Source organism: Nocardioides sp. W7, from assembly GCF_022919075.1.
Classification (GTDB): domain Bacteria; phylum Actinomycetota; class Actinomycetes; order Propionibacteriales; family Nocardioidaceae; genus Nocardioides.
Genome location: NZ_CP095078.1, coordinates 3628137 through 3742535, shown reverse-complemented (window position 1 = coordinate 3742535; position 114399 = coordinate 3628137). Strand labels below are relative to the sequence as shown.

The following is a 114399-nucleotide window of genomic DNA, read 5'->3' as shown; positions in this document are numbered from 1 at the left end:
GTCCTCTGATCCGCGCGCGTGTGACGTAGGATTTATTCTCGTGACTACCGTCTTCACTGTCGTGCTCATGATCACGAGCGCCCTGATGATCCTCATGGTGCTCCTGCACAAGGGACGCGGGGGTGGCCTCTCCGACATGTTCGGCGGCGGCGTCTCCAGCTCCCTGGGTGGCTCGTCGATCGCCGAGCGCAACCTCGACCGCCTGACCGTCGGGCTCGGCGTGATCTGGTTCGCCTGCGTCATCGCGCTCGGCCTCCTGCTCGCCTACCCCTAACCAGTTCCCTCTCGGGACCTTCGAAGAGACAGGACACCGTCACTGTGGCTGGTGGAGGAAACGCCATTCGTGGAAGTCGGGTCGGCGCAGGCCCGATGGGCGAGGCGGAGCGCGGTGATGCCGCCCCGCGGCAGGCTGTGTCGTACTTCTGCTCGCGCGGGCACAGCGCTGTGGTGACGTTCGCGATCGAGGCGGTAGCGCCGGAGTCGTGGGACTGCCCCAAGTGCGGGCTCCCGGCCGGGCGCGACTCGGACAACGCCCCGCCCGCGAACAAGGTCGAGCCGTACAAGACGCACCTGGCCTACGTGAAGGAGCGCCGCTCCGACAAGGAGGCCCAGGACATCCTGGACGAGGCGCTCCAGCTGCTCCGCTCGCGGCGCAAGTCCGGCGACCTGATCTTCTAGCGGAGACGCGTCAGCGGATCCGCTGACGGTGGTCGAGCGACCCGCGTGTCGAGACCTCGTCCAGCTCTCGCGAGACGCCCGGGAGCGGGTCTCGATACGCTCGCTGGCGCTCGCTACCCGACCACCGACCTGCTCGCTGGCGCTCGCTACTCGACCGACGACATGCTCAGATCGCAGAGGCCGACTCCCGGTCGAGGAACCAGATGGTCTCCTCCAGCCCGGACACGCCGGCGGCGGGCACCAGGTGCGGGTCGACGGGGGCGTCGGCGGTGCCGGAGTGGGCGCGCGCGACCGCCGCGGCCTTGCCCTCGCCGCTGACCAGGAACCAGACCGACGCCGACCGGTTGAGGGCCGCGAAGGTCAGGGTGACCCGCTCGGGCGGCGGCTTGGGCGAACCGGTGACCCCCACGGCCACCTGGTCGGCGATGTCGATCGCTGGGTGGCCGGGGAAGAGCGAGGCGACGTGCCCGTCGGGACCCATGCCGAGCATCAGCACCTCGAACTGGCCGGCCCCGTGCTCCCGCAGCTCCGCGGAGTACGCCGCCGCAGCGGCGTCGACGTCGGGCGCGTCCTGGGTCGAGGGCATCTCGTGGACGTGCTCGGCCGGAACGCCCAGGACGTCGAGGAACGCGGCGCGGGCGTCGACCGCGTTGCGGTCGGGCGAGTCCGGGGCGACGAACCGCTCGTCGCCCCACCAGACGACGACCCGGGACCAGTCGACCTCCGAGCCGGGGGAGAGTCGGGCGATCTCGCGGTGCACGGCCTCCGCGATCGAGCCGCCCGTGAGCCCGAGGTGCGGGACCCGACCGGCGTCCTGGGCGTCGGCGAGCCGGGAGAGCAGCTCGCCGGCGACCGCGGTCGCCAGGTCGGCGGCGTCCGGATGGACCTCGATGCGGGGGGAGCTGGTCACGGGGAGGCCTTCTTCCGCTTCGTCGAGGACTGGGGGTGCTGGCGGGCCAGGTAGCGGGTGGTCGCGGCGTACACGTCGTCCTCGTCGAGGCGACGCAGCTCCTCGGCCAGCAGCTCGGGCCGGTCCCGGCGCTTGAGCGCGATCGGCCGGTCCGGACGCTCGGGGCTGGAGAACGTCGCGAGCTTGCCGTCCGCGCGGGAGATCCGGATCGGGCCCTCGCCGGTCTCCAGGACGACCTCGGTGATGCCCGGTCCGTCGGTGGTCCGCCGGTCCACGGAGACCCGCAGCCGGTCCGCGAGCCACGCGACGAGCAGGTCGGCGGACGGGCTGATCCTCTCGGCGGAGACCGACGCCGAGGTGACCTTGAGCGGGTGCTGGTCGAGCGCGGCCGCGAGCAGCGCTCGCCACGGGGTGATCCGGGTCCAGGCCAGGTCCGTGTTGCCGCGGACGTACCGGGCGCACTGGGTGTGGATGGCCTTGGTCCGGGCGTGGGTCGCCGCGGCCGCGTCGGTGATCCGCCGCTGGGCGAGCCGGCCGAGCGGGTCGGCGGCCGGGTCCTCCGGCGGGTCGGAGGGCCACCAGGCGGCGACGGGGGAGTCGGGCAGCAGCAGCGGGAGCACCACCGACTCGGGGTGCTTGACGACCTCGCCCTGAAGCCGGATCAGTGCGGTCTCCCCGGTCCAGCCGGAGCCGGTTCCGACCTGGGCGTTGACGACGCCGGAGCCGCGTCCGTCGCCCAGGATCACGCCGAGCACCCGGGCGGGGTGCTCGTGGGCGGCCTCGCGCGCGACGCGCATGGCCTCCTCGGCCTCGTCCTCGTCCACGACGATGACCAGGGTCATCACCATGCCCATCGCCGGGCTGCCGGCGCGGGTGCGGGCCCGGAGGAACTCCGCGGCGATCCCGGCCGAGTTGGTGTCCAGGAGCTCGATCATGTCGGCGTCCTCACGGTCGTCGCCAGACCCGGCCGTCGCGGGCCAGCATCTTGTCGGCCGATTCTGGGCCCCAGCCGCCGGACGGGTAGGCGTCGGGAGCCCCCTTCTTCGCCCACGCCTCGAGGATCGGGTCGAGGATCTTCCAGGAGAGCTCGACCTCCTCGCTGCGCGGGAAGAGCGGCGGGTCGCCCAGGAGTACGTCGAGGATCAGCCGCTCGTAGGCCTCCGGCGACGACTCGGTGAACGAGCCGCCGTACACGAAGTCCATGTTGACGTCGCGGATCTCCATCTGGGTGCCGGGCACCTTGGAGCCGAACCGGACGGTCATCCCCTCGTCGGGCTGGACCCGGATCACCAGGGCGTTCTGGGTGAGCTCCTCGGTGGAGTGCTCGCTGAACGGCTGGTGCGGCGCCCGCTTGAAGACGACCGCGACCTCGGTGACCCGGCGGCCCAGCCGCTTCCCGGTGCGCAGGTAGAACGGCACGCCGGCCCAGCGCCGGGTGGCGACGTGCAGGGTGACGGCGGCGTACGTCTCGGTCGTCGAGTCCGCGGCCACGCCCTCCTCGTCGTGGAAGCCGGTGACCTTCTCGCCGCCCGCCCAGCCGGCGGCGTACTGCCCGCGGGCCGTCGTCAGGTCGAGGCGGCGGGGCAGGACGACGGAGGAGAGCACCTTCTGCTTCTCGATGCGTAGGCTCTCGGCGTCGAAGGACGTCGGCTCCTCCATCGCCACCAGGGCCATCAGCTGCAGCAGGTGGTTCTGGATGACGTCGCGGGCCGCGCCGATGCCGTCGTAGTAGCCGGCCCGGCCGCCGATGCCGACGTCCTCGGCCATGGTGATCTGCACGTGGTCGACGTAGTTGGCGTTCCAGAGCGGCTCGAACATCTCGTTGGCGAACCGGATCGCCAGGATGTTCTGCACCGTCTCCTTGCCCAGGTAGTGGTCGATGCGGAACACGGAGTCCTCGGAGAAGACGCCGGCGAGGACCCGGTCGAGCTCCTGGGCGGAGGCGAGGTCGTGACCGAACGGCTTCTCGACGACCACCCGTCGCCACGAGCCGTCGGGCGCCTGGGCCAGGCCGTGCTCGTCCAGCTGACCGACCACGTCGCCGAAGAAGCCCGGCGGGATGGCCAGGTAGAACGCGTGGTTGCCGTCGGTGCCGCGGACCTCGTCGAGCTCCTCGATGGTGCGACGCAGCTGGGCGAAGGCGTGGTCGTCGTCGAAGTTGCCCGGGACGAACCGGAACCCCTCGGCCAGCTGCCGCCAGACCTCCTCGCGGAACTCGGTGCGCGCGTGCGCCTTCACCGAGTCGTGGACGATCTGGGCGAAGTCCTGGTCGGCCCAGTCGCGGCGCGCGAACCCGACCAGGCTGAAGCCGGGCGGCAGCAGGCCCCGGTTCGCGAGGTCGTAGATGGCCGGCATGATCTTCTTGCGCGACAGGTCGCCGGTGACGCCGAACAGCACCAGGCCGCAGGGTCCGGCGATCCGCGGCAGCCGCCGGTCGGCCGGGTCGCGGAGCGGGTTGACGTACGGCCTCGTCATCGGCGCCGGTGCTGCTGGTAGTAGGCGATCAGGGCCCGGGTGGAGGCGTCCTGCTCGGCGAGTGCGTCGGCGTCGCCGGTGATCGCCGGGCCGATCTGTCGGGCCAGCTGTTTGCCGAGCTCCACGCCCCACTGGTCGAAGCTGTCGATGCCCCACACGACCCCCTGGACGAAGGTGAGGTGCTCGTAGAGGGCGATCAGCTGGCCGAGGACCGACGGCGTCAGCTCCGGCGCCATGATCGACGTGGTCGGCCGGTTGCCGGCGAAGACGCGCGCGGGGACGACCGCCTCGTCGGTGCCCTCGGCCCGGACCTCCTCCGCGGTCCTGCCGAAGGCCAGCGCCCGGGTCTGGGCGAGGAAGTTCGCGAGGAACAGCTCGTGCACGTCCACGCTGCGACCGTCGACCTCGTCGACCAGGGGGTACGACGGGTTCGCGAAGGCGATGAAGTCGGCCGGGACCAGCCGGGTGCCCTGGTGGATGAGCTGGTAGAAGGCGTGTTGGCCGTTGGTGCCGGGCTCGCCCCAGAACACCTCGCCGGTCTCGGTCGTGACCGGCGAGCCGTCCCAGCGCACCCCCTTGCCGTTGGACTCCATCGTCAGCTGCTGGAGGTACGCCGGGAACCGGTGCAGCAGCTGCGCGTAGGGGAGTACGGCGTGGGTCTGGGCGCCGAGGAAGTTGGTGTACCAGACGTTGAGCAGGCCCATCAGGACCGGCACGTTGCGGGCGGACTCGGCGGTCCGGAAGTGCTCGTCCATGGTGTGGAAGCCGGCCAGCAGCTCGGCGAACCGGTCCGGCCCGATCGCGACGACCAGCGAGGTGCCGATCGCGGAGTCGAGGGAGTACCGACCGCCGACCCAGTCCCAGAAGCCGAAGGCGTTGGCGGGGTCGATGCCGAAGTCGGCGACCTTGTCGAGCGCCGTCGAGACGGCGACGAAGTGCCTGCGCACCGCGTCCGCCGCGTCGTGCCCGGCGAGCCCCTGGAGCAGCCAGGCCTTGCACAGCCGGGCGTTGGTCAGGGTCTCCTGGGTGCCGAAGGTCTTGCTCGAGACGATGAACAGCGTGCTGGCCGGGTCGAGCCCGGCGAGCGTGAGCGCGGCATCGGTGGGGTCGATGTTGCTGATGAACCGGCACTCGATGCCGTCGTCGGGGCCGTCCTGGCGGTACGCCGCGAGCGCCTCGTAGGCCATCACCGGCCCGAGGTCGGAGCCCCCGATGCCGATGTTGACCACCGTGCGGATCCGCTCGCCACTCACTCCGGTCCAGGCACCGCTGCGCACCTGGTCGGCGAAGGCGTAGACCCGCTGCAGCATGTCGTGGACGTCGGCGACGACGTCCTGGCCGTCGACCACGAGCGGCGCGTCGGCGGGACGCCGCAGCGCGGTGTGCAGCACCGCTCGGTCCTCGGTGACGTTGATGTGCTCGCCGCGGAACATCGCGTCCCGGCGCTCGGTCAGCCCGACCTCGTCACCGAGGTCGAGCAGGGCCGCCAGCACCTCGTCGTCGAGCAGCGCCTTCGAGAGGTCGACGGCCAGGTCGCCGGCGGTGAAGCCGAGCCGGCCGACCCGGTCGGGCTGCTCGGCGAACCAGGCCCGCAGGTCGGGCGCGAAGTCGGCGGCCAGCGCGCTCAGGCGCGACCAGGCGGCCGTCGTCGTCGGGTCCACCGGCGCGTCGGTCACCGGCCGGCCTTCTCCATCTGCCCCTCGACGGTCTCGACGAGCTCGGTCCAGGACTTCTTGAACTTGTCGACACCCTCGGTCTCCAGGACCACCAGGGCGTCCTCGAAGTCGATGCCGACGGCGGCCAGCGCGTCGAAGACCGCCCGGGCCTCCTCGCCCTTGCCGGTCACCTGGTCGCCCTCGACCACGCCGTGGTCGGCGAAGGCCTCCAGGGTCTTCTCCGGCATCGTGTTGACCGTGCCGGCCACCACCAGGTCGGTGACGTAGAGGGTGTCGGAGTAGTCGGGGTTCTTGACCCCCGTCGACGCCCAGAGCGGTCGCTGCGCGTTGGCGCCGGCTGCGGCCAGGACCGACCAGCGGTCGCTGGCGAGCACCTCGGTGAAGGCGGCGTACGCAACCCGGGCGTTGGCGACGGCGGCCTTGCCCTTCAGCGCGGTCGCCTCGTCGGTGCCGATCGCGTCCAGGCGGGCGTCGATCTCGCTGTCGACGCGGGAGACGAAGAACGACGCGACCGACCGGATGGCGCCCAGGTCGAGACCGGAGTCGCGGGCCAGCTCGAGGCCGGTGAGGTAGGCGTCCATCACCTCGCGGTAGCGCTGCTCGCCGAAGATCAGCGTGACGTTGACGCTGATCCCCTGGGCGATCGCCGCCGTGATGGCGGGCAGCCCCTCCTTCGTGGCCGGGATCTTGATCAGCGCGTTGGGCCGGGCGACCGCCGCCCAGAGGGCCTGCGCGGACGCGATCGTCCCCTCGGTGTCGTTGGCGAGATCGGGCTCGACCTCGATCGAGACGCGACCGTCGTCGGCCGTGCGCTCGGCGACCGGGGCGAGTACGTCGCAGGCGTTGCGGACGTCCTCGGTCGTGAGGTCGAAGATCACCCGGTCGACCGGCTCCCCGGCGGCGACGAGCTTGCGGACCTGCTCGTCGTACCGCTCACCGTTGGCGATGGCGCTCGCGAAGATCGTCGGGTTGGTGGTCACCCCCACGACGGCCCGCTCCTTGACCAGGTCGGCCAGGTTGCCGGTCTCGATCCGCTCGCGGGACAGGTCGTCGAGCCAGATCGACACGCCCGCGTTCGCGAGCGCCTCCAAGCGTTCACTCATGGGTTCCTCCTGAGTTCGTTGCTGGTGGGGTACCCGCGCGGGATCGGGTCAGACCCGCGAGGGGAGCGCAGGGTCAGCGGGCGACCCGGATGCTGTCGCGGGCCGCGTCGGCCACGGACTGAGCGGTGATGCCGTACTCGGTGTAGATCCGCGCGTAGTCGGCCGACGCGCCGTACTGGTCGATCGAGACGATCCGGCCGTGGTCGCCGACGTACTCGCGCCAGCCCTGCTTGACGCCGGCCTCGACCGAGACCCGGGCCTTGACCGTGGGCGGGATCACCGTCTCGCGGTAGGCGATGGTCTGGGCCTCGAACCACTCCAGGCAGGGCAGCGAGACGACCCGGGCCGAGATGCCGTCGGCGGCGAGCAGCTCGCGCGCCTCGACGGCCAGCTGCACCTCCGAGCCGGTGCCCATCAGGATCACGTCGGGCGTGCCGCCCTCGGCGTCGATCAGGACGTAGCCGCCCTTGGCGACGTCGTCGGTGCCGGCGAACCCACCCTCCCCGCGCGGGAAGACCGGGACGTTCTGCCGGGTCAGCGCGAGCGCGGCCGGACGGTCGGTGTGGCCCAGGATCGTCAGCCAGGCGGCGGCGGTCTCGTTGGCGTCGGCCGGACGCACGACGTCGAGCCCGGGCATGGCGCGCAGGGACGCGAGGTGCTCGATCGGCTGGTGGGTCGGGCCGTCCTCGCCGAGGCCGATCGAGTCGTGGGTCCACACGTAGGTGACCGGCAGCTTGCTCAGCGCGGCGACCCGGACCGAGCCGCGCATGTAGTCGGAGAAGGTCAGGAAGGTGCCGCCGAAGACCCGGGTCAGGGTGTCGGCCGCGATGCCGTTCATGATCGCGCCCATGCCGTGCTCGCGGATGCCGAAGTGCAGCACCCGGCCCTGGTAGGGGTCAGCGGTCCAGTCCCGGGTGGTCCGGCTGGCCGGCGCGAAGGACGGGACGTCCTTGATGGTCGTGTTGTTGGAGCCCGCGAGGTCGGCCGAGCCGCCCCACAGCTCGGGCAGCAGCGGGGCCAGGGCGTTGATGACCTTGCCGGACGCCGAGCGGGTCGCGACGCCCTTGGGGTCGGCCTCGAAGGTCGGCAGCGCGGAGGCCAGGCCCTCGGGGAGGGTGCGGGCCTTGAGCCGGTGCAGCAGCTCGGCCTTCTCCGGGCTCGCCTCGGCCCAGGCGGCGTACTGCTTGTCCCACGCGTCGCCCCACTCGGCGCCGCGGTCGCGGAGCGCGCGGGTGTGGGCCAGCACGTCGGCGGGGACGTCGAAGTGCAGCTCGGGGTCCCAGCCGAGGACCTTCTTGGTGGCGGCGACCTCGTCGGCGCCGAGGGCGCTGCCGTGGGCCTGCTCGGTGCCCTGGGCGTTCGGGGCGGGCCAGGCGATGATCGTGTCGAGCACGATCAGCGAGGGCTGGTCGATGACCTCGCGGGCGGCGGTGATCGCGTCGTAGAGCGCCGGCACGTCCTCGCGGTAGTCGGTGCCGCCGTTGGTCCAGTCCACGGTCTGGACGTGCCAGCCGTAGGCCTCGTAGCGCTTGGCGACGTCCTCGGTGAAGGCGATGTCGGTGTCGCCCTCGATCGAGATCCGGTTGCGGTCGTAGACGACCGTCAGGTTGCCGAGCTCCTGGGTGCCGGCGATCGAGGAGGCCTCGCCGCTGACGCCCTCCTGCAGGTCCCCGTCGGAGCACAGGGCGTAGACGTGGTGGTCGAAGAGGCTCTCGCCCGGCGCCGCGTCGGCGTCGAGGATGCCGTGGATGCGGCGGCCCGACATCGCCATGCCGACCGCGTTGGCGACTCCCTGGCCCAGCGGGCCCGTCGTGACCTCGACCCCGGCGGTGTGGCCGAGCTCGGGGTGGCCCGGGGTCTTGGAGCCCCAGGTGCGCAGCGACTTGAGGTCCTCCAGCTCCAGCCCGAAGCCGCCGAGGAAGAGCTGCGTGTAGAGCGTGATGCTGGAGTGACCGCAGGACAGCACGAAGCGGTCGCGGGCGACCCAGCTCGGGTCGGACGGGTCGTGCCGCATCACCTTCTGGAACAGGAGGTAGGCAGCGGGAGCGAGGCTCATCGCCGTGCCGGGGTGGCCGTTCCCCACCTTCTGGACCGCGTCCATCGCCAGCACCCGGGCCGTGTCCACCGCCTTCTCATCGAGGTCGGTCCAGTCCAGTCCAGCAGCAGTGCTCACGGGGTTCCTCTCCGGGGGAATCAGGCACCGCCGAGACTACTCAAGGCCCGCGATAGACTCACACTCGCTCCACGCTCCCGAGATCTGCTGAGGACACCTGTGACGTACGTCGGCCAGCCGGCCCCTGCTGCCCTGCAGGATGACTCGGGAGACTCTCACCCCCGGGCCTCGTTCCGCGACGTCGTCGCGGCGTACGTCGGCCTCACCAAGCCGCGCGTCATCGAGCTGCTGCTCCTGACCACGGTCCCGGTCATGTTCTTCGCCGACCGGGGCATCCCCCCGCTCGGGCTGGTCGCGGCCACGGTCGTCGGCGGCACCTTCTCGGCGGGCTCGGCCTCGGTCTTCAACTGCGTCTACGACCGCGACATCGACGAGCAGATGCGGCGTACCCGCCGGCGGGCACTGCCGCGCCACATCGTCTCTCCGCGGGCGGCGCTGATCTTCGGCTTCCTGCTCGCGATCGCCTCCACCGCGGTGCTGCTGGCGTGGGTGAACCCGCTCTCGGCGGCGCTGTCCCTCGGCGCGAACGCCTTCTACGTCTTCGGCTACACGATGCTGCTGAAGCGGCGTACGACCCAGAACATTGTCTGGGGCGGGCTCGCCGGCTGCTTCCCCGCGCTGATCGGCTGGACGGCCGTCACCGGCGAGCTCTCCTGGGTGCCGGTCGTGCTGTTCGCGGTGGTGTTCTTCTGGACCCCGCCGCACACCTGGTCGCTGGCCCTGCGCTACCGCGAGGACTACGCCAACGTCGACGTCCCGATGCTGCCGGTCGTCGTGCCCGCCCAGGAGGTCGGTCGCCAGATCGTGCTCTACAGCTGGGTGATGGTCGCCACGTCCCTGCTGCTGTGGCCGGTGGCCGGCACGAGCCTGCTCTACCCCGCCATCGCCGTCGTGCTCGGCGCGATCTTCCTCGTCGAGGCGCACCGACTCTGGGGCCGCACCAAGGGCACCGAGGACCTCTCGACGATCCAGCCGATGCGGCTGTTCCACCACTCCAACCTGTATCTCTCGCTGCTCTTCGTCGCGGTCGCGCTCGACCCGCTGCTGACCCGCTGACGCTGCTTCCGCCGAGTCGGCAGTAGCCGCACGCAGTTGCGCGTCGAGTCGGCAGCAACCACTGCCGACTCGGCACTGAACGTACGGCGCTCAGCCGTGCTGGCGGCCGGTCGCCCAGGCGAGCAGCCGCCCGGTGTCGGGCTGCACCGGCTCGTGCGCACGCACCGCGAGCCAGACCCGGGAGAAGCCGGCGGCGAGCAGGCCGGCGCCGAGCATGTGGATCGCCACGAGCAGCTCGGGCAGGTCGAGGAGGTACTGGCTCCAGCCGACGAGGCCCTGCAGCAGCTCCAGGCCGAGGAGCGCGCCGACGACCACGGTGAGCCACCGGTCGCCGCGGCGTACCGCCACGACCAGCAGGGCCACGGTCAGGGCGAGCAGCAGGTAGACGGAGGCGGCGTGCACGTGCGAGATCACCCGCGGGGTGAGTCCGTTGCGGACCGCCTCGGCGTCGCCGGCGTGCGGCCCGGCGCCGGTCACCATGGTGCCCAGGTAGAGCACCACGCAGCCGACGACCAGCACCGCGGTGGCCAGGGCGCGCGGCAGCGGGGGTGCGGCGGCGCGGGCCGGGCTGCGCAGGTGGTCGAGGAGGGCCAGGCAGACCATCACCATCAGCAGCGAGGCCACCAGGTGCAGCGAGACCACCCACGGGTTGAGGTCGGTGAGCACGGTGACGCCGCCGATCACCGCCTGCAGCGGTACGCCGAGGGCGACGATCGCGCTGAGCCGGATCGCGACCCGGTCGCGCGAGCCCCAGGCCGCGAGGAAGCACAGCACCGCGATGGCCACCAGCACGAAGGTGAGCATCCGGTTGCCGAACTCGATCACGCCGTGGACGCCCATGCTCGGATGGGTGACGTAGGACTCCTCGGTGCACCGGGGCCAGGTCGGGCAGCCCAGGCCGGAGCCGGTGAGCCGGACCGCGGCGCCGGTGACGATGAGGCCGAGGTTGGCCAGCAGGTTGGCGACGGCGAGCGGCCACAGCCACGCCGCGAGCCGGCCGGTCACCGTGCGCACCGGCGTACTCAGAGACATCGTCACTCCCACTTGAAGGTTCGGGCCGTCAGCACGGCGCCGAGCACGGCCCAGCCGGCCAGCACGGCCAGCCCGACGGGGTCGACGGCACCATCGAGCAGGGCCGAGCGCATGCCGTCGCCGAGCGCACCGGAGGGCAGCCAGCGCACGACGTCGCCGAACGCGCCGTACGCCGTCGACGGGAGTACGACGGCCCCGCCGGCCATCAGCAACAGGTAGACGAGGTTGGCGGCCGCGAGGGTCGCCTCAGCACGCAGCGCGCCGGCCACCAGCAGCCCCAGCGAGGCGAACGCGGCGGTGCCGGCGACCACGGTGAGCAGCACACCCACGACCGACACCTCGGGCTCCCAGCCGAGAGCGAGTGCGACGGCGGTGATGACCAGGCCCTGGAGGACCTGGACGAGCAGCAGCGCCCCGACCTTGCCGGCCAGCAGGCCGATGCGGGGGAGCGGTGAGCTGCCGAGGCGCTTGATCACGCCGTACCGGCGCTCGAAGCCGGTCGCGATGGCCAGCGAGGTGAAGGAGGTCGACATCACGGCGAGCGCGAGGACGCCGGGGGTGAACTCGTCGATCGGCCGCCCGGAGAGCTCGAGGTCGATCCGGTCGGCGCCCTTGACCGCGGCGAGGAGCACGATCACGGGGATCACGACGGCGAGCAGCAGCTGCTCACCGTTGCGGAGCATCAGCCGCGCCTCCATGGACGCCTGCGCGAGCACCTGCCGGTGCAGCGGGGCCGCGCCGGGGCGCGGGGTGAAGGTGCCCTTGCCGGTGCTGTTGCCGATGCTGGGGGTGGTCACGTCGCCAGCTCTCGTCCGGTCAGCTGGAGGAACACGTCCTCCAGGTTGCGTACGCCGAGGGTCAGCGACTCGGGAAGCACGTCGTTCTCGTCGCACCAGCGCGACACCTTGGCCAGCGTCGAGGCGTCGGCGGGGCCGGTGACGAGCAGGCTGACGTCGTCGAGCTGGGTCACGACGATCGCCTCGCCGAGGGCGACGCGCAGTGACTCCGGCGCTCCCGGCGGGAACGGCCGGCTGACGACCAGCCGGATCGTCGCGGTGCTGCCGCCGCGGGTGAGCTCCAGCGGTGAGCCGGACGCGATCAGCTGGCCGTGGTCGATGATGTGGATGTGGTCGGCGAGCCGCTCCGCCTCGTCCATGTAGTGGGTGGTGAGCACCACGGTGACGCCGTCGCCGCGCAGCTCCTCCAGCAGCTCCCAGGTGGTGCGGCGAAGTTGCGGGTCCATCCCGGCGGTGGGCTCGTCGACGAAGACGACCTCGGGCCGACCGACCAGCGCCATCGCCAGCCCGACCCGCTGCTGCTGGCCCCCGGAGAGCCGGCGGTACGGCGTCCGTCCGCAGTCCGCCAGGCCGAGCCGCTCGGACAGCATCTCGACGTCGAGCGGGTGGGCGTGCAGCTTCGCGATGTGGCGCAGCATCTCCATGGCGCGCACGCCGCTCCAGGCGCCGCCGCCCTGCAGCATCACGCCGATCCGGGGGAGCAGGTCGCGGCGCTGCTTCACCGGGTCCAGCCCGAGCACCCGGACCGAGCCGCGCTGCGGCTTGCGGTAGCCCTCGCAGGTCTCGAGGGTGGTGGTCTTGCCGGCACCGTTGGGACCGAGGACGGCGGTGATGGAGCCGCGGCCGACGGTCAGGGAGAGGTCGTCGACGGCGACCTTGTCGCCGTACCGCATCACCAGGCCGTCGACGACGACTGCAGGGGCGGCGTCTGACACCGGGCCAGTGTAGGAAGTCGCTCCCGGCGCCTCGGCGCTCGGGGTCGGGAGCCGACCCCCTACCGTTCTCCACGTGAACGTCTGGGTCCTGGGACTGGTGCTGGTCCTCACCGGCGCGGCCGCCGTGTGGACGGTCGTGATGATCGTGCGCGACCAGAGCCCGCCGAGCGACCCGTACTTCGCCCTGCTCGGGGTGCTCGCGCTGGTCCTGCTCGGTCAGCTCGTCGGCGGTTGCATCGCCCTGGGCGCGACCGACCGGGACATCGAGGGCGTGACCTTCGTGTCGTACCTGTTCACGGCGCTGCTGATGCTCCCCGTCGGGGCCGCGCTGGCCCTGGTCGAGCGCACCCGCTGGGGGACCGGCGTACTGCTCGTCGCGCTGCTCGCCGTGGCTGCGTGCGAGGCGCGCCTGTGGACGATGTGGACCGCCGGTGCCTAGCGCGGGGGAACGTCAGAGGGATCGGAGCGCGGACCTGTCGTCGGGCCCCGGGCGGATCCTGGTCGCGGTGTACGGCGTGTTCGCGGTCGCGGCGACCGGCCGCTCGCTGGTCCAGCTCGGGGTCGACGCGGACCGGGCGCCGCTGGCGTACGGACTCTCCCTGCTGGCCGCGGTCGTCTACCTGGTCGCCACCACCTGCCTGCTGCTCGGTGGTCGGCGCGCCTGGCTGGCCGCCGTCGCGGCCTGCACGGTGGAGGCGGTCGGCGTCCTGGTCGTCGGCACGCTGAGCTACCTGGCCACCGACCTGTTCCCGGACAAGACGGTCTGGTCGCACTTCGGGCAGGGCTACGGCTATCTGCCGCTGCTGCTCCCGTTCGCCGGCCTGGCCTGGCTGAGACACTCGTCACCCTCCCGCGTGGGGTAAGGGTTGCCTTGCTTGAAGCGGGCAAAGCAATAACGGCACACTGGTGTTGTGGAATTCGACGGGACGCACGACGAGCCGACGCGTGAGCGCGTGGCCCGGTCGATCCTCGTCAACGGTCCCTCCACCGCCGCGGCGCTCGCCGAACGGCTCGACCTGACCCCCGCCGCCGTCCGTCGACACCTCGACCAGCTCGTCATCGACGGTGCCGTCGAGGCTCGCGACCCGCGCAGCGGGGTGGCGCGCGGCCGGGGCCGGCCGGCCAAGGTCTTCGCCCTCACCGAGGTCGGGCGCGACCGCTTCGACCAGCAGTACGACGACCTGGCCGCTCTGGCGCTGCGCTTCCTCGCCGAGACGGCGGGCGACGACGCGGTCCGGGAATTCTCCAAGCGCCGGGTGGCGTTCATCGAGGAGAGGTTCGCGGGGGTCCGGCAGGCCGACCCGTCGCTGTCCCCGGCCGAGGTGCTTGCTCGGATCTTCACCGAGCAGGGGTACGCCGCGTCGGTGAAGAACCTGCTCCCGATCAACGGGCACAGCGTGGGGGAGCAGCTGTGCCAGCAGCACTGCCCCGTCGCGCACGTCGCCCACGAGTTCCCCCAGCTGTGCGAGGCCGAGACCGAGGCGATCAGCCGCGTGCTCGGCCGCCACGTGCAGCGGCTGGCCACCATCGCGCACGGCGACGGGGTGTGCACCACGTGCATCCCGACCGTGCCCGCCGAGGCCGAATCCACGAACGAGACGCCCATGACCACCGAGAAGAAGGAGCAGGTCGCCACATGACCTCCATCGAGGAACTCAACCCGGAGCTCAAGGGCATCGGTCGCTACGAGTTCGGCTGGTCCGACACCGACACTGCCGGTGCGGGCGCCAAGCGTGGACTCAGCGAGGAGGTCGTCCGCAACATCTCCTCACTGAAGAGCGAGCCGCAGTGGATGCTCGACCAGCGCCTGAAGGGCCTCAAGCTCTTCCACCGCAAGCCCATGCCGACCTGGGGCTCCGACCTCGGTGGCATCGACTTCGACAACATCAAGTACTTCGTCCGGTCGAGCGAGAAGCAGGCCGCGACCTGGGACGACCTGCCCGAGGACATCAAGAACACCTACGACAAGCTCGGCATCCCGGAGGCGGAGAAGCAGCGCCTCGTCTCGGGCGTCGCCGCGCAGTACGAGTCCGAGGTCGTCTACCACTCGATCCGCGAGGACCTCGAGGAGCAGGGCGTCATCTTCGTCGACACCGACACCGCGCTCCGCGAGCACGAGGAGATCTTCAAGGAGTACTTCGGCACCGTCATCCCGGTCGGTGACAACAAGTTCTCCGCGTTGAACACCTCGGTGTGGTCGGGCGGCTCGTTCATCTACGTGCCGAAGGGCGTGCACGTCGACATCCCGCTGCAGGCCTACTTCCGGATCAACACCGAGAACATGGGTCAGTTCGAGCGGACCCTGATCATCGCCGACGAGGACTCGTACGTGCACTACGTCGAGGGCTGCACCGCGCCGATCTACTCGTCCGACTCGCTGCACTCCGCGGTCGTCGAGATCATCGTCAAGAAGGGCGCCCGGGTCCGCTACACGACGATCCAGAACTGGTCGAACAACGTCTACAACCTCGTCACCAAGCGCGCGACCTGCGAGGCCGGCGCCACCATGGAGTGGGTCGACGGCAACATCGGCTCCAAGGTGACGATGAAGTACCCCGCCATCTACCTGATGGGCGAGCACGCCAAGGGCGAGACGCTCTCCATCGCGTTCGCCGGCGAGGGCCAGCACCAGGACGCCGGCGCCAAGATGGTGCACGCGGCGCCGCACACCTCCAGCTCGATCCTGAGCAAGTCGGTCGCGCGCGGCGGCGGCCGGACGTCGTACCGCGGCCTGATCCAGGTCAACGAGGGCGCGTACGGCTCGAAGTCCAACGTGCTGTGCGACGCGCTGCTGGTCGACCAGATCAGCCGCAGCGACACCTACCCGTACGTCGACATCCGCGAGGACGACGTCTCCATGGGCCACGAGGCGAGCGTCTCGAAGGTCTCCGACGACCAGCTCTTCTACCTGATGTCGCGCGGCATGGAGCAGGACGAGGCGATGGCGATGATCGTGCGCGGCTTCGTCGAGCCGATCGCCAAGGAGCTGCCGATGGAGTACGCCCTCGAGCTCAACCGCCTCATCGAGCTGCAGATGGAAGGTGCGGTGGGCTGATCCAGCCCCCGCTCCGCCCGTTCACCCGATCAAGAAAGTACGCGTAGTGACTGTGACTGATGCTGCCCGCGAGAGCGTGGAGTCGGCCCTCGAGCAGGGCCCGGTGGGGAGCCACCTCAACCCGCCCCCGTCGTACCTGCTCGGGGACCACCCGCTGCCCACCGGCCGGGAGGAGATCTGGCGCTTCACGCCGCTGAAGCGGCTGCGCGGGATCCTCGACGGCGAGGCCTCGGCCGACCATCTGACCTGGGACACGTCCCTGCCCGCGGGGGTGACGCTGACCGAGATCACCGGCGAGCAGGCCCGCGAGCTCGGCGAGCTCGCTCCCAACGACCGGCCCTCGGCGCTGGCCGCGGCCAACGCCGGCGGTGCGCTGCTGCTGGACGTGCCGGCCGATCTGGAGCTGACCGAGCCGATCGTGCTGCGCCTGCACGGGAAGTCGGTCGAGGACCTGGTCTGGGGACAGCTGGTGGTGCGCGCCGGCCGGTTCTCGAAGGTCACCGTCGTGATCACCCACACCGGCTCGGCCCGCTACTCCGCGATCACCAGCGTGCTGGTGGGCGACGGCGCCGACGTCAACGTGCTGACCCTGCAGGACTGGGACGACGACGCGGTCCACCTCGGTCGCGACGCGATCCGGGTCGGCCGCGACGCCAAGGTGCGCCACACCTCGGTCTCCTTCGGCGGCGACCTCGTGCGGATGCACGCGAACGTCGAGTACGCCGCTCCCGGCGGCGAGGCCGAGCTGCTCGGCCTGTACTTCGCCGACGACGGTCAGCACCTGGAGCACCGGCTCTTCGCCGACCACACCGCGCCCAAGACCAAGAGCCACGTCCTCTACAAGGGCGCGCTGCAGGGTCAGGGCGCGCACACGGTGTGGATCGGCAACGTCTTGATCCGCAAGGTGGCCGAGGGCATCGAGACCTACGAGGAGAACCGCAACCTGGTCCTCTCCGACGGCTGTCACGCCGACTCGGTCCCGAACCTGGAGATCGAGACCGGCGAGATCGCCGGCGCCGGGCACGCGTCCGCGACCGCCCGCTTCGACGACGAGCAGCTGTTCTACCTGCGCTCGCGCGGGGTCTCGGAGAAGGAGGCGCGCCGCCTGGTCGTGCACGGCTTCTTCAACGACCTGATCCGCAAGATCGGCATCCCCGACATCGAGGAGAAGCTCCTCCAGACCGTCGAGGCCGAGCTGGCGAAGAACGTACTTCGAGACGCCTCGTCCGTCGGCTCCTCAGCACAAGTCGAAGCTGAGGTCTGATGCCGTTCGAGCGCGCCTGCGCCCTCGCCGACGTACCCCTCGACGAGGGGCTGGCCGTCGATATCGGTGCCTACACGCTCGTCATCGCCCGCAACGGTGACGAGGCGTTCGCGCTGCAGGACCTCTGCTCGCACGCCGCGGTCGCGCTCTCGGAGGGCGAGGTGTCCGACTGCCAGATCGAGTGTTGGCTGCACGGCTCCCGCTTCGACCTCCGCACCGGCAAGCCCACCGGCCTCCCGGCCACCGAACCCGTCGCCACCTTCGCCGTGGAGGTCCGCGACACAGACGTCTATGTCGACATCACCACCACCCTGAACGGAGTCACCCCCTCATGAGCACTCTTGAGATCAAGGACCTGCAGGTCTCGGTCAGCACCGACGACGGCCCGAAGGAGATCCTCAAGGGCGTCACGCTGACCATCAAGGACGGCGAGACGCACGCCATCATGGGCCCCAACGGGTCCGGGAAGTCGACGCTGGCCTACTCCATCGCCGGTCACCCCAAGTACGACATCACCGGCGGCACCGTGACCCTCGACGGTCAGGACGTCCTCGCGATGTCGGTCGACGAGCGCGCCCGCGCCGGCCTGTTCCTGGCGATGCAGTACCCCGTCGAGGTCCCCGGCGTCTCGGTGTCGAACTTCCTCCGGACGGCGAAGACCGCCATCGACGGCGAGGCCCCGAAGCTCCGCACCTGGGTCAAGGACGTCAACTCGGCCCTCGAGAAGCTCAACCTCGACCCGACCTTCGGCACCCGCTCGGTCAACGAGGGCTTCTCCGGTGGCGAGAAGAAGCGCCACGAGATCGCCCAGCTGGAGCTGCTGAACCCGAAGGTCGCGGTCCTCGACGAGACCGACTCCGGCCTCGACATCGACGCGCTGAAGATCGTCTCCGAGGGCGTCAACCGGTTCCGGGCCCAGGAGGGCAAGGGCGTCCTGCTGATCACGCACTACACGCGGATCCTGCGCTACATCGAGCCCGACTTCGTGCACGTCTTCGTCAACGGCAAGATCGCCGAGCAGGGCGGGCCCGAGCTCGCCGACCAGCTCGAGGCCGAGGGCTACGACAAGTACCTGAAGGCCGGCGTCTGAGATGACCACCACGCAGCTCTCCGGACTCCTCCCCGAGCTGGAGGTGATCCGCGCCGACTTCCCCATCCTGTCCCGGACCGTCGCGGGCGGGCTGCCGCTGGTCTACCTCGACAGCGCGAACACCTCGCAGAAGCCGCAGGTGGTCATCGACACGATGGTCGACCACCTCGAGCGGCACAACGCGAACGTCGCGCGGGCCATGCACACCCTGGGCGCCGAGGCGACCGAGGCGTTCGAGGGGGCGCGCGACGTGGTCGCGCGGTTCCTGAACGCGCCGAGCCGCGACGAGGTGATCTTCACCAAGAACGCCTCCGAGGCGCTCAACCTGGTCGCGAACACCCTCGCCTGGGCGGGTCCGCTCCAGCTCGGCGAGGGCGACGTCGTCGTCACCACCGAGATGGAGCACCACTCCAACATCGTGCCGTGGCAGCTGCTCACCGAGCGCACCGGCGCGACGCTGAAGTGGTTCGGGATCACCGACGACGGCCGGCTGGATCTGTCGAACATCGACGAGCTGATCACCGAGCGCACCAAGGTCGTCACCCTGACCTGGGTCTCCAACATGCTCGGCACCATCAACCCGGTCGCCGAGATCGCCCGCCGGGCGCACGAGGTCGGCGCCATCGTCGTCGTCGACGCCTCGCAGGCGGCCCCGCAGCTGCCGGTCGACGTGGTCGCCAGCGGCGCCGACGTACTCGTCTTCACCGGGCACAAGGTCGTCGGGCCGACCGGCATCGGCGTGCTCTGGGGTCGGCGCTCGGTGCTCGAGCAGCTGCCGCCGTTCCTGGGCGGCGGCGAGATGATCGAGACCGTGCGGATGGAGCGGTCGACGTACGCCCCGATCCCGCACAAGTTCGAGGCCGGCACCCCGCCGATCGTCGAGGCCGTCGGCCTCGGCGCCGCGCTGGAGTACCTCACGCACATCGGTCTCGACGCGATCCACGCCCACGAGCAGACGGTCACGGCGTACGCCCTCGAGGGGCTGGCGACGATCCCCGGCCTGAGCGTGCTCGGCCCGCTCGACGCCGCTGACCGCGGAGGTGCGATCTCCTTCGAGATCGCCGGCGTGCACCCGCACGACATCGCCCAGGTCCTCGACTCGCGCGGCATCGCAGTGCGGGCCGGTCACCACTGCGCGAAGCCGGCGCACGCCCGGTTCGGGGTGCAGAGCTCGACGCGGATGTCGTCGTACTTCTACACGTCGCTGGCGGAGATCGACGCGCTCGTCGCAGGCCTGGAATACACCCGCTCCTACTTCAAGTTGAGTTGAGAGATGAGCCAGGAACTCGATGCGCTGTACCAGGAGATCATCCTGGACCACTACAAGAACCCGCACCACAAGGGCCTGCGTGAGCCGTTCCAGGCCGAGGTGCACCACGTCAACCCGACCTGCGGCGATGAGGTCACGCTGCGCGTGCACGTCGCTGACGGCTTGGTCGCAGACGTGTCGTACGACTCCGTCGGCTGCTCGATCTCGCAGGCCTCGGCCTCGGTGCTGACCGATCTGGTGATCGGCAAGTCGGTCGAGCAGGCGATGTCGATCCACGAGGAGTTCCTGACCCTGATGCAGGGCAAGGGCACCGTCGAACCGGACGAGGACGTGCTGGAGGACGGCATCGCCTTCGCCGGCGTGGCCAAGTTCCCGGCGCGCGTGAAGTGCGCACTACTGTCGTGGATGGCCTGGAAAGACGCCACCGCCCGATCCCTGGAGGGCACAACAAATGGAGCATGGCATGGCTGAGCCCACCGCTGTCGACCACAGCGACCTTCCCGACGTCCCGGAGGCCACCGGCGGAGTCTCGACCGTGTCGGTCGACGACGTCACCGAGGCGATGAAGGACGTCGTCGACCCCGAACTCGGCATCAACGTCGTCGACCTCGGCCTGGTGTACGGCGTACACCTCGACGAGAGCAGCAACGTCGTCATCGACATGACGCTCACCTCGGCGGCCTGTCCGCTGACCGACGTCATCCAGGACCAGACCAACGGAGCCCTGGAGGGCCTGGTCAACGACGTCGCGATCAACTGGGTCTGGATGCCCCCGTGGGGCCCGGACAAGATCACCGACGACGGCCGCGAGCAGTTGCGAGCCCTCGGCTTCAACGTCTGAGGCGCGTCGGCCAGCCTGACGCGCTCTGCGCGTCAGGCGGACCGGCGCGACCCGAAGAGGTCGAGCGAGCCCCGCGTGAGCCTGCGAAGCCGCGACGGGCGTGCCGAGACCAGTTCCCGCTCTCGCACGTGGCCCCACCGGCAGCCCCCGCCGAGTAGGCAGTAGTTGCTGCCGACTCGGCGGGCAACTTCTGCCGACTCAGCGCTTCTTCCTGTCGTCGTTGCGGATCGTCCCGCGGGCGGGGGAGCCGAGCGTGACGTTCACCGGGGTGGAGGTGACCACCTTGAGGCTCTCGTTCCTCTCCTTCTTCCGGTCGCCCCGGACGCTGACGACGAAGGTGCGCACCGTCTGCCCCGGCGCGAAGGCGACGACCTGGGCCCGGGCGAGGTAGTCCGACCCGGCCTTCGCGGTGCCGTTGGCGGTCGCGACCCGCACCGACACCGGCTGGGCCGAGGCGGCCGAGAGGACGACCTGGAAGGTCAGCTTCCGGGTGCCCTTCCTGCCCTCGGCGACCGATGCGGAGCGGACCGTCACCCGCGGCGCGGGGTCGTCGTCGACGATCGTCAGCGCCGCGCTCGCGGTGCTTCCCGGCGCCGCCCCGACCGTGACGTGAGCCGTCTCGTCGGGTTCGTCGAGCGCGTCGCCCAGCACGGGTACGTCGAAGCTCGCGCTCGTCGCGCCCGCGGGGACCGTGACCGTGCCGCCGCCGGGTGCGAAGTCCGCGCCGGCCGTGGCCGTGACCCCGGCGACCGTCCACGGCACGGTCAGCGGCGTGGCGGGAGCCGCCGAGGTGGTGACCGTGAACCGGGCGAGCGGACGCGTGGATCCTGCTCCTTCGGTGACCCGGACCGGGGCGAGCGCCAGGGTGACCTCCACCTGCTCGGGGTCCGGCTCGCCGCTGCCGGGCGCCGACTCGACGTCCGCTTGCACGTTGTCCTGCTCGCCCGGGGCGCCGTCGTCGGCGACGCCGTCGAAGGTCACCCGGACCGAGCCGGCCGGCCGACTCCGGTAGTCGGCGACGTCGGCACCTCCGCGGCCGATCAGGACGTCGGCGCCGTCGGGTGCCGCGCCCTGGTCGAACACGTCCGCCGCCTCGTTGCCGGTCATGGTGTCCGCACCCGGCCCGCCCACGAAGGTGGCGCGGACCGCGATGTCGTTCACCGTCAGCACGTCGTCGCCGGGCCCGCCGGCCAGCACCACCGGGTCCAGTCGGTTGTGGTGCCGCAGCGTGATCCGGTCCGCGCCGGCACCACCGACGTAGCGCTCCACGTCGTGGGCGATCCGGTCGCGTTCGTCCGGACTGCCCGGGTCGACGCTGACATCCTCGATGCCGCCCTCCGTCCACATCCCGTCCTCGCGGATGGTGATCGGCGTCGTCCGGTCGGAGTAGCTGACCGTGTCGTCGCCCTCGTTGCCCTGGAGGTCGTCGGCGTTGTCCCCGCCGACGAGCACGTCGTTGCCGAGGTACCCCCAGACCGCGTCGTCGCCGGGCCCGCCGTCGAGACGGTCGTTGCCCTCGTCGCCGTACACCCCGTCGTCGGCGCCGGCGCCGGCGATCGTGTCGTCGCCCCCGTCGCCGTGGATGCTGTCCCGGCCGGCTCCACCGGTGACGGTGTCATTGCCCTCGCCGCCGGTGACGACGTTGCGGCCGTCGCCGGTCTCGACCACGTCGGCCCCGGGCCCGGCGGAGACGTTGTCGTCGCTGCCACCGAGGTGGAAGACGTCCGTGCCGAGCGCGCCGTTGTAGAAGCTGGTGCGGCCGGGCGTTCCGTCGTAGCCGAACACGACGTTCGTGCTGTTGTCGGTCTCGCCGCTGCTGCCGACGCCGGTGGTGACGTGGCCGCCATGGCCGTTGGTGGCGTTGTAGATCGTGTCGGCCCCGTTGCCGCCGTAGATCGTGGTGTTGCCGTCCGTCGACTCGTCGGCGTGCAGGACGTCGTCGCCGTCCTCGCCACGGAGCGTGTCGTCGCCGCCCTCGCCGTGGACCAGGTCGGGGCCGTCGCCGGCGTAGACCATGTCGTCGCCGTCGCCCATCCGGAACGTGTCGGCGTCCGGGCCGCCGCGGACCTCGTCCCTGCCCGCACCCATCTCGAAGACGTCGGTGCCTCCGTTGCCGTAGGCCCAGTCGTCACCGTCTCCGCCGACGAAGGTGTCCGCGTGCGTGTCGCCCGCGTCGAAGCGGTGGCCGTCGTCGCGGTCGTAGAGCTGATCGGCCCCGGGGCCGCCGTCGAAGCGGTCCGCACCGCCGATGCCGGAGAGGTAGTCGATGCCGTCGTTGCCCTCGAAGACCTCGTCGCCACTGAGCCCGGCCGCCTCGTCGCCCGCGAACCCGGTCACGTCGTCGGTGCCCGAGCCCCCGACGTACCGCTCGACGTTGCGGCGCAGGTTGTCCCGCTCGGAGGTCGCGCCGTCGTTGGGCTGGTTGTCCTTGCTGACCGTCAGCCGCTCGGTCCGGTCGGAGTAGTCGACCCAGTCGAAGTCGTCGCCGCCGCTCAGGTCGTCGGCGCCCCCGCCGCCGCGCACCCGGTCGTCGCCGAGCCCGCCGTCGATGGCGTCGTTGCCGTCCTCACCGTCGAGGTCGTCGTCGTCGGCCTCGCCGAGGAGTACGTCGTTGCCCGTGCCGCCGCGGAGCTGCTCGGTGCCCGGGCCACCCTCGAGGCGGTCGGTCCCGCCACCACCGACCAGCTCGTCGTCCCCGCCGGCGCCCAGCAGCAGGTCGTCGCCGCCGCCGCCCGAGAGGGCGTCGTCGCCGGCGCCGCCACGGAGCTCCTCGGCGGCACTGCTGCCGACCAGCTGGTCGGGGTGGACCGTGCCGAGCACGAGGTCGGCGTCCATGATGTTGTCGTTCCCGACGCCGATCGGGCCGTCACCGGGCGCGCCGTCGAGGTCGACCCGGACCGGCGCGTCGGTGGCCGAGTAGTCGACGGTGTCGCGGCCCTCCATGCCGAGGAAGGTCTGCGAACCGGGTCCGTCGACGAACACGTCGTCGCCGCCGCCGCCCATGAACTGGGCGCTGCCGGTGCCACCGACGAAGCGGTCCGCGCCGTCGCCGCCCATCACGACGGCCGTCCCGGTGGTGCCGGTGACCTGGTCGTCGCCGGACCCGCCGTCCACCTGGAGCGATTCGCCGGCCGGGATCGTGACGGTGTCGTCCCCGGCGCCGCCGACGACCTGCTCGATCGAGGTGGCCTTGTCCTGCTCACCAGCCTGGCCGCTGGTCTCGGCGAGGTCGACGGTCACGTCCTCGACGTGGTCGCTGTAGTCGGTGAGATCGTTGCCGTCCCCGCCGTTGATCTTGTCGTCGCCGAGGCCGCCGCGGAGCGCGTCGTCGCCCTCCCCGCCGGCGAGCTCGTCGTTCCCCGGCCCCGAGTCGATGGTGTCGGACTCGGCACCACCGTCGACCTGATCGTCGCCGGAGCCGGTCGTGATGTCGTCACTGCGCGGGTCCACGGCCGCGACGCAGGTGCCGCCGTCGTCGCCGTAGACGGTGGCCGTGCCGGCGGCGACGAGGATCCGGTCACTGCCGGAGCCGCCGCAGGCGGTCACCGGCAGCCCGGGCAGCGTGTCCGTGGCCTGGCGGACGTCGAGGACGTCGTCCCCGCCCTTGAGGTCGGCGACGATGCTCGTCACCCCGTCGTACGTCTCTACGAGGCCGCGTGCGGACAGCTCGAGCTTCTGGGCGGACAGTTGGGTGATGGTGAGGTCGTCCGGCGTGGACAGGGACTTGAACACCAGGACGCCGTTGCGGTCCACCGTGGCCAGCTGGTTCTCACCCTCCTGCTTGGTCTTGCAGAAGGTGAAGAGGTTGGCCTGGTGGTAGATGCGCTTGTTGACGATCGGGTAGGTCGCCTTCCCGAAGAAGGTGTCGACGTACGCCTTGACGTAGGCGTCGACCGTCGCGGTCGCGTCGAAGAAGCAGAGCGGGTTCTTGTTGATCTTCAGCTGCTCGGCGATCCCGGTGTAGCGCAGCTTGCCGGACGGGTCCGCCTTCAGGTTGAACTCGATGGCGCCCTCGACACCGCCCTCGGCGCCGGCCTCGATGCCGGGGATGCCGATCGCGGCGCCGGCGCTGAGGTAGGCGCTGAACCGGATCTCGGGCACGTCCTTGCCGCTCCGGTCGAAGTCGTCGAGGTAGAGACCCTGCAGCAGGCCCGCGGTCAGGTCCCAGGCGCCGTCGTTGGACTCGTCGTTGTCGGTGAGCAGCTCGAAGGCCTTGCGGAGACCGTAGGTGTCGAAGCCGGCGGCGAAGTGACCCTCCACGCCGGCGCCGCCGCCGATGTAGAGCCGGGCCGGGCCGAGCGGGTAGGAGAACTGGAAGCCGCGCTTGACCTCGAGCTTGCCGGCGTCGAAGTAGGCGAGGGTCACGTCCTTGCCCAGGAGCATCCCGAACAGGCTGGCGGGCTCGTCGAAGGCGGGGAAGCTGAAGCCGCCCTCGGACTGGGCCTTGGAGAGCTCGTCGGCGCCGGAGAACTGCAGGCTGCCGATGACGTCGGTGCTCGTCGCGGACGTGCTCCCGATCAGGCTGTCGGCCTCGGAGAGCGGGACGGGCGTCCGCGCCTTCTCGGGGATGACGTCGAAGGAGCCGAGCGAGATGACGCCGGCCGGGACGCTCGGGTCGTCGAAGGCGCGCACGAGGTCGATCAACGTGATCACCCGGTCGATGAGCTCCAGACCCTTGGACTGGCCGCCGTTCGCGGCGCGGTCCGCGGCCTTGAAGGCGTCGTACCAGGTCGGCGCCTCCTTGCCGGCCATCCGGGCCGCCTCGGCCACGGCCGGGATCGGCTTGCGGATCGCGTCGATCGGCTTCTCCAGCGGCGCGGTGTAGTCGTGCAGGGTGTCCGCGACGGGTTTGAGCACGTCGGTGAAGAGGCTGCCGGCGTCCAGGGTGACGTTCCGGAAGCGGAAGCGCTCGCCGCTGAACGACGGCGTCGGGCTGGTGCCGTTCCAGGTGAGCGTGGTGCCCAGGTCGAGGTCGGCGGTGAAGGTCGGCATGGCCGACAGCGCTCCGGACGCCTTCTGCGTCTCCAGGCCGAGGAGCAGGTTGGCCTCGGCCTTCAGACCGGGGGAGAGCTGCGCCCGGCCGAGGTCGGCCAGCGGCAGCCGGCCGTCGGGGCGACTGGTGCGCAGGTCGAGCCCGGCGGTCACGGACACGTCGTCGACGTCGTTCTGCTTGTCCGTGATCTTGACCGGGATGAAGGCGATGTCGCCGTTAACGGTCGCCGGCAGCTTCACCCCGGCTCGCAGCGCGACCTCGGGCTCGCTGCCTCCGGTCGGGACGTAGAAGCCCAGGTCGCGGTCGACGCCGAAGCCGAGCCGTACGTCGAGCCCCGCGGACGCCGTGAGCTTCTGCTTGCTGGCCAGCCGGAAGCCCGGGAAGCCGAGGTCGAAGGCAGTGCTGCCCTTCGTGGTGCTGGTGGTCACCAGGACGTCGACCTGGAGGCTCTGCAGCCGGCGGACCGGGTCGCCGTCGGCGCACTTCTTGACGGGTGAGCCGTCCTCCTGACGGCAGGTGAGGGTCACCTTCGGCGTCGCCCCACCGGGCAGCTGGGACAGGGCGGCGAGCGCCTTCTCCTCGACCTGTCCGGCCGTGGCGACCGTCGCGACCTGGTCCGCGAGTGTCTCGACCCGGGCCAGGACCTCGGTGTCGAAGGTCTTCAGTACGTCGGCCCCGGCGGTCACGTCGGTGCCGAGCAGCGGGATCCTGGTGCCGGTGGGGAGGCTGCGCAGGCCATCGCCGATCTGCTGGGTCAGGGTGCGGACGCCGTCCACGAGCAGTGAGAACTGGATGGCCTCGTTCTTCAGGTTCTCCTCGACCTCGGTCGAGTCGATGTCCCAACCGCTGGGGGTGAGCAGGTCCGGCGCCGTGAAGGTGACCGCGCCGAGCGAGGTGGAGTCGGCGTAGACCGGCAGCGTGGCGCACGCGTCGACGGCGGACGAGACCCCCGGGCAGGTGGCCTTCAGTGCGTCGTCGGTCTCGTGGACGCTCACCTCGCCGGCCTTCGGCAGCAGGGTGCCGAGCCAGGTCGTGAACTCGGGGGAGCCCACGACCAGGCGCTTCTTGGTCGGGGCGGGGGCGGCGATCTTGAAACGCGCGGCGACCGCGGCCCGGGCCTTGGGCTCGCCGTCACCGGTCCGGCCGAGGCTGACCTGGACCGGACCGAGGCCGGCGGCGAGGACTCCGTCGACCCGGGCGCCGAGGCCGAGGTCGAGGGCGGCGTCGTCCTGGACGAACAGCCGGGGGGCGCCGCTCGGGGTGGGCAGGCTGGTGGGGGTGGGGCCGGCGGCGACGTTCGGGAGCTGGACGCCGAAGGTGAGGTTGGCACGGGCGTCGTACCCGACCTTGACGGTGCCCTCGGTGCCCACGCCCGCGACGCCGCCGACCCGGGAGCCGCTTCCGAGGTCGAGGTTGAACGGGACGTCGACCGGGGCGCCGGTCACGGTGCAACCCTCGCGCCCCTCGGCGCGGTCGGTGCTGCAGGCGCCGAGGTCGAGCTTCACCACGACCGTGGCGGGGGTGGTCGCCGTGCGGGGCTCGTAGGCGAGCGTCACGATCTCCGGCACCTCCTCGCCGAGGTGGCCGAGCTCCTTCGCGAGCACCTGGTCGAGCTCCGCCTGCAGGCCCGGCAGGGTGAGCAGCTCGTTGGCCTGGATCAGCCGGTCGACCGCGGTCTGGATCTTGACCAGGACGGGGTCGAGGTCGGCGACGCTCCTGCCGACGAGCGGGAGCGGCGTCGTGGTCGTGACGTCACCGTCGGCGACCGCCGCACGCATCCTGGTGATGGTCTCCCGGGTCACCGTCAGCACCTGGCTGATCAGGGCGCGCGGGTCCTCGGGGTCGAAGGCGAACGGGAGCGCGGTGTCGAGGAAGGCCTGGTCGGCGCTGACCTTGAGCGCTCCGGAGTCGGTGGTGTCGGGGACGCTGGGCCAGGCGATGGTGATGCTGCCGGAGCCGAGCGGGATCCCGACGGCGTTCGCCTCGGCCGTGAGCCTGGTGCTCGGGACGGTGGCGTTGACGGTCGCCCGGACGGGCAGGGCAGCTGCGGCCGACAGCTCGGCGAGGGTGGTGCGGCCGTTCTTGTCCGGGTCGGTCAGGGCGAGGCTGAACATCGGCTTCCCGGTGTCCTTGCGCTGCAGCAGGGGCACGGCACCCTCGGGGTCGGCATCGGTGAGGCGCAGGCCGAGCACGGCGGCGACGGCCTCGATGTCCAGGTCGGCGGTGACGTCGGCGTCGATGGTGGCCACCTGACCGCCGGCGCCGTTGGTCAGGTAGAACCGCTGGTCCAGCGTCTTGCCGGCCGCGAGGTCGAAGCCCACCCCGAGGTCGACGGTGTAGGCAGGGTCGATGCTCGCCGTGGCCTCTCCGGTGATCTCGGTGACACCCACGCTGGACAGGGTCTTGCTCAGGTTGACCGTCCCGGAGCTGGGCTCGGGATCGGCGGCGGTCTTGACCGACAGCAGCACGCGGCCCGCGTCGTACCGGACCGCCAGGGTCTCCGGCGAGATGCCCAGCGCGGCCGCGAGCCGGGGCACCAGGTCCTGGAGCGACTTCACGGCGGCGCTCTCCTTGGTGTCGACCGTGATCGTCGCCATCGGGTTGTCGGCGTCGGTGAAGCCGTTGTCGACGAAGAACTTCACGAGCCGCTCGTTGACCGAGACCAGGTCGCGCAGCGGCTCCTGGACGAAGGGGAGCGGGACGTCCCCAGCGGCCTGGGCCGACTTCAGCGCCTGGGTGACCTGGGCGAGGCCGTTGACCACGTCGGCGAGGGTGAGCGAGCGGAACTGGGCCAGGTCGCCGAGCTCGACGTCCGGTGCCCCGAGGCCGTTGCAGAGCGTGTTGTCGGCCAGGGTGATCCGGCCGGCCTTCCCGGTGATCCCGGCCAGCTCCGCGGTCACGGTGAGGTCGACCGTCGCGCCCGTCGACACGCAGGACGCGTCGAAGAGCGTCGCCGGTGCCGCGAGCTCCTGGAGGTCGATCACGCCGTCGCCGTTGGGGTCCTTCAGGGTGACCTGGACGCCGACGTCGGCCTTGACCTTGCCGGTGGCGCGCACGCCGAGGATGCCCACCTGGAAGGCGAGCGGGTTGGTCGTGCCGGCGTACGACCCGTCGACGCCGAGGCGGACGGTGCCGATCGCGGCCTGGTCGGCCACGATGACGATCTTCTTGGTGGCGCTCGGGTCCAGGCGCAGGGTGCTGGCCAGGTCGAGCTTGAGCGAGTCGGCGGCGTTCCGGCCGTTGATCTTCAGGCCGTCGAGGCTCATCGCGAGCGGGCTGTCCTGGGCCGCGCTGGCTTTCACGGTGATCTTGACGTCGAAGGCGCCGGCCGCGTCCTTCGGCGTGAGGTCGACGTCGAGGTCCACGGTGACGCCCTCGATCTCGTCGAAGTCGCTGGCCGGGTCCCCGTCGCCGTCGATGTCGTCGAGCTTGGTGTCGAGCTCGGACAGGTCGATCCCGCTGCCGACGGCGGCTTCGATCTTCTCGCGCAGGAACGGGACGAAGTCCATGCCGGTCTGCTGCTCGAAGAACTCCTTGGCGCCGAACGGCGCGTTCTCCGCGACCTGGTCGAGCCCCTCCAGAGCACTGATCGCGTCCAGCCAGGCGACCAGCCCCTCGCCGGTGAGCTTCACGTCCTGCGCCGGCTCGGCCGCCGCCGGGGCAGCCGTGCTCACCCGGGCGTCGTCGTCGGTCCCGAGGCCCGCCGCGGTGGCCGTCCAGGCGGCCCCGCCGACGAGCGCGACGGCACCGACCAGCAGGAGCACGATCCGCAGGATCGGCTGGCTCGGGACGGAGCGGGGCAGGAGTGACATCGTCGGGCCTTCGGTCGCGGGGCAGGGCAGGGTGCGGCCGGACGATCCTGGGCCGCCCGGAGTCCTGGGCACAGCGGCCTGTTGTCCCGACCTGCCGGGCGGTCGCGTCGGGCGCTCGTGGTGGACTGACGCCGTGACGACCGTGCTGGTGCCCGCCGCGCGCCTGGAGAAGTGGGTGCTGAACTTCCAGGGCCGACACGGCGCGACCGGGCTGAGCGTGGCGGGCGGCGCTCTCGGCGGGGCCGCCTCCGACGGCTCGACCTTCGTCGCCCGCCTCCCGTTCGCCCAGAGGTACGACGGCCTCCCGGACGCCGCAGCCTTCGCCTCGGCCGTGGCGGCGCCCGACGACTGGGGCGTGCTGCTGGTGCGCAAGGGCGGCTTCGCGGTGGCCCGGCTCTCCGGGAGCGCGATCGGCGAGTCGAAGGTCGGCCAGCGGCACGTCCAGGGGCGCACCAAGGCCGGCGGGCAGAGCCAGCAGCGGTTCGCCCGGCGTCGGGACAACCAGGCCCGTCAGGCCTACGAGGCGGCCGCCGAGCACGCCGCCCGGATCCTGGCCGGGCTGCGCGGACCGCTGGTCACCGGGGGAGACCGACCGGCGATCGAGGAGGTGCTGGCCGACCCGCGGCTGCGGTCGTTGCCGGTCGTCGAGCCGTGGCTCGCCGTACCCGATCCGCGGCGGGCGGTGCTGCAGCAGGCCGTGACGGATGCGTGCGCGGTGCAGGTCGAGGTGCTCAACGCGGACGCCGGAACAGGCTGATCTCCCCGGAACCAGGCTTCCCGTCTGTCACGATGGCGCCATGTGGCAGCCCGAGCCCGGCTGGCACCCGCTCCCGGGTGGCACCGGCACCTCCACGGTCGGTGTGTGGCGCACCGTCGTCGGCGACCGACCGGTGGTCGTCAAGCGCCTCGCCGCCCCCGGTGAGCACGACCCCGCCGAGCTGAGCGATCCCCACCACTTCGCCTACTGGCGGCGGGGCGCCGATGTCGTGACCGCCTGCCTCGTCGACCACACGCCCGGCCTGCGGGGTCCCGTCTCGGCGGTCGAGGAGGACTCCGAGGGGATCACGCTGACCCAGGAGTGGGTCGAGAATGCCGCCTGCTCCGGGCTGTTCATCGCTCACGGGCTCGGCCGGTTCGCCGGCGCCGATCTCGGTGGCATCCGGTGGCTGGCCCGCGACCAGCTGCGGGACCGGATGCGGCGCGTCGAGCGGCACGGCGGCTGGCGCACGCTGGCTCGGACCACCGTCGCCGACGTGGCCGAGCACCTGTGGAGCAGGCGCAACGCGCTCCTCGACGAGCTCGACGCGCTGCCCCAGGTCGCCCAGCACGGCGATCCGGTGCCCGCCAACCTGCCCGGCCGGCTCGGCGACGACGTGGTCGCCATCGACTGGTCGATGCTCGGCAGGGGACCGGTGGGTGCCGACCTCGGCTATCACCTGCTGATGGCCCGCGAGGAGTTCGAACCGTTGCTCGATGCCTACCTGATGGGGCTGCCCGGCGGGTTCGGGGGACGCGAGGAAGCGGCGCAGGGCGCCCGGGTCACCGCCGTACTGACCGTGCTCAACCGGGCGGAGTGGGCGCTAGCCCGGGTGGCGGGCGGCGAGGGCGCGCTGGCCGGCAAGTACCGCCACCCGGCCGTCGCTCCACACCTGCGAGCGCTGCAGCGGCAGTTCCCTCAGATCGAGGCGCTGCTCTGACGGAGGTGCGCTGCCCTGGTCGTGCGGACCGTGGACTCGGGTCGCAGTCACCCCGACGGCGCAGAACTGTCACCGATGTCTTGAGACGACACCGGCAGCTTGTGGAGAGAGTCCTGCATCGAACGGGTGTTCGAGTAGAATTGACGCATCATCCCGCACCGTTGTGGAGCTCTCGGAGGCTCGCATGGACCACCCGATCCGGGTCGCCACCCGTGAGCTGGACCATGTCCTGAAGTCGGTGGTCGACGTGAACCCGGCCTTCATGGCCACCTCCGACAAGGCGGCTGCGTTGAAGGAACTGGTGGCGGTCGAGGCTCGGGTGGCCGAGCTTCGGCTGCGAGTGACTGCGGATGCCGGTGATGTGGCCGAGGAGTCCGGCGCTCGAGACGTCGGCGCTTGGACGGCAGCTGCGACGCGTCTCCGGCGTAGTGACTGTGCGGCTGACCTCCGGCTGGCCCTAACGCTGGCCGACCGGCCGGTCTTAGCCGCCGCCGTGCGTGAGGGCGGGGTGAACCTGGACCAGGCCCGGGCCATCGCGGTCGCGCTCGCGGAACTGCCGGCCGACGTCGACGCCGCGGTCGTCGACCAGGCCGAGGCCGTCCTGGTGGGGTACGCCGCCCGCTTCGATCCCGTCGAGCTACGCCGCCTCGGTCGCCGGATCCTCGACGTCGTCGCCCCCGATATCGCCGAGGCCCGCCACCTGGCCGACCTCGAAGCCTCCGCCCACCAACGCATGCGCCTCGGACTGAAGTCGCTGGGTGACGGCACGACGCGGATCAGCGGCTTGATCCCGGACGCGTCCGCGGCCCGGCTCGCGACCTACCTGCATGCCTTCACCAACCCCCGCCGTGACGACTCCGCCCCGACGCTGGCTGAGGAGGGACGAAGTCGCGTCTCGAAGCCCGGTGAGCCGTCCGCCCGGCCCGTGCCGTACGGCCGCAAGGCCGCGGCCGCGTTCTGCCAGCTCCTGGAGACCCTCGACCCGGGTCGGCTCCCGATCCACGGCGGCGACGCGACCACGCTCGTGGTGACCATGTCGCTGGAGTCGCTGCGCTCCGACCTCGGTACCGCCACCCTCGGCAATCCGGCCCCGGGCGACTCGGTCGACCGGATCACCGCCGAGGAGGCCCGCCGCCTGGCCTGCACCGCCCTGATCGTCCCCGCCGTCCTCGACGGGAAGGGCGAGGTCCTCGACCTCGGCCGCGCCCAACGCCTCTTCTCCCGCGCCCAACGCCGCGCGCTGGCCCTGACCGATCGCGAGTGCCGCGCGGAGGGCTGCCACATGCCCGCTCCGTGGTGCGAGGCCCACCATCAACACCCGTGGTCGACCGGCGGACGCACCGACCTCGCCGACGGGTTGCTGCTCTGCTCGCACCACCATCATCGAGCTCACGACCCGACCTACACCTCAGAGCCGCTCCCCGACGGCGCCGTCCGATTCCACAGGCGGACGTAGGACGACGTGCGTCATTGGCGGGGGTAAGACGCACCTAGCTGGCGCGCGGATCGTGCCAGAAGAGTGCGTCGGGGCGGGACGCCGCACCTGACGCGGCGGGCGAGGAAGGGACACGCGCAGCTGGTGATTCGTGGGGGGTCAGGGGTCCTGCGCACGGAAGGCATCGACGGCGAGGGTGGCGAATCGCCGTGCTGCGTGATCGCGGGCGTTGGGGAGGGAAGTGGACAAGCCTCGCCCGGCGAGGAGGACTAGCACGAGGTCGTCGATGACGAAGTCCGAGCGCAGCCTGCCCTGGGCTTGCGCTCGATGCGCTAGTCGTTCGAGCATCCCGAGGAGCTTCTTCCGGTGCGCGGTGAACGGGGCTGCTGCTGGTGCGGCGGACATAAAGGCGTCGACGAATCCTCGGTTGTGAATGTTCAGGGCCGTGAGTCTCTGCAGCACCGAGGTGAAACCACGCCACGGGTCTGGGTCGGCGCATCCCTCTTCCACGATCTGCTCACACGAGCGTCGCTCGGCAGCGAACACTTCGTCGATGAGGGCCTGCTTCGTGGGGAAGCGGCGGTAGAGGGTCGCCGGCCCTACTTCTGCGCGGCGGGCGACCTCGCGCATGCCGACGTCGAGGCCGCGTTCTGAGAAGGCAGCCCGTGCCGCCGAGATCATGCGGTCGCGGTTGTCGCGCGCGTCAGCTCGGAGATGGTGAGGCAGGTCGGCGGCCATCACTCTCACTTCCCCAAATGGACGGGGGCGTCCATTAACGTCCCTGACGTTACCTGAGTCACGAGGGACGAGCAGGAGACAGCCGTGCGAGCAGTAGTGATCAAGCAGTTCGGAGACCCGAGGGGTATGGCCGTCGTCAACGTCCCTGCGCCCACCCCGTTGGCTCGGCAGGTGCTGATCCAGACCGAGGCGATCGGGGTCGGCGGAGTGGACGCCGCCATTCGCCGGGGGATGATGGGGGTGGGGTTCGGTGTTGGCATGATCCCGGGCAGCGAGGTGGTCGGGACCGTGACCGCAGTCGGCGCCGAGGTCGATCCCTCGTGGATCGGGCGTCGGGTATGGGCGTTCACCGGAACCACCGGTGGCTATGCCGAGCAGGCGGTGGCCCACGTCGGCGAGCTGATCGCCCTCCCGGAGGAACTGTCATCCATCCAGGCCGTGACGCTCGGGAGCGCGGCGACGGTTGCACACTTCGCCCTCGCTCACGCTCACCTCGTGAAGGGTGAATCGGTCCTGATACGTGGCGCCGCCGGCAGCATCGGCATCGCGACGGTGCAGCACGCCGCGCGCATGGGAGTGAGTGCCATCGCCGTGACGACCTCCTCCGTTGAGCGGGGGTCGCGGCTGAAGGGCTTCGGGGCCACCGATGTCCTGGACCGTGCCGGACACGGTGGCTCGGGTGCGCCATCGAACTTTGACGTGATCATCGACATCGTTGGTGGTGCAGCAGTGCCCTCCTTCATCGATCGACTCACGCCGAACGGCCGCATGGTCCTCGTCGGCGCGGTCGCCGGGTTCCCGCCGGCCGATTTCGGCCTGCGACTCATGGAGACGTTCCAGCAATCGCGATCGGTTGCCACTTTCAGCCTCGCCTCGATCCCCGTGGCAGAGAGAGATGCTGCTCGTGCCAGCCAGTTCGAGGCAGCTGTTCGCGGCGAGCTGCACCCCGTGGTCCATGCCGTCCTGCCCCTGGATCAGGCTGGTGAAGCTCACCGCCAGATGGACCTCAGCCAGGTCTTCGGTCGAATCGTCCTGACCCCGTGACGGGGAGGCGTGGCTTGGGTGAACTTTCACGGCATCCACGAGTCGGCGTGTCATGGGAGTCGAAGGGAGAGACCCCTCGGCCAGGCGCGCAACCGCTCGGCTGAAAGTGCGCTTCGAAGGCGCACCAACAGGCGGCGAAAAGACGCACTCGGCTTGCGAGCGGATCGCGGCAGAACCGGATGCTGATGTGAAGCGGACTCGTCCTGTCGCTCTCCGCGAGTAGTCTCGGCACTCGTGTCACCGATTCGTCTCCCACCGCCGACACCGGAACCGGGCAAAGCCAGTCATCTCCCGCCGGGGGCTTTCCAGCGTTGGTACGGCGGGTGGGACCCGCTTGATCCCTCGAACATCGGGGAGTTCATGGAGGGGTTCGACCGGCCGTGGTGGATCATCGGCGGATGGAGCATCGAGGTGTTCACGGGTGCCAGCAGGGCGCACGAGGACATGGACATCTCCATCCTGTCGAGCGACGCCGAGGCGTTCCGGCTATTCCTCGGCGACCACTGGACGCCGTGGAACGTCGACGACTCATGGTTTCGACCGTACGACGCTCGGTTCCGCCAGGTGCGACCGGATAGCCAGATCTGGATCCGACGGAACGCGCAGTCAACGTGGGTCCTGGACGTCCCGTTCACGCCCGAAACCCAGGGCCGCTGGACCAACAAGCGCAATCCTGCCCACACCGAAGACCTCGAAGCGGTCACGTGGGTCGCGTCCGATGGGCTGCGCTACGCCCGGCCCGAGGTCACGCTCATGTTCAAGGCCGCCCTGGCAAGGGAGAAGGACCGATAGGACGCGGAGGCAGCACTTCCGATGCTGAACGACACCTCCCGCAAGTGGCTCCGTGATGCCGTGGCCGCGATGAACCCCCACCACTCCTGACTCAACGTGCTGTAACAGGTCAGATGAGGCAACTGTCCATGGCTTGTAACCGCTCATCGCCATGAGAGCGCGCCTCGTGCGTACGCCTACTCGCGGGGGTGTGACGCACTCACGCGTCGGGTGGGCCACGGCCCAGATAGCTCCTTAACGGATCACGCAACAACCGCGTCCGGCGAGACCGCCAAACGACGTCCCCTTCCTCAGGAGCGACGGGCGTCGCACACTGTGACTGCGAGGACGGGGAAGAGCGTGGCGCTGCGGGTGCTGAGAGTCGGAGCGGGGCTGCTGATGGTTGCGTGCGGCGCGCTGATGTACGCCGCGTCGTGGCAGCGTTGGGCGGGCGCCTGCGCGTGGGGCGAGGCCGACAGCGCGCTCTGCACCGTCCGCCAGGACCATCGGTATGACTTCCTGCCACCCGCTGCCCCGTGGGAGCCCGTGGGAGATGCCGCAGAGTTGGCCGGATGGTCGCTGCTGGTCCTCGCGCTCGCCTTCGTATTGCTGCCGTGGGCTCTCACTGGCCGTAGGCCGGGTGTCTTCGCCGCGATGGCGCTGGTCGGCGCGGTGCTAGCCACGGCGGTGGTGGGCGCCGCCACCCTCCGGTCCGGACTCGCCGGCAGCGTCGTCGAGGCGACGGCTCACGACCTGGCCAGCTTCGTGTGGGCCTTCGTGCCCCCGGCCCTGCTGATTCGGTTCGCGATCGACTCCCGCGGATGGACGCTGGCCGCGGCGGCGTTGCTGGTCCTAGGCACGCCGCTCGTTGCCATGTTCAGTTATGCGGTGGGTCCCTACGATGCTCAGCCTTGGTACGAGGGGATCTCGGGTCTGCTCACCGCAACCGCTGGCCTATGCCTGCTGGGTGCCGCAGCCTTCGGCGGCCGACCCCAGAGGAGCGGGAGCATCGTGACCAGTTCCGTTCCGACTGCCGCGAGGTAGCTTGCAGCGCCCGGCCAGCGTTACGTATGAATGACTGTGGCCTGCCTTTCGCTCATCAGATCTGCGCGTCCGTTAGGCGGCGGAATGGCCTCGTCCCACACCTCCGGACGGTCCGTACTCGGACGTACATAAGTGCCGTCGGAACCGGGCCCTCGCGCTCAGCACGGTGCCGGGAAGGCGACATATGTAGGTCCGAGTACGACGACCAGCCGCTGCTTTCTGGGCGGGATGTCGTAAGTCGCAGCCAATCGGATCCCGACAGATTCGCACGCGTGCACTACGCAAGCGAGCAGGCAGGCAGGCAGTGATGACCGCATGTCGGAGTCGAACGTGACCGTCTCGCTGACCGGGGACGAAGCGCTGGTCTTGTTCGAGGTGCTCTCGTTGGCACGACGAGGATCGAGTGAGCGAGCCGTGGAACCAGGGTGAGCAGGTTGCGTTCTGGAACCTGTGTGCGGTGCTGGAGAACGAGTCGATCGCGCCTTTCGATCCTCGCTACGGCGATCGCGTGGCGGAGGCGGCGGCCCGGCTCGCCCCGGAGGACTGACCGTCCGTTCGGCGGCACGAGTTGGCGCACCGCTGGCACCCAGTGAGACCAGGACCAGGCGTCATACCGGCCGGTGTTCCGTCGAGGCCAGGTCGAGCCAGAAGACGGAGCCGGCGCCCTCGGCCGACTCGACGCCCATCAGGCCGCCGTCCCGCTCGGCGAGCGAGCGAGACAGCGAGAGTCCGAGTCCGGTGCCGCGGACCTCGGGGCCGGCGAACCGCACGAACGGCTCGAAGACCCGGCGCTGCTGCGCGGGGCTGAGCCCGGGGCCGGTGTCGCGGACGCCGATGCGGGCCCGGGGGCGACCGAACTCGTCGGTCGCTCTGGTGGCGGTCACCCGCACGCTGCCGCCGGCGACGTTGTAGGTGATCGCGTTGCCGACCAGGTTGGTCAGGATCTGGCGCAACGCCGAGGGCGTGGTCCGGACCAGGATCCCGGTGGGCACGTCGGAGCCGACGGTGACGTTGCTCGTGCGAGCGGGAGCTCCCAGCCAGTGCACCACGTCGGCGAGCGCCTCGGCGACGTCGACCCACTGCGTCTCAGCTCGACCTCCGAGCTCGTCGCCGGTGCCGAGCAACTCCTCGACGACCGCGTGCAGCTGCTCCGCGGCGCGGAGCACCACGTCCGCGTCCCGGGCGACGGAGGTCGCGAAGCCGGACGGGTCCGAGTCGATGTGCTCCCCGGCCTCCTGGCTCTGCAGCTCCGCGGTGCCCATGATCGCCGTGATCGGCGTCCGCAGCTCGTGCCCGAGGGCGGCGAAGAAGTGCTCCTTGCTCTGGTGGGCAGTCTCGGCGCGCTCGATCGCCTCGGCGAGCGAACGTCTCGAGACCTCCTCGGCCAGTCGTGAGGCGATCGCCGCGCTCAGCAGTCGGACGTCGGAGACGTATGACTCCGGCCAGGGGCCGGGGGTCTCACGTGCCAGGCCCAGGCTGCCGAAGAGGACGTGATCGCGGACGATCGAACGTGAGACGAGGGCCCGCACGTTGCAGCCCTCGAGCTCTCGGCGGTCCTGGGCGGCGTCCGGCGGAAGAAGCTCGGTGTCGAGGACTGCGACGACGTCGGTGCGTGCGTGTTGTGACAACCAGGTGAGGGAGAAGGCCTGCTCGGGCCCGGCACCCTCCGGCGGGGCCACCGAGCAGGTGGCACCCGGCGCGGTCCATTCCCGGAGCCACGCCCGGCTCCCGAGGGGCACCCAGCCTTCGGTGCGCTCCGGCGTCATGCCGATGATGGCGACGGTCACCCCGTCGATCTCGGGGTACGACGACAGCAGTCCGACGACGGCCTCGACCGCGGCGGCGATGTCGGTCCTGCTGGTCAGCAGTTCCACGGCGACGGTGACAGCGGCCGGGCTTGCACTGGCGAGGCCGCGCACGGGCTGGAGGCCGTTGGGAAACGATGGGCTCGACATCATCGCCGGCGACTCTACGCGCGCCCGGACAGGCGCCGGACGCGAACGATCGGGGGGCGCGGAGACAGCCCGCGGTCGGTGTCGATGGAGGGTGGGGCGTCCGCCGTGAGCTCGACCTCGGTGGACCACGTCACGAGGTGGACGAGCTGGGCCAGCCCCAGATTGCGGCCCGGGCACGCGTGGGGTCCTGCGCCGAAGGGGAGCCACGCGCCGGGGCGTTGCTCCGAGTCCTGCCACCGCACCGGGTCGAGCTCGTCGAGGGGAGAGCAGCCCTCTCGGGGTCCGGGAACCAGACGAGGGAGCAGCCCGAGCGCCAACGGGCTCACAAGGACGGGACAGTACGCCGGGATCGCCGTGCCGTCGATGGTGACGGCCCGGGTGCTGATTCGGGGAAGGACCCAGGTCGGGGGATAGAGCCGCAGCACCTCCCACACCATCGGAAGCACCAGGCTCCCGCGCTGGCGGATCGTGTCGTGGAGACCATCTCGGGACGCCAGTTGCGTCAGGCACCAGGCGCCGGCGGCGATCGGCACCTGCACCCCCGCGGCAAGGGCGGTCACGACAGCGGGCGGGTCTGGGACGGCGGCCGATGCGAGCGCCCGTTCGAGCAGCTCGCGGGCCCTTCCCTCGGCCCGGCGGACCTTCGACCACCGACGAGGCGGGCGAATCGCGGAGATGATCGGACCCAGCGAGTCGACCCAGGCCAAGGCGAGGGTGGCGATGTGACGTCGGGCATCCGGCTCCGCGCCCGGGACCATGGCGGCCGTGGTCGAGAGAGCGACCGGCATCCGCAGCAGAGCCAGGGTGTCGACCTCGATCGTGGGGCTCGGAGCGGTGGGGAGTGGGATCCGGGAGAGCTCGGTCGCGAACACCGCGGCACCGGCAGCGACTGCATCCGGGGCGAGAGGTGGGGTGTCCTTGACGGCACGGCTGTGCCGACGAATCGCCTGACGGGTGACGTCGAAGGGCAGCGCGTAGTCGTCCGGGCTGGTCAGGACCGCCCGGGCTCCCTCTGGAGTCGTGACGAGGACAGGACCGTCGGGGGAGAGGCGTACCGGTGTAGGTGAACCGGCTGCACGTAAGACGGCGCCGAGAACACCGTTGGAGTCCTCGGCGCCGTCAGAAGGCGTGGTGGCGATCAGGCCCCCGGCCGCCGCCACGTGTAGTACGCGCGAAGGCTGCGACCCGCCTGGGCGATCGCACGGCGCTGCCGGAAATTGCTCAGCATGTTTGGTGTCCTCTCGTTCGGTCGATGTCCCCCACTACGGGAGGAATCTAGCGGGTCGGAGAACGCGCCGGGGGGAATTGGGCAGGTGTCTTAGACCGTGCCGTAGATGGCGTCGATCACGTCCGCGATCTCCTGGCTCCGGAAGGGTTTGGGGAGCACGTGGGTGACGCCCAGCTCGTTGAGCACCGGGCGCTCGGCGTGCGCGGAAGCACTGATCACGACGATCGTGAGTCCCTCGGCCCGGTCGGGGTGGGCCCTCAGCCAGCGGACGACATCCTGACCGGACAGCCGCGGCATCGAGAGGTCGAGGAACAGCAGGTCGAAATGGCGTGCCGCGAGCGCGTCCACCGCCTCCTGGCCGTCCTCGGCCTCCTCGACGTCGTCGTGCCCGAGCTTCTGCAGCATTCGTACGGCGAGCATGCGTACGGGTTCGAAGTCGTCGGCGACCAGCACCCGGAGCGGTCCCGGCGTGCCTTCACCCCCAGCCCCGGCAGGGCGGGGTGAGGCGGGTACCTGGCCGGCGGTCATGGGCTGACGCTATCGCTCCCAGAGATCCGTCTTAGCCCAGGTCTCACACGCGTGGGGCGGAGAAGGTGTCGCACGCCACCAGGGTGCCCTCTTCCAGGCCGGTGCGGAACCACTTCGCCCGGGACTTGGCGGAGCCGTGCGTCCACGTCTCCTCGGTGACCTGACCCTGGGTCCGCTCCTGGATCCGGTCGTCCCCGATGGCCGTCGCCGCCGCGAGCGCGAGGTCGATGTCCTCCTGGGTGAGGTCGCTGATCAGGGTCAGTCCGTCGGCGTCCTGCGTCGTGGTCGCCGCGCGCGTCCACATCCCGGCGTAGCAGTCCGCCTGCAGCTCCAGTCGTACGGCATCGCTCTGGGCACCCTGCTGGGTCCGCACCCGACCCATGGTGCCGAGCACGTTCTGGAGGTGGTGGCCGTACTCGTGGGCGAGGACGTAGGCCTCGACGAAGCCGCCGTCCGGTCCGCCGAGCTGGCGCTCGAGCACCTCGTCGAAGAACGACGTGTCCAGGTAGATCCGCTCGTCGCCGGGGCAGTAGAAGGGGCCCACCGACGAGGTGGCCGCACCGCAGCCGGTCTCCACGCTGCCGGAGAAGGTCACCAGTCGGTCGATCGGCCGGTAGTCGGACCCGAGCTCGTCGGACCAGAAGTCGTGCAGGGAGTTCTCGACCCCGACCCGCACGCAGTCGGCGCTCTCGTTGGCGTCCGAGCCGAACTCGCAGCCGGCGTACCGCTCACTGCCCTCGAGGGTGCTGTCGTCGACCGCACCGTCGGAGCCGCCGAAGACCTGGATGGCGACGAACACGATGACGAGTACGACGACTCCGCCGATGCCGCCCCCGACCGGCAGACCGGCGGGCATCCGGGAGCCACCTCCACCGCCCCCTCGACCACGCCCGGCGTCACCCACCCGACCCCGGTCGAGACGTGCCTTGGGGTTGAACCTCATCCGTCCGCCTCCCGCATCGATTCGCTGGGTGACCCGTACCCACGCCTAGACTGGCCCCCTCATGATCACCGCCTCCCAGCTGGAAGTCCGAGCAGGCGCGCGCCTCCTCATGGAGAACGTCAGCTTCCGGGTGGCCGCCGGCGACAAGGTCGGCCTCGTCGGCCGCAACGGCGCCGGCAAGACCACCCTCACCAAGATCCTCGCCGGCGAGGCGCTGCCCGCCAGCGGCAAGGTGACCAACGCCGGCGACGTCGGTTACCTGCCGCAGGACCCGCGGATCGGCGACCCCGAGGTGTTGGCCCGCGACCGGATCCTGTCGGCGCGCGGTCTCGACGACGTCGTACGACGGCTGCGGCAGGCCGAGGTCGACATGGGCAGCGACGACGCCGCGAAGCGCGACAAGGCGATGCGGCGCTACGGGCGCGCCGACGACGAGATGCACGCCGGGGGCGGGTACGCCGCGGAGTCGGAGGCCGCGACGATCGCCGCCAGCCTCGGCATCGAGGAGCGGATCCTCGCCCAGCAGCTCAAGACGCTCTCCGGCGGCCAGCGGCGCCGGGTCGAGCTCGCCCGGATCCTCTTCTCCGGCGCCGAGATCCTGATCCTCGACGAGCCGACCAACCACCTCGACGCCGACTCGATCGTCTGGCTGCGTGACTTCCTGAAGGCCCACAAGGGCGGCTTCATCGTGATCAGCCACGACAACGCGCTGCTCGAGGAGACCGTCAACAAGGTCATGCACCTCGACGCCAACCGGTGCGAGATGGACATCTACAACATGGGCTGGAAGCACTACCTCACCCAGCGCGAGACCGACGAGAAGCGACGCAAGCGCGAGCGCGCGAACACCGAGAGCAAGGCCAAGACGCTCACCGACCAGGCCAACAGGATGCGGGCGAAGGCGTCCAAGGCCGTGGCGGCCCAGTCGATGCTCAAGCGGGCCGAGAAGATGATGGCCGGGCTCGAGGGGGAGCGGGCGGCCGACAAGGTGGCCAAGATCAAGTTCCCGGCCCCCGCGCCGTGCGGCAAGACGCCGCTCACGGGCGAGGAGCTGTCGAAGTCGTACGGCTCGCTCGAGGTGTTCACCGACGTCGACCTGGCGATCGACAAGGGCTCGCGCGTGGTCATCCTCGGGCTCAACGGCGCCGGCAAGACGACGATGCTCCGGATCCTGGCCGGTGTCGACAAGTCCGACACGGGTCGCGTGGTCCCCGGGCACGGGCTCAAGCTCGGCTACTACGCCCAGGAGCACGAGACCCTCGACACCAGCCGCACCGTGCTGGAGAACATGCAGAGCGCCGCCCCGCAGCTCACCGACACCGAGGCGCGCAGCGTGCTGGGCTCGTTCCTGTTCTCCGGCGACGACGCCAACAAGCCAGCGGCGGTGCTCTCGGGCGGCGAGAAGACCCGGCTCGCCCTGGCCAGCCTGGTGGTCTCCAGCGCCAACGTGCTGCTCCTCGACGAGCCGACGAACAACCTCGATCCGGCCTCCCGCGAGGAGGTGCTCGCCGCGATCCGCACCTACGAGGGCGCGATCATCCTGGTCACCCACGACGAGGGCGCCGTGCGCGCCCTCGAGCCCGACCGGGTGCTGCTGCTCCCCGACGGCGACGAGGACCTCTGGAACGAGGACTACGCCGACCTGGTCTCCTTGGCCTAGCCGGCGTCCGGCATGCGGGAGTTTCATCGGTTAGCCGACAGAACTCCCGCTTGGACGATGAACCTTTGTCGTCCCGGAGTGGGTTTCATCGGCTAACCGATGAAACTCCCGGGCGCCGTCACGGCAGCAGCAGCGCCGCGTCCCCGAACTCGTGCCACAGGTAGCCGTCGGCCACCGCGGCGTCGTACGCCGTCTGCGTGAGCCGTACGCCGGCGACCGCCTCGACCAGCAGCAGGTGCGAGGCGGCCGGGTCGTGCCAGCCGGTGATCAGGCCGGTGACGATCCGGGGCGGGTCGGCGGGGGTGACGACGCGCTCGGTCCAGCCGTGGGCGGCGACGAGGTGCCCGGAGGCGTCGACGGCCGACTCGAGGGCCCGCGTGACGGTGGTGCCCACCGCGACGACCCGACCGCCGGCGGCGCGGGCCGACTCGACGAGCCGGGCGGTGCTCGCGCCGACCGCGAAGCGCTCGGGCTGGGGCGCCTCGCCGACCTCCTGCGACGACACGCCGGTGTGCAGCGTGACGGGTGCGACCGCCACTCCGCCGGAGACCAGCTCGGTGACCAGCCGCGCGGTGAAGGGACGCGCCGCGGACGGCATCTCGGCGCTGCCGGGCTCGGTGGCGAAGACCGTCTGGTACGCCGCGAGCGGGTAGCGCCGGTCCAGGTAGCCGTACGAGATGGGGCGACCGTGCCGGGCCGCGTGGCAGGCCAGGTCGCCCTCGACCGACGCCCGCCAGAGCCGGTTGCCATCGCCGGTCGGGGACGAGCCGTCGCGGGGGTAGGGCTCGACCAGCCGGAGCCGCACCGGGCCGGCGCGCACCTCCTCACCGGCGCGCGCGTCGAGGACTGCGCGGGCCGCGTCGGGGGCGGTCCGCAGCTCGACGACCCACTCGCCGTCGTGGGCGGGGTCGCCCAGCGGGGCGGCGAGGTGGAGGACGACCGGACCGACCCGGGCAGAGACGGCGTCCAGCTGAGCGGCGACGGTGGCGGAGTTGTTCACGACGACCACGTCGCCGGGGGAGAGGAAGCGGGCGAGGTCGCGGAACCGGGCGTGCTCGACGCCGTCCGGGCGGGCGACGAGCAGTCGGGTCGTGTCGCGGCTGAGCCCGCGCTCCTCCGCGGGTCCGGGCGCGAACGCCGCCGCCGCGAAGGAGGTGGCGGGCTGCTCGTCCAACAGCCGCATCACACCACCGCCAGCAGGTCGGCCAGCCGGTAGCGGCCCGACGCGGGCCGGTTCCAGACGAGCTTCAGGAGGGCCGGTACGACGGTCTCGGGCAACGGCCGGTCGGAGATGTCCTCGCCCGGGAACGCCGCCTGGTGCAGCTCGGTGCGCAGGTCGCCGGGATCGACGGCGTACGCGGTGAGCTGTTCCTCGACGCCGACGGTGAGGGTCAGCTGGTCGAGCGCGGCCTTGCTGGCGGCGTACGGACCCCAGGTCTCGTAGTGCTCCACCGCAGCGTCGGAGGACATCGAGACCAGGACGCCGTCGGCGTCGACGAGGTGGGGGAGCAGCAGCCGGGTGAGTGCGTGCGGGGCCGCCGTGTTGACCTCCCAGACGGTTCGCAGGTGGGCGTCGTCGACGTCGCGGAGCCGCCGGAGCGGCAGCGGGCCGAGCGTGCTGGCGTTGTGCACCAGCAGGTCGAGCCGGCCGAGCCGGTCCACCTCCCGGGCCAGGGTGTGGCGGTGGTCCTCGTCGGCGACGTCGCCGACGATCGACTGGACACCGGGACGTGCCGTGGCGCGGAGCCGATCGGCGCGCCGGCCGTCGGTGAGGACCGTCCAGCCGGCGTCGGCCAGGGCATGGGTGAGAGCACGGCCGAGTCCGGCCGAGCCTCCGGTGACGAGGGCGACGGGCATTCCGTCCTCCTTCTCAGAGCGGGTCCCGCCGACTCTCGGCGGGCTCGCAGACAGTCTTGAACTTCAAGTGAAGTTGAGGTCAAGGAGCGAGGTGGGGAACTGTCGGAGCGCCGGTCTAGGCTCGGCACATGGATTCCGAAGCCCTCGCCTCCGCCGGCCTGCTCGTCGACCGGACGGGGCCGGTGCTGACCGTCACGCTCGACCGGCCCGCAGTCCGCAACGCGCAGACGCCGGCCATGTGGCGGGCCCTGGCGGCAGTGGGTGAGTCGGTCGACGAAGAGGTCCGGGTCGTCGTCGTGCGCGGCAGCGGGCACAGCTTCTCGGCGGGCCTGGACCGGGCGATGCTCGACCCGTCCACGATCGGTGGTGACGTGGAGACCGTCGCGGGTCTGCTGGCCGGGTCCGACGAGGAGATGTCGGCCACCATCGACGCCTTCCAGCGCGGCTTCACCTGGCTGCGCGACCCCCGGTTCGTCTCGGTGGCCGCAGTCCAGGGGCACGCCATCGGCGCGGGCTTCCAGCTCGCGCTCAGCTGCGACCTGCGGGTCGCGGCCGACGACGCCCGGTTCTGCATGAAGGAGTCGGCGCTCGGCCTGGTGCCCGACCTGACGGGAACAAAGCCGCTGGTCGAGTGCGTTGGCTACGCCAGGGCCCTGGAGATCTGTGCGACCGCCCGGACCGTCGAGGCCGACGAGGCCGAGCGGATCGGCCTGGTCGCGGCGGTGGTGCCGGCCGACCAGCTGGACGCGACGGTCGCCAACCTTGTCGGGGCCCTGACGGCACCGATGGCCGGTGCCGTGCGTGAGACCAAAGCCCTGCTGCAGGGCGCGGCCGACCGCTCGCTGGACGACCAGCGGCGGCTCGAGCGCGAGGCGCAGGTGCGACGGTTCCGCGACGTGGCCCGCGTGCTCGTGGGCGGCTAGGAGGCCTGATGTCAGGGATGTACGGCGGCGGGATGGCCTGGCGACACCTGCGCTCGGACCGCAGCGTGATCGACAACCGGATCGAGGGCAAGACCGTGCGTCGGGTCCTCGGATTCGCGCGCCCGCACCGGTCGCTGATCGCGGTGTTCCTGCTCCTGACGGTGATCGACGCCTCGACCGTCGTGGTCACCCCGCTGCTGGTGCAGCGGGTCGTCGACGACGGCATCGTCGCCGGCGACGCCGGCCTGGTGACGATGCTGGCCCTGGCGATGGCCGGGTTCGCGATCTTCAGCGCCGTGCTGGGCGTGTTCAGCGGCTGGTTCTCCTCCCGGATCGGCGAGGGCCTGATCTTCGACCTCCGCACCCGGGTCTTCGCCCACGTCCAGCGCCAGTCGTTGGCCTTCTTCACCCGGACCCAGACCGGCGCGCTCGTCTCGCGGCTCAACAACGACGTGATCGGTGCCCAGCGGGCCTTCACCAGCACGCTGTCGAGCACCGTGTCCAACTCCATCGCCGTGGTGGTCGTCGGCATCACGATGCTGGCCCTGAGCTGGCAGGTCACCCTGCTGTGCCTGGCGATGTTCCCGCCGCTGTTCCTGGTCTCGCGCCTCGTCAGCGGCCAGCTGGCCGGTCTGACCCGCCAGCAGATGGACGGCAACGCCGATCTCGGCAACGTGATGACCGAGCGTTTCAACGTCGGCGGGGCGATGCTGCTGAAGCTCTTCGGCCGCCGTCAGGACGAGGACGAGCTCTTCGCCACCAAGGCGGCACGGGTCCGCGACCTCGGCATCCGGATCTCCCTGATCACCCGGATCTTCGGTGCCGCGATGATGGCCGTTCCGGCCCTGGCTGCTGCGCTCGTCTACGGCGTCGGCGGGCACCTGGTGATCGACGGCACCCTCACCGTCGGCACCCTGCTCGCGCTGGCGACCCTGCTGCTGCGGCTGCTCGGCCCGCTCCAGGGGCTCTCCAACGTCCGCATCGACGTGATGACCGCGCTGGTCAGCTTCGAGCGGGTCTTCGAGGTGCTCGACCTGCCCTCCCTGATCCGCGAGAAGCACGGAGCGACCCCGCTGCCCGCCAGTGCCTCCCGGCTGGAGTTCGACCACGTCCACTTCACCTACCCGCGGGCCGACGACGTGTCGCTGGCCTCCCTGGAGGCGATCGCCCGGGTCGAGTCGCGCGATCACACCGAGGTGCTCCACGACGTCACCTTCGTCGCCGACTCCGGCCAGATGGTGGCCCTGGTGGGTCCCTCGGGCGCCGGCAAGACGACGGTCACGCACCTGGTTGCCCGGCTCTACGACGCCGACGCAGGCGTCGTACGCGTCGGTGGCCACGACGTGCGCGACGTGACCCTGCAGTCCCTCGAGGACGCGGTCGGCTACGTCACCCAGGACGCCCACATGTTCCACGACACGGTGCGCGGCAACCTGCTCTACGCGCGACCCGGCGCGAGCGACGCGGAGATCTGGGCGGCCCTGGAGGCGGCCCAGATCGCCGGGTTGGTGCGGTCGCTGCCCGACGGGCTCGACACGGTCGTCGGCGACCGCGGCTACCGACTCTCCGGCGGAGAGCGGCAACGGCTCGCGATCGGACGGCTGCTGCTGAAGTCGCCCTCGATCGTGATCCTGGACGAGGCGACGGCCCACCTCGACAGCGAGTCCGAGGCCGCCGTCCAGCGTGCGCTGGACGCGGCGCTGGCCGACCGGACCTCCCTGGTGATCGCCCACCGGCTCTCGACGGTCCGCAACGCCGACCTGATCCTGGTCCTGGACGGTGGCCGGATCGTGCAGTCCGGCACCCACCTGGAGCTGCTGGCACAGGGCGGGCTGTACGCCGACCTCTACCGCACCCAGTTCGTGGAGGACGACGGGACCAAGCCGGGCCCGGTCGAGGCGATCTGGGAGAGCAGCTGATGGACCTCGGGCTCGCCGATCGCGTCTACCTCGTCACCGGTGGCGCTCGGGGTCTCGGTCGGGCGACCGCCGACGTGCTGGTCGCCGAGGGGGCGCGCGTGGTCGTCTCCGGCCGATCGGCGGGCTCGCTCGACCGCGCCGTCGCCGAGCTCGGGCCGGCCGCGGTCGGGGTGGTCGCCGACCACGCCGACCCGCAGACCCCGGGCCGCCTGATCGCGACCGCGCGCGAGGCCTGGGGACGCCTCGACGGTGCACTGGTGAGCGTCGGCGGCCCGCCGCGAGGCACGGTCAGCGAGATCACCGACGAGCAGTGGACCGCGGCGTTCGGCTCGGTCTTCCTCGGGGCGGTCCGGCTGGGTCGTGAGATCGCTGCCGAGCTCGGTGCGGGCGGGGCGCTGGCGTTCGTGCTGTCCACCAGCGTGCGGGCTCCGCTGGCGGAGATGGCCCTCTCGAACGGCCTGCGGCCGGGGCTGGCGATGGTCGCCAAGACCCTGGCCGACGAGGTCGGGCCCCGCGGTGTGCGGGTCAACGGCCTGCTGCCGTCACGGGTGGTCACCGAGCGGCTGGCGGAGCTGGACTCCGGCAGCGCCGATCCGGCGGCGAGCCTGGCCGAGGCCGTCGCCTCGATCCCGCTGCGGCGTCAGGCCGAGCCGGAGGAGTTCGGCCGGGTGGCGGCCTTCCTGCTCTCGCCGGCCGCGTCGTTCGTCTCCGGAGCGATGCTGCCCGTCGACGGTGGAGCACTCCGGGCGCTCTGAGCCCGGCGCCGGGCCTCCTCGGCGGCGACGGCCTGCTTGTACCGCTCGCGCCGGGCCCGGCGGGCGTCCCGGTCGGGCGCTCCGGGGCGGCGATCCTTGCGAGTGGCCGGGCCGCCGCGCCACTCGTCGTACGCGAACCAGCCGAAGCCGACGAGGGCCAGCACCCCGAAGAACCACCACTGCAGGCCGTAGAAGAAGTGCGGCCCGTTGTCCAGCTCGGGCAGCTCCACCGCCACCAGCGGTTCGGCCGCGGGCGGGTCCTCCGAGCGCAGCTCCACCCAGCCGCCGTAGACGGGGAGGTCGAGCGCGGCACCGATGGCGTCGCTGTCGACGGCCCGCGTGGAGCCGTCGGTGACCCGGGTGCTGTCCCCGGAGCCGTCGGCCCGGACGTAGCCGCTGACCGTGACCTCGCCGGCCGGCGGCTCGGGCACCTCGCCGATGTCGCCGCCCTGGTTGATCTTGGGCATCCAGCCGCGGTTCACCAACAGTGCCGTGCCGTCGGCCGTCACCAGCGGGACGACCACGTCGACCCCGCTGTCGTCGGTGCGCGGGTTCGCGCTGTAGCGGACGATGACCGTCCGGGCGGGGTCGTAGGTGCCGGTGGCCGTCACGATCCGCCACTTGTCCTCGTCGCGGACCTCGCGACCCACGGCCAGGACCTCATCGACCGCGGCCGGCCCGCGGGTCTCGTTGGTGCGGACCACGGCGTTGTCGGCCTTGCGGTCCTCGAGTCGGTGGAACTGCCACTCGCCCAGCCACCAGGTGCCGTACGCCACGACCAGGATCGCGGCTGCGAACAGCAGCCAGCGACGGCTCAGCAGGAACCCGAACGAGCGCACCTGATGAGGCTAGCCGCGACCGCCAGGCGCCTAGACTGCAGGGGTGCCGTCAACGACTACCCGAGAGCTCTCCGACCGCTACGGCCGGGTCGCGCGCGACCTCCGGGTCTCGCTGACCGACAAGTGCAACCTGCGTTGCTCCTACTGCATGCCCGAGGAGGGCCTCGACTGGCTCGAGAACGAGCGGCTGCTCACCGACGACGAGGTCGTCCGCCTGGTGCGGATCGGCGTCGAGCGGCTCGGTATCGAGGAGGTCCGGTTCACCGGCGGTGAGCCGCTGGTCCGGCGCGGGCTGGTCGACATCGTCCGCCGTACCCGCGAGATCTCGGCCGACGTGGAGCTGTCCCTGACCACGAACGCCCTCGGCCTGGCCCGCACGGCCCCGGCGCTGCGGGCGGCGGGCCTGAACCGGGTCAACGTCAGCCTCGACACCGTCCGGCGCGAGACGTTCCACGAGATCACCCGGCGCGACCGGCTGCACGACGTGGTCGCCGGCCTCGAGGCGGCGTACGACGCCGGCCTGGGCCCGGTGAAGCTCAACGCCGTGCTGCTGCGGGGGGTCAACGACGACCAGGCGGCCGAGCTGCTGGGCTGGGCGGTGGAGCGGGGCTACTCGCTCCGGTTCATCGAGCAGATGCCCCTGGACGCGCAGCACGGCTGGACCCGCGAGGGCATGGTCACGGCCGACGAGATTCTCGCCTCGCTGCAGGCGGTCTACGACCTGACTCCGGCGGCGGAGCCGCGGGGGAGCGCGCCGGCCGAGCTGTTCCTCGTCGACGGCGGACCGGCGACCGTCGGCGTGATCGCCTCGGTGACCCGCCCCTTCTGCGGTGACTGCGACCGGGTCCGGCTCACGGCCGACGGTCAGGTGCGCAACTGCCTGTTCGCGCGCGAGGAGTCCGACCTGCGCGCCGCGCTGCGGGCCGGAGCCACTGACGAGGAGCTCGCGGACCGGTGGGTGGTCGCGATGCGGGGCAAGCGCGCCGGGCACGGCATCGACGACCCGACCTTCCTGCAGCCCGACCGGCCGATGTCGGCTATCGGGGGATAGGACGCGTCAGCGGACCACCGTGGGTGGCGCGGGTCGAGACCCGATCAGAGTCGCAAGCTCACTAACCCCGGCCCGGGTCGTCCCGGTCCGGGTCATGCGCCTCGACGTCCTTCAGGAACGCACGCGAGCCGAGGAAGTCGGTCAGGCTCGGTCGGTGCTCGTCGCAGGCGAGCCAGATCTTGCGCCGCTCCGGGGTGTGCAGGCGGGGGTTGTTCCAGAGCAGGTCCCATGCTGCGGGTGACTGACAGCCCTTCGCGGAGCAGGTGGCGTGCTCGGGACCGATCACCGTCATGCCGCGCTCCGGGGAGCTGTGGACGTGGTGCCGGAAAGCCACGGGGGGAGCTCTCCGGCACCACGCACGCAAGAGCCTGCCACGCCTCGGGAGGTATTCACAGCCTCGTGCCGCCCTCGTCGAGGGGCTTCGTCGACGTGCTGCCGAGCTCGGGTCGATAGGCGGTGTCGGCCAGGTCGAAGGCGTCCGAGCGGGTGGTGACGGCGTTGGCCATCACGACCGCGACGTACGGCAGCACCAGGGCGCCCGCGATCAGGATCGGCCACAGCCAGTCGACACCGGCCAGTGCGGCGACGATCGCGCCGACGAAGCACAGCGAACGCAGGCTCATGGAGAGCAGGTAACGACGTTGCCGAGCCGCGATGTCGGCGTTGCGGTCACTCGGAGCGGTGGTGATCCGGACCGCGTCGGGAGAGCGGTGGCGATCCCTGGGCATTGGTCCAGCCTACGTCGGCCAACCTGGGTTCCGGAGCCCCGTCCCGGGTGGCCTACGATCGGCCTCCCACGACTCACCGGAGGACCCCATGTCGAACCGCACCTACCGCGTCTCGGAGATCGTCGGCACCTCGCCCGACGGCATCGACGAGGCGATCCGCAACGGCGTCCTGCGGGCCGGCCAGACCCTGCGCCACCTGGACTGGTTCGAGGTGCTCCAGGTCCGCGGCCAGATCAAGGACGGCGCCGTCGAGCACTTCCAGGTGAGCATGAAGGTCGGCTTCCGCCTCGAGGACGACTGATCTGCGGCCTTAGCCTGAGCCTGCGAAGGCTGAGAGCCTGCCGCGAGGTCGAGTAGCCGCGCGAGCGACGAAGGAGGTCGCGACCGGCGTACCGAGACCGGACCCGTTTTCGCGTACTGCGCGGTAGTCACTAGCGTCCCAGAGGTGAGCGAGACAGTGGAGTCCACGGCCCGGTCCGTCCTGGTCACCGGCGGCAACCGCGGCATCGGCCGCGCGATCGCGGAGGCGTTCGTCGCCAACGGCGACAAGGTCGCCGTGACCACGCGCAGCGGCGGCGCACCCGAGGGCACGCTCGACGTGCGGTGCGACATCACCGACCCCGATGCGGTCGAGGCGGCGTTCGCGACCGTCGAGGCCGCCCACGGCCCGGTCGAGGTGCTCGTCGCCAACGCCGGGGTCACCCACGACACGCTGCTGCTGCGGATGTCGGAGGAGGACTGGTCCTCGGTCATCGACACCAACCTCACGGGTTCCTTCCGCCTCGCGAAGCGCGCCTCCAAGGGCATGCTCCGGATGCGGCGGGGCCGGATCGTCTTCATCTCCTCGGTGGTCGGGCTGCTCGGCTCGGCGGGCCAGGTCAACTACGCAGCGTCCAAGGCCGGCCTCGTCGGCATGGCGCGCTCGATCGCCCGGGAGCTCGGCTCCCGGTCGATCACGGCCAACGTCGTGGCACCCGGCTTCGTCGAGACCGACATGACCGGCGTACTCACCGACGAGCAGAAGACCGCGATCAAGACGCAGGTCCCGCTGGGGCGGTACGCCGCGCCCGAGGAGATCGCGTCGACCGTGCTGTGGCTGACCGGCGACGGCGCGAGCTACGTCACCGGGGCCGTCATCCCGGTCGACGGTGGACTAGGGATGGGGCACTGACATGAGCGGAATCCTCGAAGGCAAGCGGATCCTCGTCGCCGGCGTGACGATGGACAGCTCGATCGGCTTCGCCACCGCCAAGGTGGCCCAGGAGCAGGGTGCCACGGTGCTCATCTCCAACTTCGGCCGCGCGCTCGGCATCACCCGGCGGATCGCCAAGCGGCTGCCGGTGGAGCCGCCGGTGCTCGAGCTCGACGTGACCGACCCCGACCACCTCGCCGGCCTCGCCGACCAGGTCCGCGAGCACCTGGGCCCGGACGCCGGCCTCGACGGGGTCGTGCACTCGATCGCCTACGGCAACCCCGCGACGGTGCTGGGGGGCCAGTTCCTCAACGGCCCCTGGGACGACGTCGCGCAGGCCGTGCAGGTCTCGGCGTACTCCCTGAAGTCGCTGGCCATGGCCTGCAAGCCGCTGATGGGTCCGGGCGGCTCGGTCGTCGGCCTGACGTTCGACGCGACGGTGGCCTGGCCGGCGTACGACTGGATGGGCGTGGCCAAGGCCGCCCTGGAGTCCACCTCCCGCTACCTGGCCCGCGACCTGGGCGCCGACGGCATCCGCTGCAACCTGGTGGCCGCCGGCCCGCTCAAGACGCTCGCCGCCAAGGCGATCCCGGGCTTCGAGGACCTCGAGGCGATGTGGTCGACGCGCGCGCCGCTCGGTTGGGACAACACCGACCACAGCCCGACCGCGAAGGCCGTCTGCGCGCTGCTGTCGGACTTCTTCCCGGCGACCTCCGGTGAGATCGTCCACGTCGACGGTGGCTTCCACGCGATGGGCGCGTAGCGCCCGCGTCTGGGTAACGTCCCGGGCGTGACGTCACTCGTCGAGCTCCGGGTCCTCGAAGGGCCCAACCTCTACTTCCCCCGTGCCGCGGTCAAGCTGACCGTCGACATCAGCGGCCTGGCCGCGGCCTCGGAGGAGACCGCCACGCGCTTCGCGCGCCGCATCGGCCTGGCCAACGCTCGGCCCGGGGCGCCCGACACCGGGTTCCGGCAGCTCTTCGCCCTGCGCGCCGTCGGCCACCTGGTGCGCGCGGTCGCCGTGGAGTCGGGTACGACGAGGCTCGGCGTCCGGGTCCGGCCGACCGGCGACCCGCACCGGATCGTCGTGGCCTACCCGTGGCGGCACCGCACCCGCGCCGAGGCGATGGGCCGGGCGGTCGCCGACGTACTGGACGCCGTACCGTCCGCGGACGTGGAGGCCGCCGTGGGCGAGGCGGCGGCGCGGGTCGCGGCCTCCGAGCCCGGACCCGGACCGGACACCATCCGGCCCGCCGTCCCGGTCGTCGCCGTCACCGGCACCAACGGCAAGACCACGACCTCGCGGATGGTCGCCCACATCGGACGGGTCGACGGTCGGGTCGTCGGCTGGTCGAACACCGACGGCGTCTACATCGACGGCGAGCTGGTCGAGGCGGGCGACTACTCGGGACCGAGCGGGGCGGGCCGCGTGCTCGCCCACGAGCACGTCGAGCTGGCGGTCACGGAGACCGCCCGGGGCGGGATCCTGCTCCGGGGCATCGGGCTGACCCGCAACGACGTCTCGGTGGTCACCAACGTCACCGCCGACCACCTCGGCCTCCAGGGCATCGACACCGTCGACCAGCTCGCCGAGGTGAAGGCGGTGGTCCCGCGGATCACGCGGCGCAGCGGCTGGTCGGTGCTGAACGGCGACGACCCGCGGGTCTTCGCGATGCGACACGTCACCAAGGCCAAGCCCTGGGTGTTCACCCGCGACGTCGAGTCGCCCGCGATCCGGGAGGTGCTCGCCGACGGTGGGCGGGCCACGACTGTCATCGACGGCTGGGTGAGCGTGCTGTGTCCCGACTCCGACCCCGACCCGTTGGTCGAGCTGGTCGACGTGCCGATGACCCTCGCCGGGCTCTCGCGCTTCAACGTCGAGAACACCCTCGCCGCCACCTCCGCCGCCCTCGCGGTCGGGATCTCCCGGGAGGCCGTGATCGAGGGGCTCCGCTCGTTCCTGCCCGACGCCGAGCACAACCCCGGCCGGATGAACTTCTTCACCGTCGGCGAGGTCTCGGTCGTCGTCGACCTCGCCCACAACGAGGCCGGGCTGGAAGCACTGTTGGAGGTCATGAACGGCGTACGACGCCCCGAGTCGCGGCTGCTGCTCGGACTGGGGGTCGTCGGCGACCGCACCGACGAGCTGATCGAGAAGCTCGGCGAGATCGCGGCGCGCGACAGCGACGTGGTGGCGATCGGGCACAAGGAGAAGTACCTCCGCGGCCGGACCACCGAGGAGCTCGAGACCCTGATGCGGGCCGGCGCGGAGCGGGTCGGCGTCACCGGAGTGCCGGCGTACCCCACCGAGGTCTCGGTGCTCTCCGCGTTGGTCGGCCAGGCGCTCCCCGGCGACGTCGTGGGGCTGATGTGCCACGCGGAGCGCGAGGAGGTCTACGACTGGCTGGCCGAGCACTGCGGGACGGCCGACTCCTCCGCCGATCTCGCGGCGAAGGTCCGAGCCGGCTCGGACTGAGCCTGCGAAGGACGAGCGTCGGCGAGCGGGCTACGGGTACTCGACCTCGCGCTCGGTGCGCGCGAGGTCGACGTCGCCCTCGACCACCAGGGCGACCAGCCCGGACTCGGAGCGGGTCTCGTGGAGCTCGTTCGGCTCCCACACGGCCGCCTGCCCGGCCTGGAGTACGACGGGGTCGCCGCTCGAACCGGAGACGATCGCGTCGCCGGACAGCACCACCATCAGCTGACGACCCGCGGCCGGGTGCCGGCCGATCACGCCGCCCGCCTTCAGCCGCACGGTGACCAGGTGCGCCTCCGCGGTGATGCCGAACGCGCTGACGTCGAAACCGCGGCTGCCGTGGGCGTCGACCGGCCGGCCGGGCTGCGCCCCGAGGGAGAGGACCCTCATCCGTCGTCGCCCGAGCCGTCGACCGTGCCCGAGACCAGGTCCGGATCGGCGGCGGGGGCGTCGGCGGAGACGCCGGCGCCGGCCTGGGCCTGGGAGGACCAGGTCTCCAGCTCGCTCATCACGGCGGCGTGCTTGTCGACGCAGAGGACGACGAGGTCGCCGCGGTTGGCGCGCGACATCACGTGGCGGACCGCCTCGATCTCGTCCAGCACCTCCTCGACCTGCTTGCACCGGGCGCCGTCGGCCATCGCCGTACGCACGCCCTCGAGGACGAGCCCGGCGACCTCACCGCGCTCGCGCCCCCGCAGGGCGACGTCCTCGCGGACGACGACCACGTCGAAGTGCTGGGCCGCGATGTGGCCGAGCTCGCGCATGTCCTCGTCGCGCCGGTCGCCCGCCGTCGAGATGATGCCGAGGCGGGAGGGCCGGGCCAGGTCGTGGGCGGACGCCATCGAGTCGCCGACCCGGTCGACGAAGTCGCCGAGCATCCGCATGCCGGGGGCGTTGTGGCAGTAGTCGACGATGACGTTGACGCCGTTGACCTCGACCTCGTTGAGGCGGCCGGGGGAGAGGTAGTAGTTGGTCGAGAACGACCGCAGGCCCTGCCGGATGTCGTGCAGCGGCGCACCGGCGGCGAAGGCCGCGGCGGCCGCGCCGAGGGCGTTCTGGACGTTCATCCGGGCCCGACCGCCGAAGGTCGCGGGCAGCAGGTGGGTCCAGGCCAGCTGCATCTCCCTCGGGCCGTGCTTGACCACGATCATCTCGCCGCGCTCGGACGGGTTGAGGACCAGCGCCTTGCCGCCCCGGCGGCAGTGGGCGTCGATCATCTCGCGGACCTCGGTGCCGGGCTCCTCCATCGAGAACCACACGACCTGGCCCGAGCACCGGCGCCGCATCTCGCGCACCAGCGGGTCGTCGGCGTTGAGCACCGCGTGCCCGTCGCGCGGGACGGCCTCGACCAGGACGGCCTTGACGTCGGCGAGCTGCTCGACGGTGTCGATGCCGCGCAACCCGAGGTGGTCGGGCTGCACGTTGAGGACGACGGCGACGTCGTTGCGCTCGTAGCCGAGCCCCTCGCGCAGGATCCCGCCGCGGGCCACCTCGAAGACGGCGAAGTCGACGCGCGGGTTCTGCAGCACCATCCGGGCCGACCGGGGCCCGGAGGCGTCGGCGCGGATGACCAGCCGCTCGTCGATGACGACGCCGTCGGTCGAGGTCATGCCGACCTTGCGGCCCATGCCCTTGAAGATGTGGCTGATCATCCGCGAGGTGGTGGTCTTGCCGTTGGTGCCGGTCACGGCGACGATCGGGATCCGCGACGTCGCACCCGGCGGGAAGAGCATGTCGACGACGGGCTTGGCGATGAACTGCGGCTCGCCGATGGTCGGATGGGTGTGCATCCGGAACCCCGGGGCGGCGTTCACCTCGCAGATCGCGCCGCCGGTCTCGCGGACCGGCTCGGTGATGTCGGGGCAGATGAAGTCGATGCCCGCGATGTCGAGGCCGACCATCCGGGCCGCCTCCTCGGCGATCTCGACGTTCTCGGGGTGCGCCTCGAAGGTGCGGTCGATGGAGATGCCGCCGGTCGACATATTGCCGGTGAGGGCGAGCTTCACCGTCGTCCCCTCGGGGGGTACGTCGGACATCGCGAAGCCCTGCTCGCCCACCAGCTCGACGGCGGCCTCGTCGATCTTGATCCGGGTCAGCACCTTCTCGTGACCCACTCCGCGGCGCGGGTCGGCGTTGGCGAGGTCGACGAGCTGCTCGACGGTGGACGTGCCGTCACCGGTCACCGAGGCCGGCACCCGCTCGGCGATCGCGGCGACCTTGCCGTCGATGATCAGGCACCGGTAGTCCTTGCCGGTGACGAACGACTCGACGATGACCCAGCCGCGCCGGGACTGCTCCAGGGCGATCGCATACGCCGCCCGCACCTCGTCCGCGTCCTGCAGGTCCAGGCACACGCCCCGGCCGTGGTTGCCGTCGAGGGGCTTGACGACGACCGGGAAGCCGATCCGCTCGGCGGCCCGGACGCACGCGTCCTCCGAGCGCACCGACTCCTGCTTGGGGACCGGGAGACCGGCCGCGCCGAGGAGGGTGGTCGTGAGGTCCTTGTCGGAGGCGATGTCGACGGCGATCGCGCTCGTGGCCGAGGTCATCGTGGCGCGGATCCGCTTGGCGTGGACGCCCTGGCCGAGCTGGACCAGGGAGTGCTGGTTGAGCCGCAGCCAGGGGATGTCGCGCGAGACCGCCTCGTCGAGGATCGCCTGCGTGGACGGGCCGAAGGCGGTCCGCTGGGCGCGGGTGATGAACGACTCCAGCTCGGTGTCCCAGTCGAACCCCGGGTCGGCCTCGACGAGGTGGTTGACCAGGCGGACGGCGAGCCGCGCCGCGGCCAGGCCGACCTGCTCGTCGAGGTACCCGAAGACCACGTTGTAGTGGCCCGGCCGGTCCTTGACCTGCCGCGTCTTGCCGCGGCGTACGTCGTGGCCGACGACCTGCTGGAGCGCCAGCGCGGCGTGCTCGGCCACGTGCCCGAGCCAGGTGCCCTCGTTCAGCCGCTCCGCGAAGCCGCCGCGCTTGCCGCGGGAGCAGGCGTGCTCGCGCAGGCCGGGCAGCAGCTCGAGCAGGTTGTCGGTGAAGCCCGGGAGGGTGTTGGTGGGGTAGCGCTCGAGCACGCCGAGGTCGACCACGAGGTGGATGGCCTTGTCGTAGGACCAGATGTTGGCTCCGCGGTAGACCCGCGTCTCCTCGATGGTGAGGTCGGGGGTGGGTCGCTCGGTCACGAGGAGGGTCCGTCCGTCGGGGGTGCGGGGTCGTCCTTCTTGCGTTTCTGCAGGCGCGCCATCCGGCGCTTGAGGGTGGTGGGGGAGGCATCGGCCGCCGCGATGTCGCGGGCCAGCTGGCGTAGGTCGTGCCCGGCCTCGGCGAGCCCGGGCTCGGCCTCCGCCGCCAGCGGGAGCAGCTCACGGGCGGTCAGGTCGAAGGCGCTGCCCTCGGGCAGCACGTGGAGTACGACGCCGCTCGCGAGCAGCGGGTCGGAGCGCCTGGCGTCGTAGGCGTTCGTCGTGATCCGGGCCGGGTCGAAGATCGTCACCGCGCCGCGGCCGCGCACGCGCAGCACCTCGCGCTCGACCCCGTCGGCGCCGACCTCGTGCGCGACGATCGCGGCGGTGTCCTCGTCGACGCCGATCCCGAGCAGCTGCGGGGACTGGGCGACGATCATCAGCAGCCGGCCGTAGCGGTTGCGCTGGTCGAAGTGCTGGTCGATGACCGACGAGCGGAGCAGTCCCAGCCCGGCCGCGACCTGGGTCATCCGCTGCTTGGGGGTCGAGCCGCCGACGCCGAAGGCGACCATGTGGCTGGACTGGATGCTGGCGCCGGCCGAGGTGCCGGCGACGACCACTCCGCGCTCGTGGGCCTCGACGATCGCGTCGCCCAGCGGGGTGCCGCACACGATGGCGGAGAGCTTCAGCTGGTTGCCGCCGGTCATGAAGATCCCGGTCGCGTCGGCGAGGGTCTTCACCAGCACCGGGTCATGGGCGTCCTCGCGCGACTCGGGCCGGATCGCGACGACCTCGGCGGCTCCCTCGCGCCGGAAGAGTGCGTCGTACACCTCGACCACCTCGGCGCCCAGCGACGACGCAGTGGGGATGACGGCGATCCGGGCGTCCGCGCCACCGCTGGCCGCGACGAAGTCGCGGAGGATCACCCGCTTGCGCAGCTTGTCCTCGGCACCGCCGATGATCATGAGAGGTCCCCGAGCCATGGCGTCACCCTAGGGGGTTGGCCCAGCGGTCCTCACCGGTGCCAGAGTGTGTCCGTGAGCGAGCAGAAGCGGACCCTCGTGGTGATGCGTCACGCGAAGGCCGAGCAGAACGGCAGCACCGATTTCGAGAGGCGGCTCGCCGAGCGCGGCGAGCGCGATGGCCGCGCGGTCGGGGCCTGGCTCGCCGGGCAGGGCGTGCAGCCCGACCTGGCCCTGGTCTCCGCGGCCGTGCGCACCCAGCAGACCTGGGAGGCCGTCGCGGAGGGCGCGGGCTGGGACGCCGAGCTCGCGACGTACGACGAGTCGCTCTACGCCGCCGGACCCGAGAGCGCGCTCGACGTCGTCCGCGAGGTCGAGGACGCGGTCCGCACCCTCGTGGTCGTCGGCCACAACCCGACCATGGCCTACCTGGCCCAGCTGCTCGACGACGGCGACGGCGATGAGGACGCGAGTGCGGAGATGGTGGCGGGCTACCCCACGAGCGCGACGACGGTCTTCACGGTCGAGGGGGACTGGGCGGATCTCGACGAGGCCGGCGCCCGGGTGGTCGCCTTCCACGTCGGCCGTGGCTGACCTCAGCTATCCCGAGACGGGCGGCACGCTGGCGGGCGCGCTGCCCGTCGGCTACCACCACCTCGCCGTCGAGCGCCGCCTCGGCGGTCCGGAGCGGTACGACGCCGCCGTCACGTTCGTGCTCGGCTGGGGTCTCCACCGGGGAGCCGGCCTCCGGGTGCCGGCCGACCTGCCGCGGGCGACCGAGGGCGACCGGGTGGTGCTGCGGCTCGGCGTCGGGCGGCTGGCCCTGTCCATTCCGGTGCAGGTCGTCGGCGTCCTCGACGAGCCGGATCGGGGCGGCTTCGCCTACGGCACCCTGCGGGGGCACCCGGAGTGCGGCGAGGAGCTGGTCGCGGTCGAGCGGCGCCCGGACGGCACCTGGCTGGTGATCCGGGCCTTCTCGCGACCGGGCCGGTGGTTCACACGGGTCGTCGGACCGGTCGGGCGGGCGATCCAGCGGCTGATGACGCGGCGCTATCTGGACGCCGCGAGCCGGGCCGTCGCTCAGACCGGCGTGAGGTAGCCGGCGTCCGCGCCGGCGAGCTGCTTGCGGGAGATACCGAGGCGGCGGGGGTCGTTGCCGTTTGGTCACCAACCGCAGTCGAGAGGCTGTCCAGCTGTCGTTGGTGACCAAACGGCAACGGCAGCGGCCGGGCCGTCGCTCAGACCGGGGGAGCCGGGGTGACGTAGCCGGCCTCGGCGTCGGCGGCCTCGATCTCCTCACGCGAGATGCCGAGCAGGTACAGGATCGCGTCGAGGTACGGCACGTTCACCGAGGTGTCGGCGGCGTCGCGGACCAGCGGCTTGGCGTTGTAGGCGATCCCGAGACCGGCCGCGTTGAGCATGTCGAGGTCGTTGGCACCGTCGCCGATGGCGATCGTGGCGGCCTCGCTGACCCCCACCTCGGCCGCGAACTCCCTCAATGCGCGGGCCTTGCCGGACCGGTCCACGACGTCGCCGACGATGCCGCCGGTGAGTACCCCGTCGACGATCTCCAGCTCGTTGGCGCGGGAGAAGTGGATGCCGAGTTCGGCGGCGAGCCGGTCGGTGATCTGGGTGAAGCCGCCCGAGACGATCGCGAACCGGTAGCCGAGCCGCCGCAGGGTGCGGACCATCGTGCGGGCGCCGGGCGCGAGCAGGATGGCGTCGTACACCTCGTCGAGGGCGGTGGCGGGTACGCCGGCCAGCAGCCTCACCCGTTCGCGCAGCGACTGCTCGAAGTCGAGCTCGCCGCGCATCGCCGCCTCGGTGATCGCGGCGACCTCGGCCTCGCAGCCGGCGTGGGCGGCGATCATCTCGATCACCTCGCCCTGGATCAGCGTCGAGTCGACGTCCATGACGATCAGCCGCATCCCGCGCCGCAGCAGGTTGGCCGGCTGGACCGCCACGTCGATGCCCTGCCGGGCCGCCTCGCCCGCGAGCACGGCCCGCAGCGCCTCGGGATCGGCTCCGGAGACGTGCAGGTCGATGGCGGTGACGGGGTAGCGGGCCATCCGCTCGATCCGGTCGATGTTGGCGCCCGAGTCCGCGATCCGTCCGGCGATGGCGGACATCGCGGAGGCCTTCAGCGGGGTGCCGATCACCGTCACGTGGGAGCGACCGTGGGGTCGGGGCCGGTTGTCGCCGGTGCCGCGGTCGACGTCGACGGTCATGCCGAGCTCCTCGGCCACCCGCTCGATGTCGGTCCGCAGCCGCTTCCAGTCGCGCGGGGCGGTGACCAGTACGCCGAGGACCAGCCGGCGGCGGAGCACGATCTGCTCGACGTCGACCACCTCGACGCCGGCTCGCGCGAGCGTGGCGAAGATCGCGGAGGTGACGCCCGGTCGGTCCTTCCCGGTGAGCGTGATCAGGAGGGTCTCGGGCTTCGCGTCGGTGGCCATCGTGGCCCGAGGCTATCGCTGTCCGGCGGACTGTCGGTGCCGTGGTCCATGGTGGTGGACATGCCCGATGACCTGCCCGGCGACCTGGACGCCACCGAGACCCTGACCCGATTCGCCGACGCGATCGCCACTCGAGACTGGGACGCCCTGAGCGCGCTGCTCGCCCCCGGCTTCTCCGCCCGCCTGGTGCACACGGGGGAGACCTTCGACCGCGACGGCTTCGTCGCGTTCAACCGCGACTACCCCGGCCCGTGGACCTACGTCGGCGAGGACGTGATCACCTCCGGCTCGACCGGGGTGGTCCGGGCCCGGGTGTCCGACGACCGGGCGACCTACTACGTCGCGTCGTTCGCGACCCTCGACGAGGACGGAGCGCTCGCCGAGCTGGTCGAGGTGTGGACCGACGCGGTCGCGACCGACGGCGGGCAGCGGCACCCGCACCACGGGATCGACTACGTCGAGATCGGGGTGACCGACCTAGCCGCGGCGAAGCAGTTCTACGCGGCCGCCTTCGGCTGGGAGTTCAACGACTACGGCCCCGACTATGCCGGCATCCGGGCGCCGTCGGGGCGTGGCGAGGTCGGCGGCCTCAATCCCCACCGCCCGGCGGCGTCCGGCGGGCCGCTCGTGCTGCTCTTCTCCGACGACCTCGACGCCACCGCCGAGGCGATCCGGGCAGCCGGCGGCACGGTCACCGAGGGGCCCTACGACTTCCCGGGCGGTCGCCGTCTGCACTTCACCGATCCCGGCGGCGCCGAGCTCGGCGTGTGGGCGAGCAGCTGAGTCAGTGCGGTGGCCAGCCCTCGGGGGAGCAGGCGGCGACGAGCGCCCGGCGTCCGGCGCGGGCCAGCGGGCTGAGGGCCGCCCGTCGCTGCTCGGCCTCGGACGCCGACAACGCGCCGCCGTCGTCCTCGAGCGCGAGCTCGACGATCTCGATGGCCTGCAGGCCTCGGGCGGCGAGCCCGACGCAGGGCGCCGGCACTCCCTCGGGAGCGGTCACCGGCTCGCGGTGCCGCAGGTTCATCAGCCGGTCCGCCACCTCGGGCCGCCAGCGGGCGACGTCGAGGTCGGCGAGGGTGTCGGCGGTCGCGAGCAGTGCCGCGCGCAGTCCGCGGTCGGCCTCGCCGACGTCCGGGAGCTGACGACGCTCGGCCCGGTGGGCGACCCAGGTGATCGCCGCGCCGACGCGCACCGGCACCAGCCCGATGCGGGTGCCCACGGCCACCACCGCCTCGCCCGCCTCCAGTGCGGCGTCGTTGAAGGCCCGCGGGCCGCCGAGGCCGACCGGGTCGCCCTCGACCGGGAAGGCGGCACCGAGGCCGGTGGCCCCCTCGGCCCGCAGCCGGGCGAGCCCGGTGACGAGCGACTCTGCGGCCTCGTCTCCGCCGAGCCCGAGCGTCTCCAGGGCGGCCACGACGTGGGTCGCGTCGTCGGCCACGACCGCGTCGATGACCAGGTCGGGCACCACGTGGCCACGCAGCCACGCCGTACCCCACCAGGCCAGGCGGGCGGCAGCCGGGAGGGAGGCGGTCACGACCGGAGACGCTACGCCGGGCCGCCCGATGCTCGTGACCGGGCCTGGATAGGGTTGCGGCCATGAGTGCCGTGCTGGACTTCGCCGACGTCACCATCCGGCGCGGCCAGGCGACCCTCCTCGACCGGGTCAGCTGGACCGTCGAGGAGGACGAGCGGTGGGTGATCCTCGGCCCCAACGGCGCGGGGAAGACCACCCTGCTCCAGGTCGCCTCCGCTCAGATGCACCCCACTGAGGGGGTCGCCGCGATCCTCGAGGAGGTCCTCGGGCTGGTCGACGTTTTCGAGCTGAAGCCGCGGATCGGGCTCACCAGCGCCGCCCTCGCCGAGCGGATCCCGCGCTCCGAGCGGGTGCAGGACGTCGTCCTCTCGGCGTCGTACGGCGTGGTCGGCCGCTGGCGTGAGGAGTACGACGACCTCGACCACGGCCGCGCGACCGGGCTGCTGCGCGAGCTGGGCGTGACCCACCTGGCCGACCGCACCTTCGGCACCCTGAGCGAGGGCGAGCGCAAGCGCGTCCAGATCGCCCGGGCGCTGATGACCGACCCCGAGCTGCTGCTGCTCGACGAGCCCGCCGCCGGCCTCGACCTGGGCGGTCGCGAGGACCTCGTCGCGACCCTGTCCGTGCTCGCCCACGACCCGGACTCCCCGGCGACCGTGCTGGTCTCCCACCACGTGGAGGAGATCCCTCCCGGGTTCACCCACGCGCTGCTGCTGCGCCAGGGCCGGGTGACGGCCGCCGGGCTGCTGGAGGACGTGCTGACCGAGGCGAACCTCTCGGCCACCTTCGGCATGCCGCTCATGGTCAGCCACGAGGACGGGCGCTGGGCGGCCCGTCGGCGCACCCGGCGCCGGTAGGGTCCGGTCATGGACGACCTGTGGCAGTGGCTGGGTGACCACCAGTGGGCGGGCTGGCTGGGTGCCGCGATCGCGCTCGGCGTGGTGGAGCTGGTCAGCCTCGACCTGGTCTTCGCCATGCTCGCCGTCGGCGCGCTGGTCGGCATGGTCTCCTCGGCCCTGGGCGCGGCCTTCGTCGTGTCCTTCCTGCTGGCGGTCGGCGCGTCCGCCGCCACCCTGCTGCTGCTGCGTCCGCCGCTGATCAAGCGCCTGCACGGCGGTCCGGAGCTCACCATGAGCCACGCGAAGCTGGTCGGCAGCCAGGGCGTCGCGACGATGCGCATCTCCGGTCTCGAGGTCGGTCAGGTCCGGCTCGCCGGCGAGCTGTGGTCGGCGTCGCCCTACGACGACACGCTGTCGATCGAGCCCGGCGAGACCGTGGAGGTGCTGGAGATCCGCGGCGCCACGGCGTACGTCCACCCGATTCCCCGACTCGACCCCTAGCCCGACCACCAGCGTGACCCCTGCTTGACCTCTAGCCCCCGGAAAGGAGCGGCCTCGTGATCTATCTGATCCTGTTGGGCCTGCTGTTCCTGTTTCTCGTCACGGTGATGGCCAAGACGGTGCGGATCGTGCCGCAGGCGCGCGCCGGCATCGTGGAGCGGTTCGGCAAGTACAAGCAGACCCTGCCGGCCGGTCTGAACATCGTGATGCCGTTCATCGACAAGGTCCGCTACCTCATCGACATGCGCGAGCAGGTCGTCAGCTTCCCGCCGAGCTCGGTGATCACCGAGGACAACCTGACGGTCGACATCGACACCGTCATCTACTTCCAGGTGATCGACCCGGTGGCGGCGACGTACGAGATCGCCAACTACATCCAGGCCGTCGAGCAGATCACCCAGACCACGCTGCGCAACATCGTCGGCGGCATGGACCTCGAGCAGACCCTGACCAGCCGTGACTCGATCAACTCCGGGCTGCGCGGGGTGCTCGACGAGGCGACCGGCAAGTGGGGCATCCGAGTCGGTCGCGTCGAGATCAAGAGCATCGACCCGCCGGCCTCCATCAAGGACACGATGGAGAAGCAGATGCGCGCCGACCGCGACAAGCGGGCGGCGATACTCACGGCCGAGGGCCAGCGGCAGGCCTCCATCCTGACCGCGGAGGGCCAGAAGCAGTCCGCGATCCTCTCCGCCGAGGGCGACCGCGAGTCGCAGATCCTGCGCGCCCAGGCCGACCGCGAGGCCGCGATCCTGCGTGCCCAGGGTGAGGGCCAGGCCATCCAGACCGTCTTCCAGGCGATCCACGACGGCCGCCCCGACCAGTCGCTGCTGGCCTACCAGTACCTCCAGATGATGCCGAAGATCGCCGAGGGCAGCGCCAACAAGGTGTGGATCGTGCCCAGTGAGATCGGGCGCGCGCTCGAGGGTCTCGGGTCGACGATGAACAGCCTGCAGGGCATCCCCGACACCGTCGAGGGTCCGGTGAAGCGGGTCGACATGGGCCCGACGGAGCCCGCGCAGCGCGGAGGCCTGGGCGACGACAGCGAGGTCGCGAAGGCCAACGAGGCCGTCGAGGCCGCGATCGCGGCGGCGGCATCGGCTGCGAACCCGACCCGGCCCACGGCGGCGGACCCCGACGTCGATCCTGGCGGGGCGCCGCCGGCCGCACCGGCCCAGTAAGGCGTGCCACCCTTCTTCGAGGCGGTCACGATCCTGCTCGCCGGCGTCGCCGCCGGCGGGATCAACGCCGTGGTGGGGTCGGGGACGCTGATCACGTTCCCGATCCTGCTCGCCTTCGGCGTACCGCCGGTGACCGCCAACGTCTCCAACAACATTGGCCTCGCGCCCGGCTCGGTCTCCGGCGCGATTGGCTACCGGCGCGAGCTGGTCGGCCAGCGGGCCCGGGTGCTGCGCCTGGTTAGCGGCTCCTTCATCGGTGGTCTGACCGGTGCGGTGCTGCTGATCGTGCTGCCCGCGGACGCGTTCGAGACGATCGTGCCGGTGCTCATCGGTCTCGGCATCGTGCTGGTCGTCGTCCAGCCGCGGCTCTCGCGGCGGGTGGCGGCTCGGCGCGAGGCGGCGGGTGAGCTCGCCGGGGGCCGGCCCGACCCGTGGTGGATCTGGCCGACCACCGCACTCGCCGGGGTGTACGGCGGCTACTTCGGCGCCGCCCAGGGCGTGATCCTGATGGGCATCCTCGGGATCGGGATCGACGAGTCCCTCCAGCGGCTCAACGCGGTCAAGAACGTCCTCGCCGCCGTCGTGAACGGTGTCGCGGGCGTGCTGTTCATCTTCGTCGCCGACGTCGACTGGTGGCTCGTGCTGCTGATCGCGGTCGGGGCCGTGATCGGCGGCCAGCTCGGCGCCACCGTCGGGCGCCGGTTGCACCCGACCGTGCTCCGCACGGTCATCGTCCTCGTCGGCCTCGCCGCCCTGGCGTCGTTCCTGCTCTGACGGCGGCGCCTCAGGCCTGCTTCGGCCGCTTGGGCTTGGCGCGCAGGCCGAGCAGGCCGGCGGCGACGGCGCCGACGGCGGGGCCGATGAGCGCACCGCCGGTCTGCTTGGAGACCGAGCCCTCCTGGATGCCGAGGTAGCCCGTGCCGGCGTCGGCGAGGTCGACCAGCACGCCGAGCAGCACCAGGTTGCGCCGAGCCTTCCCGCGCGCGAGCAGGGTCGCGGTGCCGAGGGCGATCTCGCGCGAGCCGAAGAGCCGCGTGACGTACGACAGCTGGAGGTTGTTCGCCGGGTCGAGCTGGAAGAGCCGCCCCGCGCGCTGGGGGTCGGCGAGCGCGACGGCGCCGACGGCGATGCGGCCAAGTGAAAGTCCGGTCACAGGATTCATGGCCGCGACCCTAGCGGTCACCACCGGCCTGACAGCCTCGGTGTCATGGACCTGTACGACGTGATGCGGACGACCCACGCCGCCCGGAAGCTCACCGGCGACCCGCTCCCCGACGAGGTGCTGCACCGGATCCTCGACCACGCCCGGTTCGCGCCCAGTGGCGGCAACCGCCAGGGCGCCCGGGTGGTCGTGGTGCGCGAGCCCGCCACCCGGGAGCGCCTCGCGGAGCTGAGCGAGCCCGCGGTGCGTCGCTACGTCGCGCAGACCAAGGCCGGACAGAGTCCGTGGAACCCCCTGGAGCCGCCGGCGCCGAGCCCGGAGGAGATCGCCGCGACGAAGGTCCCCGCTGCGTTCACCGAGCCGCTGCGCACCGCCGGCGCGGTGCTCGTCTTCTTCGTCGATCTCGGCGTGGTCGCCGCGATGGACCAGGACCTGGACCGGATCGGCCTGATCGCCGGAGCCTCGGTGTACCCGATGGTCTGGAACGTGCTCCTCGCGGCCCGCAACGAGGGGTACGGCGGCACGATCACCACCATGGCCGTCGCCGAGGAGCCGGCGGTGCGCGAGCTGCTCGACGTGCCGGAGCGGTTCGCGCTCGCGGCCGTCGTACCTCTCGGGAGGCCGGTGACGCAGCCGACCCGGCTCAAGCGGCAGGAGGTCGCCGAGTTCGTCACCCGGGAGACCTTCACCGGCGACCCGCTCTGACCCGTTCGGCGGGTACCTCGCCGAGTCGGCGCAAGTTTGCGCCGACTCGGCCAGCTCGACGACAGGCGGAGGGGCAAGCGGGATCAGAGGCGGTCGACGTACGCCGCGTGCCAGCGCTCGATCTCGGCGTACACCTTGCCTCGGGGCTCGGGCAGCGAGAGTACGACGTCGTGGCGGGCGCCCGCGACCGCCACGTAGGTGACGTGCGGCCCGACGGCCGTCGACCAGCGCCGGATCTGCGCGACGTCGAGCACGATGTCGAAGCCGTGCACCTCGGGCCCCATCTCGACGGGGCGGGCGGAGGCGCCGGAGGAGAGCACCAGAACCGGGCACGGGACCGCCAGGCCGCGCTGCAGCCGGGCGTGCCCGATCCGGATCGCCCGCAGCCAGCCGGTGCGGACGGCGAAGGACTCGAGCGGCTTCCAGGTCAGGTCGAAGTCCCACTCGCCGTGGTGGTCGCGGTGCAGGCTGCGGCCGTAGAGACCGTTCACCTTGCGCGGGATCTCCCGCAGCGGCTGGCGCGCGCCGAGCTGCTTGACGACCGCGGTGCCCACGGTGCGCATCAGGAGCCCGGCCTGGAAGTCGAGCCAGGGGGAGTTGAGCACCATGCCGGCGAGGGCCGCGGGTTGCCGCGCGTCGGCCCACAGCGACGTGGTCAGCCCGCCGGTGGAGTGCGCGGAGATCACGACGTGGTCGTGCCCGTCGCGCTCGGTGATGATCTGCCAGGCCTCGTCGAGCTCCTCGAAGTACTCCTCCACGTCGGTGACGTACGTCGGGGTCTGGTGATCGCGCAGTGAGCGGCCGTACTTGCGCAGGTCGACGGCGTAGAAGTCGTAGCCCCGTGCGGTCCACCACTCGGCGTACGCGGTGTGGAAGAAGTAGTCGGCGAAGCCGTGGACGTGCAGGACGGCCCGGTTCGTGGGACGCGCCGCCCGGAGGTGCACCAGGGTGGCGACCACCTCGCCCTCGTCGTCGGGGGCGAGGGTGAGGGTCTCGGCGAGGTAGGGCTCCCCGAGCACGTCGGTGACGGCCTCGGTGCGGGATCCGGCGCTCATGACCGCAGTCTGGCAGTCCGTCGGTCGCGGACCTCGAGCGCCAGGTCGGGATGGTTGGTGGTGACGAGCCAGGCGCGACCGGGCTTGAGCCAGTAGTGCAGGGACTTCTCGGTGTCGATGGTCCACACCAGCAGCGGCAGCCCGCGCCGTCGGGCGAAGCGCGCGACGCCGTAGCGGGCCAGGGTGTGGTTGGCGACCATCACGTTGGCCAGCGAGGCGCGGTAGCGCAGCCGCGGGAAGAGCTCGGAGAGCCGGATCCGTACGGCGGCCCGCAGTGGCAGACCGCGCACCCGGCGTCCGAGCGAGAGGCCGGCGAGGATCGGCAGACCCTCGGCGTCGGACCACTCCCGCACCGCCCGCACCGACCGGTCGTCGAGGGTCGTGACCACGATCCGCTCGGCACCCAGCACCTCGACCGCCCGCCGGACGGCGGCCACCTCGTGCACGCCGCCCGGGGAGCTGAACTTCAGGTCGATGTGGGCGTGCGCCCGGCCGTCGAGCGCCTCCAGCACCTCGTCGTAGCGGAGCGCGCGGGGTGCGTGCGCCGAGAACTGCGCGAAGGTCACCTCGCGCAGCCAGCGCTTCTCCCCGTCGACTGGGATCCAGTCGTCGTGGAAGAGCACCAGCTCGCCGTCGGCGCAGCGGTGCACGTCGAACTCGACGTACTCGACGCCGAGCGCGAGCGCCCGGTCGAGCGCGATCCGGGTGTTCTCGAGCTCCTTGTCGCCGCCCGCGCCGCAGCGGTGGGCGCTGAGCAGGACCTGCGGCTGGGGCCTCACCGGCGGCTGCCGTTCGCCGCGTACGCCGCCGCCGCGCGCACCAGTCCCGCGAGCAGGCCGACGTCGGCCGCGGTCTCGGGATGCCACTGCACGGCGAGGCGGAAGGGGGTGTCGGCCGTCTGGGGATCGAGCTCCATGGCCTCCAGCGTGCCATCGTCGGCGTACGCCGCGGGCACGTACCCCGGGTGGGTCCGCACCGACTGGTGGTGGTGGCAGCGGACGTCGAGCCTCTCGCCGACCAGCGCGGCCAGCCGGGTGCCGGGTCGGGTGCTGACCCCGACGTCGCCGAAGACGTCGCCCCCGGGGCTGTGCCGCTCGTGCCCGACCCGGTCGGGGGTGTGCTGGTCGAGGGTCCCGCCGGCGTGCACGGCCATCACCTGCATGCCCCGGCACACGCCGAGGACCGGCAGTCCGCGCGCCTCGGCGGCGTCGAGGAGCGCGAGCTCCCAGGCGTCCCGGTCGGGCCGCCAGCCGGCGGTGCGCCTGTGCGGTGCGGCGTCGTACCGGCTCGGGTCGACGTCCGCGCCGCCGCTGACCACGAGTGCGTCGACCCGGGCGATGACCGTCTCGGCCATCGCTCCTGTATCGGTGGCCGAGCCTGTCGAGACCGGGGGAAGCAGCACCGGCACCCCACCGGTCGCCTCCACAGCCTGGGCGTACTGCGAGGGCAGCAGGTCGGCCCGCTGCCGCCAGACCCCCCAGGCGGCGTCCTCGCGGTAGGTGCTCAGCCCGATGACGGGGGCGCTCATCAGAGGGGGGTGACGTACGCGCCCGAGATGCCGCCGTCGACCAGGAAGGTGTTGGCGGTCATGAACGAGGAGTCGTCGGAGGCCAGGAACAGCACGGCGGCCGCCATCTCGGACGGCTCGCCGAAGCGGCCCATCGGGACGTGGACGAGCCGCCGCGCGGCGCGCTCGGCGTCCTTGGCGAACAGCTCCTGCAGCAGCGGCGTGTTCACCGGCCCGGGGCACAGCGCGTTGACGCGCACCCCCTGGCGGGCGAACTGGACCCCGAGCTCGCGGGTCATCGACAGCACCCCGCCCTTGGACGCGGAGTAGGAGATCTGGCTCGTGGCCGCGCCCATCACCGCGACGAACGACGCGGTGTTGATGATCGACCCCTTCCCCTGCTCCAGCATGTGGGGGAGTGCTGCCTTGCAGCACAGGTACACGCTGGTCAGATTCACCTCCTGGACCCGGCGCCAGGCGTCCAGGTCGGTTTCCAGGATCGAGTCGTCCTCCGGCGGGCTGATGCCGGCGTTGTTGAACGCGATGTCGACCGAGCCGTAGGTGTCCTTCGCCGCCTGGAAGAGCGCGTCGACCTGCTCCTTGTCGGTCACGTCGACGTGGACGTACGACGCGATGTCGCTGCCGCCGAGCTGGCCGACGAGCTGGTGCCCGCGCTGGTCGTCGATGTCGCCGATGATGACCTTCGCGCCCTCCTCGACGAACCGCTGGACCGTCGCCAGGCCGATGCCCGAGCAGCCGCCGGTGATGACCGCGACCCGGTCCTGGATGCGTCCTGCCATGAGTTGCTGCTCCCTACGGTGGTTGAGGTGCGAGGAGCGCTAGCGACGAGCCTCGAAACCCGGTGGGCGGATCAGTGGGCGATGAAGACGTTCTTCTCCTCGGTGAACGACAACGGCGCGTCCGGACCGAGCTCGCGCCCGAGGCCGGACTGCTTGTAGCCGCCGAAGGGAGTCCAGTAGCGGACGGCGGAGTGGCTGTTGACCGACAGGTTGCCGGCCTCGACCGCGCGCGCGACGCGGAGCGCGCGGCCGAGGTCGTCGGTGAAGATCGAGCCGGAGAGGCCGTACTCGGTCGCGTTGGCCAGCTCGACGGCGTGCGCCTCGTCGTCGAACGGCATCACGGCGACCACGGGACCGAAGACCTCCTCGCGCCAGATCCGGGCGTCGGGGTCGTCGACCGTGACGACGCTCGGCGGCACCCAGAAGCCGTCGCCGCCGGGCGTCGAGCCGGCGAACGCGACCTCGGCCCCGGATCCCGGGGAGTCGAGGTAGGACTGCACCCGCGCCTGCTGGGTGGCCGAGATGAGCGGGCCCATCTCCGCGCCCTCGTCGGACTCCGGCACGGCCACGCGGAAGCCCTCGACGGCCGGCTGCAGGAGGGACAGGAACTCGTCGTACGCCGATCGCTCGACCAGGATCCGTGAGCGGGCACAGCAGTCCTGGCCCGCGTTGTCGAAGACGGCGTACGGCGCGGACGCGGCGGCCGCCGCCAGGTCGGTGTCGGCGAAGACGAGGTTCGACGACTTGCCCCCGAGCTCCAGGGTCACCCGCTTCACCTGATCGGCGCAGCCGGCCATGATCCGCTTGCCGACCGCGGTGGAGCCGGTGAAGCAGATCTTGCGCACCAGCGGGTGGGTCACGAACCGCTGCCCGACGACGGGCCCGGCGCCGGGCAGCACGGTCAGCACGTGCTCGGGCAGCCCGGCCTCGAGGGCGAGCTCGCCGAGGCGGATCGCCGTCAGCGGGGTCAGCTCGGCCGGCTTGAGGACGACGGTGTTGCCGGCGGCGAGCGCGGGAGCGAGGCCCCAGGCCGCGACCGGCATCGGGAAGTTCCAGGGCACGATGATGCCGACCACGCCGAGCGGCTCGTGGAACGTCACATCGACGCCGCCCGGCACCGGGATCTGCTTGCCGAACATCCGCTCGGGGGCACCGGCGTAGTAGTTGAGGCAGTCGCGGACGTTCCCGGCCTCCCAGCGGGCGTTGCCCCAGGTGTGGCCGGCGTTGCGGACCTCGAGCTCGGCCAGCTCCTCGACGTGGGCGTCGACCACGGACGCGAAGGAGCGCAGGAGCCGGGCCCGCTCACCGGGCGCGACCGCTCGCCAGGACGCGAACGCCTCGTGCGCGGCGGCGATGGCGGCGTCGGTCTCGGGGAGCGAGGTGAGCCGGACCTCCCCGATCGGTGCGGCGGTGGCGGGGTTGACGACGGTGAACGTCTCGTCGGTCGAGCCTGTCGAGACCATCTAGAGCCTTTCGAAGCCGCGGCGCAGCTCCCAGTCGGTGACGGCGGCCTGGTACGCGGCGAGCTCCACGTCGGCCATGTTGGTGTAGTGGTCGACGACGGCGTCGCCCAGGGCGGCGCGCGCGATCGTCGACGAGGTGAACGCCTCGCGGGCGGCGGCCAGGGTCGCGGGGACCTTCGGCCGCCCGGACGTGTAGGCGTTGCCGACCAGCTCGGGCTCCAGCTCGAGACCCTGCTCGATGCCGTGCAGGCCGCCGGCGAGCATCGCCGCCAGGGCGAGATAGGGGTTGGCGTCGGCGCCCGGCACCCGGTTCTCCATCCGGGCCCCGGCGCCGTGGCCGACCAGCCGGACGGCGCAGGTGCGGTTGTCCAGGCCCCAGGCGATCGTCGTCGGCGCGAACGAGCCGTCGGCGAAGCGCTTGTAGGAGTTGATGTTGGGCGCGAAGAGCAGCGTGAAGTCGGCGATCGTCGCCAGCACCCCGGCGACGAACCGGTCGTAGAGCGGCGTGCGGGCGCCGTCGTCCCAGAACACCAGCTCCCCGTCGGTGCCGCGCAGCGACAGGTGGATGTGGCACGAGCTGCCCTCGCGCTCGTCGTACTTGGCCATGAAGGTGATCGCCCTGCCCTGCTGGGCGGCGATCTCCTTGGCGGCGTTCTTGTAGACCGCGTGGTTGTCGGCGGTGGTCAGCGCGTCGGCGTAGAGGAAGCCGATCTCGTGCTGGCCGAGGTTGCACTCGCCCTTGGCGCCCTCGACGTCGAGGCCGGCGTCGTACATGTGGTTGCGGATCGCCCGCAGCAGCGGCTCGACGCGGGTGGTGCCGAGGATCGAGTAGTCGACGTTGTACTGGTTGACGGGCGTCAGGTCCCGGTACCCGGCGCGGTGGGCGTCCTCGTACGTCGTGTCGAAGGCGATGAACTCCAGCTCCGTGCCGGCCAGCGCCGTCCAGCCGTGCTCCGCGCATCGGTCGAGCTGGGCCTGCAGGATCGTGCGCGGCGACTGGACGACGGCGGAGCGGTCCGGCCAGACCAGGTCGCACTGGACCATCGCGGTGCCCTCGAGGTGGGGCAGCAGCCGGATCGTCCGCTCGTCGAGCACGAACTCCATGTCGCCGTACCCCTTCTCCCACGACGAGATGGCGTAGCCGTCGACGGTGTTCATGTCGACGTCGACGGCCAGCAGGTAGTTGCAGCCCTCGGTGCCGTGCCCGACGACGTGGTCCACGAAGTAGCGACCGTGCAGGCGCTTGCCCTGGAGTCGGCCCTGCATGTCGGTGAACGCCACGATGACCGTGTCGATCTCGAGGACCTCGATCCGGCGGATCAGGTCCTCCATGCTCAGGTGCCGGTCGTTGCGCAGCTGCATCCGTGCTCCTATCCGACCAGTCCGCGCAGCAGCGCGGCGGTGTCGTCGCAGTGTTCCTCCATGGCGGCTCGGGCGCGCTCGGGACGCCCCGCGAGGATGGCGCGTACGACGGCCGCGTGCTGGCGGTCGGAGTGCGCGATGTTGGTGTGGAGGACGGGGATCGCCAGCAGCATCTCGTGCAGCGTCGCCTGCGCCGACGTCACCGACTCCACCATCCGGGGGGACCCGGTGAGGGCCGCGATGGTCAGGTGGAACCGGGAGTCGGCCTGCCGGTGGTCGGCCGGCCGCCGGGCCGAGGTGACCTCGTCGAGCGCCTGCTGCAGCTGGGCGCGGGCCGGCTCGGCGAGCGGGAGTCCCGCAGCGAGTGCTGCGGCTCCGGGCTCGATCACACGGCGGAAGTCGAGCGAGTCGAGCCAGTCGGCCCGTCGTTCGGGGGAGATCCGCGCCGCCGCACGCCCCGAGGGCGTGCGCGGCTTGAGCGTGACCACGGTGCCACCGCCGCGACCACGGGTGGTCTCGACCAGTCCGGCCTGGCGCAGGGCGGCCATCGCCTCGCGCAGGGTGGCTCTCGAGACCTGCAGCCGGGTGGCCAGCTCGCGCTCCGGAGGGAGGACGGAGCCGAGCGGGTAGACCCCCAGCCTGATCGCCGTGGCCAGCCGCTCCACGCACGCCTCGAAGGCGTGGTGGCCGCGTACGGGCCGCAGAACTGCCTCCGGGAGCCCGGCTGCTGGGTCGGCGGTCATGCGGATCATCCTCGGTTCCGGCGAGCGGGGGAGTCAATCGATCCCGACAGAGTAAAGGTCTGGGTTCATACCGAATTTACGGCTGGGTGTTTACACCCCGATTCCGCCGGGGCTAGCGTCCGCTTCACGATTGCACGAACGTCCCGGAGGTGCGCCATGGCTGACTCCCAGATCCACAACGAGGACGAGGCACTGCTCGCGAAGCTCGGCTACAAGCAGGAGCTCAACCGGACCTGGTCCGGTTTCTCGAACTTCGCGATCTCCTTCTCGATCATCTCGATCCTCGCCGGCTGCTTCACGACGTTCGGCCAGGGCTGGAGCAACGGCGGCCCCGTCGCCATCACGTGGGGCTGGCCGATCATCTCGATCTTCATCCTGATCATCGGCTTCACGATGTCCGAGCTGGTCTCGGCGTACCCCACCTCGGGTGGCATCTACTGGTGGGCCGCCAAGCTCGGCGGCCCGGCCGCCGGGTTCTTCACCGGCTGGCTCAACCTCATCGGCCTGATCGCCGTCACCGCCTCGGTGGCGTACGGCGCCGCGACGTTCCTCGACATCACCCTCAGCACGATCAGTACCGGCTGGGCCGAGGACTACAGCCTCACGCGCGTGTTCGTGCTCTTCGTGCTGATCATGGTGATGGCGGTGCTGCTCAACGCGTTCGGCGCGCACCTGCTGGCCGTCATCAACAACGTCTCGGTGTGGTGGCACGTCGCCGGTGCCGCGATCGTGATCGCGGTCCTGATCATCGTCCCCGATCACCACCAGGACATCTCGTTCGTGGTCAGCGAGCGAATCAACAACTCGGGGTACGACGCGGGGTCCAACAGCGGCGGCGTCTACTGGTTCCTGGTGCTCCCGCTGGGGTTCCTGCTCACGCAGTACACGATCACCGGCTTCGACGCCTCCGCCCACCTGTCCGAGGAGACCTCGGCGGCGTCCTCGGCGGCCGCCAAGGGCATCTGGCGCTCGATCTTCTACTCGGCGATCGGCGGCTGGATCCTGCTGCTGTCCTTCCTCTTCGCTGTGCAGGACCCCGACGGCGTGACGGCCGGGATCAACTCGGGCCTCAACGGGGCCGACGTGATCTTCGGTCAGGCGCTCAGCGACGGCTGGCACATCCTGATCCTCGTCATCTCGACGGCCGGCCAGCTCTTCTGCGCGACCGCCTGCCTGACCAGCGCCTCGCGGATGAGCTTCGCGTTCAGCCGGGACGGCGCGCTCCCCGGGTCGAGGCTCTGGTCGAAGGTGGCGAGCAACAAGATCCCGATCAACGCCGTGCTGCTCTGCGCCACGGTCGGGGTGCTCATCACGCTGCCGGCGCTGATCGAGGTCAACATCGGCACGCCCGAGGAGCCGCTGATCGTCCCGACGGCCTTCTACGCGGTGGTCTCGGTCGCGGTGATCGGCCTCTACCTGGCCTTCGCGATCCCGATCTTCCTGCGCTGGAGGATCGGCGACGCCTTCGAGGCGGGCTCGTGGACGAACGGGTCGAAGTACAAGTGGATGAACCTGGTCGCGACCGCCGAGATCATCATCATCTCGATCTACTTCGTCCTGCCGCTCTACCCGGCGGGCGTGCCGTGGAACGACGAGTTCACCTGGAAGTTCGTGAACTACGCCCCCCTCCTCACCTTCGGTGCGCTCCTGGTGCTGACGATCTGGTGGCACCTCTCCGCGAAGAAGTGGTTCACCGGTCCGAAGAACACCATCGACACCGCGGTGATCGAGGCCTTCGACGACTAGCGCGACGCCAAGGTGGCAGCGACCGGCTCGGCCGACCTGGACCGCCTCGCCTGCCTGGCGGGGCGGTCCCGGGTCGTCCTCGACCTGCCGGGCGGGCTGACCAACCACAACGTGCGGGTCATCACCACCGACTCCGGGCCGCCCCTCGACGTCGTGGTCCGGTGCTCGTACGGCGATCCCGCCCTGCTCGGCATCGACCGCGACGCCGAGCACGCCAACACCGTGGCGGCCGCGGCAGCCGGGGTCGGGGCACCCGTCGTGGAGTACCGGCCCGACCTGGCGATCCTGGTGATCGGCTTCCTCGAGGGCCGCACCCTGGAGGACGCCGACTTCGCCGACGACGGCGTGCTGCACCGGGCCGCCAGCGCCTGCCGGCGCCTGCACGCCGGGCCCGCGTTCACGGGCACGTTCGACATGTTCGCGCGGCAGGCGGCGTACCTCGCGACGGTGCGGGAGCACGGCTTCGCGCTCCCTTCGTCGTACGACGACCACGCGGCCGCGTGGGAGGACGTACGACGGGCGCTCGCCGCCGCCCCGCGACCGGGGGTGCCCTGCAACAACGACCTGCTGGCGGCGAACTTCGTGGACGACGGGGTGATGGTCCGGCTGATCGACTACGAGTACTCCGGCGCCAACGACGCCTGCTTCGAGCTCGGCAACACGAGCACCGAGTGCGACTTCACCCCCGAGCAGACCGAGGCCTGGACGGCGGCGTACTTCGGCGACCCGACCCCGGCGGACCTCGCCCGGGTGCGGGTGCAGGCGCTGTGCAGCGAGTACGGCTGGTCGCTGTGGGGCTTCATCCAGGCCGCCACCAGCCCGGTGGAGTTCGACTTCCACGGCTGGGGGCTGGAGCGCTTCGAGAAGGCGGTCGCGACCTTCCGCGGCCCCGACCTCGCGGGTCTCCTGACGGACGTGGCGTCCGATGGCTGATCTCCCCTCCCGCGCACGGGTCGTCATCGTCGGCGGCGGCGTCGTCGGCACCTCGGTGGCCTACCACCTGACCAGGCTCGGCTGGACCGACGTGCTCCTGCTGGAGCAGGGTCGGCTCTCCGGCGGGACGACCTGGCACGCGGCCGGGCTGGTCGGGCCGCTGCGGGCCTCGGAGGGCGGCACCCGGCTGGTCCAGTACTCCGCCGAGCTCTACGACGCGCTGGAGGCCGAGACCGGACTGGCGACGGGCTACCGCAACGTGGGCGGCGTGATCGTGGCCCGGACCGAGGACCGGCTGGTGCAGCTGCGGCGGACGGCGGCCAACGCGGCGGCGTACGACCTGCCCTGCGAGCTGGTCACCCCCGAGCGGTCCCGGGAGCTGTGGCCGCCGATGCGGGTCGACGACCTGCTCGGCGCGCTCTGGCTGCCCGGCGACGGCAAGGTCAACCCGACCGACCTGACCCAGTCGCTGGCGAAGGGCGCCCGGCAGCGCGGTGCGGTCGTGGTCGAGAAGGTGCGGGTGACCGGCTTCGACGTGGTCGAGACGCCGGCCGGTCGGCGGGTGACCGGGGTGCGCACCGATGCCGGTGACATCGAGGCCGAGGTCGTCGTCAACTGCGCCGGGCAGTGGGCCAAGGCGCTGGGCGACCTGGCCGGCGTGACCGTGCCGCTGCACTCGGCGGAGCACTTCTACGTCGTCACCGAGGCGATCGAGGGCTGCCACCCGGACCTGCCGATCCTGCGCGACCCCGACGGCTGGACCTACTTCAAGGAGGAGGTCGGTGGCCTGGTCGTCGGCGGGTTCGAGCCCGAGGCGAAGCCCTGGCGCTCGCCGGACGACCTGCCGTACCCCTTCGAGTTCCAGCTGCTCGAGGAGGACTGGGACCACTTCTCGGTGCTGATGGACGAGGCGCTGGTGCGGGTCCCGGCGCTGGAGCAGACCGGCATCCGGAAGTTCTACAACGGCCCGGAGTCGTTCACCCCCGACAACCAGTTCCTGCTGGGCGAGGCGCCGGAGCTCGACGGCTTGTTCGTCGGGGCTGGCTTCAACTCGGTCGGCATCGCCTCGGCCGGCGGCGCCGGCCGTGCGCTCGCGGAGTGGATCGTCGCGGGGGAGCCGCAGGACGACCTGGTCGGGGTCGACGTACGCCGGTTCGCGCCGTTCCACGGCGACAACGGCTGGCTCCGCTCGCGCGTGGCCGAGGTGCTCGGCCTGCACTACGCGATCCCGTGGCCCAACCGCGAGCTCGAGTCCGGCCGACCCCAGCGGACCTCGCCCCTCCACGATCGGCTGGCGGCGAGGGGAGCGCTGTTCGGGACCCGGATGGGCTGGGAGCGGCCGCTGGTCTTCGGGCCCACCTCGCTGGACTACGCCTGGGGCCGGCCGGACTGGCTGGACGCCTCGGCCGCCGAGCAGCGGGCGTGCCGCACCGCGGTCGCGGTCTTCGACCAGACCTCGTTCTCCAAGTACGTCCTCGCCGGGCCGGATGCGCTCGCGGCGCTGCAGTGGCTCTGTGCCGCAGACGTGGACGTCCCGGTCGGCGGGTGTGTCTACACGCCGTTCCTCAACTCGCGGGGCGGCTACGAGGCCGACCTGACCGTCACCCGGACCGGCGCGGACGCCTTCCTGCTCGTCTCGAGCTCGGCGACCACGATCCGCGACCTCGACTGGATCCGGCGGCAGAGCGCGGCGGTGGGCGTCGGGGTGCGCGCCGCCGACGTCACCGACGCCTCCGCCGTGCTCGGCGTGATGGGCCCGCGCTCGCGCGAGCTGCTGGGCTCGCTCACGCCGGCCGACCTGTCGGAGGCGGGGTTCCCGTTCGCGACCAGCCGCGAGGTCGAGCTCGCCGGCACCACCGTCCGGGCGACCCGGATGACCTACGTCGGCGAGCTGGGCTGGGAGCTGCTGGTGCCGGTCGCCGAGGCCGCCCGGGTGTACGACGCGCTCTCGGCCGCTGGTGCGGCGTACGGGCTGGTCGACGCGGGCTACTCCGCCATCGAGTCCCTGCGGCTCGAGAAGGGCTACCGCGCCTTCGGCCGCGAGCTCACGCCGGAGGTCACCCCCGTGGAGGCGGGGCTGGTCTTCGCCACGGCGCTGCGCGGCGACAAGCCGTTCCTCGGCCGGGAGGCGCTCGTGGCACGACGCGCGGAGCTGGCCCGCGGTGGAGCCCGCCGGCGGGTGGTCTCGTTCGCGGTCGGCTCGTCCGAGCCGATGCTGTGGGGTGGCGAGCTGGTGCTGCACGACGGTGGACCGGTCGGCCAGGTCACCAGCGCGGCCTGGGGCGAGACGGTCGGCGCGTGCGTCGGGCTCGCCGCGCTGCGCCGCGACGAGCCGGTCACCGAGGACTGGCTCGCCGCGGGTGGGTTCCAGGTCGACGTCGGCGGCGAGCGGTGCGAGCTGCGGGTCTCGCTCCGCGCTCCGCTCTCCGGCTGATCGCCGGCCCGCTTCGTCGTACCGGGTCAGCCCCGGGAGCCGACCCGGTACGACGCGCTGGCGGTGCCGCCCCGGTAGTCGACACACTTGCCCCGGATCGCTCTGGTGCACGTGTCTCTCGGCACCGTCACGTCGACGCGGAACCGGGGCTTCTTGCCGGCCCGCACCTTCACGGCACGGTCGACCGCGAGGTGGTGGGTGCGGCCGAGGCCCTTCAGGCTCCATCGGGCCGTCGTGCCGGAGGTGGTTCGGGAGAGGCTGGCACTGTCGGAACACCAGGTCACCGAGCCGAGGTCGGCCGAGGCATCGATCACCGGCCAGGGTGTGGAGAAGCCGATGTCCACCGAGTGGCAGTCCCCCTGGGTGGCGCGGAGCGTCTTGGTGTCGGTGTGGTCGACCAGGCGCGGGCCGAGGCTCGTCACGCCGATCGTCACCGTGCCGCCGCGGTGCTTGCCGACGCGGTCGGCGGCGACCACGTCGACGTCGAGCAGGTAGTAGTCGTACTTCTTCATGCCGTCCTTGATCCGGTAGACCGACAGCTTGGTCTCCAGCGTGCCGCGCGCCACGGCCCGGCCGAGTGGCCAGCACTGGCCGGCTCTGGGCGGGCAGTAGTTGCCGCGGTTGGCTCCGTAGTCGTTGAAGGCGATGCCGTAGCGGCCGCTGACCGGCTTGTCGCCCACCAGCCTCGCCTCCTGCGTGACGCCGACATCGGCGTGAGCGGGATTGAGCGGGGCCAGCAGGACCGACGTCAGGCAACCGGCGATGGTGGCCGCGAAGGCGGTGGGACCGGGTCGTCGCATGGTGCTCCTCGTCCGAGATGGTGACCGATCCCCTCCCCGCGCGGGCTGTGATCCAAACCACAGGTCCGTCGGACCGCGCTCCGGTCCGGCCGGTGATCTCTCCTCGTATTGGGCCACCGCCGGAGCCCACTGTCCCTTACGTTTCTCCCAGGCCCGCGTGGGCACTCGGTCCCTGAGGAGGTGCCGCCGGGTGGACGACGTTCACGACAGCTCGGCCCTGTGGCGGCTCACGCTGGAGTACTCCCCGGTCGGGATGACGCTGGTGGACCTGGACGGCACGCTCCTGCTGGTCAACCGAGCCTTGTCGGAGATGCTCGGCTACGACGTCGAGACGCTCACCCGGCGCGACTTCCAGCAGATCACCCACCCGGACGACCTGGACACCGACCTCCGGCACTTCCACCAGGCCCTCGACGGTGAGATCGACTCCTACCGGCTGCGCAAGCGCTACCTGCACGCCGACGGGCACGTCGTCTGGGGCGACCTGTCGGTCGCCATCGTCCGGGGGCCGGAACGGGAGCCGCTCTACTTCATCTCCCAGATCCTCGACGTGAGCGAGCAGCACGAGTTCGAGCAGCGGCTGCAGGCGGCGAAGGCCGAGATCGAGCACGAGCGGAACGCGCTCGAGGCGATCTTCGAGACCGTCACCGTCGGTCTGCTGCTGATCGACCGCGACGGCCACTACGAGCGGATGAACCGGCGGCACGAGGAGACGATGCGGTTGCCGTTCCCCGAGGGCCACCGGGGTGCCGCCGGCCAGCTCGGTCACGTCTACCAGGTCGACGGCAAGACCCTGATGACGCGCGAGGAGATGCCGTCGTACCGCGCCGCCCAGGGCGAGGAGTTCGACGACTACACCTACTGGGTGGGCTCGGACCCGCTGACCCGTGCAGCCTTCTCCACCTCCGCCCGCCAGGTGCGCGGGCCGGGCGGCGAGCGGCTGGGCGCCGCGCTCGCCTACCAGGAGATCACCGAGGTGATGCGCGCCATGCAGGTCAAGGACGAGTTCGTGTCCTCGGTCTCCCACGAGCTGCGCACCCCGCTGACCTCGGTCCTCGGCCACCTGGAGATGCTGGCCGAGGAGGACCTCCCGCCCTCGGTCGCGGCCCAGCTCGAGGTCGTGCGGCGCAACGCCGCGCGGCTCGGCGCCCTGGTGGCCGACCTGCTCCTGGTGGCCCAGGTCGGCGAGGGGGGCCTGCGGCTGCAGCGCCGGACCGTGGACCTGTCCGCGCTGATCCGCGAGGCCGTCGAGGCCGCCCGACCCACGGCCGAGAAGGCAGAGGTCCGGGTCGACGCGGTCGTGCCCGACCGCCTGCCCGCCCGGGTCGACGAGCAGCGGATCCGCCAGGTGCTGGACAACCTGGTCTCGAACGCCGTCAAGTACAGCGTGGTCGGCGGTCGGGCGACCGTCTCGCTGCGACAGCGGCCCGACACGGTCGAGATCGAGGTGAGCGACACCGGCATCGGCATCCCCGCGGACGAGATCGAGCAGGTCTTCTCCCGCTTCTTCCGCGGCGGGCACGCGCTTTCCCAGCACATCTCCGGCACCGGCCTGGGTCTCAACATCGTCAGCTCGATTGTCGCCGCCCACGACGGAACGGTGTCGCTCGAGAGCGAGGTCGGCGTCGGCAGCACCTTCCGGGTGACGCTGCCGCACCGGTCCGGCTGAGCCCTGGGGAACCCGTCCGTGACCGGCTGCGGGAACGACATAGTCTTCACGCGTGGGAGGGCAGCGGGAGACGTTCAGGGACCGGGTCTCGCGGCACGTTCGGGAACGAGTGCTGGGCTGGCGCAGCGGCACCCCGCAGAGCCAGGTGCTCGCGCTCGTCCTGCTGCTGCTGGGCGTGGCGGCGTCGTTCGCCGTGTCGGTGATCGACTACGAGATCATGCCGCTGACGACGTACTTCGTCTGGCTCCTGCTCGGCATGCTGCTGCTCCGCTTCCGGCCGCTGGTGTGGCTCACCCTGGCCGCCTCGGCGGCCGCAGTGGGATCCGTCCTCGTCAGCGACATGACGTTCAACGGCGCCCGGGCCTCGGCGCTCACCTCGCTGGCGCTCTCGGTCGCGATCATCCTGTACCAGTCCAGCCGGCAGCGCTCCGGGCTGCCCGCCGCGCTCGGTGAGGCGATGCTGGCCGACCTGCGCGACCTCCAGGAGGCCCAGGCCACCGTGCCGCCGCTGCCCGACGGCTGGCTCTCCCAGTCGGCGATGCGGGCGGCCCACGGCGTCGGGTACGCCGGGGACTTCCTGGTGGCCGACCTCTCGCCGGACGGCAGACGGCTCGAGATGGTGCTCGTGGACGTCTGCGGCAACGGCGTGAAGGCGAGCCCGCGGGCCCTGCAGTTCGCCGGCGCGCTGGGTGGGCTGATCGGCGCGCTACCGCCTCGGGAGCTGCTCGGGGCGGCGAACGACTTCCTGCTGCGCCAGCACTCCGACGAGACGTTCGCGACGGCGGTGCACGTGCTGGTCGACCTGCCGACGGGGGAGTACGGCATCTTCAGCGCCGGGCACCCGCCCGCCCTGCGCTGGGACGCCGAGCAGCGCGAGTGGAGCGTCGACAACGCCCGCGGCACGGCGCTCGGCATCGCGCCCGACCCCGAGCTGCACCTCAGCGTCGGGCTGCTCGCGCCCGGCGACGCGCTGCTCTTCTACACCGACGGCGTCGTCGAGTCGCGCGACGCCGACCTCGACACCGGCATCGACTGGCTGCGGGGAGTCGCCCGCGGGGCGATGAGCGGGGGGATCGACGGGGCCGCGCGCCGGATCGTGCAGCAGGTCGACCGCGGGGACGACGACCGCGCCGTACTGATCCTGGGCCGCCCGCTGCCGGAGGCCGACTAGCCAGCTCGGCATCAGGACCGGGAGCCCCGGAATACTGCCGAGGGGACCGCGGTTCACTGGTTAGTTCGATATTCAACCAACACCATCAGTAGCGGAGGCAGTCATGCAGATCGGCATCTTCAGCGTCGGTGACGTGACGCCCGACCCCACCACGGGGCGGACGCCGACCGAGCACGAGCGGATCAAGGCCACGGTCGCGATTGCGAAGCACGCCGAAGAGGTGGGTCTCGACGTCTTCGCCACCGGCGAGCACCACAACCCGCCCTTCATCGCGTCGAACCCGACGGCCACCCTGGCCTACATCGGTGCCCAGACCGAGCGGATCATCCTGTCGACCGCGACGACGCTGATCACCACCACCGACCCGGTGCTGATCGCGGAGGACTACGCGAAGATCCAGCACCTCACCGACGGCCGCGTCGACCTGATGATGGGCCGCGGCAACACCGGTCCGGTCTACCCGTGGTTCGGCAAGGACATCCGGCAGGGGATCAACCTGGCGGTCGAGAACTACGCGCTGCTGCGCCGGCTCTGGACCGAGGACGTCGTCAACTGGGAGGGCAAGTTCCGCACTCCGCTGCAGGGCTACACGAGCACCCCGCGCCCGCTGGACGGCGTGGCGCCGTTCGTGTGGCACGGCTCGATCCGCAGCCCGGAGATCGCCGAGCAGGCGGCGTACTACGGTGACGGGTTCTTCCACAACCACATCTTCTGGCCGGCCTCGCACAGCAAGCAGATGGTCGACCTCTACCGGCGCCGGTTCGAGCACTACGGCCACGGCCGGTACGACCAGGCCATCGTCGGACTCGGTGGGCAGTTCTTCATGCGCAAGGACAGCCAGGCCGCGGTCAACGAGTTCCGTCCGTACTTCGACAACGCGCCGGTCTACGGGCACGGCCCGTCGCTGGAGGACTTCACCGAGGCGACCCCGCTGACCGTCGGCTCGCCCCAGCAGGTGCTGGAGCGGACCCTGGGCTTCCGGGAGTACGTCGGCGACTACCAGCGTCAGCTGTTCCTCGTCGACCACGCCGGACTGCCGCTGAAGACCGTGCTGGAGCAGCTCGACCTGCTCGGCGAGATCCTGCCGGCGATGCGGGCCGGGTTCGCCGAGGGCCGGCCGGCCGACGTGCCGGATGCGCCGACCCACGCCTCCCTGGTGGCCGCCGCGGGCGGCGCCCGGGACGCCACCGTGCACGCCCAGGACGACGTCACCGGCCACCGCGCCGAGGAGCAGGCCGAGGAGGTCGACGCATGACCAGGATCGTCGTCGTCTCCGCGGGGCTGAGCGTCCCGTCGTCGACCCGGCTGCTGGCCGACCGGCTGGCCGCCGCGACGACGGCGGCGCTCGGCGCCGACGAGACCGAGCTGACCGTCGTCGAGCTGCGCGACCTCGCGCACCAGCTCACCGACCACCTGCTGACCGGCTTCGCACCGCCGGAGCTGGCGCGGGCGCTCGAGGCGGTCCGCGAGGCAGACGGGCTGATCGTGGTGACGCCGGTCTTCTCGGCGTCGTACTCCGGGCTGTTCAAGACGTTCGTCGACGTCCTTGAGCCGGGGCTGCTGGAGGGCAAGCCGGTGCTGGTCGCCGCGACCGCCGGCACCGCCCGGCACTCGCTGGTGCTCGAGCACGCGCTGCGGCCGCTGTTCGCCTACCAGCGGGCGATCGTCGTGCCGACCGGGGTGTTCGCCGCGACCGACGACTTCGGCGACACCGGCCTCGAGGACCGCGTCGAGCGGGCCGCCGGCGAGCTGGCCACCCTGGCCGGCAAGGTGCAGTCCAGCGGCGCGGCCAGGCGGCGTCGTACCGTCGAGGACGAGCTCGCCGAGCCCACCCCGTTCGAGCAGCTGCTCCGCGAGGCCTCCGGCCACTGATCCGCCCCCCGCCGAGTCAGCAGAAGCAGCTGGCCGAGTCAGCACCAGTGGTGCTGACTCGGCGAGCTCAATGGGCGTAGGTGCCGTGGAGGATGGCCCGGCCCGAGGTCTTGAAGGCCAGGTTGAAGGAGACGACGGCGGGGGAGGCGTCGGAGTCGACGCCCAGGGTCTCCTCGGTCACCGCGTGTACGACGAAGTAGTAGCGGTGCACCTGGTCGCCCGGCGGGGGTGCCGCGCCCATGAACGCCTTCGAGCCGCCGTCGTTGCGGCACATGAAGGCGCCGCCCGGCAGGTCTGCGCCCTCGGCGCCGGCACCGGTGTCCAGGGAGGTCACGTCGGCGGGCAGGTCGACGAGCACCCAGTGCCAGAAGCCGCTCGGGGTGGGCGCGTCCGGGTCGAAGCAGGTCACCGTGAAGCTCTTGGTCCCCTCGGGCGCCCCCTCCCAGGACAGCTGGGGGGAGGTGTCGCCCCCGGAGTTGACCTGGTCGTCCCTCAACGGCTGCCCGTCGGTCACGTCGGCGCTGGTCACCGTGAACGACGGTGCGGCCGGCAGCAGGTCGTAGGGGTTCGGGGTGACGGGGCGGTCGAGCGAGGGCATGGCTCTCCTAGCGCAGACGGCGGACAGGCCCGACCGTAGTCCGGCCACCGAACCCTTGCCCAGGCACCCGGCGGTGCACACGCGATGATGGGCGCGTGGACGACTTCCCGACGTACCCCTCCGGGCTCCGCCTCGCCGACCGTCGCGTCGTCGTGGTCGGAGGCGGGCACGTGGCCCAGCGGCGGGTGCCGCAGCTGATCGCCGTCGGCGCCGACGTGCACGTCGTCTCCCCGGAGGTGACCCCGGCGATCGAGGGCCTGGTCGGCTCCGGCGAGGTGACCTGGCACGAGCGGGGGTTCGAGGACGCCGACCTCGACGAGGCCTGGTACTGCATCGCGGCCACCGCCGACCCCGTCGTCAACGAGCAGGTCAGTGCGGCCGCCGAGGTCCGGCGGGTGTTCTGCGTCCGCTCCGACGACGGCACCCGGGCGACCGCCTGGACGCCCGCGACCGGCCGCCACGACGGGGTGACGGTGGCGGTGCTCTGCAACCGCGAGCCGCAGCGCTCCGCCCGGATCCGCGACGAGATCCTCGAGGAGATGCGCGAGGGCGTCATCGCCGCGCCCCGGCAGCGGGACCGTACGCCGGGCGTCGTCCTGGTCGGCGGCGGTCCCGGCGACCCCGAGCTGATCAGCATCGCCGGTCGCAAGGCGCTGATGGACGCCGACGTCGTGGTGGCCGACCGGCTCGCCCCGCGTGAGCTGCTCGGCGACCTCGGACCCGACGTCGAGCTGGTCGACGTGGCCAAGCTGCCGCGCGGACGCAGCGCGATGCAGGAGGAGATCAACCGTGTCATCGTCGAGCGGGCCCTCGCCGGCAAGCGGGTGGTGCGGTTCAAGGGTGGCGACAACTTCGTCTTCGGCCGGGGCTACGAGGAGATCCTCGCCTGCCGCGAGGCCGGCGTACCCGTGACGGTGATCCCCGGCCTGACCAGCCCGGTCGCGGTGCCCGCCGCGGCCGGCATCCCGGTCACCCACCGCGGCGTCGCCCACGAGTTCACCGTCATCTCCGGTCACCTCCCGCCCGGCCACCCCGACTCGCTCACCAACTGGCCGGCGGTCGCGCAGCTCGCCGGCACCCTGGTGCTGATGATGGCCGTCGAGAACGCCCCCCGGATCGCGGCGGCCCTGCTCGACGGCGGTCGTGCGGCCGACACCCCGGTCGGTGTCGTCTGCGACGGCACCATGCCGGGGGAGCGCACCGTGCTGGCCACCCTCGGCACCCTGGCCGAGGTGCTGGTCGCCGAGCAGGTCAAGCCGCCGGCGATCATCGTGGTCGGTGACGTGGTCGCGGTCGCACACCCCGCTGCCTTCGGTGGTCGAGTAGCCGGTGAGGGACGAACCGGCGTATCGAGACCCTGATGGCGACCCTGATCGAGATCGACGACCCGGCCGACCCGCGGCTGGCCGACTACCGCGACCTGCGCGACGTCGAGCTGCGCAAGAACCTCGAGACCGAGCACGGGCTCTTCCTCGCCGAGGGCGCGAAGGTCGTACGACGCGCCGTCGAGGGCGGCTTTGCGCCGCGCTCCTTCCTGATGGCGCCGCGCTGGCTGGACGGGCTCGCCGAGGTGCTCGCGACCACCGACGCCCCCTGCTACGTGCTGTCCGAGGCGCTCGCCGAGGAGGTCACCGGCTTCCACGTGCACCGCGGCGCGCTCGCCTCGCTCGCGCGTCGGCCGCTGCCTCCGGTCCAGGAGGTGCTGGCCGGCGCCCGGTCCGTGCTGGTGCTCGAGGAGATCGTGGACCACACCAACGTGGGCGCGATCTTCCGCAGCGGGGCGGCCCTGGGCTTCGACGCCGTACTGCTCGCCCCGCGCTGTGCGGACCCGCTCTACCGCCGCGCGATCAAGGTCGCGATGGGGGCGATCTTCACGATGCCGTGGACCCGCCTCCCGGACTGGTACGACGCCCTCCCGGACCTCTCCGCGGCCGGCTTCACCACCGTGGCGCTGACCCTGGCGGACGACGCAGTCGCCGTCGACGAGGCGGTCGCCGGGCTCGACAAGGTGGCTCTCGTGCTCGGCTCGGAGGGGCACGGGCTCTCGCCACGGTGGGAGCAGGCCGCCGACCGGCGGGCCGTCATCCCGATGCGGGAGGGGATCGACTCGCTCAACGTCGCCGCAGCCAGCGCGGTCGCCTGCTACGTAGCCATGCGCCGGTGAGCGCTGCCGACCCTTCCTGGGTACTGCAGCGGAGGCGCCGAGGACTCCGATAGCCGATGATTTTCGAAGGGAACCACATGTTGCGCGCTGGAGCGGGCCTGGTCGCCGCGATCGTGGGTCTGGCGATCCTCGCCCCGGGGCCCGGTGCGTCGAGCCTGGCCGCGGACCCGGCCGCGCCGACAGGTCCCGGCCAGGGCCCGGTCCGGCTGTCGACCCCGTCGGTCGAGCTCCCGAGGCAGGCCAACGGGCGTACGGCGCTCCGGCTGCTCGGCGAGCAGGTCGACGAGGCGGCGAGCCTCAACGGCCTTCCCGAGGCCCGGCTGCGCGAGGTGCTGCGCACCGACGACACCGCCTGGCTCAGCACCGAGGGGCGGCTGTTCTACCGCGAGCCCGTCGCCGCGGAGCGGGCTCCGACGCCCGCCGGAGCGGCGCCGTACCCCCTCAACCAGACCTTCACGCTGCACAGCAAGCCCGACGCGAAGCGGAAGATCTTCATCGACGTCGACGGGGCCGTCGTCTCCGGCACGGAGTGGCACGCGCAGTACCCCACGACGCCGACCAGCCACCCGGCCTGGGACCCCGCCGGCGACGGGCCGACCTTCTCGGACGCCGAGAAGGAGGCGGTCCAGACGGTCTGGGCGCTCGTCGCCGAGGACTACGCGCCGTTCGACGTCGACGTGACCACGCAGAACCCGGGCGCCGTCGCGATCCTGCGGTCCTCGCTCGCCGACCAGGAGTACGGCGCGCATGCGCTCGTGTCGCCCAGCGGTGCGTGGGCGACCATCTGCGCGCCGACGCCGCCCGCGGTCGTTCCCGACTGCGGTGGCGTCGCGTTCATCGACGTCTTCGACGACGTGGCCGGACCGGGCGGCAACGGCTACGGCTACCTCCAGCCGGCCTGGGTCTTCCCCCAGGGGACGGGCAACGACCCGAAGCGGATCGCCGAGGCGGTCGCCCACGAGGTCGGTCACCAGCTCGGGCTCCAGCACGACGGCACCGCCACGGCCGGCTACTACGCCGGCCACGGGGCATGGGCGCCCATCATGGGCTCCGGGTACGACCGGCCGATCTCGCAGTGGAGCAAAGGCGACTACCCCGGGGCCAACAACAACGAGAACGACCTCGCGACGATCACGGCCGGCCTCGGACTGCGGGTCGACGAGGCGCCGTCCGTCATCACGGGGGCGCCGACGGTCCCCGCCGGGACGTCGTACGTCAGCAGCCGGACCGACGTCGACACGTTCCTGCTCGGCACCTGCACCGGGGCGGTGACCGTCGCGGCGGCGCCGGTGCTCGACGCGGGAGCCGACCTGGACCTCCAGGTGCGGCTGCTCGACACGAGCGGCAACCTGGTCGCGGCGGCGGACCCGCCGTCGTCGATGCAGACCTACCGCACCGCCGGCGGGCTCGGCGCCTCCGTGAGCCAGACCGTCGCGTCCGGTCGCTACCACGTCGCGATCGACGGGGTGGGCAAGGGCGCCTGGACGACCGCCGGGTACGACGACTACGGCTCGATCGGCGGCTACCGGATCCAGGTGACGGGCAACTGCAGCACGGCCGGCCTGCCGACGCGGCCGGCCACCCTCGACACCGGCGCGGTGACAGCCTCGTCGGTGGCCCTGGCCTGGACCGCCCCGGCCAGCTCGGGCAGCTCGGCGATCACCGGTTACGTGCTCACCCGGAGCGGCAGCGGCCAGGTGATCGAGCTGCCGGCCGGCGCCAGGTCGTACACCTGGAGCGGGCTGGACGCCGGCACGTCGTACACCTTCACGGTCCGCGCCGTGAACGCCGGCGGCAGCGGTGCCTCCGCCACGGTCACGCGGGCGACCACCACCACGGTCCCGGCGGCGCCGCGCAGTCTCGCGGCCGCCTGGAACCCGGCCGGGTCCTCGCTCGACGCGACCTGGTCGGAACCCTCGACCAACGGTGGTGCGGCGATCACGGGGTACGTCGTGTACGTCGACGGGATCTCGCGCGGCACGGTCGCCGCCAACAGCGCCGGCGTCAGGATCACCGGTCTGGCCCCGGGCTCCCACACCCTCGGCGTGGCCGCGGTGAACTCCGTCGGCACCGGTCCGGTGGCCACGGCGACGGTGTCCGTCCCGGCGCCACCCGCGACCGCGCCCCAGCCTGCGCCCCCGCCCGCGCCGCTGGCCTCGCGCACCACCGTCGGAGCCCCCAGGGCCGCGCGGGCCGGATCGCGCCCGGTCGTCCGGATCCGGGTCGCCCGCGGCTCGGGCGCCGCGACGGGGAAGGTGGTCCTGCGGTACGGCGCGAAGCGGAAGGCCCTGGTCCTGCGCCGGGGCGTGGCGTCGTTCCGGCTGCCCCGGGTGCGGGCCGGGAGGCTGAGGCTCACCGCGACCTACGCCGGCAACGCGACCACTCGGGCGTCGAAGGGGACGGCGACCATCAGGGTCAGGAGGAAGCGGTGACACCCAGCTCGAAGATGGTCTCCAGCCCGTCCTCGTCGTCCCACTGCTCGCCGACCTCGACGAAGGGGTACTGCCGCGCCAGCGCGAGCGACGGCTCGTTGGTGGGGGAGATGGTGAGCCGGAGCACCGAGACGGCCGGGTCGGTCCGCGCCCGGTCGATCAGCAGCTCCAGCACCGCCCGGGCGTAGCCGCGCCGGCGGTACGCCGGGTCGATGCCGTACCCCGCCTCGACCATGCCGCGCTCGTCCGGGGCGGCGTGGAAGCCGGCTGCACCCACGGTGAGTCCCGCGGCCTCGTCGCGGACCACACCGGTGATCCAGGGCAGGTCCCCGGGTGACTCGACGGCCTGGCGGGCCCGCATCCGCCAGGTCCCGATCCGTTCCGCCGACACCAGCCAGGGTGTGAGGGGCACCGGGGCCAGCGCGCCGGCGGTCTCGAGGTCACCGTCGGCGAGCGCCTGCAACACCGCCGGGGGGAGCCGGACGATGCGGATCGCGGGGATCAGGCGGGCCAGCCCGCGGGGTACTCGTCCGCGAGCTTGTCGTGGGTCTTCTGCAACTTCTTGCGGGCCTTGGTCGGCACCCGGTCGCCGAAGACCGTGCCCACGGTGTGGTCGGTCTCGTGCTGCAGGCAGCGCGCGAGCAGCCCGTCGCCCTCGAAGGTCACCGGCTCGCCGTCCAGGCCGGTGCCGGTCACCGTCGCCCGGTTGGGCCGGGCGCAGTCGACGAACGCACCCGGAAAGGACAGGCAGCCCTCCTCGGCGACGTCGAGCTCCCGATCCTTGCCCTCGGGCAGCACGAGCTCGGGGTTGCAGACCACCCCGACCGTGCGCTCGCCGGCGTCGTCGGGGCAGTCGAAGACGAAGACCGCCTGGTCGACCCCGATCTGGCAGGCGGCCAGGCCGACGCCGTCGGCGGCGTACATGGTCGCGACCATGTCGGCGACCAGGGTGCGCAGGGCGTCGTCGTACGCCGTGACCCGCGCCTGGGGGCGGTGCATCACCGGGGTGCCCCAGCGGGTCATCGGACGGACGGTGCCACCGGTCGGAAGGGGGCCGTACGGCGCGTGCTCGGGAGCCTCGGGGTGTTCGGACACGGCGTGAATCGTAGGCCATCCGTCCCCGGGTGACCCGATCGACGAACCTCCCGTGGCACCTGTTGTAACTCCGAGTTACAGTTCCGGCATGTCCCTCATGCAGAGCCTCAGGCCCGGCGGGAAGCACGGGCTGTCCTCGACCGAGACGCGCGACCCGGTCGGGTACGCCGTCGCCGCGCTGAGCCGGTTGGCCCGGAGCGACGTGCTCGACCGGGTCGGTCTGCGCCGGCGGGCCGAGCAGGCGGTGTTCACGACGACGCGCAGCGGGTTCCGGACGGTCACCGCCGCGAGCCGGTCCTTCGCGCGGGCCGGCTCGAAGGACGCTCCGGGCGCCCGGCCCAACGAAGCGCCGCGCAGCGGGGTCTTCGACCTGACGCCCACCGAGGACGAGCAGCTGCTCGTGGACGTGGTCGCCGAGCTGGCCGAGGAGGTGCTCCGACCCGCGGCCGCGGAGGCCGACGAGGCGTGCTCGGCCCCCGAGGCGGTGCTGAAGGCCGGACTCGAGGTCGGCCTCCCCATCCTCGGGGTCCCGGAGGCGCTCGGCGGCATCTCGGAGGAGCGGTCCGCGATGGCCGGCACCCTGGTGGCCGAGGCGCTCGCCCGGGGCGACCTGGGCCTGGCCGTCGCCTCGCTCGCACCGGGCGCGGTCGCGACCGCCCTCGGTCTGTGGGGCACCGACGAGCAACAGCGGACCTACCTGCCGGCCTTCACCGGAGGCGACGTGCCCGCCGCCGCGCTGGCGCTCGGCGAGCCGACCGTGCTCTTCGACGTGCTGAGCCCCGCGACGACCGCACAGCGCGCCGGCGGCCGGCTCGTCCTCAACGGTGTGAAGTCGGCCGTGGCCCGGGGAGCCGAGGCCGAGCTCTTCGTGGTCGGCGCCTCGCTCGACGACAAGCCGGTGCTGGTGCTGGTGGAGTCGAGCACCCCCGGCATCGAGGTCGTCGCCGATCCCGGCATGGGCGTGCGGGCGGCCGGGATGACCCGCCTGGTGCTCACCGACGTCGGTGTACCGGAGGAGAACGTCCTCGGCGCGACCGACGGGTCGACGTACACCGAGTGCGTCCGGCTCGCGCGCCTCGCCTGGTGTGCGCTCGCCGTCGGGACCGGGCAGGCCGTGCTCGACTACGTGACGCCGTACGTCAAGGAGCGCGAGGCGTTCGGGGAGCCGATCGCGCACCGCCAGTCGGTGGCGTTCATGGTGGCCGACATCGCCATCGAGCTGCAGGCGATGCGGCTGCTGACCTACAAGGCCGCCAGCCGCGCGGCGGCGGGCAAGGACGTCGCCCGCGACGTGGCGCTGGCCCGCAAGCTGTGCGCCGACCAGGGCATGCGGATCGGCCTCGACGGGGTGCAGCTGCTCGGCGGCCACGGGTTCGTGAAGGAGCACCCGGTGGAGCGGTGGTACCGCGACCTCCGGGCCGTCGGCGTGATGGAAGGCGTGGTTCTCGTATGAGCATCAACCTGGACGACCCGAGGAAGTTCCGGACCCTGACCGGGCAGGCCCACCAGGTCGCGATGAACATGCTGCGGCCGATCTCGCGCAAGTACGACCGCGCCGAGCACGAGTATCCCCAGGAGCTCGACATGCTCGCCGCGATGATCGACGGGCTCTCCGAGTCCGGCGCGAACGAGGGAGCGGGTGCGGCCGGCGTACGACGGGACGCGACCACTCCGTCGGGTGAGGCCGGCGTGCAGAACGGCGCGAACCTGGCGTCGGTGATGTCCATCGCCGAGATGTGCTGGGGAGACGTCGGACTGCTGCTGTCCATGCCCCGCCAGGGCCTCGGCAACTCGGCCATCGCGTCGGTCGCCGACGACGAGCAGGCGGAGCGGTTCGCGGGCGTGTGGGCCGCGATGGCGATCACCGAGCCCGGCACCGGATCGGACTCGGCGAACATCCGGACGACCGCCGTCCTCGACGGCGACGAGTACGTCCTCGACGGCGAGAAGATCTACGTCACCTCCGGAGACCGGGCCGACCACGTCGTCGTCTGGGCGACCCTCGACCGGTCGCTGGGCCGGGCCGCGATCAAGTCGTTCGTGGTGCCGAAGGGCACGCCCGGCATGCGCGTCGACCGGCTCGAGCACAAGCTCGGCATCCGGGCCTCCGACACGGCGACCATCACCTTCGAGAGCTGTCGGGTGCCGAAGGAGAACCTCCTCGGCTCGCCCGAGGTCGACGCCCAGCAGGGCTTCGCCGGCGCGATGGCGACCTTCGACAACACCCGGCCGTTGGTGGCCGCGATGGCGGTCGGCTGCGCCAAGGCCGCCCTGGACCTGACCCGCGACCTGCTCGAGAGGGCCGGCGTGGTCGTCGACTACGACCGGCCCTCGCTCACCCAGTCGGCGGCGGCCGCGAAGCTCCTGCAGCTGGAGGCGGACTGGGAGGGTGCTCGGTTGCTGATGCTGCAGGCCGCCTGGATGGCCGACAACCGGCGGCCCAACTCCCTGGAGGCGTCGATGGCCAAGGCCAAGGCCGGGCGGGTCGGCTCCGACATCACGCTGTCGTGCGTCGAGCTCTGCGGGTCGATCGGCTACTCCGAGAGCGAGCTGCTGGAGAAGTGGTCGCGCGACTCCAAGATCCTCGACATCTTCGAGGGCACCCAGCAGATCCAGCAGCTGATCGTCGCCCGCCGGGTGCTCGGGCTGAGCAGCGCCGAGCTGAGGTAGCGCCACCGGTCGCGGGTCGTGCCCCTGACCGTGCCACCGGGCACGCGATCAGGGGCACGACTCACGCACGGCGTGCCCCGCTCAGCCCTTGTCGGGCTCGGCGGCCTGCGCGCCGGTGGCGGCCTCGGAGGCGATCGCCTTGGCCGTGCCCGGGTCGATCAGCGGGTCGGCAGGAGCCTTCGTCGGTGCCTTCCGGGCCGGCAGTTTGCCGGACGGCGCGGACTTCTTGGCCGGGGCCTTGGCGGTCGACTTCTTCGCCGGAGCCTTCGCGATCGGCCCCTTCGCCTCGGTGGCCTTGGCGGGCATCACGTCGGCCGGGGTCACGTCGACCGCGGCGGGATCGGCGGCGGCATCGATGCTGGTCACGGGCGCCTTCTTGGCAGGAGCCTTCTTCGCAGGGGCCTTCTTCGCCACGGGCGCCGGCTTCGGGGCGGCGGGCGCTGCCTTCTTGGCCGGCGCCGCCTTCACGGTCGGCGCTGCCTCCGACGGACGCACCGCCGGCGTCACCTTCTTCGCCGCGGGCGCCGCCTTCTTGGCGGCTGGCGCTGACTTGGCGGCCGGCGTCGCCTTCTTGGCGGCGGGCGCTGCCTTCTTCGCCGGCACGACCTGGGCGATGGGCGGCTTCTGCACAGCGGTCTTCTTGGCGGGCGGCCTCTTCGCGGTCGTCCGCGCGATCGGCGACACCGGGTCGCCGTGCGGTCGCGGCTCCGGGGAGGGGGTGGGCCGGGACGGGGTCGCGGCGGCCGGCCTGGCGGCAGCCGGCCGGGCGGCGAGGTCGGCCGGTGCGGGCCGCGCCCCCCGGCCGGTGGCGGCGCCGACCCGGTCGACGGCGGCCTGGGTGGCCTGCCCGACGACCATCCGGCCGAGCTCGACGGTGCCCCGGACCTGGCTCATCGCCTGGCCGACCACCTTCTGGCCGGTGCCGATCGGGTCCTTCACGGTCTCGACGGCCGTTTCGACGGCGGCATCGACGATCTTGCCGATGGGGTTCTTGCGGGCCACAGCGGGTCCTTCCGGTCGCGGACGGTCGCTGGAAACGTACCCCGGAGCGGGCCGGGCCACGCTGAGGCTTGGGCCACGTCGCAGACCGGGTGGCCGGCGGCCAGCCGAGCGGGTGCTCGGCGGGGGGGGTTGGTTGGGGTGGTGTCACTCCTGCCCCAGGTTCATCACGGTATGCAGGGCGGTTCGCACTTCCCACGGCGTACCCACCGTGGGAAGTGCTGGCTCGTCTGCATACCGTGATGAGCCCGCAGGCCCGATCCGCCCACGCCGACTCGTCTGCACACCGTGATGAACCCGCAGGACGGCGACGGCTCAGGACACGCTGCGGAACGGGTCGTGGTCGGCGAGGATCTTGTCGACGCGTGCCTGGTCGAGACGGGTGACGACGTACTGCTCGTCCTGCGCGTCCCGGATGCACTTGGCGAGCGTGAACGACGAGGTCGTCAGGAACAGCGTCGTCATGCCGAAGAAGGCACGCACCCACGGGTCGACCGGCAGGTAGAGGATCGCGAAGAGCATCGCCAGCAGGGCGACGGCGAACGAGATGCCGGCCTGGGCGAAGAAGGCGGTGGTGTTCTTGGTCTGCTTGGGAGTGGACATGACGAGAAGCCTCGTCGCTTCGTCGACGGTGAGGACCCGCCGTCGTACCCGGTCCTCGCTGAGTACGCCGACTCAGATCCGGGCACCGAGCCAGCCATGACCGAGGACCGCTCCGACCTGATCGTCTCGACGCTCGACGACGCGTTCGCGCCGCTGATGGCGGCGGACCCGGTGGCGTTCCGCGGGAAGTACCGCACGATGGCCTCCGATCCGCACGCGTTCTACCGGGGGAGCGCGTGCCTGTTCTATGCCGACGTCACGTCGCGGGAGGACCCGTACGCCGACGACCGCAGCGGTCGGATCTGGGTGCACGGCGACCTGCACGTCGAGAACTTCGGCACCTACCTGAACTCCGACGGCCGGCTGGTCTTCGACGTCAACGACTTCGACGAGGCCTACCTCGGCCCGTTCACCTGGGACCTGCAGCGCTTCGCGGCGTCGTTGGCGGTGGTCGGCTGGCAGAAGGCGCTGCCCGAGGAGGAGGTACGCCGGCTGGTCGGTCGCTACGTCCGGGCGTACCTCTCGCAGGTGGACGAGTACGTCGGCAGCGCCGACGACGCCGGGGAGTTCTCGCTGCACCTCGACAACACCGAGGGACCGATCCACGACGCCCTCGTGACAGCCCGCCAGCGCCGCCGCGCGGACCTGCTCGACGCGACGACCCTGCGCGTCGAGGGCACCCGGCTGTTCCGCGAGGGCGTCCACGAGCGCCGGTTGCCGAAGCGGGAGCAGGCCCGGGTCGAGAAGGCCTACCAGCGCTACCTGGACACGATCCCGGAGGACAAGCGCTCGCACCGGGCGCTCTTCTACGAGCTGCGCGACGTCGTCGGCAAGAGCGGCTTCGGCATCGGCTCGGCCGGGCTGCCGGCGTACAACCTGCTCATCGAGGGGGTCAGCCAGGCGCTCGACAACGACGTGGTGCTGTCGATGAAGCAGGCCAACATCCCGGCGGTCAGCCGGTTCGTCGACTCCGCGACGGTGGACCGCTACTTCGAGAACGAGGGGCACCGCACGGTGGTCAGCCAGCGGGCCCTGCAGGTGCACACCGACCCGCTGCTCGGCTGGACCGAGCTGGACGGGGTCGGGTACGTCGTCAGCGAGGTCTCGCCGTACGAGGAGGACCTCGACTGGGCCGGTCTCACCGAGCCCGACGACATCGCGCAGGTCGTGAGCCTGCTCGGGCGGGCGACGGCCAAGATCCACTGCGCCTCCGACGAGGACAGCGACCAGGACCTCGTCGACTTCCAGGTCGAGGAGGCGATCGTGACCTCACTGGAGGGTCGGCGCCGCGAGTTCACCGCCTGGGTGACCGACTTCGCGACGTCGTACGCCGAGCGGGTCCGCGCCGACCACGCGCTGTTCGTGGACGCCTTCCGTGAGGGCCGGATCGGCGTCAGCTCGACGTAGCGCCGGCGGGGCCCCGCACGGTCCCTACCCCGCGGAAGCCCCCGCCGACGGCTCCGCCCGCAGGTGGGCCGGCGGCTTGAAGCCCTCCAGCACGAACGTCGCGTCGACCGCCCGCATCACCGCCTCGACCCGGTCGTCCGGGACGATCGCGACGGTGGAGCCCCCGAACCCGCCGCCGGTCATCCGGGCCGCGACCGCGCCGGCCTCCACGGCGACGACGACGGCCGCGTCGAGCTCGGGGGTGGAGATCTCGAAGTCGTCGCGCATCGAGGCGTGCGAGCGCCGGAACAGCTCACCGACGGCTCCCCAGTCGGAGGTCGCCAAAGCGTTGACGGCCGCGGTGACCCGCGAGATCTCGGTGACGACGTGGCGCGCGCGCCGGCGTACCCGTTCGTCCTCGAGGTCCTCGACGGTGGCGAGGCTCGCCCGCCGGAGGGTGGGCACGCGGAGCTGCCGCGCCGCCTCCTCGCAGTCGGCGCGCCGCGAGCCGTAGCCGCCGTCGGTGAGCTCGTGGCTGACCCGGGTGTCGGTGACGAGCAGCGTGTGGCCGGTGAGGTCGAGCGGGACCTGCGTGGTCTCGTCGCTCTCGAAGTCGATCAACAGGGCCTGTCCGGGCTCGGCGAGCAGGGCGACGTACTGGTCCATCCCCCCGGTCGGGGCGCCCGCGATCTCGGTCTCGGCGCGGATGCAGGCAGCGGCGAGCAGTCGCCGGTCGGCGTCGGGCGCGAGCGCCACCGCCACGGCGCACTCGAGCGCGGCCGAGCTGGAGAGCCCCGCGCCGACAGGGACGGTGCTGTCGACGAGCAGGTCGCAGCCCGGGATCTCGACACCCGCCTCGCGCAGCGCCCACACCACCCCGGCGGCGTAGGCGGCCCAGCCGTCGACGGCGTCCGGTCCGAGGTCGTCGACCCGGCCCTCCCAGGTCGACTCCCGCTGCCGGCTGGCCACCCGGAGGCGGCCGTCCGTGGTCGGACGCCACGCGGCGTGGGTCGTGTGGGGGAGTGCGACCGGCAGCACCAGACCGGCGTTGTAGTCGGTGTGCTCGCCCATCAGGTTGACCCGGCCGGGTGCCCGGCCCACGGCCGCCGCGGGGGCGTCGTACCGCTCCTCGAACGCGGCGCGGACCTGGGCCGCGAGCTGGACGGGGTCTCCCGGATCGAGGTACGCCATGGCGCCCAACCTGCCAGATCGGGCCCGACCGCGTAGATTTCCCCGACGTGCAGTTCCTCGACGGTGCGGTTCCCCCGTACGACCTGACCTACGACGACGTCTACATGGTGCCCCGCCACTCCGCGGTGGCCAGCCGGTACGACGTCGACCTCGCCACCAGCGACGGCACGGGCGCGACCCTGCCGATCGTGGTGGCCAACATGACCGCGATCAGCGGGAAGCGGATGGCCGAGACCGTGGCCCGCCGCGGCGGGCTGGTCGTCATCCCCCAGGACATCCCGATCCCGGTCGTCGCCGACGTGGTGCGCTGGGTCAAGGCCCGGCACCTGGTCTTCGACACGCCCATCGAGCTCACCCGGCACGCGACGGTCGCGGAGGCGCTCGCGCTGATCCCGAAGCGCGCGCACCGGGCCGCCGTGGTGGTGGAGGACGGCCGCCCGGTGGGGATCGTCACCGCCGCGGACTGCGCGGAGGTGGACCGCTTCGCGCAGGTCCAGCACGTGATGTCGCCCCCGCGGGTGGTGGTGCCGGCCGACACCGATGCGCGCACGGTCTTCGACGCCATCGACACCGCCCGCGCCGGACTGGCGGTCGGGGTCGACACGGACGGCCGGCTGGTCGGCGTCCTGACCCGCACCGGCGCGCTGCGGGCCACGCTCTACACGCCGGCGGTCGACGCGGCCGGCGGTCTGCGGATCGCAGCCGCCGTGGGCGTGAACGGCGACGTGGCCGACAAGGCCGGTCGGCTGGTTGCGGCCGGGGTGGACGTGCTGGTCGCCGACACCGCCCACGGCCACCAGGACCGGATGCTCGAGGCGCTGCGGGCGATCCGCTCCGTCGCGCCGTCCGTCCCCGTCGTGGCCGGCAACGTCGTCTCCGCCGAGGGCACCCGCGCGCTGATCGAGGCCGGGGCCGACATCGTCAAGGTCGGCGTCGGACCGGGTGCCATGTGCACCACGCGGATGATGACCGGCGTCGGTCGACCGCAATTCTCCGCCGTCGTGGAGTGCGCCGCCGCGGCCCGCGCGCTCGGCCGGCACGTCTGGGCCGACGGCGGCGTACGGCACCCGCGCGACGTGGCGCTGGCCCTCGCCGCGGGCGCGTCCAGCGTGATGGTCGGCTCCTGGTTCGCGGGCACCCACGAGTCGCCGGGTGACCTGCACGAGGACTCCGACGGCCGGCCGTACAAGGTCTCGTTCGGGATGGCCTCGGCCCGGGCCGTCGCGAACCGCACCTCGGCGGAGTCGTCGTACGACCGGGCGCGCAAGGCGCTCTACGAGGAGGGCATCTCCTCGTCGCGGATGTACCTCGACCCGCTCCGACCGGGCGTGGAGGACCTGCTGGACGCGATCGGGTCGGGCGTCCGCTCGGCCTGCACGTACGCCGGAGCCGCCACGCTCGAGGAGTTCCACGAGCGGGCGCTCGTCGGCCTGCAGTCGGCCGCCGGATTCACCGAGGGTCGTCCCCTGGCGACGTCCTGGTAGGCGCCACGGGCGTCGAGCCCGTGTCGGGGTCGGCCTCGACGGAGATCACGAAGTCGTCCCCGTGCTCGGTCACGCCGGCGATCACGGCCTGCTCGACGGCGTCGACGGCGTACTGACGTCGCACGACGACGGGGTCGGTCCGCAGGTCCAGCACCAGCGAGACGCACAGCCCGATCACGACCAGCACGAACGGCACCGCCGCGACGATGGTCATGGTCTGCAGCCCGGACAGCGCGTCCTCGCCACCGGCGAGCAGCATCACCGAGGCGACGGCCCCGGTCGCGACGCCCCAGAAGATGACGGTCGCCCGGCGCGGCGACGGTGAGCCGCGCTCGGAGAGCGAGCCCATCACGATCGAGGCCGCGTCGGCGCCGGAGACGAAGAAGATGGCCACGAGCACCATCACCACGACGCTGGCGACGGTCGCGGCCGGGTAGGCCTCGAGGGTGGTGAACAGCTGCGACTCCTGGCCGTCGGCACCGCCGATGTCGGTGCCGAGCTGCTGCAGCCTGATCGCCGCGCCACCGAAGATGCAGAACCACACCAGGCTCACCAGGCTCGGGACGAGCAGGACGCCGGTGACGAACTGGCGGATGGTGCGCCCGCGCGAGATCCGCGCGATGAACATGCCGACGAACGGGGTCCACGACAGCCACCAGGCCCAGTAGAAGACGGTCCAGCCCTGCAGCCACTCGTTGGTGTCCTGGCCCTCCGCACCGGTGCGGGCCGCCATCATCGGCAGGTCGCCGACGTAGCTGCCGAGCGAGGTCGGGATCAGGTTGAGGATGAAGACCGTCGGGCCGACGATGAAGACGAACGCTGCGAGCCCGACCGCGAGCACCATGTTGATGTTCGAGAGCCACTGGATGCCCTTGGCGACGCCGGAGACGGCCGACGCCACGAAGGCGACGGTGAGCACGGCGATGATGCCGACCAGGAAGCCGTTGCCGAGGTCGCCGAGGCCGGCGACGATCTCCAGGCCGCTGCGGATCTGCAGGGCGCCCAGGCCCAGCGAGGCGGCCGAGCCGAAGAGGGTGGCGAAGATCGCCAGCATGTCGATGACCTTGCCGCCCGGACCGTGCGCGTGCTTGCCGATCAGCGGCTCGAAGGCCGCCGAGATCAGCTGCAGCCGGCCCTTGCGGTAGACGCCGTAGGCGATCGCGAGACCAACCACGGCGTAGATGGCCCAGGGGTGCAGGGTCCAGTGGAAGAGGGTGGTGGCCATGGCGTGCTGCACCGCCTCGGAGCCACCGGAGTCACCGGTGCCGGGCGGCGGCGTGACGAAGTGGCTGACCGGCTCGCTGACGCCGTAGAACATCAGCCCGATGCCCATGCCGGCGCTGAACATCATCGAGATCCACGAGATGGTCCGGAACTCCGGCTGCTCACCGTCGTGGCCGAGCGTGATCGCGCCGTACTTGCTCATGGCCAGCCAGATGACGAAGACCACGAGGGCGCTGGCGGTCAGCACGAACAGCCAGCCCGTGTTGCGCATCGTCCACGCCAGTGACTCGGCGGAGACGTCGCCGAGCGAGTCGGTGCCGAAGAAGCCCCACGCCAGGAACGCCAGCGAGACGCCGGCGGTGACGCCGAAGACCAGCCGGTCCAGGCGTGGGTGGGCACCGTCGGGGCCGTACGACGACTGCTCGACGTCGAGGACGGGGTGCGTGTCGGGCTGGGGGATGGGACTGCCGACGGACGGCGAGCTGAGCGAGTCGGACGGAGGACGTTGTAACGAGGTCACTAGATCAGGGTTTCCAGCGCTCCGGCGTCTCACACCTTCGGGTGAGGACGCTCACGCGGGACCCGATCGACTCAGGACCGTGAGCTGCGCTCCGAGCGGCCCCGGACGACGCCGATGAACGTCTGCACGCGGGGGTCCTCGTTGTCGACCAGCCAGCTGAGCCCGACCTTGGTCGCCGGGAGGTCGGTGACCGGCCGCGTGACGACGTCCTTGCGGTGGTGCAGCCGGGCGATCGACATCGGCAGCAGCACGATCCCGGTGCCGGAGGCGACGACCTCGACCGCGTCGCGCACCGACATCGGTGGCCAGTCCAGCTGCTCGGCCGCCGGCACCCAGCCCGACTCGTGGGGGAGGACCAGCTGCTCGTCGGCGAGGTCGGCGAGGGTGACCCCGTCGTCGGCCGCGGCGACGAGGTGCTCGCTCCCGGCCACGACCACGGCGACCTCGTCGTACAGCGGGATCAGGTGCAGGCCCTCCCGGTCGACGGGGAGCCGGACCAGGCAGGCGTCGAGGCTGCCCGCACGCAGCCCGTCCTCCTGCTCGTGCTGCTCCACCGGCACCAGCTCCAGGGGGATGCGCGAGCGGTCGCGCCAGGTGCGCGCCCACTTGTCCGGGGTGGCGCCGGTGACGAAGCCGACACGGAACGGGGGCGGGGGCACCCGGGAACTGTAGGGCCTCAGGACGTCGCGGCCACCAGCGTGGTGAGCTCGCGGGTGAACGCGGGCAGGTCGTCGGGCTTGCGGCTGGTCACCAGGTTGCCGTCGACCACGACCTCCCGGTCGACCCAGGTCGCGCCGGCGTTGCGGACGTCGGTCTGCAGGCTGGGCCACGAGGTGAGCTCGCGGCCGGACACCACGCCGGCCTCGACCAGCATCCAGATCGCGTGGCAGATCGCGGCCACCGGCTTGCCGGAGCCCACGAAGTCCCGCACGAAGGCGACGGCGGGCTCGTGGGTGCGGAGCAGGTCGGGGTTCGCGACTCCGCCGGGCAGCACCAGGGCGTCGTACTCCTCGACCGACACGTCGTCGACGACCGCGTCGACCGGGAACGTGTCCGCCTGGTCGAGGTGGTGGAAGGCCTGCACCTCCCCGCTCTCGGTGCTCAGCAGCACCGGCGTCGCACCGGCGTCCCGGACGGCCTGCCAGGGGTCGGTGAGCTCGACCTGCTCGATGCCCTCGGTGGCGACGAGGAAGGCGACGGTCTTGCCGGACAGGGTCTGCGCGTTCACGGGGAGTCCTCTCGGGTCGGGTACGACGACCCGGTAGCCGCCGCTCCCGGTCACAAACGACGTTTGCCCGGTGCGGCCTCGGGGCACCACCGGCGCGTGCCGCCACCTGCCGCTGACGGGCCCGGGGTCTACCGCGCGCCCATGCGCTCACGCAGCGACGACGTCGAGCCGTGGGCAGCCGTGGAGCGGGCCCTGGAGCGTGGACTGTGCGGGATGGGCGCGGTGAGCGACGAGCGCTCCGCGCGACGCCTCGACCGGTTCGCGGCCGTGCCGGACGGAGCGGTCATGTGGACCCGGGACCCGGATGGTCGCTTCGTGCGCGGGGTCCTGACCGGTCCGCTGGAGCACGACCGGGATCCCGCGGCTGTCGCGGTCGACCTGGTGCACGTACGCCGCTGCCGCTGGTCCGAGCCGGTCGAGGAGCACCGCGCGCCGCCGGCGGTGGTCGCGACCTACGCCCGGGGTGGGCGCAACTTCCAGCGGGTCCGCGCCCTCTGAGCCGCGGCCGTCGCGACCTCCCAGGGGCGTCCGTTGACGACGGCGAGGATCGCGTCGACCGCCGGCCAGGGCAGGCGGCCACCGGAGAAGCTGGCCACCGAGCGGAGCGGGAGCTCCTCCAGGGAGCGGGCCAGCATCAGCTTCAGGGTCTCGTCGTCGCCGGCCGCCTGGTCCAGCGGCGCCGCCGCCACGAGCGCCCGGCGCAGCAGCCGACCGGTGCGGGTGGTGGCGAGCTCGCCGACCGTCGACTCCCGGGTGAACGGGCGCACCGGTCGGGGCACCGGCACCGGCCGACCGAGGCGGCGGGCGAAGGCGGCGTCGTCGACCGCCAGCCGCGCGGTGTCGGCCGGCTCGGGTGCGCTCTCGACGCCGCCGACGACCTGCACCGGCAGGGCCGCCACGATCTCGGCGCTGGAGCGGGCCACCTCGACGGCGTACCGACCCGAGGGGATCGACCAGTCGGCGCGCTCGACGTCGTAGAAGGCGAACGCCCGGGCCGGAACCTCCAGGGTGATCGCCCGGCTCTCGCCGGGCTCGAGCCGGACCCTGGCGTAGGCCGCCAGCTCGCGCCGCGGTCGGAGCACCACCCCGGTCTGGTCGTGGAGGTAGACCTGGACGACGTCCGAGCCGGGCCGATCACCCGGGTTCGCGACGGTCACGGTGACCCGCAGCGGTTCTCCTGCGGTCAGGTTCGTGCGGTCGAGGGCCGGGTCGGACCAGTCCAGTCGGGTGTAGCCCCGTCCGTGCCCGAAGGGGTACGCCGGCGCGACGTCTGCCGTCACGTGGTGCCGGTAGCCGACGAACAGCCCCTCGCGGTGCTCGACCTGGTGCGGCTCGCCGGGGAACCACGGGTCGGAGGCGACGTCGCCCAGCTCCGCGGGCCAGGACTCGGCGAGCCGGCCCGCGGGCTCGACGTCGCCGTACAGGACGTCGACCAGGGCGGCCCCGGTGGCCTGGCCGCCGAGGTGACCGGTGAGCACGGCAGGGACCCGCTCGCGCCACGGCAACCGCACCGGGCCGCCGGCGGAGAGCACGACCACGGTGCGCGGGTTCGCGGCGTACGCCGCCTCGACGAGCGCGTCGTGCTCGGGCGGGAGGGCCAGACCGGACCGGTCGAAGCCCTCGCTCTCGTGGGTGCCGGGCAGTCCGACCAGCACGACCGCGACGTCGGCGGCGGCCGGGTCGTCGGTGACCTCGATGCCCCGCGCGGAGAACGCCGCGCGGGCGCTGGTCAGCCGCGTCGGCGTCACGAGCGAGCTGCCGCTGCCCTGGTAGCGCGGGCGGTCGGCGAAGTCGCCCAGCAGCGCGACGGTGAGGCCCGGGTCGAGGGGGAGCAGTCCGTCGTTCTGGAGCACGACCGTGGCCTCGGCGGCGACCCGGCGGGCGAGGGCGTCGTGGTCGTCGACCAGCAGCTCGGCCCGGTCGCCCTCGGGTCGGTCGCCCTGGGGGCAGCGCGCGAGCAGGTCGAGGACGCGCTGGGCGCTCGTGGTGACCGCCTCGGCCGGGAGGGTGCCGTTCTCGACGGCCTCGCGGACCGCTTGGTCGAAGAGCCCGCGGCTGGACGGCATCTCCAGGTCCATCCCGGCGGCGATCCCGCGGACCCGATCGCTCACCGCGCCCCAGTCGCTCATCACCAGCCCGTCGAAGCCCCACTCGTCCCGCAGGATCGTCGTGAGCAGGTCGTGGTGCTCGGTGGCGTGCACCCCGTTCACCGAGTTGTACGACGCCATCACGGTCCAGGGCCAACTCGCGCGGACGGCGTACTCGAACCCGGCCAGGTAGAGCTCCCGGAGGGTCCGCTCGTCGACGACGGCGTCGACCACGAACCGGTGCGACTCCTGGTTGTTCACCGCGAAGTGCTTCAGGCAGGCGCCGACACCCTGCGACTGGATCCCCTCGACCACGGCGGCCGCCAGGTGGCCGCCGAGGAGCGGGTCCTCGGAGAAGTACTCGAAGTTCCGCCCGCCCAGCGGGTGCCGCTTGATGTTCAGCCCCGGCCCCAGGACGACGTCGACGCCCAGGGCGCGTGCCTCGAGCCCGATCGCGGCTCCGACCTCGCGGGCCAGGTCGTCGTCCCAGGTGCACGCCAGGGTGACGGCCGTCGGGAAGCAGGTCGCCGGGATGCTGTCGCCGAAGCTGAGGTGGTCCCCGCCCTCGGGCTGCACCCGCAGGCCGTGCGGCCCGTCGCTGAGCATCGCCGGCCGCAGCCCGCCCGCCCGCTCGGTGCGCCACTCGTCGTGACCCGAGAGCAGGCGCACCTGCTCGCGCAGCGAGAGGTCGGCGGCTCGTGGGCTCTCCGTCATGGCCGCACCCTAGAGCGCTTTACACTCCCGCTGTGATGCGTTGGGGAGACCGGACCGTGACGATGCTCGCCCTCGCCCTCGGGGTGGCGGTGCTGGCCGTCGTACCCACGGCGGCCGTCGCGAGCGCGGCACCGGCGTCAGCTCCGACCGTGGCGCCGTCGACGGCCGAGGCCTCGCCCCGGACGGCGCCCCGCCGCCGATGGAAGCCGGCCCGGGGCCCGGTGTTCAACGACCCCACGGGCAGCCCGAAGCAGCGGGTCGCGATCGTGGCGCGCATCCGGGACGCGATCTCGCACACCCGACGCGGCGACACCATTCGGATCTCGAGCTACTCGATGGACCGCAACGACGTCGCCGACCTGCTGATCAAGGCCCACAAGCGGGGTGTCCACGTGCAGATGGTCTTCAACGACAACACCATCAGCAACACCCAGCGCCGGCTGCAGAAGGTCCTCGGCAAGCGTCGCGACCGGCCGAGCTTCCTGGTCTTCTGCCGGGGCTCGTGCCGCAACGGACCCGGCGGCAACCTGCACACCAAGATCTACTCGTTCAGCCGCAGCGGCGCGTCCAAGGACGTGATCATCTCGTCCTCGGCCAACCTGACCTACGGCGCGGCCTTCGCCCAGTGGAACGACGGGTACACGATCCGCGACGACCGTCGGCTCTTCCGCACCTGGGTCGGGGTCTTCCGCCAGATCGCCCGCGACAGGAAGTCCACCCCGCGTTTCGTCGGCTACAGCTCGCCGGACCACTCGGTGGCCTTCCAGCGCGAGCTCGCCCGCGCGTCCGGCGGCAGCACCGAGGTGCAGGCGGCCCGCGCGACCGGCGGGGACCCCGTCATCCAGCGGCTCTCCAAGATCGGCTGCCGGGCGCCGCAGGGATTCGGGGCCGGCGGTCACACCGTCGTCCGGATCATCGTCTACGCCTGGTACGGCGAGCGCGGCGACAACATCGCGCGCAAGGTGGCCGACCTCCAGCGCCAGGGCTGCCGCGTCAAGGTCATCGGCAGCGTCCTCGGCGCCTCCGCCGCCCGGATGCTGCAGAAGGCCTGGATTCCCGTGAAGGCGGCCGACTGGGACTTCGGCGACCGGATCTCCACCGGGAGCGACGACGAGATCGTCTACGGTCCTCGCTGTTACTCCCACTACAAGTTCTTCACGGTCAACGGCGCCTACGACGGCGTCGGCGTGCGGGCGACGTGGACCGGCTCGGAGAACTGGTCGCGTGTCTCGCTCGGCAACGACGAGGTCACCCTGCGGCTCAACGGCCGGCCCGACTACCGGCGCTACTCCGCGCGCTTCGACAGCATGTGGAGCGACCCCGACGCCACCCACCAGGTGGGCGTCGAGCCCACCCGCCGGCCCTGCGCCTACAGCTGAGCCACCGCCGCCGATCCGGCGAGGAGCGATCGCTGGGACTGGTCGGTCCCAGTCGGGAGCCCTCGGATCAGCTCGCGCGGTGGCGGCGGAGTCGGCGCACGAGCGCGACGCCCAGCCCGAGCAGGACGACGACGCCGGTGCCGACCCCGAGAAGCGTGCCGGTCGACGGGCCACCGTCGTCGTCGCTGTCGGGCTCGTGCACGGCTGCGTCCTCGGTGGCCGTCTCGGGTGGCGGTGCGGCGTACTCCGGCTCGCCGGTGACCTCACCGGACACCCCGACGCTGAGCTGGACCGGAACGTCGCCGATCTCGGCGTCGTTCCGCTCGGACGTCGCCCGCACGCTGATGCCGCAGTAGAGGTCACCCGCGGTCGCGGTGCCCTGCAGGACCTCGTCGCTGGCGTCACGGTTGGCGTAGGCCAGCGCCGGACTCGCCACGTGGAGCGTGAGATCGTCGCCGGAATAGACCCCGTCGTCGTTGGCGCCGAGGATCTCGGTGACCTCGGTGCGGAACGGACCGTAGACACGCGCTTGGATGGCCCGCACGTTGCCGCTGGAGAGCCCTGCCCCCGCAGCGCCCAGCGTGAAGTCGCACACCGCCTGCTGACCCCAGCCGACCCCCGTGACCCGGTACAGCAACGTCTCACCGGCGACGATCGAGTCGGAATAGAGTCCGGGCGCCAGCGCGGGGGCACCGGTGAAGCTCACCGAACCGAGCACCGGAACCGCCTGGCCGGCGGCTGGCACCGTGACCGCGGAGTAGTCGTCGCCCGAGGCGGCCCCGGGCAGATCGGTCTCGTTCAGGACCTCGGGCTCGGTCCGCACGAGAAGCTCCAGGGGCTTGACGCCGTCGACCTCGGGGGGTTGGACCGCCACCACATACGGACCGTCGCCACACTCGGCCTTCACCTGCGGGGTGACCGCGAGGTAGGCGGCGTACGGCGCCATCGTGTTGTCGACCCCGACGACCGAGGCACTGGTCTCGCCACACGTCTCGCCGCCCGCAGCGGTCACCGAGATGCTCAGCTGCTCCGACGCGGTGAGATCGTCCGACGTCGTGCGAGTCGACACGCTCAGGTGGAGGGTGCCCTCGGCAGGATCGGGGATCGAGTAGTACTCGATGCCCGAGTCTCCGATGGTGTCGAGCCACTGACCGTCCACGATCTCGGCGGCGCTCGAGGCATCGGCGCCTCCCTCGACGGGCAGCCCGGTCTCGACGTAGCCCCGCGCTGCTCGCACCGACGCCCGCTGCAGGGTCGAATCGAGCCGAGCGATGTCCTGCACGTCGTAGTAGGTGCCGCCACCGGCAGCTGCGACGCAGGTCAGCTGGTCGCGCGACGCTTTGTCGACCTGCAGGCCGACGACGTCGACATAGAAGTCGGTGCCGAGCCTGCGCAGGTCCCGCGCGACCTCGCACGGGTCGCCGCCGCAGTTCTCCTCACCGTCCGACACCAGCACGATGCTGCGAGGTCCGTCGGCCGGGAGGTCGTCGAAGGCCTGCTCCAAGGCATATGCGATGGGCGTGTTCCCCAACGGCCGGAGCTTCTCGATCCCGGCTGTCAGCACACCCTTGTCGACCTGCTCGGCCGGGACCAGCAGCGTGCTGTCCTCGCACGAGCCGGGACCGTCGGAGATCGTGGAGCCGTAGACCCGCAGCCCCACCTTCGCATCGCTGCCGCTGCCCTGGTAGCGCGGGCGGTCGGCGAAGTCGCCCAGCAGCGCGACGGTGAGGCCCGGGTCGAGGGGGAGCAGTCCGTCGTTCTGGAGCACGACCGTGGCCTCGGCGGCGACCCGGCGGGCGAGGGCGTCGTGGTCGTCGACCAGCAGCTCGGCCCGGTCGCCCTCGGGTCGGTCGCCCTGGGGGCAGCGCGCGAGCAGGTCGAGGACGCGCTGGGCGCTCGTGGTGACCGCCTCGGCCGGGAGGGTGCCGTTCTCGACGGCCTCGCGGACCGCTTGGTCGAAGAGCCCGCGGCTGGACGGCATCTCCAGGTCCATCCCGGCGGCGATCCCGCGGACCCGATCGCTCACCGCGCCCCAGTCGCTCATCACCAGCCCGTCGAAGCCCCACTCGTCCCGCAGGATCGTCGTGAGCAGGTCGTGGTGCTCGGTGGCGTGCACCCCGTTCACCGAGTTGTACGACGCCATCACGGTCCAGGGCCAACTCGCGCGGACGGCGTACTCGAACCCGGCCAGGTAGAGCTCCCGGAGGGTCCGCTCGTCGACGACGGCGTCGACCACGAACCGGTGCGACTCCTGGTTGTTCACCGCGAAGTGCTTCAGGCAGGCGCCGACACCCTGCGACTGGATCCCCTCGACCACGGCGGCCGCCAGGTGGCCGCCGAGGAGCGGGTCCTCGGAGAAGTACTCGAAGTTCCGCCCGCCCAGCGGGTGCCGCTTGATGTTCAGCCCCGGCCCCAGGACGACGTCGACGCCCAGGGCGCGTGCCTCGAGCCCGATCGCGGCTCCGACCTCGCGGGCCAGGTCGTCGTCCCAGGTGCACGCCAGGGTGACGGCCGTCGGGAAGCAGGTCGCCGGGATGCTGTCGCCGAAGCTGAGGTGGTCCCCGCCCTCGGGCTGCACCCGCAGGCCGTGCGGCCCGTCGCTGAGCATCGCCGGCCGCAGCCCGCCCGCCCGCTCGGTGCGCCACTCGTCGTGACCCGAGAGCAGGCGCACCTGCTCGCGCAGCGAGAGGTCGGCGGCTCGTGGGCTCTCCGTCATGGCCGCACCCTAGAGCGCTTTACACTCCCGCTGTGATGCGTTGGGGAGACCGGACCGTGACGATGCTCGCCCTCGCCCTCGGGGTGGCGGTGCTGGCCGTCGTACCCACGGCGGCCGTCGCGAGCGCGGCACCGGCGTCAGCTCCGACCGTGGCGCCGTCGACGGCCGAGGCCTCGCCCCGGACGGCGCCCCGCCGCCGATGGAAGCCGGCCCGGGGCCCGGTGTTCAACGACCCCACGGGCAGCCCGAAGCAGCGGGTCGCGATCGTGGCGCGCATCCGGGACGCGATCTCGCACACCCGACGCGGCGACACCATTCGGATCTCGAGCTACTCGATGGACCGCAACGACGTCGCCGACCTGCTGATCAAGGCCCACAAGCGGGGTGTCCACGTGCAGATGGTCTTCAACGACAACACCATCAGCAACACCCAGCGCCGGCTGCAGAAGGTCCTCGGCAAGCGTCGCGACCGGCCGAGCTTCCTGGTCTTCTGCCGGGGCTCGTGCCGCAACGGACCCGGCGGCAACCTGCACACCAAGATCTACTCGTTCAGCCGCAGCGGCGCGTCCAAGGACGTGATCATCTCGTCCTCGGCCAACCTGACCTACGGCGCGGCCTTCGCCCAGTGGAACGACGGGTACACGATCCGCGACGACCGTCGGCTCTTCCGCACCTGGGTCGGGGTCTTCCGCCAGATCGCCCGCGACAGGAAGTCCACCCCGCGTTTCGTCGGCTACAGCTCGCCGGACCACTCGGTGGCCTTCCAGCGCGAGCTCGCCCGCGCGTCCGGCGGCAGCACCGAGGTGCAGGCGGCCCGCGCGACCGGCGGGGACCCCGTCATCCAGCGGCTCTCCAAGATCGGCTGCCGGGCGCCGCAGGGATTCGGGGCCGGCGGTCACACCGTCGTCCGGATCATCGTCTACGCCTGGTACGGCGAGCGCGGCGACAACATCGCGCGCAAGGTGGCCGACCTCCAGCGCCAGGGCTGCCGCGTCAAGGTCATCGGCAGCGTCCTCGGCGCCTCCGCCGCCCGGATGCTGCAGAAGGCCTGGATTCCCGTGAAGGCGGCCGACTGGGACTTCGGCGACCGGATCTCCACCGGGAGCGACGACGAGATCGTCTACGGTCCTCGCTGTTACTCCCACTACAAGTTCTTCACGGTCAACGGCGCCTACGACGGCGTCGGCGTGCGGGCGACGTGGACCGGCTCGGAGAACTGGTCGCGTGTCTCGCTCGGCAACGACGAGGTCACCCTGCGGCTCAACGGCCGGCCCGACTACCGGCGCTACTCCGCGCGCTTCGACAGCATGTGGAGCGACCCCGACGCCACCCACCAGGTGGGCGTCGAGCCCACCCGCCGGCCCTGCGCCTACAGCTGAGCCACCGCCGCCGATCCGGCGAGGAGCGATCGCTGGGACTGGTCGGTCCCAGTCGGGAGCCCTCGGATCAGCTCGCGCGGTGGCGGCGGAGTCGGCGCACGAGCGCGACGCCCAGCCCGAGCAGGACGACGACGCCGGTGCCGACCCCGAGAAGCGTGCCGGTCGACGGGCCACCGTCGTCGTCGCTGTCGGGCTCGTGCACGGCTGCGTCCTCGGTGGCCGTCTCGGGTGGCGGTGCGGCGTACTCCGGCTCGCCGGTGACCTCACCGGACACCCCGACGCTGAGCTGGACCGGAACGTCGCCGATCTCGGCGTCGTTCCGCTCGGACGTCGCCCGCACGCTGATGCCGCAGTAGAGGTCACCCGCGGTCGCGGTGCCCTGCAGGACCTCGTCGCTGGCGTCACGGTTGGCGTAGGCCAGCGCCGGACTCGCCACGTGGAGCGTGAGATCGTCGCCGGAATAGACCCCGTCGTCGTTGGCGCCGAGGATCTCGGTGACCTCGGTGCGGAACGGACCGTAGACACGCGCTTGGATGGCCCGCACGTTGCCGCTGGAGAGCCCTGCCCCCGCAGCGCCCAGCGTGAAGTCGCACACCGCCTGCTGACCCCAGCCGACCCCCGTGACCCGGTACAGCAACGTCTCACCGGCGACGATCGAGTCGGAATAGAGTCCGGGCGCCAGCGCGGGGGCACCGGTGAAGCTCACCGAACCGAGCACCGGAACCGCCTGGCCGGCGGCTGGCACCGTGACCGCGGAGTAGTCGTCGCCCGAGGCGGCCCCGGGCAGATCGGTCTCGTTCAGGACCTCGGGCTCGGTCCGCACGAGAAGCTCCAGGGGCTTGACGCCGTCGACCTCGGGGGGTTGGACCGCCACCACATACGGACCGTCGCCACACTCGGCCTTCACCTGCGGGGTGACCGCGAGGTAGGCGGCGTACGGCGCCATCGTGTTGTCGACCCCGACGACCGAGGCACTGGTCTCGCCACACGTCTCGCCGCCCGCAGCGGTCACCGAGATGCTCAGCTGCTCCGACGCGGTGAGATCGTCCGACGTCGTGCGAGTCGACACGCTCAGGTGGAGGGTGCCCTCGGCAGGATCGGGGATCGAGTAGTACTCGATGCCCGAGTCTCCGATGGTGTCGAGCCACTGACCGTCCACGATCTCGGCGGCGCTCGAGGCATCGGCGCCTCCCTCGACGGGCAGCCCGGTCTCGACGTAGCCCCGCGCTGCTCGCACCGACGCCCGCTGCAGGGTCGAATCGAGCCGAGCGATGTCCTGCACGTCGTAGTAGGTGCCGCCACCGGCAGCTGCGACGCAGGTCAGCTGGTCGCGCGACGCTTTGTCGACCTGCAGGCCGACGACGTCGACATAGAAGTCGGTGCCGAGCCTGCGCAGGTCCCGCGCGACCTCGCACGGGTCGCCGCCGCAGTTCTCCTCACCGTCCGACACCAGCACGATGCTGCGAGGTCCGTCGGCCGGGAGGTCGTCGAAGGCCTGCTCCAAGGCATATGCGATGGGCGTGTTCCCCAACGGCCGGAGCTTCTCGATCCCGGCTGTCAGCACACCCTTGTCGACCTGCTCGGCCGGGACCAGCAGCGTGCTGTCCTCGCACGAGCCGGGACCGTCGGAGATCGTGGAGCCGTAGACCCGCAGCCCCACCTTCGCATCGCTCGGCAGCGCCTCGACGACCTGACCCAGGCCCGCCTGCGCCGCCTCCATGCGGGTGCGACCGTCGCCTGAGGGTTCCTTCATCGAGCCCGATCCATCGAGCACGATGACGACGGCTCCGCCACCCTGACCGATCACCGACTCGTCGGCGGAGGCCGGCAGGTCGATCGGGCCCACTGCGAGGAGGGCCACCGCAAGGGGGAGCACCCTGATGACACGCCTTCTCCCGAGCACGGGCCACACTGTCGCACGCCCACCCTCGCCAGCACCGACAGGTGCGCCCCGATGGCCCTGGTGGTCCGGGCCCGATGTCGCCGGCTCCGGCCCGAGCCGGCACAAATGAAGAAAAGGCCCCGTGGAGCCGGGGCCTTTCCAGTGTCCGAGGGGGGACTTGAACCCCCACGCCCGATAAAGGGCACTAGCACCTCAAGCTAGCGCGTCTGCCAATTCCGCCACCCGGACGAGTGCGGAAGAAAGTTACCAAAGGGGTCGCCGAAACGTTGCATCGGGACCCCACCCGCGAGGTGTCATGCTGGAGGCATGCCGAACACCCCCGAGAACGACGTTCCCGTGGCCGGTTCCGACGTCGCTTCCGACCCCGCCGGCGAGGTGGTCGAGCTCTGTCGTGAGCTGATCCGGATGGACACGTCCAACTACGGCGACGCCGACGGACCGGGGGAGCGGAAGGCCGCCGAGTACGTCGCCGCGCTGCTCGACGAGGTCGGCATCGAGTCGCGTCTCTACGAGTCGGAGCCGGGACGTACCTCCGTCGTCGCCCGCTGGGGCGGCACCGAGGGCGATGGCCTGCTGCTGCACGGCCACCTGGACGTCGTACCGGCCGCGGCCGAGGACTGGCAGGTCGACCCGTTCAGCGGCGAGATCCAGGACGGCTACGTCTGGGGCCGCGGGGCGGTCGACATGAAGGACTTCGACGCGATGCTGCTCTCGGTCGTCCGGGCCCGGCAGCGCGCCGGCCGGGTGCCCGAGCGGCCCGTCGTGCTCTGCTTCACCGCCGACGAGGAGGCGGGCGGCCACAAGGGCGCCCAGGTCATCGTCGACGAGCACCCCGAGGAGCTCGAGGGCGTCACCGAGGCCGTCGGCGAGGTGGGCGGGTTCAGCACGACCGTCCGGGGCCGGCGGTTGTACCTCGTCGAGGCCGCCGAGAAGGGCATGGCCTGGATGCGGCTGACCGCCCGCGGCCGCGCCGGCCACGGGTCGATGATCAACACTGACAACGCCGTGTCGCGGCTGACCGCCGCCGTCGCCCGGATCGGCGCCTACCAGTGGCCGGTCCGGCTCACGCCGACCATGGAGGTGCTGCTCGCGTCCGTCGCCGAGCTCGCCGGGACCGAGGCGACCCCCGAGAACGCGCCCGCACTCATCGAGGAGTTCGGCGGAGCGGCCCGGATGCTCGGCGCCGTCATCAGCAACACCGCCAACCCGACCATGCTCAGCGCCGGCTACAAGGTGAACGTCATCCCGACCGAGGCCACCGCCCACGTCGACGGCCGCTTCCTGCCCGGCTTCGAGGACGAGTTCTTCGCCACCCTGGCCGAGCTGGTCGGGGAGGGCATCGAGATCGAGCACCTGTCGCACCAGCAGCCCTGGGAGACGCCGTACGACGGTGAGCTGGTCGGCGCCATGCACCGCTCGATCCTCGCCGAGGACCCCGACGCGATCATCGCGCCGTTCCTGATGAGCGGCGGCACGGACGCCAAGCACTTCCGCCGGCTCGGCATGCGCTCCTACGGCTTCGCCCCGCTGCGGCTGCCCGCCGACCTCGACTTCACCGCGCTCTTCCACGGCGTCGACGAGCGGGTGCCGGTCGACGCGCTGGAGTTCGGGGCGCGGGTGTTCGATCGGTTCCTGGACGACGTGTGACGCTGGTCGGGCGGTCGGCCTTTACTGCCGTTTGGTCACCAACCGCACCATTTTCGGGCCGGAGTTGCGGTTGGTGACCAAACGGCAACGCGGTCAGGCGGTCCGAACCGCGCGGATGATCTTGCGCCGCAGCACGACCCGCCGGGTGCCGTCGGGCCCGATCCGGACCCGGTCCAGCTCCCAGCCACCCTGCTCCGCACGCTCGACGAGCAGCTTGGTGACGACACCGCGGGGGAACTCCCGCGAGAAGGTCACCCGGTCGAACTCCCACTCCACGCCCCGTCCAGGTGCGCGGCGATGCGCCCGTGTCATCCCAACCCCCTACTGGAGATCCGACCCGCTCACGTCGTCGAGCGCCTCGACGATCTCGGACGGCAGGGTCAGCTCCTCGACGGTGAGGGCGCCCTGCAGCTGGGCGGCGGTGCGCGCGCCCACGATCGGGGCGGTCACGCCCGGCCGGTCGCGGACCCACACGAGGGCGACCTCCAGCGGCGTCCAGCCCAGCCCCTCGGCCGCCCGGGCGACCGCCTCGACGATGCCGGCGGAGCGCTCGGTGAGGTAGCTGTTCACGAACGACGCGAAGTGCCGCGATGCCGCACGCGAGTCCGACGGCGTGCCGGTGCGGTACTTACCGGTCAGCACGCCCCGACCCAGCGGCGACCACGGCAGCACGCCCAGGCCCAGTGCGGCACAGGCGGGCAGCACCTCGTGCTCGACCTGCCGGCTGAGCAGCGAGTACTCCACCTGGGTCGACGCGAGCACCGTCCGGCCCGGGACCGCGCGCTGCCAGGTCGCGGCCTGCGCGGTCTGCCAGCCGGAGTAGTTGGAGATCCCGACGTACGACGCCCTGCCGGACGTCACCGCGAGGTCGAGCGCCGTCAGCGTCTCCTCGAGGGGTACGTCGTCGGCCCAGATGTGCACCTGCCAGAGGTCGACGTGGTCGACGCCGAGCCGGCGCAGGGAGGC

Annotated in this window: 104 protein-coding genes and 1 tRNA gene (2 of these 105 running past the window's edge); 56 read left to right on the top strand and 49 right to left on the bottom strand. The window is 71.8% G+C overall.

The features are described from left to right. The 3 genes in view from tpiA to MUB56_RS17675 are tightly spaced (at most 44 nt apart) and all read left to right on the top strand, a layout consistent with a single transcriptional unit that may run on beyond the window. Positions 1–9, top strand: the 3' portion of a protein-coding gene (gene tpiA / locus MUB56_RS17685) for a triose-phosphate isomerase (RefSeq protein WP_244928324.1). The gene continues 783 nt to the left of window position 1, outside the view; 9 of the gene's 792 nt are visible here — the last part of the coding sequence; the start codon falls outside the window, past its left edge; it ends in the stop codon at positions 7–9. A gap of 31 nt (positions 10–40) precedes the next feature. Beyond that, positions 41–274: a preprotein translocase subunit SecG gene (secG, locus tag MUB56_RS17680; RefSeq protein ID WP_244928323.1), complete on the top strand. Its 234-nt coding sequence runs from the start codon at positions 41–43 to the stop codon at positions 272–274. A 44-nt stretch (positions 275–318) separates the two neighbouring features. After that, the gene (locus MUB56_RS17675; RefSeq protein ID WP_280637304.1) at positions 319–678 is read left to right on the top strand and encodes an RNA polymerase-binding protein RbpA; all 360 of its coding nucleotides are present in this window, start codon (positions 319–321) and stop codon (positions 676–678) included. Positions 679–844: 166 nt separating this feature from the next. On the opposite strand, the gene pgl is transcribed toward MUB56_RS17675, so the two are convergent. The 6 genes from pgl to tkt form a co-directional block, all read right to left on the bottom strand. After that, positions 845–1588, bottom strand: a complete 744-nt coding sequence (gene pgl, locus MUB56_RS17670; protein ID WP_244928321.1) for a 6-phosphogluconolactonase — start codon at positions 1586–1588, stop codon at positions 845–847. After that, the gene (locus tag MUB56_RS17665; RefSeq protein ID WP_244928320.1) at positions 1585–2523 is read right to left on the bottom strand and encodes a glucose-6-phosphate dehydrogenase assembly protein OpcA; all 939 of its coding nucleotides are present in this window, start codon (positions 2521–2523) and stop codon (positions 1585–1587) included. Before MUB56_RS17665 ends, pgl begins: the two co-directional genes overlap by 4 nt. Positions 2524–2533: 10 nt before the next feature. Next, positions 2534–4063 (bottom strand): glucose-6-phosphate dehydrogenase, encoded by a 1530-nt coding sequence (zwf, locus tag MUB56_RS17660; RefSeq protein ID WP_244928319.1) that lies wholly within the window; start codon positions 4061–4063, stop codon positions 2534–2536. After that, a complete protein-coding gene (gene pgi, locus MUB56_RS17655) occupies positions 4060–5739 on the bottom strand; it encodes a glucose-6-phosphate isomerase (protein ID WP_244928318.1) in 1680 nt (559 codons plus the stop codon). Before pgi ends, zwf begins: the two co-directional genes overlap by 4 nt. Continuing rightward, on the bottom strand, positions 5736–6842 hold the full coding sequence (gene tal / locus MUB56_RS17650) for a transaldolase (protein ID WP_244928317.1): 1107 nt from the start codon (positions 6840–6842) through the stop codon (positions 5736–5738). The genes pgi and tal overlap by 4 nt, the downstream gene beginning before the upstream one ends. A gap of 73 nt (positions 6843–6915) precedes the next feature. Next, positions 6916–9015, bottom strand: coding sequence for a transketolase (gene tkt, locus MUB56_RS17645; protein ID WP_280637303.1), 2100 nt, complete (start codon positions 9013–9015; stop codon positions 6916–6918). A gap of 99 nt (positions 9016–9114) precedes the next feature. Between tkt and MUB56_RS17640 the strand changes: the two genes are divergently transcribed. Continuing rightward, the gene (locus MUB56_RS17640) at positions 9115–10071 is read left to right on the top strand and encodes a heme o synthase (RefSeq protein WP_244928316.1); all 957 of its coding nucleotides are present in this window, start codon (positions 9115–9117) and stop codon (positions 10069–10071) included. A gap of 90 nt (positions 10072–10161) precedes the next feature. Here the strand turns inward: MUB56_RS17640 and MUB56_RS17635 are convergent, their stop codons facing one another. Genes MUB56_RS17635 through MUB56_RS17625 form a run of 3 tightly spaced genes read right to left on the bottom strand, consistent with a single transcriptional unit; the run spans position 10162 to position 12835 of the window. Further along, positions 10162–11103, bottom strand: coding sequence for a COX15/CtaA family protein (locus MUB56_RS17635; protein ID WP_244928315.1), 942 nt, complete (start codon positions 11101–11103; stop codon positions 10162–10164). 2 nt (positions 11104–11105) lie between these two features. Further along, positions 11106–11900: an ABC transporter permease gene (locus tag MUB56_RS17630; protein WP_244928314.1), complete on the bottom strand. Its 795-nt coding sequence runs from the start codon at positions 11898–11900 to the stop codon at positions 11106–11108. After that, on the bottom strand, positions 11897–12835 hold the full coding sequence (locus MUB56_RS17625; protein ID WP_244928313.1) for an ABC transporter ATP-binding protein: 939 nt from the start codon (positions 12833–12835) through the stop codon (positions 11897–11899). Before MUB56_RS17625 ends, MUB56_RS17630 begins: the two co-directional genes overlap by 4 nt. A gap of 73 nt (positions 12836–12908) precedes the next feature. Between MUB56_RS17625 and MUB56_RS17620 the strand changes: the two genes are divergently transcribed. The 10 genes from MUB56_RS17620 (at position 12909) to MUB56_RS17575 (ending at position 20355) form a co-directional block, all read left to right on the top strand. After that, positions 12909–13274: a hypothetical protein gene (locus tag MUB56_RS17620; protein ID WP_244928312.1), complete on the top strand. Its 366-nt coding sequence runs from the start codon at positions 12909–12911 to the stop codon at positions 13272–13274. A gap of 67 nt (positions 13275–13341) precedes the next feature. Next, positions 13342–13698, top strand: a complete 357-nt coding sequence (locus tag MUB56_RS17615) for a hypothetical protein (protein WP_244928311.1) — start codon at positions 13342–13344, stop codon at positions 13696–13698. 48 nt (positions 13699–13746) lie between these two features. Next, complete coding sequence (locus tag MUB56_RS17610) at positions 13747–14475, top strand: helix-turn-helix domain-containing protein (protein ID WP_244928310.1); 729 nt, start codon at positions 13747–13749, stop codon at positions 14473–14475. Continuing rightward, complete coding sequence (gene sufB, locus MUB56_RS17605) at positions 14472–15890, top strand: Fe-S cluster assembly protein SufB (protein ID WP_244928309.1); 1419 nt, start codon at positions 14472–14474, stop codon at positions 15888–15890. Before MUB56_RS17610 ends, sufB begins: the two co-directional genes overlap by 4 nt. A 46-nt stretch (positions 15891–15936) precedes the next feature. Further along, positions 15937–17154: a Fe-S cluster assembly protein SufD gene (sufD, locus tag MUB56_RS17600; RefSeq protein WP_244928308.1), complete on the top strand. Its 1218-nt coding sequence runs from the start codon at positions 15937–15939 to the stop codon at positions 17152–17154. Continuing rightward, positions 17154–17489 carry a non-heme iron oxygenase ferredoxin subunit gene (locus MUB56_RS17595; protein ID WP_244928307.1) on the top strand — a complete coding sequence of 112 codons (336 nt, stop codon included), beginning with the start codon at positions 17154–17156 and terminating at the stop codon, positions 17487–17489. Before sufD ends, MUB56_RS17595 begins: the two co-directional genes overlap by 1 nt. Next, on the top strand, positions 17486–18244 hold the full coding sequence (sufC, locus tag MUB56_RS17590) for a Fe-S cluster assembly ATPase SufC (RefSeq protein WP_244928306.1): 759 nt from the start codon (positions 17486–17488) through the stop codon (positions 18242–18244). Before MUB56_RS17595 ends, sufC begins: the two co-directional genes overlap by 4 nt. Position 18245: 1 nt before the next feature. Then, complete coding sequence (locus MUB56_RS17585) at positions 18246–19514, top strand: cysteine desulfurase (RefSeq protein ID WP_244928305.1); 1269 nt, start codon at positions 18246–18248, stop codon at positions 19512–19514. A 3-nt stretch (positions 19515–19517) separates the two neighbouring features. Further along, positions 19518–19985, top strand: a complete 468-nt coding sequence (sufU, locus tag MUB56_RS17580) for a Fe-S cluster assembly sulfur transfer protein SufU (RefSeq protein WP_244928304.1) — start codon at positions 19518–19520, stop codon at positions 19983–19985. Further along, positions 19978–20355 carry a metal-sulfur cluster assembly factor gene (locus tag MUB56_RS17575; protein WP_280637302.1) on the top strand — a complete coding sequence of 126 codons (378 nt, stop codon included), beginning with the start codon at positions 19978–19980 and terminating at the stop codon, positions 20353–20355. The genes sufU and MUB56_RS17575 overlap by 8 nt, the downstream gene beginning before the upstream one ends. A 198-nt stretch (positions 20356–20553) precedes the next feature. On the opposite strand, the gene MUB56_RS17570 is transcribed toward MUB56_RS17575, so the two are convergent. Then, the gene (locus MUB56_RS17570; protein ID WP_244928303.1) at positions 20554–29160 is read right to left on the bottom strand and encodes a Calx-beta domain-containing protein; all 8607 of its coding nucleotides are present in this window, start codon (positions 29158–29160) and stop codon (positions 20554–20556) included. 133 nt (positions 29161–29293) lie between these two features. Between MUB56_RS17570 and MUB56_RS17565 the strand changes: the two genes are divergently transcribed. From MUB56_RS17565 to MUB56_RS17555, 3 genes are all read left to right on the top strand, one after another. Further along, entirely contained in the window at positions 29294–29917 is a 624-nt protein-coding gene (locus MUB56_RS17565) for an acVLRF1 family peptidyl-tRNA hydrolase (RefSeq protein ID WP_244928302.1), read from the top strand. A 40-nt stretch (positions 29918–29957) separates the two neighbouring features. Further along, complete coding sequence (locus tag MUB56_RS17560; RefSeq protein ID WP_244928301.1) at positions 29958–30857, top strand: phosphotransferase; 900 nt, start codon at positions 29958–29960, stop codon at positions 30855–30857. 184 nt (positions 30858–31041) lie between these two features. Beyond that, positions 31042–32313 carry an HNH endonuclease signature motif containing protein gene (locus MUB56_RS17555; RefSeq protein WP_244928300.1) on the top strand — a complete coding sequence of 424 codons (1272 nt, stop codon included), beginning with the start codon at positions 31042–31044 and terminating at the stop codon, positions 32311–32313. A gap of 138 nt (positions 32314–32451) precedes the next feature. Here MUB56_RS17555 and MUB56_RS17550 read toward each other — a convergent pair whose 3' ends face one another. Then, positions 32452–33030 carry a TetR/AcrR family transcriptional regulator gene (locus MUB56_RS17550; RefSeq protein WP_244928299.1) on the bottom strand — a complete coding sequence of 193 codons (579 nt, stop codon included), beginning with the start codon at positions 33028–33030 and terminating at the stop codon, positions 32452–32454. A 171-nt stretch (positions 33031–33201) separates the two neighbouring features. Between MUB56_RS17550 and MUB56_RS17545 the strand changes: the two genes are divergently transcribed. From MUB56_RS17545 to MUB56_RS17530, 4 genes are all read left to right on the top strand, one after another. Beyond that, positions 33202–34074: a zinc-binding dehydrogenase gene (locus MUB56_RS17545; RefSeq protein WP_244928298.1), complete on the top strand. Its 873-nt coding sequence runs from the start codon at positions 33202–33204 to the stop codon at positions 34072–34074. A 360-nt stretch (positions 34075–34434) separates the two neighbouring features. Further along, positions 34435–34866 (top strand): hypothetical protein, encoded by a 432-nt coding sequence (locus MUB56_RS17540; RefSeq protein WP_244928297.1) that lies wholly within the window; start codon positions 34435–34437, stop codon positions 34864–34866. A 339-nt stretch (positions 34867–35205) separates the two neighbouring features. Next, on the top strand, positions 35206–35889 hold the full coding sequence (locus tag MUB56_RS17535; protein WP_244928296.1) for a hypothetical protein: 684 nt from the start codon (positions 35206–35208) through the stop codon (positions 35887–35889). Positions 35890–36292: 403 nt separating this feature from the next. Then, the gene (locus tag MUB56_RS17530; RefSeq protein ID WP_244928295.1) at positions 36293–36436 is read left to right on the top strand and encodes a hypothetical protein; all 144 of its coding nucleotides are present in this window, start codon (positions 36293–36295) and stop codon (positions 36434–36436) included. Between the two features lie 61 nt (positions 36437–36497). Here the strand turns inward: MUB56_RS17530 and MUB56_RS17525 are convergent, their stop codons facing one another. From MUB56_RS17525 to MUB56_RS17510, 4 genes are all read right to left on the bottom strand, one after another. Then, positions 36498–37847 (bottom strand): HAMP domain-containing sensor histidine kinase, encoded by a 1350-nt coding sequence (locus MUB56_RS17525; RefSeq protein WP_244928294.1) that lies wholly within the window; start codon positions 37845–37847, stop codon positions 36498–36500. Positions 37848–37858: 11 nt separating this feature from the next. Continuing rightward, the gene (locus MUB56_RS17520; RefSeq protein WP_244928293.1) at positions 37859–39004 is read right to left on the bottom strand and encodes a cytochrome P450; all 1146 of its coding nucleotides are present in this window, start codon (positions 39002–39004) and stop codon (positions 37859–37861) included. 158 nt (positions 39005–39162) lie between these two features. Continuing rightward, positions 39163–39600 (bottom strand): response regulator, encoded by a 438-nt coding sequence (locus MUB56_RS17515; protein ID WP_244928292.1) that lies wholly within the window; start codon positions 39598–39600, stop codon positions 39163–39165. A 43-nt stretch (positions 39601–39643) separates the two neighbouring features. After that, positions 39644–40543 carry a neutral zinc metallopeptidase gene (locus MUB56_RS17510; RefSeq protein WP_280637301.1) on the bottom strand — a complete coding sequence of 300 codons (900 nt, stop codon included), beginning with the start codon at positions 40541–40543 and terminating at the stop codon, positions 39644–39646. A gap of 61 nt (positions 40544–40604) precedes the next feature. Here MUB56_RS17510 and MUB56_RS17505 point away from each other — a divergent pair, with 61 nt between their 5' ends. Continuing rightward, the gene (locus tag MUB56_RS17505) at positions 40605–42203 is read left to right on the top strand and encodes an ABC-F family ATP-binding cassette domain-containing protein (protein ID WP_244928290.1); all 1599 of its coding nucleotides are present in this window, start codon (positions 40605–40607) and stop codon (positions 42201–42203) included. 118 nt (positions 42204–42321) lie between these two features. On the opposite strand, the gene MUB56_RS17500 is transcribed toward MUB56_RS17505, so the two are convergent. Together MUB56_RS17500 and MUB56_RS17495 are read right to left on the bottom strand one after the other, a co-directional pair. Continuing rightward, positions 42322–43386 (bottom strand): S-adenosylmethionine:tRNA ribosyltransferase-isomerase, encoded by a 1065-nt coding sequence (locus MUB56_RS17500; RefSeq protein ID WP_244928289.1) that lies wholly within the window; start codon positions 43384–43386, stop codon positions 42322–42324. After that, positions 43386–44060, bottom strand: coding sequence for an SDR family oxidoreductase (locus MUB56_RS17495; RefSeq protein ID WP_244928288.1), 675 nt, complete (start codon positions 44058–44060; stop codon positions 43386–43388). Before MUB56_RS17495 ends, MUB56_RS17500 begins: the two co-directional genes overlap by 1 nt. 128 nt (positions 44061–44188) lie before the next feature. On the opposite strand from MUB56_RS17495, the gene MUB56_RS17490 reads away from it, so the two are divergent. The 3 genes from MUB56_RS17490 to MUB56_RS17480 are packed head-to-tail and all read left to right on the top strand — an operon-like array spanning position 44189 to position 47657. Then, the gene (locus MUB56_RS17490; RefSeq protein WP_244928287.1) at positions 44189–44983 is read left to right on the top strand and encodes an enoyl-CoA hydratase/isomerase family protein; all 795 of its coding nucleotides are present in this window, start codon (positions 44189–44191) and stop codon (positions 44981–44983) included. A gap of 8 nt (positions 44984–44991) precedes the next feature. Further along, complete coding sequence (locus MUB56_RS17485; RefSeq protein WP_244928286.1) at positions 44992–46902, top strand: ABC transporter ATP-binding protein; 1911 nt, start codon at positions 44992–44994, stop codon at positions 46900–46902. Continuing rightward, a complete protein-coding gene (locus MUB56_RS17480; RefSeq protein WP_244928285.1) occupies positions 46902–47657 on the top strand; it encodes an SDR family oxidoreductase in 756 nt (251 codons plus the stop codon). Before MUB56_RS17485 ends, MUB56_RS17480 begins: the two co-directional genes overlap by 1 nt. On the opposite strand, the gene MUB56_RS17475 is transcribed toward MUB56_RS17480, so the two are convergent. After that, positions 47543–48496: an SURF1 family protein gene (locus MUB56_RS17475; RefSeq protein ID WP_244928284.1), complete on the bottom strand. Its 954-nt coding sequence runs from the start codon at positions 48494–48496 to the stop codon at positions 47543–47545. The two genes, MUB56_RS17480 and MUB56_RS17475, sit on opposite strands and share 115 nt — an antisense overlap. Positions 48497–48539: 43 nt before the next feature. On the opposite strand from MUB56_RS17475, the gene moaA reads away from it, so the two are divergent. Then, positions 48540–49547, top strand: a complete 1008-nt coding sequence (moaA, locus tag MUB56_RS17470) for a GTP 3',8-cyclase MoaA (protein ID WP_244928283.1) — start codon at positions 48540–48542, stop codon at positions 49545–49547. Between the two features lie 61 nt (positions 49548–49608). Here the strand turns inward: moaA and MUB56_RS17465 are convergent, their stop codons facing one another. Beyond that, positions 49609–49881, bottom strand: coding sequence for a hypothetical protein (locus MUB56_RS17465; RefSeq protein ID WP_348536693.1), 273 nt, complete (start codon positions 49879–49881; stop codon positions 49609–49611). Between the two features lie 55 nt (positions 49882–49936). Further along, the gene (locus MUB56_RS17460) at positions 49937–50275 is read right to left on the bottom strand and encodes a DUF3099 domain-containing protein (RefSeq protein WP_244928282.1); all 339 of its coding nucleotides are present in this window, start codon (positions 50273–50275) and stop codon (positions 49937–49939) included. Between the two features lie 88 nt (positions 50276–50363). Here MUB56_RS17460 and MUB56_RS17455 point away from each other — a divergent pair, with 88 nt between their 5' ends. From MUB56_RS17455 to MUB56_RS17440, 4 genes are all read left to right on the top strand, one after another. Next, positions 50364–50576 carry a dodecin gene (locus tag MUB56_RS17455; protein ID WP_244928281.1) on the top strand — a complete coding sequence of 71 codons (213 nt, stop codon included), beginning with the start codon at positions 50364–50366 and terminating at the stop codon, positions 50574–50576. Positions 50577–50720: 144 nt separating this feature from the next. Beyond that, on the top strand, positions 50721–51446 hold the full coding sequence (fabG, locus tag MUB56_RS17450) for a 3-oxoacyl-ACP reductase FabG (protein WP_244928280.1): 726 nt from the start codon (positions 50721–50723) through the stop codon (positions 51444–51446). A 1-nt stretch (position 51447) separates the two neighbouring features. Beyond that, positions 51448–52230, top strand: a complete 783-nt coding sequence (gene fabI, locus MUB56_RS17445; RefSeq protein ID WP_244928279.1) for an enoyl-ACP reductase FabI — start codon at positions 51448–51450, stop codon at positions 52228–52230. A gap of 27 nt (positions 52231–52257) precedes the next feature. Next, on the top strand, positions 52258–53943 hold the full coding sequence (locus tag MUB56_RS17440) for a Mur ligase family protein (RefSeq protein ID WP_244928278.1): 1686 nt from the start codon (positions 52258–52260) through the stop codon (positions 53941–53943). A gap of 30 nt (positions 53944–53973) precedes the next feature. Here the strand turns inward: MUB56_RS17440 and MUB56_RS17435 are convergent, their stop codons facing one another. The 3 genes from MUB56_RS17435 to MUB56_RS17425 are packed head-to-tail and all read right to left on the bottom strand — an operon-like array spanning position 53974 to position 58102. Further along, entirely contained in the window at positions 53974–54333 is a 360-nt protein-coding gene (locus MUB56_RS17435) for a cupin domain-containing protein (RefSeq protein ID WP_244928277.1), read from the bottom strand. Continuing rightward, a complete protein-coding gene (cphA, locus tag MUB56_RS17430; RefSeq protein WP_244928276.1) occupies positions 54330–57119 on the bottom strand; it encodes a cyanophycin synthetase in 2790 nt (929 codons plus the stop codon). Before cphA ends, MUB56_RS17435 begins: the two co-directional genes overlap by 4 nt. Beyond that, positions 57116–58102 (bottom strand): cyanophycinase, encoded by a 987-nt coding sequence (locus tag MUB56_RS17425; protein ID WP_244928275.1) that lies wholly within the window; start codon positions 58100–58102, stop codon positions 57116–57118. Before MUB56_RS17425 ends, cphA begins: the two co-directional genes overlap by 4 nt. A 54-nt stretch (positions 58103–58156) precedes the next feature. Between MUB56_RS17425 and MUB56_RS17420 the strand changes: the two genes are divergently transcribed. Together MUB56_RS17420 and MUB56_RS17415 are read left to right on the top strand one after the other, a co-directional pair. After that, entirely contained in the window at positions 58157–58675 is a 519-nt protein-coding gene (locus MUB56_RS17420; RefSeq protein ID WP_244928274.1) for a histidine phosphatase family protein, read from the top strand. Beyond that, positions 58668–59180, top strand: coding sequence for a DUF1990 domain-containing protein (locus MUB56_RS17415; RefSeq protein WP_244928273.1), 513 nt, complete (start codon positions 58668–58670; stop codon positions 59178–59180). The genes MUB56_RS17420 and MUB56_RS17415 overlap by 8 nt, the downstream gene beginning before the upstream one ends. Positions 59181–59319: 139 nt before the next feature. On the opposite strand, the gene serB is transcribed toward MUB56_RS17415, so the two are convergent. Beyond that, positions 59320–60537 carry a phosphoserine phosphatase SerB gene (gene serB / locus MUB56_RS17410; protein WP_244928272.1) on the bottom strand — a complete coding sequence of 406 codons (1218 nt, stop codon included), beginning with the start codon at positions 60535–60537 and terminating at the stop codon, positions 59320–59322. A 60-nt stretch (positions 60538–60597) separates the two neighbouring features. Between serB and MUB56_RS17405 the strand changes: the two genes are divergently transcribed. Next, positions 60598–61320, top strand: coding sequence for a VOC family protein (locus tag MUB56_RS17405; protein ID WP_244928271.1), 723 nt, complete (start codon positions 60598–60600; stop codon positions 61318–61320). A gap of 1 nt (position 61321) precedes the next feature. Here the strand turns inward: MUB56_RS17405 and MUB56_RS17400 are convergent, their stop codons facing one another. Next, complete coding sequence (locus tag MUB56_RS17400; protein WP_244928270.1) at positions 61322–62071, bottom strand: hypothetical protein; 750 nt, start codon at positions 62069–62071, stop codon at positions 61322–61324. Between the two features lie 62 nt (positions 62072–62133). Here MUB56_RS17400 and MUB56_RS17395 point away from each other — a divergent pair, with 62 nt between their 5' ends. The 4 genes from MUB56_RS17395 to MUB56_RS17380 all read left to right on the top strand — a co-directional run bounded on the left by MUB56_RS17395 (position 62134) and on the right by MUB56_RS17380 (position 65366). Further along, positions 62134–62928: an ABC transporter ATP-binding protein gene (locus MUB56_RS17395; RefSeq protein ID WP_244928269.1), complete on the top strand. Its 795-nt coding sequence runs from the start codon at positions 62134–62136 to the stop codon at positions 62926–62928. A 9-nt stretch (positions 62929–62937) separates the two neighbouring features. Beyond that, positions 62938–63411: an NfeD family protein gene (locus MUB56_RS17390; protein ID WP_244928268.1), complete on the top strand. Its 474-nt coding sequence runs from the start codon at positions 62938–62940 to the stop codon at positions 63409–63411. Between the two features lie 107 nt (positions 63412–63518). Continuing rightward, complete coding sequence (locus MUB56_RS17385; protein ID WP_244932436.1) at positions 63519–64592, top strand: SPFH domain-containing protein; 1074 nt, start codon at positions 63519–63521, stop codon at positions 64590–64592. Between the two features lie 3 nt (positions 64593–64595). Continuing rightward, on the top strand, positions 64596–65366 hold the full coding sequence (locus MUB56_RS17380; RefSeq protein ID WP_244928267.1) for a sulfite exporter TauE/SafE family protein: 771 nt from the start codon (positions 64596–64598) through the stop codon (positions 65364–65366). Positions 65367–65376: 10 nt separating this feature from the next. On the opposite strand, the gene MUB56_RS17375 is transcribed toward MUB56_RS17380, so the two are convergent. Next, positions 65377–65754, bottom strand: a complete 378-nt coding sequence (locus MUB56_RS17375; RefSeq protein ID WP_244928266.1) for a hypothetical protein — start codon at positions 65752–65754, stop codon at positions 65377–65379. Positions 65755–65799: 45 nt separating this feature from the next. Here MUB56_RS17375 and MUB56_RS17370 point away from each other — a divergent pair, with 45 nt between their 5' ends. Continuing rightward, positions 65800–66459 (top strand): nitroreductase family protein, encoded by a 660-nt coding sequence (locus tag MUB56_RS17370; RefSeq protein ID WP_244928265.1) that lies wholly within the window; start codon positions 65800–65802, stop codon positions 66457–66459. A gap of 83 nt (positions 66460–66542) precedes the next feature. On the opposite strand, the gene MUB56_RS17365 is transcribed toward MUB56_RS17370, so the two are convergent. From MUB56_RS17365 to MUB56_RS17335, 7 genes are all read right to left on the bottom strand, one after another. Further along, the gene (locus tag MUB56_RS17365) at positions 66543–67514 is read right to left on the bottom strand and encodes an alpha/beta hydrolase (protein ID WP_244928264.1); all 972 of its coding nucleotides are present in this window, start codon (positions 67512–67514) and stop codon (positions 66543–66545) included. Next, positions 67511–68293 (bottom strand): glycerophosphodiester phosphodiesterase, encoded by a 783-nt coding sequence (locus MUB56_RS17360; RefSeq protein ID WP_244928263.1) that lies wholly within the window; start codon positions 68291–68293, stop codon positions 67511–67513. Before MUB56_RS17360 ends, MUB56_RS17365 begins: the two co-directional genes overlap by 4 nt. After that, positions 68290–69042, bottom strand: a complete 753-nt coding sequence (locus MUB56_RS17355) for a gamma-glutamyl-gamma-aminobutyrate hydrolase family protein (protein WP_244928262.1) — start codon at positions 69040–69042, stop codon at positions 68290–68292. Before MUB56_RS17355 ends, MUB56_RS17360 begins: the two co-directional genes overlap by 4 nt. Then, on the bottom strand, positions 69042–69821 hold the full coding sequence (locus tag MUB56_RS17350) for a 3-oxoacyl-ACP reductase (RefSeq protein ID WP_244928261.1): 780 nt from the start codon (positions 69819–69821) through the stop codon (positions 69042–69044). The genes MUB56_RS17355 and MUB56_RS17350 overlap by 1 nt, the downstream gene beginning before the upstream one ends. Positions 69822–69892: 71 nt before the next feature. Further along, positions 69893–71284 carry an aldehyde dehydrogenase family protein gene (locus MUB56_RS17345; RefSeq protein WP_244928260.1) on the bottom strand — a complete coding sequence of 464 codons (1392 nt, stop codon included), beginning with the start codon at positions 71282–71284 and terminating at the stop codon, positions 69893–69895. Further along, on the bottom strand, positions 71285–72646 hold the full coding sequence (locus tag MUB56_RS17340; RefSeq protein WP_280637300.1) for a glutamine synthetase family protein: 1362 nt from the start codon (positions 72644–72646) through the stop codon (positions 71285–71287). A gap of 8 nt (positions 72647–72654) precedes the next feature. Next, positions 72655–73389: an FCD domain-containing protein gene (locus tag MUB56_RS17335; protein WP_244928259.1), complete on the bottom strand. Its 735-nt coding sequence runs from the start codon at positions 73387–73389 to the stop codon at positions 72655–72657. A gap of 156 nt (positions 73390–73545) precedes the next feature. On the opposite strand from MUB56_RS17335, the gene MUB56_RS17330 reads away from it, so the two are divergent. Genes MUB56_RS17330 through MUB56_RS17320 form a run of 3 tightly spaced genes read left to right on the top strand, consistent with a single transcriptional unit; the run spans position 73546 to position 78502 of the window. After that, positions 73546–75135 carry an amino acid permease gene (locus MUB56_RS17330; protein ID WP_244928258.1) on the top strand — a complete coding sequence of 530 codons (1590 nt, stop codon included), beginning with the start codon at positions 73546–73548 and terminating at the stop codon, positions 75133–75135. A gap of 12 nt (positions 75136–75147) precedes the next feature. Continuing rightward, the gene (locus tag MUB56_RS17325; RefSeq protein ID WP_244928257.1) at positions 75148–76068 is read left to right on the top strand and encodes a phosphotransferase; all 921 of its coding nucleotides are present in this window, start codon (positions 75148–75150) and stop codon (positions 76066–76068) included. Beyond that, positions 76061–78502 (top strand): FAD-dependent oxidoreductase, encoded by a 2442-nt coding sequence (locus MUB56_RS17320; RefSeq protein WP_244928256.1) that lies wholly within the window; start codon positions 76061–76063, stop codon positions 78500–78502. The genes MUB56_RS17325 and MUB56_RS17320 overlap by 8 nt, the downstream gene beginning before the upstream one ends. A 26-nt stretch (positions 78503–78528) precedes the next feature. Here the strand turns inward: MUB56_RS17320 and MUB56_RS17315 are convergent, their stop codons facing one another. Then, the gene (locus tag MUB56_RS17315; RefSeq protein WP_244928255.1) at positions 78529–79302 is read right to left on the bottom strand and encodes a hypothetical protein; all 774 of its coding nucleotides are present in this window, start codon (positions 79300–79302) and stop codon (positions 78529–78531) included. A 190-nt stretch (positions 79303–79492) separates the two neighbouring features. Here MUB56_RS17315 and MUB56_RS17310 point away from each other — a divergent pair, with 190 nt between their 5' ends. From MUB56_RS17310 to MUB56_RS17295, 4 genes are all read left to right on the top strand, one after another. Beyond that, the gene (locus MUB56_RS17310) at positions 79493–80971 is read left to right on the top strand and encodes a PAS domain-containing sensor histidine kinase (protein ID WP_244928254.1); all 1479 of its coding nucleotides are present in this window, start codon (positions 79493–79495) and stop codon (positions 80969–80971) included. A gap of 52 nt (positions 80972–81023) precedes the next feature. Next, the gene (locus MUB56_RS17305) at positions 81024–82142 is read left to right on the top strand and encodes a PP2C family protein-serine/threonine phosphatase (RefSeq protein WP_244928253.1); all 1119 of its coding nucleotides are present in this window, start codon (positions 81024–81026) and stop codon (positions 82140–82142) included. 103 nt (positions 82143–82245) lie between these two features. Beyond that, complete coding sequence (locus tag MUB56_RS17300) at positions 82246–83397, top strand: LLM class flavin-dependent oxidoreductase (protein ID WP_244928252.1); 1152 nt, start codon at positions 82246–82248, stop codon at positions 83395–83397. Beyond that, the gene (locus MUB56_RS17295; RefSeq protein WP_244928251.1) at positions 83394–84014 is read left to right on the top strand and encodes an FMN reductase; all 621 of its coding nucleotides are present in this window, start codon (positions 83394–83396) and stop codon (positions 84012–84014) included. Before MUB56_RS17300 ends, MUB56_RS17295 begins: the two co-directional genes overlap by 4 nt. A gap of 67 nt (positions 84015–84081) precedes the next feature. Here MUB56_RS17295 and MUB56_RS17290 read toward each other — a convergent pair whose 3' ends face one another. Next, entirely contained in the window at positions 84082–84612 is a 531-nt protein-coding gene (locus tag MUB56_RS17290) for a YbhB/YbcL family Raf kinase inhibitor-like protein (protein WP_244928250.1), read from the bottom strand. Between the two features lie 95 nt (positions 84613–84707). On the opposite strand from MUB56_RS17290, the gene cobA reads away from it, so the two are divergent. The 3 genes from cobA to MUB56_RS17275 all read left to right on the top strand — a co-directional run bounded on the left by cobA (position 84708) and on the right by MUB56_RS17275 (position 89208). Beyond that, complete coding sequence (gene cobA, locus MUB56_RS17285; protein WP_244928249.1) at positions 84708–85973, top strand: uroporphyrinogen-III C-methyltransferase; 1266 nt, start codon at positions 84708–84710, stop codon at positions 85971–85973. After that, the gene (locus MUB56_RS17280) at positions 85973–86776 is read left to right on the top strand and encodes an RNA methyltransferase (RefSeq protein ID WP_244928248.1); all 804 of its coding nucleotides are present in this window, start codon (positions 85973–85975) and stop codon (positions 86774–86776) included. The genes cobA and MUB56_RS17280 overlap by 1 nt, the downstream gene beginning before the upstream one ends. 77 nt (positions 86777–86853) lie before the next feature. Beyond that, entirely contained in the window at positions 86854–89208 is a 2355-nt protein-coding gene (locus MUB56_RS17275) for a fibronectin type III domain-containing protein (protein ID WP_244928247.1), read from the top strand. Here MUB56_RS17275 and MUB56_RS17270 read toward each other — a convergent pair. After that, positions 89192–89674, bottom strand: a complete 483-nt coding sequence (locus tag MUB56_RS17270) for a GNAT family N-acetyltransferase (RefSeq protein WP_244928246.1) — start codon at positions 89672–89674, stop codon at positions 89192–89194. The two genes, MUB56_RS17275 and MUB56_RS17270, sit on opposite strands and share 17 nt — an antisense overlap. A gap of 35 nt (positions 89675–89709) precedes the next feature. Further along, positions 89710–90231, bottom strand: a complete 522-nt coding sequence (def, locus tag MUB56_RS17265) for a peptide deformylase (RefSeq protein ID WP_244932434.1) — start codon at positions 90229–90231, stop codon at positions 89710–89712. Positions 90232–90391: 160 nt separating this feature from the next. Here def and MUB56_RS17260 point away from each other — a divergent pair, with 160 nt between their 5' ends. Both MUB56_RS17260 and MUB56_RS17255 read left to right on the top strand, forming a co-directional pair. Then, positions 90392–91756: an acyl-CoA dehydrogenase family protein gene (locus tag MUB56_RS17260; RefSeq protein ID WP_244928245.1), complete on the top strand. Its 1365-nt coding sequence runs from the start codon at positions 90392–90394 to the stop codon at positions 91754–91756. Beyond that, complete coding sequence (locus MUB56_RS17255) at positions 91753–92973, top strand: acyl-CoA dehydrogenase family protein (protein WP_244928244.1); 1221 nt, start codon at positions 91753–91755, stop codon at positions 92971–92973. The genes MUB56_RS17260 and MUB56_RS17255 overlap by 4 nt, the downstream gene beginning before the upstream one ends. An 81-nt stretch (positions 92974–93054) precedes the next feature. Here the strand turns inward: MUB56_RS17255 and MUB56_RS17250 are convergent, their stop codons facing one another. Beyond that, positions 93055–93975, bottom strand: coding sequence for a hypothetical protein (locus MUB56_RS17250; RefSeq protein ID WP_244928243.1), 921 nt, complete (start codon positions 93973–93975; stop codon positions 93055–93057). Positions 93976–94287: 312 nt separating this feature from the next. Beyond that, entirely contained in the window at positions 94288–94575 is a 288-nt protein-coding gene (locus MUB56_RS17245) for a YiaA/YiaB family inner membrane protein (RefSeq protein WP_244928242.1), read from the bottom strand. Between the two features lie 96 nt (positions 94576–94671). On the opposite strand from MUB56_RS17245, the gene MUB56_RS17240 reads away from it, so the two are divergent. After that, the gene (locus MUB56_RS17240) at positions 94672–95982 is read left to right on the top strand and encodes a DUF2252 domain-containing protein (RefSeq protein ID WP_244928241.1); all 1311 of its coding nucleotides are present in this window, start codon (positions 94672–94674) and stop codon (positions 95980–95982) included. Positions 95983–96006: 24 nt separating this feature from the next. On the opposite strand, the gene galK is transcribed toward MUB56_RS17240, so the two are convergent. Then, a complete protein-coding gene (galK, locus tag MUB56_RS17235) occupies positions 96007–97152 on the bottom strand; it encodes a galactokinase (protein ID WP_244928240.1) in 1146 nt (381 codons plus the stop codon). 47 nt (positions 97153–97199) lie between these two features. Here galK and MUB56_RS17230 point away from each other — a divergent pair, with 47 nt between their 5' ends. Beyond that, positions 97200–98636: a GuaB1 family IMP dehydrogenase-related protein gene (locus MUB56_RS17230; protein WP_244928239.1), complete on the top strand. Its 1437-nt coding sequence runs from the start codon at positions 97200–97202 to the stop codon at positions 98634–98636. Here the strand turns inward: MUB56_RS17230 and MUB56_RS17225 are convergent. The 3 genes from MUB56_RS17225 to MUB56_RS17215 all read right to left on the bottom strand — a co-directional run bounded on the left by MUB56_RS17225 (position 98602) and on the right by MUB56_RS17215 (position 101608). Beyond that, entirely contained in the window at positions 98602–100380 is a 1779-nt protein-coding gene (locus MUB56_RS17225) for a BCCT family transporter (protein WP_244928238.1), read from the bottom strand. The genes MUB56_RS17230 and MUB56_RS17225 overlap by 35 nt on opposite strands. Positions 100381–100451: 71 nt before the next feature. Continuing rightward, positions 100452–101039, bottom strand: coding sequence for a LysR substrate-binding domain-containing protein (locus tag MUB56_RS17220; protein ID WP_244928237.1), 588 nt, complete (start codon positions 101037–101039; stop codon positions 100452–100454). Positions 101040–101056: 17 nt separating this feature from the next. Beyond that, entirely contained in the window at positions 101057–101608 is a 552-nt protein-coding gene (locus MUB56_RS17215; RefSeq protein WP_244928236.1) for a type 1 glutamine amidotransferase domain-containing protein, read from the bottom strand. A 141-nt stretch (positions 101609–101749) separates the two neighbouring features. Between MUB56_RS17215 and MUB56_RS17210 the strand changes: the two genes are divergently transcribed. Further along, positions 101750–102106, top strand: coding sequence for a GAF domain-containing protein (locus MUB56_RS17210; protein ID WP_244928235.1), 357 nt, complete (start codon positions 101750–101752; stop codon positions 102104–102106). Here the strand turns inward: MUB56_RS17210 and MUB56_RS17205 are convergent. Further along, the gene (locus tag MUB56_RS17205) at positions 102061–104409 is read right to left on the bottom strand and encodes a glycoside hydrolase family 3 N-terminal domain-containing protein (protein ID WP_244928234.1); all 2349 of its coding nucleotides are present in this window, start codon (positions 104407–104409) and stop codon (positions 102061–102063) included. The genes MUB56_RS17210 and MUB56_RS17205 overlap by 46 nt on opposite strands. A 35-nt stretch (positions 104410–104444) precedes the next feature. Between MUB56_RS17205 and MUB56_RS17200 the strand changes: the two genes are divergently transcribed. Continuing rightward, positions 104445–105788 carry a phospholipase D-like domain-containing protein gene (locus MUB56_RS17200; protein ID WP_244932433.1) on the top strand — a complete coding sequence of 448 codons (1344 nt, stop codon included), beginning with the start codon at positions 104445–104447 and terminating at the stop codon, positions 105786–105788. A 67-nt stretch (positions 105789–105855) separates the two neighbouring features. On the opposite strand, the gene MUB56_RS17195 is transcribed toward MUB56_RS17200, so the two are convergent. Beyond that, a complete protein-coding gene (locus MUB56_RS17195) occupies positions 105856–108504 on the bottom strand; it encodes a glycoside hydrolase family 3 N-terminal domain-containing protein (protein ID WP_244928233.1) in 2649 nt (882 codons plus the stop codon). A 35-nt stretch (positions 108505–108539) separates the two neighbouring features. Between MUB56_RS17195 and MUB56_RS17190 the strand changes: the two genes are divergently transcribed. Further along, positions 108540–109883, top strand: coding sequence for a phospholipase D-like domain-containing protein (locus tag MUB56_RS17190; protein WP_244932433.1), 1344 nt, complete (start codon positions 108540–108542; stop codon positions 109881–109883). Positions 109884–109950: 67 nt separating this feature from the next. On the opposite strand, the gene MUB56_RS17185 is transcribed toward MUB56_RS17190, so the two are convergent. Further along, positions 109951–111744 carry a VWA domain-containing protein gene (locus MUB56_RS17185; RefSeq protein WP_244928232.1) on the bottom strand — a complete coding sequence of 598 codons (1794 nt, stop codon included), beginning with the start codon at positions 111742–111744 and terminating at the stop codon, positions 109951–109953. A gap of 184 nt (positions 111745–111928) precedes the next feature. Then, a tRNA-Leu gene (locus MUB56_RS17180) sits at positions 111929–112014 on the bottom strand. A gap of 78 nt (positions 112015–112092) precedes the next feature. Between MUB56_RS17180 and MUB56_RS17175 the strand changes: the two genes are divergently transcribed. Continuing rightward, entirely contained in the window at positions 112093–113433 is a 1341-nt protein-coding gene (locus MUB56_RS17175) for a M20/M25/M40 family metallo-hydrolase (protein ID WP_244928231.1), read from the top strand. A gap of 93 nt (positions 113434–113526) precedes the next feature. Here MUB56_RS17175 and MUB56_RS17170 read toward each other — a convergent pair whose 3' ends face one another. Then, positions 113527–113745: a DUF5703 family protein gene (locus MUB56_RS17170; protein WP_244928230.1), complete on the bottom strand. Its 219-nt coding sequence runs from the start codon at positions 113743–113745 to the stop codon at positions 113527–113529. 9 nt (positions 113746–113754) lie between these two features. Beyond that, positions 113755–114399, bottom strand: partial view of an aldo/keto reductase gene (locus MUB56_RS17165; RefSeq protein WP_244928229.1) — the 3' portion only. 315 nt of this gene lie beyond the right edge of the window; 645 of the gene's 960 nt are visible here — the last part of the coding sequence; its start codon lies beyond the right edge, outside the window — the gene reads right to left on this strand; its stop codon occupies positions 113755–113757.

What these genes read in the sequence shown, in the direction of transcription:
- MUB56_RS17665 (WP_244928320.1), bottom strand. Translation starts at nt 2,523, where the DNA reads ATGATCGAGCTCCTGGACACCAACTCGGCCGGGATCGCCGCGGAGTTC.
- zwf (WP_244928319.1), bottom strand. Translation starts at nt 4,063, where the DNA reads ATGACGAGGCCGTACGTCAACCCGCTCCGCGACCCGGCCGACCGGCGG.
- tal (WP_244928317.1), bottom strand. Translation starts at nt 6,842, where the DNA reads ATGAGTGAACGCTTGGAGGCGCTCGCGAACGCGGGCGTGTCGATCTGG.
- MUB56_RS17635 (WP_244928315.1), bottom strand. Translation starts at nt 11,103, where the DNA reads ATGTCTCTGAGTACGCCGGTGCGCACGGTGACCGGCCGGCTCGCGGCG.
- sufB (WP_244928309.1), top strand. Translation starts at nt 14,472, where the DNA reads ATGACCTCCATCGAGGAACTCAACCCGGAGCTCAAGGGCATCGGTCGC.
- MUB56_RS17595 (WP_244928307.1), top strand. Translation starts at nt 17,154, where the DNA reads ATGCCGTTCGAGCGCGCCTGCGCCCTCGCCGACGTACCCCTCGACGAG.
- sufC (WP_244928306.1), top strand. Translation starts at nt 17,486, where the DNA reads ATGAGCACTCTTGAGATCAAGGACCTGCAGGTCTCGGTCAGCACCGAC.
- MUB56_RS17585 (WP_244928305.1), top strand. Translation starts at nt 18,246, where the DNA reads ATGACCACCACGCAGCTCTCCGGACTCCTCCCCGAGCTGGAGGTGATC.
- sufU (WP_244928304.1), top strand. Translation starts at nt 19,518, where the DNA reads ATGAGCCAGGAACTCGATGCGCTGTACCAGGAGATCATCCTGGACCAC.
- MUB56_RS17575 (WP_280637302.1), top strand. Translation starts at nt 19,978, where the DNA reads ATGGCTGAGCCCACCGCTGTCGACCACAGCGACCTTCCCGACGTCCCG.
- MUB56_RS17570 (WP_244928303.1), bottom strand. Translation starts at nt 29,160, where the DNA reads ATGTCACTCCTGCCCCGCTCCGTCCCGAGCCAGCCGATCCTGCGGATC.
- MUB56_RS17560 (WP_244928301.1), top strand. Translation starts at nt 29,958, where the DNA reads ATGTGGCAGCCCGAGCCCGGCTGGCACCCGCTCCCGGGTGGCACCGGC.
- MUB56_RS17555 (WP_244928300.1), top strand. Translation starts at nt 31,042, where the DNA reads ATGGACCACCCGATCCGGGTCGCCACCCGTGAGCTGGACCATGTCCTG.
- MUB56_RS17550 (WP_244928299.1), bottom strand. Translation starts at nt 33,030, where the DNA reads ATGGCCGCCGACCTGCCTCACCATCTCCGAGCTGACGCGCGCGACAAC.
- MUB56_RS17540 (WP_244928297.1), top strand. Translation starts at nt 34,435, where the DNA reads ATGGAGGGGTTCGACCGGCCGTGGTGGATCATCGGCGGATGGAGCATC.
- MUB56_RS17525 (WP_244928294.1), bottom strand. Translation starts at nt 37,847, where the DNA reads ATGATGTCGAGCCCATCGTTTCCCAACGGCCTCCAGCCCGTGCGCGGC.
- MUB56_RS17515 (WP_244928292.1), bottom strand. Translation starts at nt 39,600, where the DNA reads ATGACCGCCGGCCAGGTACCCGCCTCACCCCGCCCTGCCGGGGCTGGG.
- MUB56_RS17510 (WP_280637301.1), bottom strand. Translation starts at nt 40,543, where the DNA reads ATGAGGTTCAACCCCAAGGCACGTCTCGACCGGGGTCGGGTGGGTGAC.
- MUB56_RS17505 (WP_244928290.1), top strand. Translation starts at nt 40,605, where the DNA reads ATGATCACCGCCTCCCAGCTGGAAGTCCGAGCAGGCGCGCGCCTCCTC.
- MUB56_RS17500 (WP_244928289.1), bottom strand. Translation starts at nt 43,386, where the DNA reads ATGCGGCTGTTGGACGAGCAGCCCGCCACCTCCTTCGCGGCGGCGGCG.
- MUB56_RS17495 (WP_244928288.1), bottom strand. Translation starts at nt 44,060, where the DNA reads ATGCCCGTCGCCCTCGTCACCGGAGGCTCGGCCGGACTCGGCCGTGCT.
- MUB56_RS17490 (WP_244928287.1), top strand. Translation starts at nt 44,189, where the DNA reads ATGGATTCCGAAGCCCTCGCCTCCGCCGGCCTGCTCGTCGACCGGACG.
- MUB56_RS17485 (WP_244928286.1), top strand. Translation starts at nt 44,992, where the DNA reads ATGTCAGGGATGTACGGCGGCGGGATGGCCTGGCGACACCTGCGCTCG.
- MUB56_RS17480 (WP_244928285.1), top strand. Translation starts at nt 46,902, where the DNA reads ATGGACCTCGGGCTCGCCGATCGCGTCTACCTCGTCACCGGTGGCGCT.
- MUB56_RS17460 (WP_244928282.1), bottom strand. Translation starts at nt 50,275, where the DNA reads ATGCCCAGGGATCGCCACCGCTCTCCCGACGCGGTCCGGATCACCACC.
- MUB56_RS17455 (WP_244928281.1), top strand. Translation starts at nt 50,364, where the DNA reads ATGTCGAACCGCACCTACCGCGTCTCGGAGATCGTCGGCACCTCGCCC.
- fabI (WP_244928279.1), top strand. Translation starts at nt 51,448, where the DNA reads ATGAGCGGAATCCTCGAAGGCAAGCGGATCCTCGTCGCCGGCGTGACG.
- MUB56_RS17435 (WP_244928277.1), bottom strand. Translation starts at nt 54,333, where the DNA reads ATGAGGGTCCTCTCCCTCGGGGCGCAGCCCGGCCGGCCGGTCGACGCC.
- MUB56_RS17425 (WP_244928275.1), bottom strand. Translation starts at nt 58,102, where the DNA reads ATGGCTCGGGGACCTCTCATGATCATCGGCGGTGCCGAGGACAAGCTG.
- serB (WP_244928272.1), bottom strand. Translation starts at nt 60,537, where the DNA reads ATGGCCACCGACGCGAAGCCCGAGACCCTCCTGATCACGCTCACCGGG.
- MUB56_RS17405 (WP_244928271.1), top strand. Translation starts at nt 60,598, where the DNA reads ATGCCCGATGACCTGCCCGGCGACCTGGACGCCACCGAGACCCTGACC.
- MUB56_RS17395 (WP_244928269.1), top strand. Translation starts at nt 62,134, where the DNA reads ATGAGTGCCGTGCTGGACTTCGCCGACGTCACCATCCGGCGCGGCCAG.
- MUB56_RS17390 (WP_244928268.1), top strand. Translation starts at nt 62,938, where the DNA reads ATGGACGACCTGTGGCAGTGGCTGGGTGACCACCAGTGGGCGGGCTGG.
- MUB56_RS17385 (WP_244932436.1), top strand. Translation starts at nt 63,519, where the DNA reads ATGGCCAAGACGGTGCGGATCGTGCCGCAGGCGCGCGCCGGCATCGTG.
- MUB56_RS17375 (WP_244928266.1), bottom strand. Translation starts at nt 65,754, where the DNA reads ATGAATCCTGTGACCGGACTTTCACTTGGCCGCATCGCCGTCGGCGCC.
- MUB56_RS17370 (WP_244928265.1), top strand. Translation starts at nt 65,800, where the DNA reads ATGGACCTGTACGACGTGATGCGGACGACCCACGCCGCCCGGAAGCTC.
- MUB56_RS17365 (WP_244928264.1), bottom strand. Translation starts at nt 67,514, where the DNA reads ATGAGCGCCGGATCCCGCACCGAGGCCGTCACCGACGTGCTCGGGGAG.
- MUB56_RS17355 (WP_244928262.1), bottom strand. Translation starts at nt 69,042, where the DNA reads ATGAGCGCCCCCGTCATCGGGCTGAGCACCTACCGCGAGGACGCCGCC.
- MUB56_RS17350 (WP_244928261.1), bottom strand. Translation starts at nt 69,821, where the DNA reads ATGGCAGGACGCATCCAGGACCGGGTCGCGGTCATCACCGGCGGCTGC.
- MUB56_RS17345 (WP_244928260.1), bottom strand. Translation starts at nt 71,284, where the DNA reads ATGGTCTCGACAGGCTCGACCGACGAGACGTTCACCGTCGTCAACCCC.
- MUB56_RS17340 (WP_280637300.1), bottom strand. Translation starts at nt 72,646, where the DNA reads ATGCAGCTGCGCAACGACCGGCACCTGAGCATGGAGGACCTGATCCGC.
- MUB56_RS17335 (WP_244928259.1), bottom strand. Translation starts at nt 73,389, where the DNA reads ATGACCGCCGACCCAGCAGCCGGGCTCCCGGAGGCAGTTCTGCGGCCC.
- MUB56_RS17330 (WP_244928258.1), top strand. Translation starts at nt 73,546, where the DNA reads ATGGCTGACTCCCAGATCCACAACGAGGACGAGGCACTGCTCGCGAAG.
- MUB56_RS17320 (WP_244928256.1), top strand. Translation starts at nt 76,061, where the DNA reads ATGGCTGATCTCCCCTCCCGCGCACGGGTCGTCATCGTCGGCGGCGGC.
- MUB56_RS17315 (WP_244928255.1), bottom strand. Translation starts at nt 79,302, where the DNA reads ATGCGACGACCCGGTCCCACCGCCTTCGCGGCCACCATCGCCGGTTGC.
- MUB56_RS17300 (WP_244928252.1), top strand. Translation starts at nt 82,246, where the DNA reads ATGCAGATCGGCATCTTCAGCGTCGGTGACGTGACGCCCGACCCCACC.
- MUB56_RS17295 (WP_244928251.1), top strand. Translation starts at nt 83,394, where the DNA reads ATGACCAGGATCGTCGTCGTCTCCGCGGGGCTGAGCGTCCCGTCGTCG.
- MUB56_RS17290 (WP_244928250.1), bottom strand. Translation starts at nt 84,612, where the DNA reads ATGCCCTCGCTCGACCGCCCCGTCACCCCGAACCCCTACGACCTGCTG.
- MUB56_RS17280 (WP_244928248.1), top strand. Translation starts at nt 85,973, where the DNA reads ATGGCGACCCTGATCGAGATCGACGACCCGGCCGACCCGCGGCTGGCC.
- MUB56_RS17275 (WP_244928247.1), top strand. Translation starts at nt 86,854, where the DNA reads ATGTTGCGCGCTGGAGCGGGCCTGGTCGCCGCGATCGTGGGTCTGGCG.
- def (WP_244932434.1), bottom strand. Translation starts at nt 90,231, where the DNA reads ATGACCCGCTGGGGCACCCCGGTGATGCACCGCCCCCAGGCGCGGGTC.
- MUB56_RS17260 (WP_244928245.1), top strand. Translation starts at nt 90,392, where the DNA reads ATGTCCCTCATGCAGAGCCTCAGGCCCGGCGGGAAGCACGGGCTGTCC.
- MUB56_RS17255 (WP_244928244.1), top strand. Translation starts at nt 91,753, where the DNA reads ATGAGCATCAACCTGGACGACCCGAGGAAGTTCCGGACCCTGACCGGG.
- MUB56_RS17245 (WP_244928242.1), bottom strand. Translation starts at nt 94,575, where the DNA reads ATGTCCACTCCCAAGCAGACCAAGAACACCACCGCCTTCTTCGCCCAG.
- MUB56_RS17240 (WP_244928241.1), top strand. Translation starts at nt 94,672, where the DNA reads ATGACCGAGGACCGCTCCGACCTGATCGTCTCGACGCTCGACGACGCG.
- galK (WP_244928240.1), bottom strand. Translation starts at nt 97,152, where the DNA reads ATGGCGTACCTCGATCCGGGAGACCCCGTCCAGCTCGCGGCCCAGGTC.
- MUB56_RS17210 (WP_244928235.1), top strand. Translation starts at nt 101,750, where the DNA reads ATGCGCTCACGCAGCGACGACGTCGAGCCGTGGGCAGCCGTGGAGCGG.
- MUB56_RS17205 (WP_244928234.1), bottom strand. Translation starts at nt 104,409, where the DNA reads ATGACGGAGAGCCCACGAGCCGCCGACCTCTCGCTGCGCGAGCAGGTG.
- MUB56_RS17200 (WP_244932433.1), top strand. Translation starts at nt 104,445, where the DNA reads ATGCGTTGGGGAGACCGGACCGTGACGATGCTCGCCCTCGCCCTCGGG.
- MUB56_RS17195 (WP_244928233.1), bottom strand. Translation starts at nt 108,504, where the DNA reads ATGACGGAGAGCCCACGAGCCGCCGACCTCTCGCTGCGCGAGCAGGTG.
- MUB56_RS17190 (WP_244932433.1), top strand. Translation starts at nt 108,540, where the DNA reads ATGCGTTGGGGAGACCGGACCGTGACGATGCTCGCCCTCGCCCTCGGG.
- MUB56_RS17175 (WP_244928231.1), top strand. Translation starts at nt 112,093, where the DNA reads ATGCCGAACACCCCCGAGAACGACGTTCCCGTGGCCGGTTCCGACGTC.
- MUB56_RS17170 (WP_244928230.1), bottom strand. Translation starts at nt 113,745, where the DNA reads ATGACACGGGCGCATCGCCGCGCACCTGGACGGGGCGTGGAGTGGGAG.